A 111740-nucleotide genomic window follows, 5' to 3' on the forward strand; every position below is an offset into this window, starting at 1 on the left:
GCAGACGTCCAAGACGATCGTCGCGATCAACAAGGACGCCGAGGCCCCGATCTTCGAGCTGGTCGACTTCGGCGTGGTGGGCGACCTGTTCCAGATCGTCCCGCAGCTCACCGAGGAGATCAACAAGCGCAAGTGACGCGCTGACCGTCCGACGGAACGTCCCGCCCCGGCCTGCGGCTGGCCGGAGCGGGACGTTCCGTTTTTTGCGCGAACACCTACAATTCGCCGAAAACTCTCTTTTCTCCTCAGGCCCGAAGGACCCCCGCCTTGTCCCAGCCGCCCCCGCCCTCGTGGACGCCGCAGCCGGCCACCTCCCCCCGGATGGCCAGGCTCTTCGACTCGGTGCCGCCGGGCGGCCGCCCCGTCGTGCAGCGCCCGCCCGTCCCGCTGCACGAGCGCGACGCGCTGCTGACCTACCTCAAGCAGGCGCCGGTCGTGCTGTCGGCGCGCGGCACCGACGAGGACCTGATGGACCCGTCGCGGCCCGCCGAGGTGCCGATGGCGTTCCACACCGACGGGACCTGGGTCTGGCCCGGCTCGGCGGTCTACTACCTGCGCGTGCACAACGTCCCGCCGGACCCGGAGCTGCTCGCCCACATCCGCGCCCGCGGCTTCCGCGTCCCGCCGGTGCCGGAGGAGGCCAGGGAGGCGGCCGTCAGGGTCGCCACCGGGCGGGCCGGGGAGCCCGCCCCGGCACCGCCGCCGCTCCCGGCCCCCGAGCCGCCCGACCCCGGCGCGGATCGGCCGCCGGCCCCGCCCGCGCGGTCCCGGAAGCAGGGCCGCCGCACCATCGCGGGCTGCCTGGCCCTCGTCCTCGTCGTCGGGCTCTTCCTGGGCTTCCGCGGCCTGCGGACCGTCCTGGAGAAGGGGCTGGACGACGACGGCCGCCCGGCGGGCAACAGCGCCCCCTACACCCCGCCGTCCCCGGCCGCCACCCCCGGGACGTCCCCGCGGGCCGACGCGCGGCGCGCGGTGGTCACCTCGCTGCCGCCGCTGTGCGGGGTGGTGAGGCGCGCCCTGCCCGCCAAGGCGCGGGGAACGCGGATGGAGCCGAACCCCACCGACGGCGCGGACCGCCGGTTCTGCCGCTGGCGCGACCTCAACGCGCGCTTCGCCCGCAACCTGGAGGTCAGCGTCGAGGCCCACGGCCGCGGCCCCGCCAAGGCCGGCGGGCCGGCGCGCGGCGCCGGGGAGCACCGCCGCAACTGGACCCGCGCCGCCACCCCCGGGACCTACGCCGGGCGCGCGGCCGTTCCGGGGCTCGGCGACGAGGCGTACGCGGCCGCCCGCGCCGTCACGATCCGCCGGGGCCCGGACCCGGGGACGGCGATCGCGTTCCGGACGCGGGGCGCCGAGGTCGGGGTGCGCAGGGGCAACGTCACCGTCCGGGTGGTCTGGTCCCTCGCCGACGGCTACCAGCGCAGGGGCCGGGTGCTGGTCGGCGCCTACCCCCGCTACTCCGCCGCGCGGGCCGAGGCGCTCGCCGTCGCCCGCGCGGTCCTGGCCCGCCTCGGCTAGGAGACCGCCTTCACCACCTCCGGGTCCACCAGGCCGGTGAGCCCGGTGTAGGGGAGGACCACGTCGGCCTTGCCGCAGGCGGTCGTCTCTCCGAGGGCGGTCATGTTCACCAGGAACTCCAGGCCGCCGCGCTGGAGCACCACGTGCACCGCGGGCTGGGGCGGCTCGAACGCGCGGCGGGTGAGACGCGGCAGGGTCGTCCGCAGGCAGCTGTTGACGTCGGCGCCGTTCTTGAGCCGGGTGGCCAGCGTGCCCAGACCCTCGGCCTCGAACGCGGCGGGCGTGAGGATCCGCGTGACCGGCACCGCCTGGCCCGTTTTCAGGTCCACGGTGACCGCGAGCGGGCTGCTCCAGGTCGGGTGCGACAGCGTCGGCGAGTCCAGCGTGACGTCGTAGCGGACCGACAGGTAGCGGGGGCCGCCGGTGCGGACCGCCGCCTTCACCCGGGAGACCGACGGCCTGGCGCCCGGCTGCGCCGCCAGGCTCCGCTCGTAGTACCTGCGGCGCTCCTCCAGCGGCGCGCGCAGCGACTCGTTGATCCGCCGGGCGAGCGCCGGGTCGCCGCCGCGGACCTGGACGAGCTGCCCGGCCGTGCTGAGCGGCGCCGACCCCTGCGCGCCCTGCTGGTAGGAGGCGAGCTGGACCGACAGGGGCGCGACGGGCGGGCGCCTCGGCCCGCCGTCGGCGGCGACGTAGACGGCCGCGCCCCCGGCGGCGGTCGCGGCGATCACCCCGCCCGCCACGGCGGCCCCGGCCTTGGTGCCCACCACGCCCAGCACGCCCTTGCCCGCCCCGGCGGCGACCGCCCCGGACGTCCCGGCCCCGGACGTCCCGGCCCCGGCGCCCGCCCCGGCCGCGCCGAGCCCGAGCGCCGTCAGCGGGAACAGCGCCGCCAGCGCGGCGGCGGCCCCGGCCAGCGTCCGCACCCCGCGCGCCTCCCAGTCCGAGCCGTAGGCGGCCGCCGCGACCGACTCCAGCTCGGCCACGAACGCCCTGGCGCCGTGCGGCCGGTCCCACGGGTCCTTGGCGAGGCCGCGCCCCACCAGCGGGCGCAGCGGCCCGGGCAGCGCCTCCACCGGGACCGGCGCGGTGAGGTGGTGGTTCATCAGCACGGCCGGGCTGTCGGCGGCGAACGGCCGGCGCCCCGTCACGCACTCGAAGAACACGCAGGTCGCGGCGTACACGTCGGTGGCGGGGGAGGCGGGCTCGGAGCGCCACTGCTCGGGGGCCATGTAGACCGGCGTCCCGGAGCGGCCCGCCTCGCCCGCGTCCACGGCGATGCCGAAGTCGATGAGCTTGCTCAGCCCGTCACCCCGGACGATCACGTTGGCGGGCTTGTAGTCGCGGTGCACGATGCCCAGGTCATGGGCGGCGGCCAGGCCCAGCAGCGACCCCTTCAGCACCGTCAGCGCGGCCTCGGGCGCCAGCGCGCCGTGCTCCTCCAGCACCCGCCGCAGCGCGACGCCGTCGACCGCCTCCATCACGATCGCGGCGCCCTCGGGCGTCTCCACCAGGCCGTACAGCCCGGCGACGTAGGGGTCGCGGAGCCGTTGCAGCAGCCGCGCCTCCTCCCGGAAGCGGTCCCGGAACGCCGCGTCGCCGTTCAGCCGCTCGGTCAGGTACTTGATCGCGGCGGTGCGCCCGGTCGCGTCGTGCCGGGCCAGCACCACCCGTCCCTGCGCGCCCTCGCCCAGCGTCCGCAGCTCGGTGTAGCCGGGAACCCGCCACATGCCGCCCCCTCGTCCGAAGATTTCAAAGGGCGTTTATATCGGACGGGCCGGTCACGCGGAACGGCGTGTCACCCCCTCGTGATGCAGGTGACACGCCGCGTTCGCGCGGGGTGGGACGGGTCAGGCCGCGACCGGCTCGGCCTCGGGGTTGAGGCGCACCGCGTCGCCCTCGTCGCCGATGACCCGCGCGGCCACGTCGTGGCCCGCGTCCAGCGGCAGGAACCGGGTGGACAGCGCGATCAGCAGGGACAGGACGATCACGATGCCGACGCCGACGCGCAGCGAGGTCGCGTCCGCCAGGAACCCGACCACGACCGGGCCGAGCAGCAGGCCGCCGTAGCCCATCGCGCCGACCTGGGCGACCGCCGCGGCGGGCCGTCCGGGCGCGGCGGTCCCGGCCAGCGACATGGTGGTGGGGACGATCGTGCAGACCATCACGCCGGTGACGAAGAACCCGCCCAGCGCGACCCACGCCGACGGGGCGGTCACCACGATCGCCATGCCGACCGCGGTGCCGACGCCGGAGGAGACCAGCAGCGCGCGGGTGCCGAGGCGCACCCGGACGTGGTCCCCGGCCAGCCGCCCGAGCAGCATCGCCAGCTCGAACACCGGGTAGCCGAGCGCCGCCACGGCCTCGCCGGAGCCCAGCTCGTCGGCCAGCAGCATGCCGCTCCAGTCGGCGATGGTGCCCTCGGCCATGAACGCGATGAACCCCAGCACGCCGATCAGGTACACGACGGCGGGCAGCTTGGCGCGGCCCCCGCCGGCGGAGGCGGCGGGCGCGACCGGGTCCGGCAGGTAGGTGCGGCCCAGCAGCAGGCCGACCGGCAGCACGGCGGCGGCCGACACCAGCACGGTCGCGGTGTGGCCGAGCCCGGCGGCGGCGGTGGCGACGCCGACCAGCCCGCCGCTCATCGCGCCCACGCACCAGCCCGCGTGCATCCCGTTCAGCACCGGGCGGCGGTAGGCGTGCTCGACCACCGAGCCCTGCGCGTTCATCGCGATGTCGACGACGCCGAACGCCATCCCGAACGCCGCCACCGCCACCAGCAGCGTCCCGAACGACGGGGCCAGCGCCACCGAGCCGAACGCCGCCGCCGCCAGCGGCAGCGACCAGCGCAGCACCGTGCGGCTGCCGAGCCGCGCCATCACGCCGCGCAGCCCCTGCATGGCCACGATCGCGGCCAGGCCCCAGACGAGGAGCACGACGCCGACCTCGCTCTTGCTCACGCCGAACTTGTCCGCCAGCGCGGGCATGCGGGAGACCCACACACCACAGAGCAGACCGGCCAACGCGAAGGTCAGGAACGTGCCCAGTCGAGCGCGGAACAGCATCGTTCACCTCTTTCTCTCTCGGCGGGGCCGTGGCCCCGGCTCACGGGTCGGGTCCGGGGCGCGGGGGCGTCCCGGAACGGCGCCGCGCGCGGGGGCGCGTGCGGCGCGGGCATCGGATGGGCGCCGTGTGGCCCGGCGCGGGGCATGATGGAACGCTCCAGGCCCGTTCCGGGCGCGGAGGCGCGTCATCGGTCGTCAGAAGGGCGTGCGGAGCCGGGTGAGGGTCCGCCTCAGCCGGGCGGGCTGTCCAGCAGCGCCAGCAGCCGCCGCCTGAGCGCGGCGAACTGCTCCGCGTCGTACAGCTCCGGCGCGTGGCTCACCACTTCCCACAGGCCCTCGGCCGCCAGCCGGACGACCATCTGCCCGACGGGGTCCTCGCCGCACGGCTGCTTGTGCCAGCGGGCCATCGCGCCGTTCAGCGGCTCGGCCAGCTCGGGGTCGGTGGCCGCGGCCGTGATGGCCGACCAGCGCCGGTACGCGCGGGCCTCCCCGGCCAGGATCTCGAACGTGGCCTCGACGTAGGCGCGGGTGGCGGAACCCGGCGTGCCGTCGTCGAACGAGGCGATCAACGCGTCGAACTCGTCGATCACCCGCGAGACCATCGCCTTGACCAGCGCTTCCTTGGTGGGGAAGTGGTAGAGCAGGCCGCCCTTGCTGACCCCCGCGCGGTCGGCGACCGCGTTCAGGGTGAGCGCCTGGGTGCCCTGCTCGGAGAGCAGGGACTCGGCGGCGTCGAGCAGGGCGTCCTTCTTCATGACTTCTTAACTGTACCGACCGGACGGTACAGCTCGCAACCGGAGTGATCTACATCTCCCCAGGTCAGGGGGTGCTTATCGATGGTGGCGACTCCCCCCGACGGCGCGCGGGCGGGCGCGGATAATGTGGGTCGCGTGGTGACCTACCTCGACCATGCGGCGACGACCCCGATGCTGCCGGAGGCCATCGCGGCGATGACGGAGGAGATGGGGCGTCTCGGCAACCCCTCCTCCCTGCACTCCGCCGGCCGCCACGCCCGCCGGGTGGTGGAGGAGTCCCGCGAGGTGATCGCCGAGACGTTCGGCGCGCGGCCCAGCGAGGTGGTGTTCACCTCCGGCGGCACCGAGGCCGACAACCTGGCCGTCAAGGGCCTGTACTGGGCCCGCCGCGCCGGCGACCCGGCCCGGGTGCGCGTGCTGGCCTCGGCCGTGGAGCACCACGCCGTGCTGGACGCGGTGCACTGGCTCGCCGACCACGAGGACGCCCGCGTGGAGTGGCTGCCGGTCGACGGGCTCGGCCGCGTCCGCCCCGACGCCCTCCGGGAGGCGCTCGGCGACGGCTCCGACGTGGCGCTGGCCACGGTCATGTGGGCCAACAACGAGGTCGGCACCGTCCAGCCCGTCGCCGAGCTGGCCGCCGTCGCCCGCGAACGCGGCGTGCCGTTCCACACCGACGCCGTCCAGGCCGCCGGGCACCTGCCGGTCGACTTCGCCGCCACCGCCGCCAAGTCCCTCGCGCTCAGCGGCCACAAGATCGGCGGTCCGGTCGGCGTGGGCGCGCTGCTGCTGGCCAAGCCCGACCGGGAGGTCGGCGGCGATCCGGTCCCGATCCTGCACGGCGGCGGGCAGGAGCGCGACGTGCGCTCGGGCACCCTGGACACCCCCGCCATCGCGGGCCTGGCGACGGCGGTGCGGCTGGCGGCCGAGCGCCGGGTGGAGGAGGCCCGCCGCCTCGCCCGGCTCCGCGACCGGCTCATCGAGCAGGTCCGCAAGGCCGTCCCCGACGCGATCCTCAACGGCGACCCCGACGACCGCCTGCCCGGCAACGCCCACTTCTCCTTCCCCGGCTGCGAGGGCGACGCGCTGCTGATGCTGCTGGACGCCAGGGACATCGCCTGCTCGACGGGCTCGGCCTGCTCGGCGGGGGTGTCGCAGCCCAGCCACGTGCTGCTGGCGATGGGCGCCGACCCGGCGCGGGCGCGCGGCTCGCTGCGGTTCACGCTGGGCCACACCTCCACCGAACGGGACGTCGCGGCGCTGGCCGAGGCGATCGGCCCGGCCGTCGAACGCGCCCGCCGCGCCGGACTTTCCTGACCTTTCCCGACGTTTGCCGCCTTTCTCCTCGGGCACATGCCGTCCGTCTTCGAGGAGGTCGTGATGGTGTCGAACGTCGTCGGGGGCGGCGCGCGCCGGGCCGGGCGCGAGGTCACCGCAAGCCGCTGGTTCCACCGGATGTCGCGCGCCGGGCTGGTCGCCCACGGGGTGATGTACCTGCTGGTCGGGTGGATCGCGGTGCAGATCGGGCTGGGCGACGGCGGCCGGGAGGCCGACAAGAGCGGCGCCCTGCAGACCGTCGCCGAGCAGCCCGCCGGGAAGTTCCTGCTGTGGCTGCTGGCGGTCGGGTTCGCGGGGCTGGCGCTGTACTGCCTGGCCGAGGCGGCCTTCGGGCAGCCCGTCCCGGAGGGGCACAAGCCGCGCAAGCGGCTGTCCTCGCTCGGCCGCGCGGTGCTCTACGTCGTCGCGTGCGCGGGGATCGTGTCATTTGTGATGGGGCGGGGCAGCAGCTCCAGCGACGACCAGTCCCGGTCGTTCACCGGCCGGGCGATGGCCGAGCCCGGCGGGCGGTGGCTGGTGATGGCGATCGGGCTGGCGTTCGTCGCCTGGGGCGTGTACGCCATCTCCTCGGCGGTGCGCCGGAAGTTCATGAAGATCCTGCGCACCGGGCAGATGAGCGCCCACACCCGCCGCGCCGTGCAGGCCCTGGGCGTCGTCGGGGGAGTGGCGCGCGGCCTGGTCGCCTGCGGCATCGGGGCGTTCCTGGCCTACGCGGCGCTGACGGCCGACTCCGACAAGGCCAAGGGCCTCGACGGGACGCTGCGCGAGTTCGCCTCCACCCCGGCCGGGCCGTGGCTGCTGGTCGCCGTGGCCGTGGGGCTGCTGACCTACGGCGTGTACGCGTTCGCCGAGGCCCGCTACCGGAAGGTGGAGGCGGTCCGCTAGGGGCGTTCACGTCGGCGTGACGTCGGCGGTGACGGGGACCTGCGGTACGGCGGTGTTGGTGACCACGGCCAGGTCGTGCCCGTCGCGCGTGGGGCGCCACTGGCCACCGACCAGCGGGACCAGCGCGATGTTGGGGGCGGGTCCGCGCGTCCAGTCCAGGGTCCCGGCGATGGTGTCGACGCGGGCCCGGGCGATCGTCCGGGCGACGGACGCGGGCTGGGCCGGGTCGTCGGCGTGGGCCAGGGCGTGGTGGGCGACCTCGACCAGGGCGTGCGCCAGCCCCAGGGGTTGCAGCCAGGGGGCGCCGGTGGCGTCCCGGTAGGCGGTGGCCAGCTCGGCGGCGGTGGTCCCGTCCAGCGAGGAGCGGTGGGGATGGCCGGGCGTCCAGTACACCAGCGTGGCCACACGGGCGTCGGCCAGGTCGCCCCGCGCCTTCCCGGCATGGGGGTAGGCCAGCCAGCGCGAACAGGTGATCAGCCGTGGCGCGGCCTTCGCCCGGCGCGCCTGGCGATGGAACAGCCCCAGGTCGGTGGCGGTGGCGGCGCTGGTGACGACGTCGACGCCGGTACGGCGCAGGTGCTCGATGGCGGGACCGAAGTCGGTGGCCGGCTCCCGGTAGCCGCCGGGATCGACCAGCCGGTGCCCGCGGCGGGCCGCGGCCGGGACGAACCCGTGGCGCTCGTGGCGCAGCAGCCGCCCCTGGAGGTCGTCGTTCCACAGGCAGCCGACCGTGGGGGCGCCGTCGAGGCGTTCCCAGATGTCGGCGAACACGGTGGCGATGTCGTCCAGCCCCCAGGCGAAGTGGTAGGTCCAGGCGAACCGGTGACCGATGTCGTCGGCGCGCGAGTACACGTACGCCTGCCAGGGGAAGGTCGTCGACACGCACGGCACCCCCCGCCGCTCGCAGGCGTCGGCGACCGCGGGCAGCACCCGGGTGCCCGCCATGGTGATCACGACGTCGGCGCGGTCGCGCTCCACCAGTTCCCGGACGGCCCGGCGCGCCCCGTCCGGGTCCGATCGGCTGTCGCGCACCGCGAACCGCAGCGCGCGACGGCGCCCCGCGCCGCCGACCGACCTCAGGTGCGGCGCCAGCCGGTCGACGACGAACGCCAGCGGATCACCCAGCGTGGACAGGCGGCCGGTCCGCGGCACCACCGCCCCGATGCACAGCGAGCCGTCCGGACCCATCCCGCACCTCCGTGACCTGCGTCGACACGACATCACCAAAGGTAGCGAAGCGAATACCCACGGTGAATGCCGGGTCGTCCAGGTCATCCTGGCCAGGGGGTGACGGGGTTCATGGCAGGTAGGGGGCCAGGACCCGCCAGCTGGGGTCGGCCACCGAGACGACCTTGCCCTTGCCCTCCGACCAGGACGCCGCCAGCTGGTCCAGCCGGGCCACCACGCCCGAGTCCGGGTCGGCGTACAGGTGGTAGACGCGCAGTCCGTCGCCGGTCTCCTTGGCCGCCAGCACGGCCCCCTCCAGCGCCGCGATCTTCTTCTCGAACCTGCGCAGCGCGCCCGCGGACGGCTCGACCGGCAGCCGGTCGGGATTGGAGTTGGCGTACGGCAGGCTCACCGACACGTGCAGGTCGTGCAGCGGGAAGTCCTGGCGGTGCAGCGGGAACCGCACCTCCAGGCGGGAGGGGTGCCCGCGCGGCGTGCGGCCCTCGCCGGTCAGCCAGGCGGCCTCCTCGAACGGCTCGGCGATCTGCTCCACCACCACCGGCAGCATCGACGGCGGCAGCGCGTCCACCGGCGCCTCCATCGCGAGGGTCACCTCGCCGACCCAGCGCGCCACGTCGTCCTCGCCGAGCGCCCAGTACAGGACGTGCAGCGCGACCTGGAGCTGCTGCTCCTCGGGCACGAACAGGAAGTCGGGGTGGTAGGCGGTGACGTGCACGCGGGCCTGGGCGGCGTCGGCGCGCAGCCCCAGCTTCACGTACTCCAGGTCGAACTCGTGGTCGCCGAGCACCAGGTTCTGGGCGAGCATCTCGTGGTCGGCCTGCCGCGCCGCGAAGAACCGCCACCCGGCGGTGTCGCGCGGGGCGGCGCGCAGCCAGCGTTCGGCCAGGCCGCGCAGCCCGGGGTCGCCGCCGCCGGTGAGCGTCAGCGTCGGCGCGCGGTCGTCGGCGCCGCCGATCTCCCACTGCACCTCCGGATCGATCTTCTGGACCCGGGAGGTGAGCTCGTCGACCAGGTCGGCGGGCAGTTCCTCGGCGGGGTGGTCGTCGGGACCGGGCGCGGCGCTCAACGCGGCCTCGATCCGCGGGCGGGCCTGGACCCACCACTCCCAGAACTCGGTGATGGCAGGAAGCGCGGCGGAGGAGGACGCCTCGCGCGGGCGGCGGAAGATTCCCATAGCGGGGAACATCGTACGCGGAAGATACGCTGGGAGGACTATGACTCTGCGCGTACTGGCCGCCATGTCGGGCGGCGTCGACTCGGCGGTGGCGGCCGCCCGCGCCGCCGAGATGGGGTACGACGTCACCGGCGTCCACATGGCCCTGTCCAGCAACCCCCAGTCCTACCGGACCGGCGCGCGCGGCTGCTGCACCCTGGAGGACTCCCGGGACGCGCGCCGCGCCGCCGACGTGATCGGCATCCCGTTCTACGTGTGGGACCTGGCCGAGCGCTTCCACCAGGACGTGGTGGAGGACTTCGTCAGCGAGTACGCCGCCGGGCGCACCCCCAACCCGTGCCTGCGCTGCAACGAGAAGATCAAGTTCGAGGCGCTGCTGGACCGGGCGCGGGCGCTGGGGTTCGACGCGGTCTGCACCGGCCACTACGCCCGCTGGGACGGCGCGACGCTGCGGCGCGGCGTGGACCACGGCAAGGACCAGTCCTACGTGCTGGCGGTCTGCACGCCCGAGCAGCTCGCGCACGCGATCTTCCCGCTGGGCGACACCACCAAGGCCGACATCCGCGCCGAGGCCGAGCGGCGCGGCATCCAGGTCGCGGCCAAGCCCGACAGCCACGACATCTGCTTCATCGCCGACGGCGACACCCAGGCGTTCCTGGCCGAGCGCCTCGGCCGGGCCCCCGGTCCGATCGTCGACCTGGACGGCAACCGGGTCGGCGAGCACGAGGGCGCCTACGGCTTCACGATCGGGCAGCGCAAGGGCCTGCGGCTGGGACGGCCCGCGCCGGACGGCAAGCCGCGCTACGTGCTGGACATCTCCCCGGTGGACAACACCGTCACCGTCGGGCCGCGCGAGGCGCTGGACGTCGACGAGATCGTCGCGCGGCGGCCGGTGTGGCTGGGCGAGCCCCCGGCCGGGCCGATCGGCTGCCAGGTGCAGCTGCGCGCGCACGGCGAGGTGTACGACTGCGTCGCCGAGCCCGCCGCCGCGGGCCTGCGGATCCGGCTGGCGTCCCCGGCCAAGGGCGTGGCCGCCGGTCAGGCCGCCGTGCTGTACGAGGGCGACCGGGTGCTCGGCTCGGCGACGATCTCCGAGGCCGTCCGCGTGACGGCCGGGGCGGAGTGAGCGCCGGCCACCGCCTGCCGGTATCTTCCCAGTCCCCCTGAGACCTGGAGGAGCACCCGTGGATTTCGGCGTCTCGACGTTCGTGACCGACGAGGGCATCGGCCCGGCGGCGCTCGGCCGCGCGCTGGAGGAGCGCGGCTTCGAGTCGCTGTTCCTGGCCGAGCACACCCACATCCCCGCCAGCCGGGAGACCCCGTGGCCGGGCGGCGCGGAGCTGCCGCGCCACTACTACCGGACGCTCGACCCGTTCGTGGCGCTCGCCGCGGCGGCGGCCGCGACCGGGCGGCTGAAGGTCGGCACCGGCATCGCGCTGGTCATCCAGCGCGACCCGATCATCCTGGCCAAGGAGGTCGCCTCGCTGGACCTGGTCTCCGGCGGGCGCGCGATCCTCGGCGTCGGCGCGGGCTGGAACCGCGAGGAGATGCGCAACCACGGCACCGACCCCCGGACCCGGATGCGGCTGCTGCGCGAGCGCGTCCTCGCGGTCAAGGAGCTGTGGACGAAGGAGGAGGCCGAGTTCCACGGCGAGTTCGTGGACTTCGACCCGGTGTTCTCCTACCCCAAGCCGGTGCAGGACCCGCACCCGCCGGTGCTGGTCGGCGGGTCGGGGCCGACGACGTTCGACCGGGTCGTCGAGTTCGGCGACGGCTGGATGCCGATCCTGGGCCGCGGCACCGAGGACCTGCCCGCCCAGATCAAGGAGCTGCGCGACCGCGCCGGACGGTACGTGCCGGTGTCGGTGTTCGGCGTGGTGCCCAAGGCCGAGATCGTCGCCGGGCTGGAGGAGGCCGGGGTGGACCGGGTGCTGTTCAACCTGCCGACCGAGCCGGAGGCGGAGACCCTGGCCCGCCTGGACCGGATGGCGGAGCTGTTCTGAGCTGGCCACCGATAGGGTTCCGGGCGTGACGACGACGAGTTTTCCGTGGGGACCCGGGGCCGCGACCGGGGTCGGCTCCCACCCGGGGACCGATCCCGCCGAAGCGCTCCGGATCGTGCTCGGCGAGCTGCCCGAGCTGCCGCACCTGCCCGAACTCCCCGACCGGGGACCCGGCGCCGACATGATCGGCCGCGGCGCCGGGCTCCTGGTCGAGCTGCCGGTCCACCTGGAGCCGTCGGGGTGGCGCCTCTCCGACCGCCCCGGCCGCGACACCCGGCGGGCGCTGGACCACCTGGCCCGCGACCTGGACGCGCTGGAGGAGCTGGCGGGCGGGCACGACGGCCCGTTCAAGATCCAGGTGGCGGGGCCGTGGACGCTGGCCGCGGGCATCGAGCTGCGCGGCGGCGACCGCGTGCTGCGCGACCCCGGCGCGGTGCGCGACCTGGCCGCGTCGCTGGCCGAGGGCGTCGCGGCGCACGTCGCCGAGGTGCGGCGGCGGATCCCGCGGGCGTCGCTGCTGCTCCAGATCGACGAGCCCGCGCTGCCCGCCGTCCTGGCCGGGCGGATCCCGTCGGCCAGCGGGTTCTCGCGGCTGCGCGCCGTGGAGGCCCCGATCGCCGAGGAGGCCCTGCGGCAGGTGATCGAGAAGGCCGGGGACGCGTTCCCGGTCGTGCACTGCTGCGCCCCCGACGTCCCCTACCGGCTGCTGCGCGGCGCGGGGGCCAAGGCGATCTCGGTGGACCTGCGGATGGTGCCCGAACGCGCCGACGACGCGGTGGGGGAGACCGTCGACGCCGGGGTCGGGCTGTTCCTGGGGGTCGTCCCGGGCACCGACACGGCGCTGCCGGCGCTCCGGCGGACCGGCGAGCCGGTGCGGGAGCTGTGGCGCAGGCTCGGGTTCCCGCCCGCGCGGCTCGCCCGGCAGGTCGTCCTCACCCCGGCGTGCGGGCTGGCGGGGGCCTCGCCCCGGTACGTCAGGGCCGCCCTGAAACGCTGCCACGAGACGGCCCGGATGCTCTACGAAGCGGCCGGGTAGGGGGCGCGGCGCGGGTCGTGATGTCGGTGGTACCGGCGAGAATGGGCCCATGACCACGAGCGAAGGTGTCCCCCAGAAGTCGGCGCAGACGGACGCGGCGAAGCGGCACGCCGAGCTGGCCGAGCGGATCGACGAGGCGAACTACCGCTACTACGTGCTCGACCAGCCGACGCTGAGCGACGCCGACTACGACCGGCTGATGCGCGAGATCCAGGCGCTGGAGGCCGAGTACCCCGAGCTGGTCACCCCCGACTCGCCCACCCAGCGGGTCGGGGCGCCGATGGTCACCGAGTTCGCGACCGTCGAGCACGTCGAGCGGATGCAGAGCCTCGACAACGCGATGGACGCCGACGAGCTGCTGTCCTGGGACCAGCGGGTGGTCCGGGAGGTCGGCGAGGTCGCGGGCTACCTGTGCGAGCTGAAGATCGACGGCCTGGCGGTGTCGCTGGTCTACGAGAACGGCAGGCTCGCGCGCGGCGTCACCCGCGGCGACGGCCGCACCGGCGAGGACATCACGCTCAACGTCCGCACCATCGAGGCGATCCCGACCCAGCTGTCCGGCTCCGGCTGGCCCGAGCTGCTGGAGGTCCGCGGCGAGGTGTTCCTGCCCGTCGCGCGGTTCGAGGAGGTCAACGCCGAGCAGGCGGAGATGGGCGAGAAGGTCTTCGCCAACCCGCGCAACGCCGCCGCCGGATCCCTGCGGCAGAAGGACCCGAGCGTCACCGCCCGCCGCAGGCTCAGCATGCTCGTCCACAGCTTCGGCGCCTGGCGCGGCGGCAAGCAGCCCGACGGCCAGTCCGAGGCGTACGAGACCATGCGGGAGTGGGGCCTGCCGATCAGCGACCGCTACAAGGTCGTCGGCGGGCTGGAGGCCGTGCGCGAGTACATCGCCCACTACGGCGAGAACCGCCACGAGCCCGAGTACGAGATCGACGGAGTGGTCGTCAAGGTCGACCAGTTCGCGTTGCAGCGCCGCCTGGGCTCCACCTCGCGCGCGCCGCGCTGGGCGATCGCCTGGAAGTACCCGGCCGAGGAGGTCAACACCCGGCTCCTCGACATCAAGGTGGGCATCGGCCGCACCGGGCGCGTCACCCCCTACGGCGTGATGGAGCCGGTCAAGGTGGCCGGGTCCACGGTGGCCTACGCCACGCTGCACAACGCGGGCGAGGTCAGGCGCAAGGGCGTGCTGATCGGCGACACGGTCGTGCTGCGCAAGGCGGGCGACGTCATCCCCGAGATCGTCGCGCCCGTGACGGACCTGCGCGACGGCTCCGAGCGCGAGTTCGCCATGCCCACGCACTGCCCCGAGTGCGGCACCGAACTCGCCTACGAGAAGGAGGGCGACGCCGACATCCGCTGCCCCAACGCCCAGTTCTGCCCGGCGCAGCTGCGCGAGCGGCTGTTCTTCCTGGCCAGCCGCAAGGCCCTGGACATCGAGGCCCTGGGGTACGTGGGCGCGACGGCGCTGACGCAGCCGCTGGAGCCCGGCGAGCCGCCGGTCCGCAACGAGGGCGACCTGTTCCACCTGACCGTGGAGCAGCTGCTGCCGATCCGCACCGTGGTGCGCGAGCAGCGCACCGGCGTCCCCAGGATCGATCCGAGGACCGGCGAGGAGAAGGTCGTCACCTTCTTCGCCAACGCCGACGGCGAGCCGAAGAAGATCGTCGAGGTGCTGTTCGAGGAGCTGGAGAAGGCCAAGGCCCAGCCGTTGTGGCGGGTGCTGGTGGCGCTGTCGATCCGGCACGTCGGCCCGGCCGCCGCGCAGGCCCTGGCCCGCGAGATGGGCTCGATCGACGCGATCCGCGGTGCCACCGAGGAGGAGCTGGCCGCCGTCGAGGGCGTCGGCCCGACGATCGCCGCCTCCATCAAGCGCTGGTTCGAGGTGGACTGGCACCGGGAGATCGTCGAGAAGTGGGCCGCCGCCGGGGTGCGGATGGCCGACGAGGGGTTCGACGCGCCGCGGCCGCTGGAGGGCGTCACCGTCGTGATCACCGGTTCGCTGGAGGGCTTCAGCCGCGACTCGGCCACCGAGGCCGTGCAGAACCTCGGCGGCAAGGTCTCCGGCTCGGTGTCCAAGAAGACCGGTTTCGTGGTCGTCGGCGACAGTCCCGGCTCCAAGTACGACAAGGCCGTCAAGCTCGGGGTGCCGGTCCTCGACGAGGAGGGGTTCCGGGTGCTGCTCGAACAGGGGCCGGATGCGGCCAAAAACGTAACCCTGCGCGGGGACGAATGACGGCCCGTGTTCGTTGCCCAGATGACCAGCGAGTAGTTACCTAACGGTACGGTATGGCTACCCTTTGGTAGGATTGCGACACGGATTGGGCATAACGGATTGTAGGCAATCGGTTTCGCGAAGTTGAGCAAAGGTCGTACTCTCCCTGTCATCACAGGTCCCCCGAACCTCTTGAGATGGTGATGAAGGACCCGAACAACACGCGGAACACGATGCCGCGCCGGGGCTCCCCGCTGTGGACGTACTTCGTGGTGGTCACCGTGCTCGGCGCGGCGGCCCTCGCCGCGGCGGTGACCGGGCTGTCCGGCGGCGCCGCGGACGCCCTGGTCGCCAGCCCGGTGCTGTGGATCCTGGCGGTGCTGATCGTCGCGGGCGAGCTGCGGCCGATCATCACGCCGGGCTCGACGGAGAACAGCGGGGCCAGCACGGCCACGACGTTCTCGTTCGCCGCGCTGCTCTACGTGGGACTGCCGGCCGCCGCGCTGCTGCGCGCGGCCGGGCTGGTCGTCTGCGGGATCCTGTGGGGAAGGGCCCCGCACCGCATCGCCTTCAACGTCGCCCAGTACTCGCTCAGCCTGGGCGGGGCCGCGCTGGTGCTGCACCAGTTCGGGGTGCGGCCGGACCTCCTGGACCCGTGGGTGCCCGACGGCCGGGACCTCCCGGTGATCGCGCTCGCCGGGGCCGTCTACTTCATCTGCAACGACACCCTCGTCGCCGCCGCCGTCGCGCTGCACGAGCGGATCTCCCTGGCCCGGGCGCTGCGCTGGGACCTGGGCTACCAGGTGCTCGTCCACCTGGCGCTGCTCGGGCTGGCCCCGATGATCGTGGTGGCGATGGACCGCTCGGGGGCGTTCCTGCTGCTGGTGGTGCTGCCGTTCATCGCGGTCTACCTCAACGCGTCGGTGTCGGTCCGCCGCGAGCACCAGGCGCTGCACGACGGGCTGACCGGCCTGCCCAACCGCAAGCTGCTGACCGTCCGCACCGAGGAGGCCCTGGCCGAGGTCCGCGCCGACGGCCCGCGCGGGTTCAAGCGGCGCGCCGCCGAGGACCGCCGCACCGGGCTGTTCCTGCTGGACCTGGACCGGTTCAAGGAGGTCAACGACACCCTCGGGCACGCCACCGGCGACCGCCTCCTCCAGATGGTCGCGCACCGCCTCACCCACAGCGTGCGGCCCGGCGACCTGGTGGCGCGGCTCGGCGGGGACGAGTTCGCGGTGCTGCTGCCCACCGTCCGCGACGAGGCCGCCGCCCGCGAGGTCGCCGCCCGGCTGCGCGCCGCGCTCTCCGAGCCGGTCCGGCTGGACGGGATGACGTTCGACCTGGAGGCCAGCGTCGGGATCGCCCTGTGTCCCGACCACGCGCACGACTTCGACCTGCTGCTGCAACGCGCCGACGTCGCGATGTACCACGCCAAGGAGAGCCGCAGCGGCGTCGAGGTCTACTCGCCCGCCACGGACCGCAACTCGCCGGCCCGGCTGTCCATGCTCGGCGACCTGCGCCGCGCCGTGGACCGCGGCGAGCTGGAGCTGTTCTACCAGCCCAAGATCGCCCTGCACGACGGCCAGCTCGTCGGCATGGAGGCCCTGCTGCGCTGGCGGCACCCCGAGCGGGGCCTGCTGGAGCCCGCCGAGTTCCTGTCGATCGCCGGGCAGAGCTACCTGATGCGCTCCATCACCCATCTGGTGGTGGACGCGGCCCTCGCCCAGACCGCCGCCTGGTGGCGCGAGGACCTCGCCGTCCAGGTCGCCGTCAACGCCTCCGGCCGCGACCTGCTGGACGCCGGGCTCGTGGAGACCATCGAGAACGGCCTGAACGTCCACGGCCTGCCCGCCGCCGCCCTGCAACTGGAGATCACCGAGCGGATCCTGATGAACGAGCCCGCCTACGCCTCCGACACCGTCGGCGCGCTGGCCGAGCTCGGCATCCCGCTCAGCCTCGACGACTTCGGCACCGGTTACACCTCGCTGGTGCGGCTGCGCCGGCTCCCGGTCGAGGAGATCAAGATCGACGCCTCGTTCGTGCGCCGGCTGGCCGTCTCACCCGACGACGCGGTCCTGGTCCGGTCCATCGTGGACCTGGTCCGCACCCTCGGGATGCGTTCGGTCGCCGAGTGCGTGGAGGACCCGGCCACCGCCCGCGCGCTCCGCGAGATCGGCTGCGACGCGGCCCAGGGCTGGCACTTCGGCCGCCCCATGGACGCCGCGACCGCGACCGACTGGCTCCGCCGCCGCATGGAACGGGCCCCCGAACCCGCCGCCTAGGACCCGTGGTGAAGCGGCCTCGGCCACGCACGCGAGCGCGCTACCTGACCTGCGGGCCCGAGGCCGAAGGCGAGGGCCCGCGGGTCAGGTCGCGAAGCGATGTCGCGCTCGCCAGGACCTGGTGAGGTGCGAGCCCCCGGGCGAGCGCCGTAGGCCAGGGCTTTTGCAACACCACCTAGTAGCGCGGGCGGCGGGCCGGCGGCTCCTCGTAGTACTCCTCGCGGACCGCCGCCGGGGGAACGGCCGTCCGGCGCCGCGCCGACGCGATCCGCGCGACCCCGATCACCAGCCCGACCAGCCCGCCGACCATCAGGATGAACCCGACCACCCGGATGTCGAGCCCGCTGATGTCGAACTCGACCGCGTAGGCCAGGATCGCCCCGATGATGATCAGCGCGATGCTGCCGCCGATGGTCACGGCATTCTCCTCTCGTCCAAGGACGTACGAGAGGACACTTCCCCCTGAGGGTCACTGAAACGGACTATTTGCCGACCGTCCCCTGACCCGGCCGTTACGATCGCCCGTCATGGGTTTCATCAACCAGCTCCGGGTCGCGGTCATCGTGCTCGGCATCCCGGCGGTCCTGCTCTTCTTCGCGATGACGATGGAGGGCATCGAGACCGACGGCGGCGCCTACCGGCTGGAGAACCTGGCCCAGGTCATCGCGGGCGGCTTCCTCGTGCTGTCGAGCGCGGTGCTCGTCGCCGGGGCGCTGGCCGGGCACAAGGCGACGCCGAATCAGCCGCCGTACCCGCCGGGGCCGTTCCCCGGCGCGGGGGCGGTGCCGCCGCAGGGGCAGCCGCAGCCGTTCGCCGCGCCGCGGCCGGGACAGGCGCACCAGCCGTTCCCGCAGCAGCAGCCGCCGCAGGCTCCGCGGCAGGGCTGAGGGCGGGCCACCGGGGATCTTGCCTGCGCAAATCCGGTCGGCCCCGGGCCCGGCGGCCAATAGGATGGCGGAGAACCCAATCTCTCTGCAGGAACGGTTTCCACATGTCCGCGATCACCCGTGACGAGGTCGCGCACCTCGCCCGGCTGTCCCGGCTGGCGCTCGGCGACGATGAGCTCGATCATCTCGCCGCCCAGCTCGATCAGATCATCTCCGCGGTCGCGCGGGTGCAGGAGGTCGCGGCGGAGGACATCCCGCCGACGTCCCACGCGCTGCCGCTGACCAACGTCTACCGGTCCGACGAGAACCGGCCCTCGCTCACGCCCGAGCAGGCCCTGTCCGGTGCTCCGGCCGCCGAGGACCAGCGGTTCCGCGTCCCCCGGATCCTGGGCGAGGAGGCCTGAGCATGAGTGATCTGATCCACCGGAGCGCCGCCGAGCTGGGCGCGCTGATCGCCTCCGGCGAGACCTCCGCCGTCGAGGTCGCGCGGGCCCACCTGGAGCGGATCGCCGCCGTGGACGGCGAGATCCACGCGTTCCTGCACGTGGACGACGAGACCGTCCTCGCCCAGGCCCGCGCGGTCGACGAGCGCCGCGCCGCCGGCGAGGAGCTCGGGCCGCTGGCGGGCGTGCCGATCGCGCACAAGGACGTGTTCACCACGGCCGACATGCCGACCACCGCCGGTTCGAGGATCCTGGAGGGCTGGCGGCCGCCGTACGACGCGACCGTCACCGCCCGCCTGCGCCGGGCCGGGCTGGTGATCCTCGGCAAGACCAACATGGACGAGTTCGCCATGGGGTCCTCGACCGAGAACAGCGCCTACGGTCCCACCCGCAACCCGTGGGACCGGACCCGCATCCCCGGCGGCTCCTCCGGCGGCTCCTCGGCCGCCGTCGCCGCCTACCAGGCCCCGCTGTCCACCGGCACCGACACCGGCGGCTCCATCCGGCAGCCCGCCGCCGTCACCGGCATCGTCGGCATGAAGCCGACCTACGGCGGCGCCTCCCGCTACGGCATGATCGCGTTCGCGTCGTCGCTGGACACGCCGGGCCCGTTCGCCCGCAACGTGCTGGACGCGGCGCTGCTCCAGGAGGCGTTCTCCGGGTACGACCCGATGGACTCCACCTCCATCGACAAGCCGGTCCCGCCGGTCGTCGAGGCCGCCCGCCGCGCCGACGTGGCCGGGATGACCGTCGGCGTCGTCAAGGAGTTCGGCGGCGAGGGCTACCAGCCGGGCGTCCTGGCGCGCTTCAACGAGGCCGTCGAGCTGCTGGAGTCGCTGGGCGCGAAGGTCGTCGAGGTCTCCTGCCCGAACTTCTCCTACGCCCTGCCGGCCTACTACCTGATCGCGCCGTCGGAGTGCTCGTCGAACCTGGCGCGCTTCGACGCCATGCGGTACGGCCTGCGCGTCGGCGACGACGGCACCCGCAGCGCCGAGGAGGTCATGGCCCTGACCCGCGCCGAGGGCTTCGGCGACGAGGTCAAGCGCCGCATCATGCTGGGCACCTACGCCCTGTCGTCGGGCTACTACGACGCCTACTACGGCAAGGCCCAGCAGGTCCGCACGCTGATCGCGCGCGACTTCGAGGCCGCGTTCGAACGCGTCGACGTGCTGGTCTCGCCGACCACGCCGACCACCGCGTTCCCGATCGGCGAGCGCGCCGACGACCCGATGGCGATGTACCTGGCGGACCTGTGCACGATCCCGTCGAACCTGACGGGCAACGCGGCCATCTCCGTCCCGTGCGGCCTGGCCGAGGCAGGTTCGGGCGGTGGAGACGGTACTACCGGCCTGCCGGTCGGACTGCAGATCATGACCCCGGTCCTCGGCGACGACCGCGCGTACCGCGTCGGCGCCGCCGTCGAGAAGGCCCTGGAAGAGCGCTGGGGCGGCCCGCTGCTGGCCAAGGCCCCGAAGCTGGAGGCGGACAGGTGAGCACGACCGTCATGAAGTACGAAGAGGCGCTCGCCAGGTTCGAGCCGGTGCTCGGCATCGAGACGCACATCGAGCTGGGCACCAGGTCGAAGATGTTCTGCGGGTGCCCCACCGCGTTCGGCGCCGAGCCCAACACCCAGGTCTGCCCGGTCTGCCTCGGCCTGCCCGGCTCGCTGCCGGTCACCAACAAGGCCGCGATCGAGGGCATCATCAAGATCGGCCTGGCGCTGAACTGCGACATCGTCGAGTGGTGCCGGTTCGCCCGGAAGAACTACTTCTATCCGGACATGCCGAAGAACTACCAGATCTCGCAGTACGACGAGCCGCTGTGCGTCGACGGCCACCTGGACGTCGAGGTGGAGGGCACGACGTTCCGGATCGAGATCGAGCGCGTCCACATGGAGGAGGACACCGGCAAGTCCCTGCACGTGGGCGGCGCGACCGGCCGCATCCACGGCGCGGACCACTCGCTGGTGGACTACAACCGCGCGGGCATCCCGCTCGTGGAGATCGTCACCAAGCCGATCACCGCGACCGGCGAGAAGGCCCCGCTCGTCGCCAAGGCGTACGCGACCGAGCTGCGCGAGCTGGTGCGCTCCCTGGGGGTGTCCGAGGTGCGCATGGAGCACGGCTCGATGCGCTGCGACGTCAACGTCTCCCTCATGCCGCGCGGCGCCTCCGAGTGGGGCACCCGCACCGAGACCAAGAACGTCAACTCCCTGCGCTCGGTCGAGCGCGCCGTCCGCTCCGAGATCGAGCGGCAGGCGGCCGTCCTCGACGCCGGCGGCAAGATCGTCCAGGAGACCCGCCACTTCCACGAGGACACCGGCACCACGACGTCCGGCCGGTCCAAGGAGGAGGCGCAGGACTACCGCTACTTCCCCGAGCCGGACCTGGTGCCGATGGCCCCGTCCCGCGACTGGGTCGAGGAGCTGCGCGCCTCCCTGCCCGAGCTCCCGGCGGCCCGCCGCGGGCGCGTCCAGGGGGAGTGGGGCCTGTCCGACCTGGAACTGCGCGACGTGGTCAACGCCGGGGCCCTCGACCTGATCGAGGAGACCGTCCGCGAGGGCACCGACCCGGCCGCCGCCCGCAAGTGGTGGATGAACGAGCTGTCCCGCCGCGCCACCGAGCAGAACGTCGAGCTGGCCGACCTGCCCATCACCCCGCGGCAGGTGGCCCGCATCCAGGCGATGGTGGACGCGAAGGAGCTGAACGACAAGCTCGCCCGCAAGGTGTTCGAGGGCGTCCTCGTCGGCGAGGGCACCCCGGACGAGGTCGTGGCCGCCCGCGGCCTGAAGGTCGTCTCCGACGACGGCGCCCTGGCCGCGATCATCGACCAGGTGATCGCCGACAACGCCGACGTGGCCGACAAGGTCCGCGGCGGCAAGGTGGCCGCCGCCGGCGCCCTGGTCGGCGCGGTGATGAAGGCCAGCCGGGGCCAGGCCGACGCGGGCCGCGCCCGCGAACTGATCCTGGAGAAGCTGGGCGTCTCCTGACGCACGGCCCGCGACGAGACGGGCCGGGACCGCCGGAACGAGGCGGCTCCCGGCCCGTTCGTCCGGGCGGGGACCGCGCCGCGTCAGCCGGGGCCCGGTAGTGGGCGGATTGTGAGGATCTGCTGTGCGTACCCGACGGGCCCGGCGGCGTCGTGCAGGACGGTGCTGGTGACGCCCTGGCCCGTGCCACCGAACACGACGGTGGTGTCCAGGCCGGTCCAGCGGCCTTCGGGCTGGCGGTACAGGTGGACGGTCAGGTCGACGTTGGGGAACATCCAGACCGTGGGCGGCTGGCGCACGGCGATGCCGTTGGCGGTGTCGACGAGCGCGACGTAGGACGCCAGCGGGCCGCTCGCCTCCCCGGCGACGAGGGAGAGCCCGGTGGAGACCCAGGCGGTCGTGCGGCCGGGCCGCGGCGGGCCGACCGGGCGGACGTCCAGGGAGGCGATGTACCCGCCGGGCCACACCGAGGTCAGCGGCCACGGGGCGAGCCCCTCGGGCGGCGGGAGCCGGTCGGGGGCGCCGCCCGCGACCGCGCCGGTGTCCACGGCCGCCAGGGCCCAGGCGCGCGCCCGGACCGCCGGGCGCCCGCCGATGAGCACGGTCGCCTCGACCAGCTCGATGGTGCGACCGGGCCGGACCGTCCGCACGTCGATCTCGCACTCGTCGAGGGCGAGCCGCCCGAGGATGTCGAAGCCGATGCGGCCGAGGAGCAGGCCGGTGTCCGGGCGGGCGGCCAGGTGCCGTTCGATGGCGTGCACGACGAGACCGCCCAGCGGGCTGAAGTGCTGCTCGCCCGGATCCCAGGCGCCTCCGGCGTGGGCGGTGGGCTTGTAGCGGTGCTCGTCGACGCGCTCGTAGTAGCCGTCGGGAGCCGGTGCGCTTGCGTTCAACGGATGTCTCTCCTGGAGCGGCGGGGTTCAGAGGACGTTGGCCAGGGCGGCGTGGGCAGGGGGGTTCCCTCCCACTCCACCATGAAGATCGTCGAGTCCGCCCTCCAGGGGCCGCGCCTCCGGCTACGGTGCGGGCATGGCGTTCGAGTCGCTGCCTCCCGGGTTGCCGCCGGGGCGGCCGGTCACCCCCGCCCCGGAGTTCACCGACGAGCGATGGGCGGGCCGGCCCGTGCTGTGGGTGAGCGATGAGCCGGTGGCCGGGTGCGGCGAGTTGTGGATGCGGCTGTACGAGCAGCGGGAGGAGACCGGGCTGTATCCCCTGATGCTCGAAACCCTGCTCGGGGCCCCGGAGCGGCCCTGGCACGCGGGGGAGTTCGGTCACGTTCCCGTGCGCGCGGTCGACGCCCTGGACGCGGGCGAGGTCCTGCGCCACTGGTGGGAGCCGTGGCCCGAGCCGTGGCCGGGGCTCGCGGACGCGGGAGCCGAACGGAGCGATCCCGACGCGGCCGCCCGGGCGCTGGCCCGGCGGTTCTCCTCCGGGGGCGACCGGCTCATCGGCCTGGTCCCCGCCGCGCGGGGCGCCGACACCCTGGCCGAGTGCGGCTGGCGGGGGCGGCTGGGCCGCTCCCACGACGCCGGGCGGGTCGCCGCGGTCGTGCGGTCCTGGGAGGAACGCTTCGGAGCCCGCGTGGTCATGGCCGGGCCCGACACGCTCGACCTGTCCGTGGCCGCGCCGCCCCGGACGCCGGAGCACGCGCGGCGCGTCGCCGCCGAGCACCTGGCGTTCCGCCCGGACTACTTCGACCTCGACGACCTGGACGCCTACGCCGAGGAGCTGGTGGACGACGCGTACTGGGCGTTCCTGTGGCACTGGTGGGACTGAATGTCGTACCTCCCGGTTACGGTGCGGGTATGTCCTTCGAGTCGCTGCCGTCCGATCTGCCGTCCGGGCGCCTGGTCGCCCCCGACCCGGATTCCGTCCACGAGCGGTGGGCCGACCGGCCCGTGCTGTGGGTGAGCGACGAACCGCTGGTGGACGCCGGGGACCTCTGGGCGGACCTGTACGGCCGCCGGGAGAAGACCGGGCTGTACCCGCTGCTGCTCGACGGCCTGTACGGGGAGCCCACGCGGCCCTGGCACGACGGTGAGCTGGGCCATGTCCCGGCCGGGGCGATCGACGTGCTCGCCGCGGACGGGGTGCTGCGCAGGTTCTGGGACGCGGTGACCGAGAACGAGCACGCCGCGCCGCTGAACGACCCCTGGCCGGGCCTGGCGGATCCGGGGATCGGGGTGTCCGACCCCGACGACGTGGCCGTGGAGCTGGCGGAGGGGCTGGCCATCGGGGTCGGCCGGTTCCTCGGGCTGGTGCCCGCGGGGCGCGGCGCCGACACCCTGAGCCTGGTCGGATGGCACGGGCCGCTGAACCACACCGACCACACGCAGGAGATCTCGGCGATCGTGCGGTCCTGGGAGGAACGCTTCGGGGCCCGGGTGGTGAAGGTCGGGTTCGACATGCTCGACCTGTCCGTGGCCGCGCCGCCCCGGACGCCGGAGCACGCGCGGCGCGTCGCCGCCGAGCACCTGGCGTTCTGCCCCGACAACGTCTGGCAGGGCAGCGGGGACTTCGAGACCTACGCCGTGTCGCTCGTCGACGCCGAGCGCTGGCACTTCTGGTGGGACTAGCGCAGGGGGAACACCAGGATCCGGTCGTCGCCCCGGCGCGGGGAGCCGCGGCCGTCGCGGTTGCTGGTCGTGACCCACAGGGAGCCGTCGGGCGCGCGGACCGCGGTGCGCAGGCGGCCGTACTCCCCGGTGTGGTGCGCGATCGGGCGGCCCGCCCTGCCGTCCTTCACCGGGACCTGCCAGAGGCGTTCGCCGCGTAGGCCCGCCGCCCACAGGGAGCCGCCCGCGTAGGCCAGGCCCGAGGGGGACGCCTCCTCGGTGGTCCAGGTCAGCAGGGGATTGACGAAGTCCCTGTCGTCGCCGACGCCCTCGACCTCGGGCCAGCCGTAGTTCCTCCCCTTCTCGATGAGGTTGATCTCGTCGAGGCGGTCCTGGCCGAACTCGGTGGCGTACAGGCGCCTCGCCTCGTCCCAGGCCAGGCCCTGGACGTTGCGGTGCCCCCACGTCCACACCCGGTTGCCGAACGGGTTGCCCGGCGCGGCCTCGCCGTCGGGCGTCACGCGCAGGATCTTGCCGCCCAGGGAGTTTTTGTCCTGGGCCAGCTCGGTCCGGTACACCTCGCCCGTCGCGACGTAGAGCATCCCGTCGGGGCCGAACGCGATCCGCCCCCCGTTGTGGTTGGCCCCCTTGGGGATCCCCGTCACCACCTCCTGCAACGGACCGATCCTGTCGTCGTAACGGAACCGCATCACCCGGTTGTCGGCCGCGGCCGTGAAGTACACGTAGACCAGGCGGTCCCGGTCGAACCCCGGCGAGACCGCCACCCCCATCAGCCCGCCCTCGCCGCCGGGCCGCACGCCGGGGACGCCGCCGACGTCGGTGACCTTCCCCTGGGGCGTGATCCGCAGCAGGCGGGAGCTGTTCCGCTCGGTGACCAGGGCGTCCCCGCCGGGCAGGAACGCCACGCCCCACGGGACGTCCAGTCCCCGCGCCAGCTCGCGCGGCCGACCGGGGGAGGCCGCGCCGGTCCGGGCGGCGGGCGTCGTCGCGCCGGTCGCCGGGCCGGTCGCCGCGCCGGTCGCCGGCAGCGGGCCCGGGGTGCGCGCCCCGCCCGGGGGACCCGACGAGCAGGCCGTCAGCAGGGCCGCCGCCAGCGCCAACGCGGTGATCTTCCCCATGGCACGTCCTCCCGTTCCCCGGGTACTACGGATCCGGTGCCCGATTCGTTCCCCCGATCACGACAGCGGAACGACGATCACCCCGTCGTCGGACCGCGTGTCGGTCGTCAGCCACAGCGAGCGGCCGTCCGGCGACCGCGTCGCCGACCGGATCCGACCGAACCGTTCCGCGAAGTGCGGGAGCGCCTGCCCCACCCTCCCGTCCCTGACCGGCACCTGCCAGAGGCGCTGCCCGCGCAGCGCCGCCGCCCACAGCGACCCGCCCGCGTAGGCCAGCCCGGACGGTGACGCCTCGGCGGGCGCCCAGGTGAGCAGCGGGTTGGTGAAGTCCTCGTCGTCGCCCATCCCCTCGGCCTCGGGCCAGCCGTAGTTCCTCCCTCTCTCGATGAGGTTGATCTCGTCGAAGCGGTCCTGGCCGAACTCGGTGGCGTACAGGCGCCTCGCCTCGTCCCAGGCCAGACCCTGGACGTTGCGGTGCCCCCAGCTCCACACCAGCGTCCCGAACGGGTTGCCCGGCGCGGCCTCGCCGTCGGGCGTCATCCGCAGGATCTTGCCGCCCAGCGACCCGCGGTCCTGCGCGTGCGAGGTGACCCCCGCGTCCCCCGTCGAGGCGTACAGCATCCCGTCCGGCCCGAACGCCAGCCGCCCCCCGTTGTGCCGCCCCGCCTTCGGGATCCCCTCGACCAGCACCTCCGGCCGCCCCAGGCCGCGACCGTCGTAGCGGGCCCGCACGACGCGGTTGTCCGACCGGGCGCTGAGATACAGGTACACGCGGTGGTCCTCGGCGAACGACGGCGACACCGCCACCCCCAGCAGCCCGGCCTCCCCCTGCGGGACCACGCCGGGCACCACCCCGACCTCCGACACCGTCCCCCGCGGCGTCACCCGCAGCAGCCGCGCGCTGTCGCGTTCGGTGACCAGGGCGTCCCCGTCCGGCAGGAACGCCAGCCCCCACGTGACCCTGAGCCCCCGCACCAGGTACCGGGGCGTCCCCGGGCCGGCGGTCGCCCGCTCCGCCGGGGGAGCGGCCACCGCGCCCCCGCCGCCGGCCTCGGCGGAGCAGCCGCCGCCCACCATCACCACGGCCGCCGCGAGGGCCGTCACACGTCGCATGGGCTCATCAAGGCACAGCGCGACGTCCACGCACAGCCGGAAAACGTCACAACGGCCATGTCCGGCCGCGCGCCGCGGGCCCACCCGCACGGCCCGTCACGTAACGTGACAGCGGTCGCGCGTTCGTCACGGCCCGGAGCCGGGGCGACACGTGTGGTCGCGATCACTCCGGTTCGCGCTTTGTCGCCGGGAGGACGCCCAGCCTCAATCGCTCCGTGACCTACGGAACGTACATTGAGCATCACGGTGATCCCGCACTGCAGCAACGTCGCTGACATCCCGCCGGCGCAGCCGAAGTGCTCGCGGCGTCCCCGGCGCGTACCGGCGCGGGGGCACGATCCGGCAGGCACCGGGCGTTACCCAGGCGCCAGGTGGGGCTGAACGACCCATATCCGGGACGCGACGCGGCGTCCGCACGGGGGCCTTGTGCGCCCGGCAGGGCAGGGAGGGACGACGGCGCGATGAGCGGCGAGAACGGCAGGCGGCTGCCGCGACGGGCGGTACCCGTCGCCCTGGTCGCGGTCGTCGGGGTGCTCTATGCCGTCGGGTCGCTGCTGAGCTGGGGCGGGACCGCCTATATCGCCTGGGCCGAGGTCATCGCCGCCGGAACCGCGGCCGCCTCGCTCCTGCTGGCCGCCCGCCGCCCGAGCACGCCGCCACCCGACGCGGGCCCCGCGCCCGAACCGGAACCGGACGGCGAACCCGCCGTCGAACCCGAGACCGCGCCCCCCGAGAGCGCGCCCGGAACGCTGTGGCGCGCCGCCTGGCGCTGGTTCGGCGTCGCCGCGTGCTGCTGGTTCGCCGGGGCCGTCGTGTCGGCGGTCACCGCGACCGTGCAGAGCCGCAGCGCGCTGAGCCTGTCGGTGGCCGACCTGTTCTACCTGGCCGCCATGGGCGCGCTGGTCACCGGGCTGGTCGCGCCGGTCCGGCCGCCCCGCGACGCCGGGACCTGGCTGCGGTACGCCGCCGACACCTACGTCTGCGCCGCCGCGCTGTTCGTGCTGGGCTGGGTGGCGCTGTTCACCGACCTGTACCACCGGTCGGGGGAGCGGGCCTCGGAGTTCCTGCTGGAGCTGCTGTACCCCGTCATCGACGTGGTGCTGGTGTGCGCGGCGCTGTCGTTCGTGCTCGGCGCGGCGCGCGGCCACCGCCGCACCGCCTGGATGGGGTACGGGGCGCTGGCGGCGTTCGCGGCGGCCGACGTCGTGACGACCGTGGTCCGCCTCGACGGCGGCGCGCCCGTCGACGACCCCTCCGACATCCTGCGCCTGGCCGGCCTGCTGCTGCTCCTGCTGGTGCCGTGGACCGAGCCGGACACCGGGTTCGAGGCCCGGTCCGGCGCCGAGCCCGCCGGGGAGGCCCCCGACGAGGGCGCCGAGGCGGACCGGGGCGGCCTGGTCGGCCCCGGCCTCGCGCCCGCCGCCGTCGCGGCCGCCGCCGCGCTGTTCGTCGCGGGCCACTCGCTGACCGGCTCGCACGGCCTGGAACCGGTGGTGTCGCTGGTCGCGGGCTCGGCGACGATCGTGCTGCTGGCGCGCCTGGCGGCCCTGCTGCGCGAGAACGAGGTGCTGCGCCGCGCCGTCACCACCAGCGAGGACCACTTCCGCGCCCTGTCGGAGAGCATCAACGACGCGGTGCTGATCTGCGACCTGGACGCCGTCGTGCAGTACGCCAGCCAGGGCGCCCTGCGCACCTACCGCTACGCCGCCGACGAGCTGCTCGGCCGCCCGCTCGGCGAGATCATCCACCCGGAGGACCTGCCGCGCGTGCGGGAGGCGTTCGCCGGGTTCCTGGAGGACCGCGACGGCCCCGACGAGATCCCCGACGGGACGCTGCGCGTGTCGTGCCGGGTGCGCGCCGCCGACGGCACCTGGCTGCCGACCGAGTCGACCGTGTCGCGCTACAGCGGCGCGGGCGACGCCCCCGGCCGCCTGCTGGTCACCACCCGGGACCTGTCGGAGCAGGCCGCCCTGCAACGCCAGGTCGCCCACCTGACCTTCCACGACGGCCTCACCGGCCTGCCCAACCGCGCCTACTTCGAGGAGCGCACCCGCGAGGTGCTGTCCCGCAAGCACAACGGGTTCCAGGTCGCGGTCGTGTTCGTGGACCTCGACGGGTTCACCGCCGTCAACGACTCGGCCGGGCACGCCGCCGGAGACCAGGTCCTCGCGCAGGCCGCGCGGCGGCTGCGCGCGACCGTGCAGGCCGACGACACCGTGGCGCGCTGGGGCGGCGACGAGTTCGCCGTGCTGGTGCAGCTTCCCGCCGACCCCGGCCACCCCACCCGGACGGCCGTCGAGCTCGCCGAACGCCTGCTGCGGGTACTGTCGGCCGACCCCTACCGGGTCGGCACCAAGCACATCGCCCTCACCGCCAGCGTCGGCATCGCGTTCCTCGGCGACGAGTCCCCCGACGGGACCCAGCGCGGCCCGTCCGGGGAGCGCCGCCTGCGCCGCAGCGCCGCCGAGCTGATCCGCAACGGCGACCTCGCCATGGCACGCGCCAAGGAGCTCGGCGGCGGCCGGGTCGAGGTGTTCGCCCCGCACATGCACGCCGACGTCGTCCGCCGCCTCGAACTCGGCAGCGACCTGCAACGGGCGCTCGTCGAGGAGCGGTTCGCGGTGGAGTTCCAGCCGGTGGTGGAGCTGGCGACCTCGCGCGTCACCGGCGTGGAGGCGCTGGTGCGGTGGTGCCGCGACGACGAGGCCGTCCCGCCCGAGCAGTTCATCGGCCCGGCCGAGGAGTCCGGCCTGATGATCCCGCTGGGCGACTGGGTGCTGCGCCAGGCGTGCCGGGAGGTGGCCCGCTGGCGGCGCGAGTCCTGGGAGGTCGGCCTGTCGGTGAACTTCACCGCCCGGCAGATCGCCGCGCCGCGCTTCGTGGAGTCGGTCGCCGCCGCGCTGGAGGAGACCGGGCTGCCGCCGGAGGCCCTCACGCTGGAGGTGCGCGAGGAGGTCCTGGTCGAGGACGGCGGCCACAACGTGGAACGCCTGTCGGCCCTGCGCGACCTGGGCGTCCGCCTGGCGATCGACGACTTCGGCACCGGCTACGCCTCGCTGGCCTACCTCGGGCAGCTCCCGGTGGACATCATCAAGATCGACCCGTCGTTCGTGGCGGGCCTCGGCCGCGACGAGACCCTCACCCTGCTCACCCGCACCATCGTGCGGCTCGGCCGCGACCTCGGCCTGACCGTCGTCGCCGAGGGCATCGAACGCCCCGAGCAGCTGGAGCTGCTGCGCGAGATGGAGTGCCCGCGCGGCCAGGGTTACCTGGTGGCCCGGCCGATGGCGGCGGGCCGGATCGAGTCGCTGGTGCGCACCGGGCCGGGCTCGGGAAGTGCGGAGACACCCCTGGAGGGGACCGCGCTGCCCGCCCTGTAGTCTCAGAACGTGGTCTCACATGGCGAGACAAAGTGTCCAGGGATTTGACCAGTCGGCCTCGCGTGGGCGAGAGTGGGCATCGTGCAGAGCAGTTCCATCATCCTCGTAGTACTTGGTCGGCGCGCAGGCTGACCAGGTTCTTCGTCCTGCGCGCTACCCTCGACCGCCATCGGAGGCGGCGGGGGTTTTTTGTTGGCCGTGTGATCTCGCTGAGCTGGCGTTCGGTGGCGAGCACGAACTTCTCCCAAGGAACTGGAACATGACGACCGAACAGATGACGGGAGCCCAGGCGCTGGTCCGCGCCCTGGAGAACGTCGGCGTCGACACGGTGTTCGGCATTCCCGGCGGCGCCATCCTCCCGGCGTACGACCCCCTCTTCGACTCCCGGAAGATCCGCCACATCCTGGTGCGGCACGAGCAGGGCGCCGGGCACGCAGCGCAGGGCTACGCGATGGTCACCGGCAGGGTCGGCGTGTGCATGGCCACCAGCGGTCCCGGCGCGACCAACCTGGTCACCCCGATCGCCGACGCCTACATGGACTCGGTCCCGATGGTCGCGATCACCGGTCAGGTCCCGTCGGCGGCGATCGGCACCGACGCGTTCCAGGAGGCCGACATCGCCGGCATCACGATGCCGATCACCAAGCACAACTTCCTGATCACCGATCCGCGGGACATCGGCCGCACGATCGTCGAGGCGTTCCACATCGCCTCCACCGGCCGTCCCGGACCGGTCCTGGTCGACATCTCCAAGGACGCGCTGCAGGCCACGTTCGAGTTCGAGTGGCCGGTCCAGATGCAGCTGCCGGGCTACCGCCCCGTCACCCGGCCGCACTCCAAGCAGGTCCGCGAGGCCGCCCGGCTGCTCACCGCCGCCCAGCGTCCGGTGCTGTACGTCGGCGGCGGCGTCGTCAAGGCCGGGGCCTCCGCCGAGCTGAGGGTCCTGGCCGAGCTGACCGGCGCCCCCGTCGTCACCACGCTGATGGCCAAGGGCGCCTTCCCCGACAGCCACCCCCAGCACATGGGCATGCCCGGCATGCACGGCAACGTCGGCGCGGTCGGCGCGCTGCAGAAGGCCGACCTGCTGGTCACGCTCGGCGCGCGGTTCGACGACCGGGTCACCGGCAAGCTGGACGGGTTCGCCCCGCACGCCAAGGTCGTGCACGCCGACATCGACCCGGCCGAGATCTCCAAGAACCGGCACGCCGACGTCCCGATCGTCGGCGACGCCCGCGAGGTGATCGCCGACCTGATCGTCGCGGTCCAGGCCGAGCACGACGCCGGCCGCCGCGGCGACTACGCCGAGTGGTGGCGGCAGCTGGAGGCCTGGCGCGAGACCTACCCGCTGGGCTACGACCAGCCCGAGGACGGCTCGCTGTCCCCCCAGCACGTCATCGAGCGGATCGGGAGGATGGTCGGCCCCGACGCCTACTACGTCGCGGGCGTCGGCCAGCACCAGATGTGGGCCGCGCAGTTCATCAAGTACGAGCGGCCCGGCGCGTTCCTGAACTCCGGCGGCGCGGGCACGATGGGCTACGCCGTCCCCGCCGCGATGGGCGCCAAGGTCGGCCGGCCGGACACCCAGGTCTGGGCGATCGACGGCGACGGCTGCTTCCAGATGACCAACCAGGAGCTGGCCACCTGCGCCATCGAGGGCATCCCCGTCAAGATCGCCGTCATCAACAACGGCAACCTCGGCATGGTCCGCCAGTGGCAGACGCTCTTCTACAACGAGCGCTACTCCAACACCAACCTGCACTCCAGGCGGATTCCCGACTTCGTGAAGCTGGCGGAGGCGTACGGTTGCGTGGGGCTGCGGTGCGACCGGCCCGAGGACGTCGACGCGACGATCGCCAAGGCCATGGAGATCAACGACGCGCCCGTCGTCATCGACTTCGTCGTCCACCAGGACGCGATGGTGTGGCCGATGGTCGCCGCCGGCACCGCCAACGACGACATCAAGATCGCGCGTGACCTCGCCCCCGACTGGGAGAACGGAGACTGACCATGAGCCTGCACACCCTCTCGGTCCTGGTCGAGAACAAGCCCGGCATCCTCGCCCGCGTGGCGGCCCTGTTCTCCCGGCGCGGCTTCAACATCGAGTCCCTGGCGGTCGGCACCACCGAGCACCCGGAGATCTCCCGGATGACGATCGTGGTGAACGTCGAGGAGCTCCCGCTGGAGCAGGTCACCAAGCAGCTCAACAAGCTGGTGAACGTCCTGAAGATCGTCGAGCTGGACCCGTCCCAGTCGGTCCAGCGCGAACTGGTGCTGGTCAAGGTCCGCGCCGACGCCGAGACGCGGTCCCAGGTCCTGGAGACCGTCCAGCTGTTCCGCGCCAAGGTGGTGGACGTCGCCCCCGACGCGGTGACCATCGAGGTCACCGGCAACCGGGACAAGCTGGAGGCGTTCATCCGGGTCCTGGAGCCGTTCGGCATCAAGGAACTGGTGCAGTCGGGCATGGTGGCCATCGGCCGCGGCGCCCGGTCCATCACCGACCGGTCGCTGCGCGCCATCGAGCGCAGCGCCTGATCCACCCCACGAGACACAACGAAAGGCAGCACCCACAGTGGCTGAGATGTTCTACGACAACGACGCGGACCTGAGCATCATCCAGGGCCGGCACGTCGCCGTCATCGGCTACGGCTCCCAGGGTCACGCGCACGCCCTGTCCCTGCGCGACTCGGGGGTGGACGTCCGCATCGGCCTGCCGGAGGGCTCCAAGAGCCGGGAGAAGGCCGAGGCCGAGGGCCTGCGGGTGCTCACCCCGGCCGAGGCGGCCGAGGAGGCCGACCTGATCATGATCCTGGCGCCGGACCACCTGCAGCGCGCGATCTACGAGAACGACATCAAGCCCGCCCTGGTGGAGGGCGACGCGCTGTTCTTCGGCCACGGCTTCAACATCCGCTTCGGCCTGATCGAGCCCCCGGCGGGCGTCGACGTCGCCATGGTCGCCCCCAAGGGCCCGGGCCACCTGGTGCGCCGCCAGTACACCGCCGGCCGCGGCGTCCCGGTGATCGTCGCCGTCGAGAAGGACGCCTCCGGCGGCGCCTGGCCGCTGGCCCTGTCCTACGCCAAGGCCATCGGCGGCCTGCGCGCGGGCGGCATCAGGACGACCTTCACCGAGGAGACCGAGACCGACCTGTTCGGCGAGCAGGCCGTGCTGTGCGGCGGCGCGGCCGAGCTGGTCAAGACCGGGTTCGAGGTGCTGGTCGAGGCGGGCTACCAGCCCGAGGTCGCCTACTTCGAGTGCCTGCACGAGCTGAAGCTGATCGTCGACCTCATGTACGAGGGCGGCATCTCCAAGATGTACTGGTCGGTGTCCCACACCGCCGAGTACGGCGGCCTCACCCGGGGCCCGCGCGTCATCACCGCCGACACCAAGGCGGAGATGAAGCGGATCCTCGGCGAGATCCAGTCCGGCGAGTTCGCCAAGGAGCTGGTGTCCGAGTTCGAGTCGGGCCAGGCGACGTTCGGCAAGCTCCGCAAGGAGCTGTCGACGCACCCGATCGAGGAGACCGGCGGCAAGCTGCGCCCGATGATGAGCTGGCTGAACGACTGATCCGGCCCACGCAGCGGCGCGCCCGTCGCGGCCGGACCACCGGCCCCGGCGGGCGCGTCGCGCGTTCGGAGGGTCACCGGGCCAGGCGGCGGCGGATCCGGGCCCGCAGCGGGACGGGCCGGGCGCCGCCCTTCACCAGGACCGCCAGGTAGCCGCCCTTGGTGAAGTAGATCGCGGCCTCGGTGCCGGGACCCAGCCGGCGCTTGCGGGGGTCCTCGGGCATCGCCGGGTCCCGGACCTTCCCGAACCGGCTCTCCCGGCTCACGCCGAGGGCCGTGGCCGCCACGTGCAGGTCCCAGCGGCCCGGTCCGGGCGCGGTCATGTCGACCAGCGCCTCGAAGCCGTCGGGGTCGGCGCGGGCGGCGACGCGGTGCTCGGCCCTGGTGGTGCGCTCCCGCAGGATCACGTCCACCGCGGTGCGGTGGGTCTCGATGCGCTGCAGGCGGGCCAGGCCCCGGACGCGCACGCTGGTCCCCTCGTGCCAGCCGACCGCGTCCAGCCGGTGCTCCACGCCGATCTCGGCGGTGATGTCGGCGTCCTGGCGGGGGACCCCGCGCAGGTAGGGGTACAGGGCGTAGACCCGGCCGCCGACCACCACGGCGCCCGCCGGACTGCCGGTCACCTCGTCGTGGATCAGCCGTTCCAGCTCCTCGCGCAGCCCGTTCTGGATGCAGAACGCGCGCAGCCGGTAGGAGGCGGGCAGCGCGGCGCGCGCGGCGTCGCTGAGCCCCTCGTCGCCGAGCACCCGCCGGGTGCCCTCCACCAGGCGGTCGCGCTGGGGGCGGTCGAGGTCGAGGAAGCGGTGGTCGTACACGCGGAGGACGTCGCGCAGGACACTGATCGTGCAGTCCGAGGTCACGGGAGTCTCCAGGTCGGGCGGGATGGGCATCACGTTACGACCACCATCGGTCGCGCACAGTGAAAACGCGGCAGCGCGTCGTTCGAATGCATACTCGGTATTGCCCCCGGGATACTCGGTATGCATACTTGGTAGGCATGTCCATCCGTCATGGCCTGCTGGCCCTGCTGTCCCGGGGGCCCCGCTACGGCTACCAGCTCCGCGCCGAGTTCGAGGCGTCCACCGGCTCCACCTGGCCGCTCAACATCGGGCAGGTCTACTCCACCCTGTCCCGGCTGGAACGCGACGGCCTCGTCAGCCAGGTGGGCGCGGACGACGAGGGCCGGGTCGTCTACCGCATCACGACGGAGGGCGAGGCGGAGGTGCGCGAGTGGTTCGCCACCCCGATCGCGCGCGCCGACCGGCCGCGCGACGAGCTGGCGATCAAGCTGGCGATGGCGGTGACCGCGCCGGGCGTGGACGTGCGGGAGGTCGTGCAGACGCAGCGGACCGCCACCCTGCGGTCGCTCCAGGACCTCACCCGGCTCAAGGCCGAGGCGCCCGCCCTGCCCGAGGAGCCCGGCGAGCGCGCCTGGCGCCTGGTCCTGGAATCGATGATCTTCCAGGCGGAGGCCGAGGTGCGCTGGCTGGACCACTGCGAGTCGTTCATGATCCGCGTCGCGCACACCGCGCCCGCCCCCGCGCCCGCCCCCGATGACCCCGCGCCGACGCGTCCCCTCCCCGAGAAGGAGACCCGCCGGTGAGCGCCCTGGTGATGAACGCGGTGTCGCGCGACCACGGCTCCGGAGCCTCGCTGGTCCACGCGCTGCACGAGGTCAGCCTGACCGTGGAGCCGGGCGAGTTCGTCGCGGTGATGGGCCCGTCGGGCTCCGGCAAGTCCACGCTGCTGACGCTGGCCGGGGGACTGGACGCCCCCACCGACGGTCAGATCCTGGTCGAGGGGGTGGACCTGGCGCGGCTGCCGCGCAGGAAGGTCGCCGAACTGCGCCGCCGCCGCGTCGGCTACGTCTTCCAGGACCTCAACCTGATCCCGAGCCTCACCGCCGCCGAGAACGTCATGCTGCCGCGCGAGCTGGACGGCGTCCGCGCCCGCCAGGCCCGCCGCGAGGCGGTGCTCGCGCTGCGCGAGGTCGGCCTCGCCGAGCTGGCCGACCGGTTCCCCGAGGAGATGTCGGGCGGCCAGCAGCAGCGCGTCGCCATCGCCCGCGCCCTGGTGGGCGACCGCCGCCTGATGCTGGCCGACGAGCCGACCGGCGCGCTCGACAGCGCCACCGGCGAGGAGATCATGCGCGTGCTGCGGGCCCGCTGCGACGCGGGCGCGGCCTGCCTGATGGTGACGCACGAGTCCCGGCACGCCGCCTGGGCCGACCGCGTGGTGTTCCTGCGGGACGGCCGGATGGTCGACGCCACCGGCCCCCGCCCCGGTCCGGAGTCGCTGTTCCAGGAGGCCCGGTGAACACGGCCACGCTCCGGATCGCCTGGCGGGACGCGCGGCGGGCGAAGGGCCGCACCGCGCTGGTCGCCCTGATGATCGGCCTGCCGGTCATGATGATCACGGCGGTGGCGGTGCTGCTGCCCACCGCCGAGTGGTCGCTCCGGGAGGAGCTGCCCCACGAGCTGGGCCGCGCCGACGCCCGGATCAGCGGCGTCGCGCGGCAACCGGTCCAGCAGACCGGGCTCACCGAAGACGGGTACTCCGGGGGCGGGCAGGACGACCCCGCGAAGCCGTGGAGCGCCGAGGAGGTCCGGCGGCACGTCGCGGCCCGGTACGGCGACGGCGTCCGCGTGACGCCGGTGACCGACGCCGGCTGGCACCGGGTGCGGACGCCGCGCGGCGCGCTGGGCGTCAAGGCCACCGAGGTGGACCTGCGCGACCCGCTGACACGGGGGCTGTTCGACGTCGTCGCGGGACGGGTCCCGGCCGCGCCCGGGGAGATCGCGCTGGGCGTGGGGTTCGCCGAACGCGGCTTCCGGACCGGCGACACGGTGAGCGTCGACGGCGGCACCGCCAAGCGCCTGGTCGGGTTCGTGAAGTCCCCGCGCTTTCCGGGCGCGCCGGCCGCCGTCGCCGCGCCCGGCACGTTCGGCGGGCCCGACACGTTGACCCGCTGGCTGGTCGCCACGGGCAAGCCGGTGACCTGGAAGGACGTGCAGGCGCTGAACGCCGCCGGGCTCACCGTGCTGTCCCGCGCGGTCGTCGCCGACCCGCCCGACCGGCTGCGGCCGGAAACCGCCGACGGGAGACCGGGCACGGAGATCGCGATCAGCGCGATGGCCGTCGCGATGATCGTGCTGGAGGTCGTGCTGCTGGCCGGGCCCGCGTTCGCGGTCGGCCTGCGGCGGCGCCGCCGCGAGCTGGCGCTGGTCGCGGCCGTCGGCGGGCACGGCGGTCACCTGCGCGCGGTGGTGCTGGCGGGCGGTCTGGTGATCGGGGGTGTGGCCGCGCTGACCGGCGCGGCCACCGGCATCGGACTGGCCGCCGCCGTCGCCTGGCAGTCGGGGAACCTGAAGTCGGAGCCGTTCGGCCCGCTGGAGGTGCCCTGGCTCCAGGTGGCGGTGACGGTGGCGCTGGGCGCGGGCAGCGGCCTGGCGGCCGCGCTCGCCCCGGCGCTGCAGGCCGCCCGGATGAACGTGGTCGCCGCCCTGGCCGGACGCCGCGACCAGGTCCGCGCCCGCCGGGGCTGGCCGATCCTCGGCGGGCTGCTGGTCGGCGGCGGGATCGCGCTCAGCCTGCTCGGAGCGCGGATCTGGCTGGAGTTCGGCGCCGCGTTCGGCGCCATCGCGATCATCATCGGCTGCGTGATGATCGGGCCGTGGGTGGTCGGCGTGACCGGGCGCGTGGCCGGGGCGCTGCCGCTGCCGCTGCGCCTGGCGGTCCGCGACGGCGCCCGCAACCGGGGCCGCGCCGCCCCCGCCGTCGCCGCGATCATGGCGGCGGTCGCCGGGATCACCGTGCTGGCCATCGGCGCGGCCAGCGACTTCGAGCAGCAGCGCGTCGAGTACCGGCCCCGGCTGCCGATGGGCTCGACCGAGATCCGCGTCGACCCGACGCGGGAGCGGGACGTCCGGCGGGCGCTGGAGCGGGAGCTGCCCGGCGCCCCGTACGTGGCGCTGCGCTCCCTGCCCACCAGGGACAGCGGCTGCGGTGACGGCCCGCGGTCGGCGGCGCCGGACAACTGCCCGATGGTGGAGTTCACCCTGCCCGGCGACGGCGACGGGGTCATGGCCCCCGTCTACGGGGTCATGGTCGGCGGTCCGCGGGAGGCGCGCACGCTGCTCGGCCGCGACGTTCCCGAGGTGGCCGCCGCGCTCACGGCGGGCAAGGCCGTGCTGTTCCGCAGCCGGGTCCCGGCGGACGGGAAGGTCGCGGCCCGGGTGTTCCGCTTCGAGGCCGAGCAGGACAGGACACTGCGCGTCGTCCGGAACATCCCGGCCGTTCCCGGACCCGGCGGCCCGCATGTCCGCGCCCTCGTCCCGCCGCAGGTCGCGGCCCGCTTCGGGCTGACGCCCTTCACCGACCGGATCGGCGTCCACCACGCCGACCACATGGTCACCCGCGACGAGCAGGACCGGCTGACCGAACGCCTCGCCGGGATGACGCAGGAGACGGGCGAGCCGGGCATGGGGGTCTACGTCGAACGCGGCTTCGACGCCTCCAACCTGGTGCCCATGGCGATCCTGGCGGCGGCGGCCGGGGTGCTGGTGCTGGGCGCGTCACTGATCACCACCGGGCTGTCGGCCGCCGACGCCCGGCCGGACCTGGCGACCCTCGCCGCGATCGGGGCCCGGCCCCGCACCCGGCGGCTGCTGATGATGGGCCAGGCAGGGTTCGTCGCGGTGCTGGGCTGCTGGCTGGGCGTCGCCGCCGGGATCGTGCCGGGGATCGCGGTCGCCTGGCCGCTCACCAACCCGGCCAACAGCGGCCCCGCCGACGGGGCGACCGCGCACGGCACCATCGTGGAGATCCCGTGGGAGCTGCTGGGGACGGTCGGGGTGCTGGTCCCGCTGACGGCGATGCTGGCGGCCGGGCTGTTCACCCGGTCCCGGCTCCCGGTGGTGCGCCGGATGGCGGGTTGACCATCGCGCGGACCGCTTTCCGATACAAAAGGTTGGACAACCTGTCCCGTAACGACTTCGCAAAGAATTCACCCTACCGTTTTCGTGTCCGGTGTCCGATACTTGGCTAAAAGTCGCGAGGGGTGCGGCGTTCCCTGGGTTCCAGGGCGGATACTCATGGTGACCCGCGCCTGCGTGGCGGTGGGGCGGAGCGCATGAGCATCGAACGACTTCCCGGAGCCCGGGCCCCCGGGGGCCCGCGAACGTCGCAATTCCTTTCCGTGTCGGCATTTCCCTCGGCAGGTAATTCCCCGCACCTCATTGCGCGCCACGCGGGGGAATATGGCGGAGGGCCGTGAGGTGGCGGCCGCCGAACGCGCCGTTCGCCGCTGGAACAGCTGCGGGACGGCGTGGCTGGCGTTGCTGCGGCACGTCTGGGCCGCCGGCGAGGCGGGCATGGACGAGCACGGGCCCATCATCGAGGGGCCGCCGGTCCTCTTCGAGGTCAACGCGCTGAGCTGGGACGATCCCGTCCTGTGCCACCACGGCGACCGGATCCGGATGGCCCGGGCCGCCCGCGAGTCCGGCCAGCCGCGCGACCTGGTCCGCCGGGTCGAGCCGGGCGACGCCCCGGCCGGCTACTCGGTCCGGCTGCGGGACCTGCAGGGCGTCGACCAGATCCGCTGGGTCACCGACCTGCTGCGCGCCCGGCCCTGGACGACCAGCGCGTGGATCTCGCTCACCGTTCCCGGCGAACCCGTCGACGCGGTGCCCTGCCTGGCGGCGCTGTCGTTCCGCATCCGGGGCTACCAGCTGATCATGACGGCGATGTTCCGGTCGCAGAACGCCTACCGCGCCTACCTGTCCTACATCCCGCTGCGCGGCGTGCAGGTGGCGGTGGCCGAAGGGCTGGGACTGCCGGTGGGGCCGATGCGGGTCTTCGTGGACGTGCCCTACGTGGCGGTGGCCGACGCCGAGCGCGTGGCGGCGATCCTGACCGCCTCCCCGGCCCCCGAACCGAACGCCGCCTGACAACGGTCCCGGTGGTCGCGGTGCGGTGGTGTCCGGGGATTGCGCGGGTGGGCCCCGAACGTTCGGCCCGCCGCGTCACGGGCGACACCGCTACCATCGGTGGTCACAGGCGTGTCGCGGGACGAGTCGGCATCGCCGCCAACCGGTTCTCCGAGCCGGGATAGACTCGCTTCCAGGCGGGACACGACGAGGTGGACTCGCGATTCTGCACGCACACCCCACACATCTACTCCTCGAAGGACTGTTCCTTGAGTAAGCCTGTCGTCCTCGTCGCAGAAGAACTCTCTCCGGCCGGCATCGCCGTCCTCGAAGCCGACTTCGAGGTCCGGCACGTCGACGGCGCCGACCGCGCCGCGCTCCTGCCGGCCGTCGAAGACGTCGACGCGCTGATCGTGCGGAGCGCCACCAAGGTCACCGCCGAGGTGTTCCAGCACGCCCGGAAGCTGCGTGTGGTCGCCCGTGCCGGCGTCGGCCTCGACAACGTCGACGTCGAGGCCGCCACCAAGGCGGGCGTCATGGTCGTCAACGCGCCCACCTCCAACATCGTCACCGCCGCCGAGCACGCCATCGCGCTGCTGCTGGCCATCGCCCGGAACGTTCCGCAGGGCCACTCCGCGCTCAAGCAGGGCGAGTGGAAGCGCTCCAAGTACACCGGCGTCGAGCTGCAGGGCAAGACCGTCGGCGTCCTCGGCCTCGGCCGCATCGGCGTGCTGGTCGCGCAGCGGCTGGCCGCGTTCGACATGAACGTGATCGCCTACGACCCGTACGTGCAGGCCGCCCGCGCCGCCCAGCTCGGCGTGAAGCTGGTGCCGCTGGACGAGCTGCTGCGCGAGAGCGACTTCATCACCGTCCACCTGCCCAAGACCCCCGAGACCCTCGGCCTCATCGGCGACCGCGAGCTCCACCAGGTCAAGCCGAGCGTCCGCGTCGTCAACGCCGCGCGCGGCGGCATCGTCGACGAGACCGCCCTGGACCTCGCCCTCAAGGAGGGCCGCGTCGCCGGCGCGGGCATCGACGTGTTCTCCACCGAGCCGTGCACCGACAGCCCGCTGTTCCACCACGACAACGTCGTGGTCACCCCGCACCTCGGGGCCAGCACCCACGAGGCGCAGGAGAAGGCGGGCACCCAGGTCGCCCGTTCGGTGCGGCTGGCGCTGTCGGGCGAGTTCGTGCCCGACGCCGTCAACGTCCAGGGCGGCGCGGTCGCCGAGGACGTCAAGCCCGGCCTGCCGCTCGCCGAGAAGCTCGGCCGCATCTTCACCGCCCTGGCCGGGGGCGTCCCGGTCCGCTTCGACGTGGTGGTGCGCGGCGAGATCGCCGAGCACGACGTCAAGGTGCTGGAGCTGGCCGCGCTCAAGGGCCTGTTCCTGGACGTGACCGAGGAGGCGGTGACGTTCGTCAACGCCCCGCTGCAGGCCCGCGACCGCGGCGTCGAGGTCACCCTCACCACCAGCGAGGACAGCCCCGACTGGCGCAACGTCGTGCAGGTCCGCGGCACCATGGCCGACGGCTCGGTGGTGTCGGTGTCGGGCACCCTGTCCGGTCCCAAGCACATCGAGCGGATCATCGAGATCAACGGCTACGACATGGAGCTGGGCCCGACCCCGCACATGGCGTTCTTCACCTACGTCGACCGGCCCGGCATCGTCGGCACCGTCGGCCGCCTGCTCGGCGACGCGGGTGTCAACATCGCCAGCATGCAGGTCGGCCGGGACGCCAAGGGCGGCCGGGCGCTGATGGCGCTCACCGTCGACTCGGCGCTCCCGCCGCAGCTGGTCGAGGCCATCTGCGCCGAGGTCGGCGCGGACATGGGCCGCCGGGTGAACCTGGACGGCTGACCGTTCCCCGTCGAACGCCGCGATCTCGCACCGGGATCGCGGCGTTCGCGTTTCCGCAGGTCAACGCTGTGACTGTCTCATCATGTGAGAAGTTCGGCCACCGGTCGGGACAGCCGGGAACGCGCCGGGTACCGTGAGGTGTAGTCATGCGGCGCTTCGTAGTGATCCTTCGCTGCCGCAGCGGGGCCTGATCGGCAGGCCGGCGACCCGCTGCGGAGCGAGTGCTGCCGGCCATGCGACCGCCCGGCGCGCGGGCCGTGCGAACCACGGCGACCCGGCCGAGGCCCCGAACCAGCCGACACGACCATCACACGGAGCATCCCCATGCACGCTTCCACGCACCACGTCGCGCCGTCCTCCGACGACTCCCAGGATGAGGCGGCCCGCGCCCTGCAGACCGCGCTGGACCGCCGCGACAACGGCGGCGCGTCCGGCCGCTGAGCCCCGCTTGCCCCCTGATCTTCCGCGGTGTAGGCAGGGGGCATGAACGGTGAGGCGGCCACGGCCGACGACGTCCGGGAGGTCCTGGCCCGCAACGCGGAGCTCGGGCCCTACTTCACGGTCGTCACCGACCCGGCCGAGTCCGCCGACCCGACCTGGCGGCCCCTGCCCGAGCACGACCCCGGACACCTGGGCGGGCTGGTGGACGCCTACGCCGGACGCCTCGGCACCGCCGACCGCCGCGTGGCCGCCTCGATCCTGTTCCAGGGACTGGCGTCGCGGCTGTGGTCCCCGGCGGTCGCGGCGGCGGCGCGGGGGATCGTCCCCGACCTGTCGTCGCTGCACTGGCGGTGGGCCCCCGGCGCGCCGGTCGCGCTGTGGCTGGCCGATCCGCGCGGGTGGCGCGCGGACGCGCCCGCCGCGCTCGTGCACCGCGCGGTGGTGGACGGGCAGCTGCGCCCGCTCCGCAAGACGCTGCTGGCGGTGGTCAAGCTGGCCGACGGCCTGCTGTGGGGGAACGCCGCCTCCGCGCTGGTCGGCACGGCGCACGCGGGCGGGCGGCGCCCCGAGCTGGCCGCCCCGATCCGCGCCCTGACCGAGGACCTGCTGACACGCGAGCCGTTGCGGGGAACGGGAGCGTTCACCCGCGACGGCTTCGCGCGCCGGAGCTGCTGCCTGTACTACAAGGTCCCGCCGGGCGGCGAGATGTGCGGCGACTGCGCCCTGCTGCCGCGCTGAGCGGTCAGGCCGCGACGGCCTCCGGCGACGGCCGCCGGGCGAGCGAGCGCTCCGTCAGGTGGCCGAACAGCAGGCCCAGCGTCGCCCACAGGGCGATCTGGACGCCCAGCGAGGCCACGCGGAAGTCCCACAGCACCGTCGCCGGGAAGCCGTCGGCCACCGCGTCGGGCCGGGGCGTCAGCCGGAACACGACCGCCAGCACGACGGCGAAGCCGACCGCGCTGACGACGGAGGCGTTCCACGCGCCCAGCCTCGGCGCGAGCCGCCGCCCGGCGATGACGGCCGCCGTCGTCGCCAGGACGCCGAGCGCCACCATCGAGAAGTACAGCGCCGTACGGCCGCCGATGGTGTCGGGGTCACCGACCGCCGGGGGAGTGGCCGGGTACTTCAGGAACGGCACCAGCACCACCGCCACGAACCCGGCCAGCGCGACCAGGGCCGAGGTGGCGCGGGCGCCCAGCGCGCCGAGCCGCCCGTAGGCGAACGCGAACGCGATGGCGAACAGCCCGCCGACCGCCACCCCGTAGAAGCCCATCGCCGTGATCAGCCCGATGGTCTGCTGCGCGGTGCGGCTGACCGGGGCCTCCTCGGCGGGTTCGGCGGCCGCGCCGTGGTGGGCGTGCCCGGCGGCCCTGGACTCCTCGAACGCGATGGCGTGCCCGACCTGCGGCTCCCCGTAGATCCAGGCGATGGCCAGCGCCACCGCGGCGGCGGCCGGCCCGACGAGCATGCCGCGGACCAGCAGTGATCTCATCATGATGCGCGCGACCCGGGCCGGTCAGTGGCAGGGGAAGCCGAGCAGGTGGCGCCCGTCGTGGGTGAACTCGTGCACCCAGTCGCCGCCGAACAGGGAGGTGGCGCCCTGCTCCGCGCCGACGAAGTAGATCAGCACCAGGCCGAGGACGGCGGCGAGCACCGCCCACGGGACGACCTCGCGCACGGGGACGCGGACCGGCGCCGGCCGGGACTGCTGCGCGGACGGAACGGCGGACTGGGCCATGTCGACGATCTCCTCACGGGGTTCACTCGCCCCGGTACGCGGAGGACGACGGAGCAGTTCCTGACTTCCCGGGCCGCTCCGCGCGGGAGGCGGCCGGGTCACAGTGGCGGGACCGTCCCGGAATCGCACCGGGTTCCTGCGGAGCCGTCGCCTCGATGTTGACTTGTTCGCCCAGAGCGTCCCCTGTGCGAGGTTCGGCGTCAAGTCGCGGTACGGCCCGCCCGTCCGCGCCGGTTCCGCCGTGGAACGCTCATCTTGAATGGTGAGACCATTTCTCATGAGTTGAGACGTTGCGGTAGAGTGCGCGCATGGCTTCCCGCAGCATCCGGCTGGCCGTCATCCCTGGTGACGGTATCGGCCCCGAGGTGGTCGCGGAAGGGCTGAAGGTTCTCGACGCCGTGGCCCCCGCGTTCGACCTGACGTTCGAGCAGACCGCCTACGACCTGGGCGCCGCCCGCTGGCACCGCACCGGCGAGGCGCTCCCGGACTCGGTGCTGGAGGAACTGCGGGGCCAGGACGTCATCCTGCTCGGCGCGGTCGGCGACCCGAGCGTCCCGAGCGGCGTGCTGGAGCGGGGCCTGCTGCTGCGCACCCGGTTCGAGCTGGACCACTACGTCAACCTGCGGCCGGTCAAGCTGTTCCCCGGCGTCCAGACCCCGCTGGCCGGGATCAAGCCCGAGGACATCGACATGGTCGTCGTCCGCGAGGGCACCGAGGGCCCCTACACCGGCGTCGGCGGCGTGCTGCGCAAGGGCACCCCGCACGAGGTCGCCACCCAGGAGAGCGTCAACACCGCGTTCGGCGTCGAGCGGGTCGTCCGGTACGCGTTCGAGGTCGCCGCCAAGCGCCCGCGCAAGCGGCTGACCCTCGTCCACAAGGACAACGTCCTCACCTTCGCCGGCGACCTCTACCAGCGGGTCCTGAAGCGGGTCGGCGCGGAGTACCCGCAGGTCACCACCGACTACTGCCACGTCGACGCGGCCACGATGTTCTTCGTCAACCAGCCGCAGCGCTTCGACGTCGTCGTCACCGACAACCTGTTCGGCGACATCATCACCGACATCGGCGCGGCCATCGCGGGCGGGATCGGCCTGGCCGCATCCGGCAACGTCAACCCCGACCGCACCGCCCCGTCGATGTTCGAGCCGGTCCACGGCAGCGCGCCCGACATCGCCGGGCAGGGCAAGGCCGACCCGACCGCCACGGTCCTGTCGGTCGCCATGCTGCTGGACCACGTCGGCGAGGCCGAGGCCGCCCGCCGCGTCGAGCGGGCCGTCGCCGAGGACCTGGCCGAGCGCCGCGGGCAGGGCGCCCGTTCCACGGCGCAGATCGGCGACGCCATCGCCAAGCGAGTATCCGGCTAGCGGCGCGCCACCCGCCGGACGGGACACTCCGGGCGCGCCCCACGGCGCGCCCGGTTTTTTCGTGCGCGCACCGTGATCGAGGGGTGGGTCTCGACGAAGTACGACAATAAGGACTAAGGAATGCCGAGCGGCAACGGGGCCGCCCAGGCGATCCGCGAGAGGACCTCATCATGAGCAGCACCCTGGACTTCGACATCCGGCCCAATCCGCGGCCGACGCCCGCCGCCGAGCGTGAGCGCATCCTGGAGAACCCGGGATGGGGGCAGCACTTCACCGACCACATGGTCACCATCCGTTACTCGGCGGACAAGGGCTGGCACGACGCGCGGCTGGAGCCCTACGGTCCGCTCGCGCTCGACCCGGCCTCCCAGGTCCTGCACTACTCGCAGGAGCTGTTCGAGGGCCTGAAGGCCTACCGGCAGGCCGACGGCTCGGTCGTCACGTTCCGGCCGTTCTCCAACGCCGCCCGCATGAACCGCTCGGCCCGGCGGATGGCGATGCCGGACATCCCCGAGGAGCTGTTCGTCCGGGCGCTGGAGGTCCTGGTCTCCACCGACCGGGACTGGGTCCCCGACCAGCCGGGCCACAGCCTGTACCTGCGGCCGTTCATGTTCGCCACCACCCGCGCGCTCGGCGTCAACCAGCCCGCGCAGGAGTACCTGTTCGTGGTGATCGCCTCTCCGTCCGGCAACTACTACGCGCGCGGCATCAGGCCGGTCACCGTCTGGCTGTCGCAGACCTACACCCGCGCCGCCCCCGGCGGCACCGGCGAGGCCAAGACCGGCGGGAACTACGCCGCCTCGTTCGCCGGGCAGGCCGAGGCCGTCGCGCACGGCTGCGACCAGGTCGTCTGGCTGGACGCCGTCGAGCACCGCTGGGTCGAGGAGGTGGGCTCGATGAACCTGATGTTCGTCCTCGGCTCCGGCTCGGGCGCCCGCCTGCTCACCCCGGCCCTCACCGGCACGCTGCTGCCGGGCATCACCCGCGACTCGATGCTCAAGCTCGCGCCCGACCTCGGCATCCCGGTCGAGGAAGGCAAGATCAACATCGACGAGTGGCAGGCCGGCTGCGAGTCCGGCGAGATCACCGAGGTGTTCGGCTGCGGCACCGCCGCGATCATCAGCCCGGTCGGCGCGGTCCGGGGGGCCGACCGCGAGTGGACGATCGGGAACGGCGAGCCCGGCGAGCTCTCCATGAGGCTGCGCGAGGAGCTGCTGGGCATCCAGTCCGGCACCCGCCCCGACCCCTACGGCTGGATCCACCGGATCATCTGACGGTCCCCGAACGCGGAAACGCCGCCCCCGGAAGGCTCCGGTGGGCGGCGTTCGCCGTTCCGGGAGGCGGATGAGACCCCTTCGTCCCACATTGTGAGACGCGATGTGACGAAAGTGAGACGGGTATGGCAGACTGGCCGACATCATGCGCCACAGCCTCGTGATTATCGGCTGGCGCGCCGGCATCTGAACGGGACACCGCCGGCGCGCAGACCTCTCACGTCCGTGAGGGGTCTTTTTGTTTCCCCGGACACGGGATCGCCACGGGCCGGCCACAACACCCCGAGGGGGACTACTCATGCAGGGCGACGCCTTCCACGTCTACGACACCACACTGCGCGACGGGTCGCAGCAGGAGGGGCTCAACCTCACCGTGGCCGACAAGCTGGCCATCGCCCGGCACCTCGACGACCTCGGCGTCGGGTTCATCGAGGGAGGCTGGCCCGGCGCCAACCCCAAGGACACCGAGTTCTTCAGGCGCGCTCGAACAGAGCTGCGCCTGAACAACGCGCAGCTCACCGCGTTCGGCGCGACCCGCCGGGCCGGTCTGAAGGCCGCCGACGACCCCCAGGTGGCCGCCCTGCGCGACTCCGGCGCGCCGGTCGTGACGCTCGTCGCCAAGAGCCACGACCGGCACGTCGAACTGGCCCTCCGCACGACGCTGGAGGAGAACCTCGCGATGATCCGCGACACGGTCTCCCACCTGCGTGCGGAGGGCCGGCGGGTCTTCCTGGACGCCGAGCACTTCTTCGACGGCTACGCCGCCAACCGCGCCTACGCGCTGGAGGTCGTGCGCACCGCCGCCGAGGCCGGGGCCGACGTCATCGCGCTGTGCGACACCAACGGCGGCATGCTCCCCGACGAGCTCGCCGACGTCGTCCACGACGTGGTCTCCGTCGGCGCCCGCGTCGGCATCCACTGCCACGACGACTCCGGCTGCGCCGTGGCCAACACCCTCGCGGCGGTGCGGGCCGGGGCCACCCACGTCCAGGGCTGCGCCAACGGCTACGGCGAGCGCAGCGGCAACGCCAACCTGTTCACCGTCGTCGGCAACCTCCAGCTCAAGCGCGGCATGCGCCTGGTCTCCGCCGACCAGCTCGCCCGCATGACCCGCATCGCGCACTCGGTCTCCGAGGTCACCAACATCGCGCCCAGCTCCCAGCAGCCGTACGTGGGGCTGTCGGCGTTCGCCCACAAGGCGGGCCTGCACGCCTCGGCGATCAAGGTGGACCCGGACCTGTACCAGCACATCGACCCCGCCGTCGTCGGCAACGACATGCGCATGCTGGTCTCCAGCATGGCCGGGCGCGCCTCGGTCGAGCTGAAGGGCCGCGAGCTGGGCTACGACCTGTCCGGCGACCGCGCCCGGCAGGTCGTCGACAAGGTCAAGGAGCTGGAGAACGTCGGCTACACCTTCGAGGCCGCCGACGCGTCGTTCGAGCTGCTGGTCCGCGAGGAGCTGACCGGCGTGCGGCAGCGGCACTTCGAGGTCGAGTCCTGGCGCACCATCGTCGAGCGCCGCTCCGACGGCGCCATGGTGTCGGAGGCCACCGTCAAGCTGCACGCCAAGGGCGAGCGGATCATCGCCACCGGCGAGGGCAACGGCCCCGTCAACGCCCTGGACAACGCCCTGCGCACCGCCCTGGAGCGGCTGTTCCCCGAGCTGGCCCGGATGGAGCTGGTCGACTACAAGGTCCGCATCCTGGAGGGGACCCACGGCACCCACGCCCGCACCCGCGTGCTGATCGAGTCCTCCGACGGCGAGCACGAGTGGGGCACCGTCGGCGTCGCGGACAACGTCATCGGCGCGTCCTGGCAGGCGCTGGAGGAGGCGGTGTCGTTCTGCCTGCTGCGCGCGGGCTACGAGGCGGGGTGACCGACGGGAATTTCCCGCCGCGGCCGGGCCTTGTCCGGGCATGGGCATTGAGATCACCAACAACGCCGACGCGGGCCGGTACGAGATCCGCACCGACGGCGAGCTCGCCGGTTTCGCCGAGTACCGGCTGCGCGGCGACGGCACCACCGTCTTCACGCACACCGAGATCGACCCGGGGTTCGAGGGGCGGGGCCTCGGCGGCAAGCTGGCCCGGGGCGCGCTGGACGACGTGCGGGGACGCGGCGTGAAGACGGTGCCGCTGTGCCCGTTCATCAAGGGGTGGATCGAGAAGCACCCCGACTACCAGGACCTCGTCGCCTGACCGACGGCCGCCGGACACCTCCGGCGGCCGTCGCCGTCTCAGGCCTTGGGCTCGGCGCTCTGGATCACCTCGAAGCCCCACACCTCGGCCGCGGTGGCGGCCGGGCCGCCGCGACCGTGGCCGTGCCCCTGACCGTGCCCCTGGGCCTCGGCGTCCTTGGCGGCCTGCGCGTGCCCGTGCCGGAACGCCTGGCTCTCGGTCCAGCGCGTGAAGTCCTCCTCGCTGCGCCACTGGGTGACGACCAGGTACCGGTCGAACCCCTCGGTGGGCCGCAGCAGCCGGAACCCCTCGAAGCCCTCGGCGGACTCCACCAGCCCGGCCCGCCCCGCGAACCGCCGCTCCAGCTCCTCGCGCCGCTCGGCGGGCACGGTCAGCACGTTGATCTTGACCACGGACACGGGCAACCCCCTTCGTAGACGACCGTCTCGACCCTATCCAGCCGCCGCCCGGCCGCTCATCCGGCCCGCAGCCGTGTCGCCGGCGGCTCCGACAGGCGGACCCAGCCGGCCAGCGCCGCCTCCTTCACGTGGACGCGGGTGCGCGCGTAGCCGGCCGGCCCGGTCCGGTCGCCGCCGTGGCGGACGACGTGCTCGTAGACGAACTCCGAGACGATGAACCCCAGGTCCGCGCCCGTCTCCCGCAACCGGGCCTTGAGCGCGGGCGCCTCCAGCAGCCGCGCGGTCTGGATGATCGCGCTGCCGGAGACGCCGCGCGGGTCCCGTTCGACCGGGCCGACGTGCAGCGCCGCGCGCAGCTGCAGCCACCGGGCGTCGCCGGGGCCGGCGCCGGCCTCCCGGTTGTACCGCCGCAGCCCGTCCGCCAGCCGGTCCCGCACCGGGTCGACCAGCAGCCGGGTCGGCGTCCACGGCGGCGCGACCACCAGCGCCCCGTCGCCCCGGTCCTCGACGTGCAGCGCGTCCAGCCCCGGCAGGGGAGCGGCGAACGCCTCCTCCAGCAGCCCGTACATGCGCGCCCGGACGATCCCGCGGTCCCGGTCGTCACGCGCGCGCGACCCGAACCCCGCGATGTCGGTGAACAGGATCGAGCAGTGCCCCTCCGGCCACGCCCGCCGCCAGGCCGCCTCCGGCCATCCGGGCGGTCCGGCGCGTTCCTCGGTGAGCCTGCGGTACAGCGTCCGCTCCAGCTCGCCGGGCATCCGGGGGTGGGCGTCGAGGAAGTCCAGGAACCGCGCGGCCGGCGCCACCAGCACGTGGCAGTCGTGAACGGCCGTGACCGTGGCCGAGCGGCGCCGCACCCGCAGCGAGGCGCGTTCCCCGATGATCTCGCCGGGGCCGCGCAGCGCGACGGACCGCTGCCACCGCCCGGCACGCACCGACACCCGCACCAGCCCGGACAGCAGCACGAACACGTGGTCGGCGGGGTCGCCCTCGCGGCACAGCACGGTCCCGGCGGGAAGGACCGCCTCGTGGGCCAGGTCCAGCAGGGTGCGCAGCTCACCGGTGGACAGGCCGCGCGCGAACGCCGTTCCCTCCGGGCCCCCGGGCGTCCCGACCGGTGAGGGGACCGCCGGGAGGGGCGCGGGGAGCGGCGCGGGGGCGTCCGCCACGACCGCGTCCCGGAGGAGCCGCACGCTCCTCGCCCAGGTGAAGCCGAACACCGGCACGCCCGCCACGAGCAGCGTCCCGCCCGCCGCCGCGCCCCACGGCCCGGCGACCAGCCCGCCCGCCGCGACGGCCGCGACCAGCGCCGCGGCCGCGAGCAACCCCCCGACCAGCAGACTCCCCATCCCGCCTCCTCACGGCGGTCGTCCGGCCCCGTACATACAATCGCCATACGAAAACCTGATGCAACTTGCATGCTAACTTGTCCATGTATGAGGGAACGCTGCTTTTTCGGCAGGTTTCTGTATCGTCGAGTGCGGGAAGCATCCGAGTACGCGCCGCCCGCCACCCCCGGGTCACGCGTCCGTCCGGCACGGGAGGGCCGCCCATGACGAAGCCCGGAGCCACCTCCGAGACCCCCGGCCGGGACGGTGAGCGGGATCGGCCCGGCGTCCCGGGCGCGCCCAGCGGCAAGCGGGTGACGGTCAACCTCACCGGCAAGGCGGCGCGGGCCCTGGAGGACGTCCAGGAGATCACCGGTTACAACGCCACCGACAGCATCAACCGGGCGTTGCAGGTCTACGCCTACCTGGAGGAGCTCACCCGGGACGGCGGCGAGCTCCTCTACCGCGACGGCGGCGGCCGGTTGGAGCGCATCCGCTTCCTGTGACGGCTACCCCTCGACGATCCGCGGCAGCGGGGCGTCCAGGGCCTTCCCGATCGGCTTCTGGAACAGCGCGCCCGAGGGCGAGTCGTCCAGCGGCCGCCGCCGGTCGACGAACGCGAACCCCTGCCGCCGGTAGTAGGCGTGCAGTTCGAGGTTGTCGCTCCAGACGTCGATGCGGATCGACCGGACGCCGGGGCGCTCCCGGTGCCCCCGGTGCCCCGCCCAGTTGATCAGCTCGGCGCCCAGCCCGATCCCGGCGTAGGCCCGGTCGATCACCAGCCGGTGCAGGTAGACGGCCTCCTGCTCCAGCTCCCGCGCGGTCCACAGCAGGTCGCTGCCGAACGGGCACAGCGTCACCGTGGCCACCGGCCGCCCCCCGTGGCGCAGCAGCCAGGTATGGCCGCTGAGCAGCCCCTCGTGGATGCGTTTGCGCCGGCCGTCCGGTGACGGCCACGGCCGGCGCCACTGCGTGGTGTCCTTCTCCTTCCGCAACCACGCGGCGGCCCGGTCGATGAGCCGCAGGACGGTGTCCAGATCCCCGGTCCCGGCCGGCCGGATCAGGAACGGCCCGGCGTCGTCGAGGTCGTCGCCCCCCGGGGGGACCCGTTCGGAGCGGATCCCTGCGTCGATGCTCACGTCTCGTCGTTCTCCAGAAGGTTCCGGCCCCGTACCCGCCGGGTGGCGGGGGTGGGGGCCTGTCGTGGAACGCCCGGCGCCGGCGGAGGTTCGGCCGGCTCTCCGCGCCGGTCCGGCGGCGGGCGCGCGCCGTCCGCGTCAGCGGACGGGGTCCTCGTCCCCAGCGGTCCCCCCGTCCCCGTCGCGGGTGGCCGCCGGGGTCTGCCTGATGCGCTCGGGCACCTTCCCCAGGTCGTAGTGGAGCCGGTTGCGGTCGGCGGGCCAGGTCGTCTCGGTGAGCCGGAACGCCTGGCCGTCGCGGGAGTAGGCCGTCCGGATCGTCTTGAAGACCACGTCGGAGGCCGCCTCCCCGAGACCGAACAGCCGCTTCTCCTCGTCGGTGGGGACGCGCGCCTGGATCTCGTCGTGGTAGCCGACCTCCCGGTAGCCCAGGGTCTTCCCGAGATAGCGCACCGCCCCCTCGGGGATGTCGGTGGGCTCCAGCAGCCGGGGGGCCCCTTCCTGCGCGAAGCTCAGCGGGTAGTACGAGATCTGCAGCGACCACGGTTCGTTGTCGATCAGGTGGTGCTGCTTGCGGGAGATGATCGCCGTCCCCTCGGGGATCTGGAGGTACCAGGCGATCACCGTGGAGGCGGTGGTGATGCCCACCTCGACCGCGGAGCTCTCCCACTCGCGTCCCTGCACCACGGCGTCCTGCCGGTAGTGCTCGCCCTCGCCGCCGCCGGGGCCCTCGCCCGGCTGGGACGCCGACAGGGTCACGTGGAACGGCTCGGACCGGAAGACGACGAACGTCCCCTTGCCCTGCTCCGAGACCACGTGGTTGCGGCCCGCCAGCCACTTCAGCGCGTCGCGCACCGCGTTGCGGGAGGCGGTGTAGGTCTCCTGGAGCTCCAGCTCGCTGGGGAGCCTGCGACGGCCGCTGTCGTCGGGCGGGAAGTCGCCCTCCTGGATGCGCCTGAGCAGGTCGTCGGCGATGTCACGCCATCGTGCCGGTCTCGCCTGGGCCATCGGTCCGTGTCCCTCCCGGCCGCGCCCGGAACGCGCGGCACGCCGTCGAGGTGCTGCGGCCGGACCTCCGCCTCCCCACCGGTCGGGAGAAGTGAAGATCCATAAATGATGTATGTCCTTTTGATGTGTTGATAACCAAGTAAAAGGGTATCGGTCGAGATAGCAACTTGTCGGAACAAGTTGAACAGAGGAACAGGGCGAGCAACTGTATCAGCCGAACGGCTGAACCGCCGGTAGAACTTGCATTACCGGTATGACCGAACCACGTGATCTCGCTGAGGCGGCCCAGATGATCACAATCCCCCCGTCCGTCGCTCTCATCGTTCTCTGCGGCTGCGTCGCGTACGCGGCCTTCGCCGTGTGCGTGTTCCGTATGGGCCGGTGCTCCCGGCGCGTGGAGTTCCACGCCGAGCGCTCCGGACCCACCCGTGGAGCCCTCCTCGCGTGGGCCACCCCGCGCGGGACCGGGCGTCCCGCGCGATCCGCAGCCCCGAGCGCCCCGCCCGTGCCCCGTGGTCACGGATGACGGGACGCCGTTCGAAGGAGATGTCGCGGTGGAAGACAGAGCGCTGGACGGCGGTCGGGCGTGGAGCGTCCGGGACGTCCCGGCGATCCGCCCGGCCGGCGGCCCGTCACCGGTGGACTTCCTCGACGACCGGCCCGGTGCGGCGGCCGAGGTCCGGGTGGACCGGGTGGTCCTGGAACCGGCTCCCGGCGTCCGGCCCGGCCGAGCCGGCCGAGCCGGCCGAGCCGGCCGACCCGCCCGACCCGGTCGAGTCGGACGGGAACTGCCGGCCCTCGTGGTCGCCCTGGTCGCCCTCGTGGTCGTCGTGCGCGCCGGACGCCGGGTCGGCGCGCCCGCATGGCTGACGCTGGTCTGCTCGGTCGCGGTGTTCGGAATGGCGGTGCTACCGGAAGCCGTTCGGCGGCGCGAGTGAATGGGCGTGCCCGCTCCGGGGGTGGCGGGCGCGGCCGAATTCAGGAAACGGAGGAAAGGGGGACGGCGGGCGGCGGCCCGGTCGGCCGACCGGGCTGTTCGGCCTGCCCAGAAAGTCGACACCAAAGGTGAGTCGCCTCATAATGCATGAAAGCGGCAGAAAGGGACGCGTTGTGAGTGGGACCGCCTTGCCCCCGCACCATCTCGATCCGCGACTCGAAGTCTTCCATCCCTACCTCTCGGCCACGGTCGAGGCGCTCCAGGCCGTGGGCGTCCGGGTCGCCGGGTCGTGGCTCGATCCCATGGCCCCACGCGACGCCACCATTCGCCTCGCGGACGGTCGGGCGCTGGTCTGGGACGAGGAGACCGGATGGCGGGTCGGCGGGTATGTGCGCGGGGAGGCGGGCGTGCGCACCGAACTGGCCGACGTCCGCCATCTCGGCGGCGGGGTGCTGCCCACCCCCTGGGAGGTGGTCGAGAGGCTCCTCGTCGGGATGGGTGAGCCGCTCGTGCGGTATCGCTCCTACGACGACGAGCCCGAGCGGGTCGATCGGCAGGCGCGTCGCTACCGGGTGAACCCCGGCTTGTCAGAAGGTTTTACCGGCGTGTCGTGGGCGGGAAAACCCACTCTGATCTTGAGTTATCACGCTGGGTAATCAACCCATCACGGACAAGGGTCGCACATCCCGGCTAAAGTGGTGGCGGAAATCACGTTTGACGGCCACCATGAGTGGCCCCGGCCGCGTGTTGATCCCGCGGCCGGCCGACCGAGACCGACCCGGAGTGAACCTATGCCTGTTCGACCCTGCAGTCCCGAGACCGTGGTGACCACCACGGACGGGCCCTGGGCCGACGTGTCCTTCGGGCTGGGCGAGTTGTACGAGCTTGAAGGCGATCTGGCCCAGGCCGCCGAGTGGTACCGCGAGGCGGCCGAGTCCGGACGGGCCGACGCCGCGCTGCGGCTGGGCGACGTGCTGGGACGGCTGGCCGACGAGCGGCTGCCCGCCGCGCCCGACACCGCCGAGGAACTGCTGGCCGAGGCCACCCGCTGGCTCAGCGGCGCGCCGGCCGCCTCCTCGCCCGACGCCATCGAGCTGATCACCGAGATGCTCGACCGGCACCACCGCTGGGCCGCGCGGCGCGGGCTGGAGCCCGGCCCCGCGAGCTGACCAGGTCAAGATCCGGCACGGGGTGAACCGAACGGCCCTGCGCATCGTCGGATTCCAGTGAGACCGAATGTCCCTGGAAGGTGACCAGTTGAGCGGCGAGGAACCCGGGCGCGTCCCCCCGGACCACAAGACGACCACCGAGTTCGAGATCCCTGCCGCGCGGCCCGATGAGCCCGCGGCGACGGCGGAGCCCGCCGGGGACCAGGGCGAGGCGACCGTCGTCGACCGGCCGATCGACCCCGGCGACACCGCCCGGGACGACGTCCGGAACGACTGGGACGACCTGCGGGACGACCCGGACGCCACGGCCTTCGACGTTCCCCGGAGCCCTTCCCCGGCGGGCGAGGCCCCGACCGAGACGGACGCGACCGTCACCGACTTCCGCTCCGAGGGCGGGCCGGGCGCCGGGGCCGACGAGCCCCCCGCCACCGTCGTCGACCTCCGCAAGGAGCGGGCGGAGGGCCCGCCGCTCCTCGCGGACGTTCCGGAGGCGCCCTGGACCGCGCAGTTCGGGGCGGAGGCGGCCGAGACCACCGGGGAACGTCCCGGGCCTCCCGTCGGACCCGCCGCGGCCGGGTCGGCCGCCGCCGAGGCCCCGACCGCCCCCACGCCCGTCGGCCCCACGCCGTCGCACCTGCAGGCCGAGGCCCCCACCGCCCCGCACGGGGCGCGTCCCGCCGAGTCGCCCGCCGGGCCCCCGCCGCCGGGCCCGCCGCCCGCGCCGGGGCGGGAGGGACGGGGACGCTCCCGCAAGCCCGCCGTGCTGGTCGCCGCCGTGGCGGCCGTGCTCATCGTCGGCGCGGGCGCGGCGGCGGCGCTGGTGCTCAGCCGGGGCGAGGACGACCCCTCGCCGACCCGCGCGCAGCCCACCTCGCCCGCCGCGACCACGCCCCCGGCCACCCCGACGACTCCGGGCGCGACGCCCACCACGGGTCCGGCCGCGCAGCCGACCGCGGCGCCGACGTCCCCGGGCACGCAGCCCGCGCCCGGGCAGCAGCCCACCGCGCCGTCCACCACCACGCCGCCCACCGCGCCGCCCACCACCGCCCCGGTCGGTCCGCTCCGCACCGGCGACGGGATCACCTACCAGCTCGTCCAGCAGGACCCCGGCTACTTCGAGAGCCGCATGGTGATCACCAACCGGTCGACCCGGCCGCTGCGGTCCTGGAAGATCACCTTCGAGGCGCCGGGCGCGAACGTCCGCAACATCTGGGGCGGACGGCTGGTGCGCCGCGGCTCCAAGGTGGAGATCCACAACCTGCCCGACGGCGTCCCGCTGCCGCCCGGGGCCACCTGGCAGATCCAGTACGGCGCGTCCGGCACCCCCGTGGACCCGAAGGGCTGCCGGCTCGGCGACAAGCCCTGCGGCTTCTGAGCCGCCCCCGGCCCTGGTGACCCCGGCGGCCCCGCCACCGGGGTCACCAGGGCCGTTAGGCTGACGGCCATGCGTATCGCGAGGTTCTCCACCGACGGGGGCATGGCCTTCGGGGTGGTCGAAGAGAACACCATCGCCGTCATCGCGGCCCACCCCTTCGGGGAGCTGGAGTTCACCGGGCAGCGGCTCCCGCTGCCCGACGTGCGGCTGCTCGCGCCGATCCTGCCCAGCAAGGTCATCGCGATCGGCAAGAACTACGCCGAGCACGCCCGCGAGATGGGCGGCGAGCCCCCGGCCGAACCGGTGATGTTCGCCAAGCCGTCCACGTCCGTGATCGGCCCCCGGGAGGCCATCGCCTACCCGGAGAAGCTGACCCGGCGCGTCGACTACGAGGGCGAGCTCGCCATCGTGATCGGCCGCATGGTCCGCGAGGTGCCCGAGTCCCGCGCCCACGAGGCGATCCTCGGCTACACCTGCGCCAACGACGTCACCGCCCGCGACCTGCAGAAGAAGGACGGGCAGTGGACGCGGGCCAAGGGCTTCGACACGTTCTGCCCGCTCGGCCCGTGGATCGAGACCGAGGTGGATCCCTCCGACCTGGCCATCAGGACGCTGGTCAACGGAGAGGTCCGGCAGGACGCCCGCACCTCCCGGCTCGAACACGACATCCCGGCCCTGGTCGCCTACGTCAGCCAGGTCATGACCCTGCTGCCCGGCGACGTCATCCTCACCGGGACCCCGGCCGGCGTCGGCCCGCTGGAGATCGGCGACGAGGTCACCGTCAGCATCGAGGGCGTGGGCGACCTCACCAACCGCGTCATCGCCCGCGACTGACGGCGTTTTTGTCGTACGGCGTCCCTAGGGTGTCCCCGGGACGCCGTACGACTTTTCCAAGGGGGTGCCGTGGGGTTCACCGGCTTCGGCGACGAGTCCTTCGCGTTCTACGAGGGGCTGCTCGCCGACAACAGCAGGTCCTACTGGGCGGAGCACAGGGAGACCTACGAACGGCACGTCCGCGCGCCGATGGCGGAGCTGTGCGCCGAGCTGGAGGACGAGTTCGGCGCCGCCAAGATCTTCCGGCCCTACCGCGACGTCCGGTTCAGCAAGGACAAGACCCCCTACAAGACGCACCAGGGGGCCATCACCGAGCAGGGGTTCTACGTCGAGATCGACGCCGACGGGATCCTGGTGGCGGGCGGGATGTACATGCCGGGCACCGAGCAGCTGCACCGGTACCGGGCGGCCGTGGACGAGGACCTGTCCGGCAAGCCGCTGGCGGCGATCGTCGAGGGGCTGCGCGACGCCGGGCTGGAGGTCAACGGGGACGTCCTCAAGACCCGCCCGCGCGGCACCCCGCCCGACCATCCCCGGCTGGAGCTGCTGCGGCACCGGTCGCTGTACGCCAGCGCGGGCTGGCCCGCCGACCCGTGGACGCGCACCCCCGAGGTCGTGGAACGCGTCCGGAGCGCCTGGCGGACGCTGCGGCCGCTGATGGGCTGGTTCGACCAGCATGTCGGGCCGTCCGACCTCGTCCGTTGAGCGAGTGACGGGAGGGGCGGGACGGCCGGGCGGACCGGGTATTCGTTTTGGCGTTCCCCCGAAGGTGCGCTAATCTCTTCGAGGCGCGAGCGAAACGGACCGGACCCGGAGACGGGCCGGAAAGTCCAGCTCACGGCACTGGGGTATGGTGTAATCGGCAGCACGACTGATTCTGGTTCAGTTAGTCTAGGTTCGAGTCCTGGTACCCCAGCTGGTTCGCTCACCGGCTGGTGAACGAGTCCGCAAGCCCCCGTCGTCTAGTGGCCTAGGACGCCGCCCTCTCAAGGCGGTAACGGCGGTTCGAATCCGCTCGGGGGTACGCACGGAGCCACGAAGCCCTGGTCGCTCAGGCGGTCGGGGTCTTCTTGTGGAGACGTCGCGACGACGCGCCCCTGTCGTCTAGTGGCCTAGGACGCCGCCCTCTCAAGGCGGTAACGGCGGTTCGAATCCGCTCAGGGGTACCTCGGTGAAGGCCCCGACCGGTGACGGTCGGGGCCTTCGGCGTTCTCACGCCCAGCCGCCCTGCTCCTGCGCGACGTGGGCGCGCAGCCGGGCCAGGGCCTCGGCGGGGGTCGGCGCCGCCACCCGCGCCCCGGCCTCCGGCACCGTCCCGGCGGCGTCGACCGCGCAGGTGCGGCCGTGCGGCCAGGGTCCGAACAGCAGCCCGACCAGGCCGTGTTCCGGGCCGCGCCGCACCAGCGGCAGCACCACGTCGTCGTCCTGGCCCGGCGTGCAGAGCCAGAACGTCGTCGGCAGGCCCCGGCCGCCGGTCGGGCTGAGGTCGGGGTGGGCGCGCTCGGCCTCGGCCATGAGCAGCTCCAGCTCCAGGTGCTCGATGCTCTCCTCCAGCAGGTCGCACACGCGCAGCCGGGGCGCGAGGGCCTGCGCCAGCGCCTCGTCGACGCCGCCGTCGAACAGCCGGTCCAGCTCGGCGCGCGTCGTCACCACGTTCGCGCGCCCCAGGCCGTCGGCCGGCTCGTCGCCGGTCAGCAGGTCCACCAGCACCGCCCGCGCGAACCCGTCCGCGCCCGGCCCGACGAGGCCCATCCCCGCCGGGCGGGCCAGCCTGACGGCGGTCGCGACCGCGCGGGCCGCCGGGGCGGGAGCCTCGGGCCGGAGCCGCCGGGGCGGCCGCCGCACCGTCCCGGACACCGGGACGACCAGCGGGCCGGCGGCCCGCCGCCGCGCCACGAACGCCGTCAGCAGCAGCGCGCCGGACACCGCGGTCACCAGGACGCTCTGCGGCAGGCCGCCGCCGGCGGGGGCGTGGGTGGCGACGGGCGCGGCGCCGGCGGCCGGGGACATGGTCGGGGACGGGACGCGTTCGGGGGCCGCCGGGGCGGGCCGCCGGACGCCGGGGCCGCCGACCGGGCCGGGCGGCGCCTCCAGCCGCACCGGCTCCCGGCGCAACGGCTGCGACCTGGCCGGACGCTCCTGGACACGGGCCTTCTTCCGGGCCGGCGCCCCGGCGGGGCGGGCCTCCCGCCGGGCCCCGGTGGCCGTCCGCCGCGGGGCCTCCCGCGCCGACCGGCGCAGCGCGCGGTCCATGTCCGGCTGCCCGGTGGTCAGCCCGGAGCGCAGGCTCCGGCACAGCTCGCTCCGGTCGAACACCCGCGCCGGCGCGCCCCGCAGTTCGATGCACCGGGCGTCCGCCGTGCCGGAGAGCGGCCCCGCCAGCGCGGCGAGCAGTGCGGCGACGGCCAGGCCGGCGCGGACGGCCGGAACGACATGGGCTGGCACGGACGGCCCCTCCCCGGGGATGAACAGCGGATGACCTGCGGTGACGGTCCGATGAAAGCAGCCGCCACACCACCGGTCACGGTCCGGCGCGGCACGTCGACGGGAAGGTACCAATCCGTGATCGGCTCGATACCGTCCGGAACCATCCGTGTCCTTTGCTGACGTGGGGGCGACCGGTCAATTAAAATCGTTGGACACGTGAGGCGGAGGGGTGCCGTGGTGCGGACGAGGTCGGGGGACGTTCAGGGAGTCGCGCCGTCGGCGACCCTGGCGGAGAAGGTCGAGTGGCTGATCCGGAACATGTGGCCGGCGGAGGCTCCGCCACCGCGCAACAACGTGGAGACCGCCGCCGCGATCGCCCGCGCCACCGGTGAGGACATCTCCTCCACCACGGTGTGGAAGCTGCGCACCGGCCGCCAGGACAACCCGCAGCTCAAGACCCTCACGGCGCTGGCCACGTTCTTCGGGGTGCCGATCGGCTACTTCGGCTTCCCGGGCGAGGCCGGGCCGATCGACGACGACCTGACGTTCAAGGCCCTGCGCCGCGAGGTGGAGGCCGGGGTGGTGCGGTCGGAGGTGCTGCGCGCCCTGGTGGACCTGTCCCCCGAGGCCCGCTGGGTGGTCGACGAGATGATCCTGGCCGCCGCCCGCGCCGACCGCCTCCGCCGGCACCCGGAGCGCCCTCCCAGCGGCGACAGCTGATCCCTCCGGCGCGCCCGCCGTGTCCGAGGCGGGGTGTTCCGCCCTGCGAGGGTATGGGGACTGGGCGTGTTCGTCTCTGGGGCCTGGCCGCCGACTTCCCTGTGGTCGGCCAGGCCGCTCAGCGTGCCCGGCGCTTCGGCCGCCGGGGGAGGGGTGCCGCCGCTCGGGTGCGTGCCGGGAGGGGGATCACAGCAGCGACTGGACGAGCGTGAGCAGGCGTTGCGCCAGCCGGAGGCCGTCGAACGCGGAGACCGTCAGGCCCGGCAGGAACGCGGCCGCGCAGAGCCGGCCCGTCGCCCGGTCGATGTGGATGCCGTTGTGCATGGGCCCTCGCTTCACCGATCAAGGAACATGGACCCGAGGTCCCGTTCACTGAAAGTGCCAGTACGATGATTCTGCGTGACGGAGCGGCTCCTGTCAATCAGGGTTGTTGATTTTCCATTTGCTCACTCAGAGTAGATCCGCCTGGCCGGGCGAACCGCGCGGCCACCGTGTGGAACGCCGCCTTCGGCTCCCACCGCCCCGTCCGCGCGTAGTCGTCGGGCGAACCGGGCGGCGCGACCTTCACCAGCGAGAACGACGCGGTGTCCAGGTCGTACCGGGGGTCGGCCGCCGTGGGGGAGCCGGGCGCGACGAAGTCGTAGACGAACGCCCCGTGCACGTTCTCCGCCTCGAACACGTCCAGCAGCTCGTCCAGGTAGCGGGCCTGCTCCCGCTCGTCCCGCACGATCCCGTCCCGCAGGCGCGGCGGGCGCGCCCTCCAGTCGATCGCCAGGAACCCCAGCGCGCCCCGGTCGGCCGCCCCCCGGAACGTGCAGCACCCGAACTCGGTGATCAGCACGGGCCTGCCGTGGCGGTGCAGGTCGCGCACGAGCCGCCGGTAGTCCGCCGCGTTGCGGGCGTCGCGGTACAGGTCCACGCCCACCATGTCGAAGCCGTGCCAGTCCACCCGCTCCCAGCCCCCGGAGCTGTAGGTGACCGGCCCGCCGAAGACGGGGCGGACGGCGTCCAGCGCGCGGCCCAGGAACGCGTTCAGCCCGGCGTGATAGTCGCCGGATCCGGGCCGACCCAGGTTCCGCGCGCGTGCCTGCCAGTTCCTGCCCGGCACCAGCCCCTTCATGAACAGGGTGAACTCGCAGCCCACCGAGATCCCGACGCCCGGGTGGTCCCGCCGCAGCTCCTCGGCCGCGCGCGCCGTCCTCGCCAGGAACCGCAGCGTCCGCCGCGCCCCCTTCTCGAACTTCCGGGGCTCGAACCACACGAACAGGCCACGCTCGGCCGCCGCCTCCGCCGCCGGGACGAGCCGCCGCAGGCTGGAGCCGAGCAGGATGACCGAGTCGCAGTGCAGCTCGTCGCGGATGGCGGCCATGTCGCGCCGCACGTACGCGACGTCCCACACATCGCGCTCGGTGTCGTAGTTGACGCCCCTCTGAACGATCATCGCTGTCCCCTTCGCCGTGCCGCCCGTGCCTCCCAGCGTCCGCGTCGCCGGACGCGCCCGCAGCGGCCGAAGGGCGAGCCCGTTCCCGACCAAAGTCGAGCCCCGCCGCGGCCGGCGGGCCAGGGCGGGGAGGGCTCAGGCCTCGTGGAAGCGCGGGTTGCCCATGTGGACGAGGCTGTCGATCTTGTGCACGCGCTCGTCGTGGCCGATCTGCCGCAGCAGGTCGGCCAGCGAACGGTAGCGGCCGTACTCGGCGGCGTAGGTGGGCGGGGCCGCCACCTCCTCGAACTCGGGGTGCTCGGCGACGAACTCCATGTACTCGTGCTCGGCGTGGTCCTCGAAGTCGGCGTTCAGTCGGTAGCTCCACTCGGGCCTCAGCACGAACAGCAGCCAGGACACGTGGTAGTACACGAACGCCACCAGCCACGGCGCGAGCCGGTGGAGCAGGAACGACTGGCGGTGCCCCTCCCGCTGGACGATGTCCTGGAGGATCAGCAGGTGCCACTGCTCGTTGTCCTGCTCCTCGCGGGTCTCGACGATCCGGTCGTGGACCCGCCTGGCGAGGTCGGAGCTGCGGCGCCGCCGCGACAGGGCGTGGTAGCCGACGCGCTCCCACGCCTGGTAGGGGACGCGGGCGATGAACTCCAGCATCGTGAACTTCACGAACGTGCGCTCGCGTCCGTAGACCAGGTCCATCTGGTTGAACAGCAGCCGCGCCATGAGGCCGTAGCGCAGGCGCGGGGCGGCGAGGGTGTCGGCCTGGGCGGCGCGCAGCTCGTGCGGGAAGAGCTTGGGCGGCCCGGCGTGGCGGGCGGGGGCGGTGGGGAGAGCAGTGATCGTCATGTCCACGATCCTGCTGGGACGGCACCCGGCCGGGCGTCGGCCTGCGAGCGACACCTGCCGTACCGCCGTCCGCGCAGTGCGGGCCCGCCCGCTACATCTCCCGGCCTAGGGGGTCCCCTAGGGGACGAGGCCGTGGGAGGCCGCCAGGTCCAGGGCGGCCCGCGACGCCGGGGCCAGCAGGTCCCGGTCGTCGCGGCCCACGAAGACCAGCTCGCCGATCTCGTTGGCCGGGGTGAACTCGCCGACGTGGCCGGAGGTGAAGCAGGCCATCCGCACGTGCGAGAACGCGGGCTGGTCGTGGGCCTCCGCGCGGACCACGCCCAGGGCGCGGAACGAGGCCGCGTCCAGCTCCACCGCCAGCTCCTCGCGGACCTCCCGCGACACCGCCGACCAGTCGTCCTCGCCCGGCTCGCGCTTACCGCCGGGGAGGTACAGCAGGTCGCGGCCCCGCGACCGGACCGCCAGCATCCGGCCGCCGGACACGTGGACCCAGGCGACGACGTCGAGTTCGCGGTTCACAGGCGGCCGGACTCCAGGACCCGTTGCAGGAACGCGCGGGTGCGCGGCTCCCTCGGCTCGGTGAAGATCTGCTCGGCGGGGCCGCGTTCCAGCAGCACGCCGTTCTCCAGGAAACACACGGTGTCGGCGATGTCGCGGGCGAAGCCCATCTCGTGGGTGGCCATCACCATCGTCATCCCCGCCTGCTTCAGCTCGCGGATGACGCCCATCACCTCGGTGACCAGCTCCGGGTCGAGGGCGGAGGTGACCTCGTCCAGCAGCAGCACGCTCGGCTCGCACGCCATCGCCCGGACGATCGCCACGCGCTGCTGCTGGCCGCCCGACAACCGGTCGGGGTAGGCGTCGGCCTTGTCGGCCAGGCCGAAGCGCTCCAGCAGGGCGCGGGCCCGCGCGACGGCCTCCCGCCGCGACCGCCGGTGGACCCGGACGGGCGCGAGGGTGATGTTGTCCAGCACCGTCATGTGCGGGAACAGGTTGTAGGACTGGAAGACCATCCCGATGCGCCTGCGCACCTCGTCGGGGTCGGCGGCCGGGTCGGTGATCTCCCACCCGTCCAGCCAGACCGCGCCGTCGTCCACGGTCTCCAGCAGGTTCAGGCAGCGCAGCAGCGTGGACTTGCCGGACCCGGACGCGCCGATCAGGCACACCACCTCGTGCGGCGCGACCTCCAGGTCGACGCCGCGCAGCACGTGGTGGCCGTGGTAGTTCTTCCAGACGCCCTCGACGCGCAGCAGCGGTTCGGCCGTCGGCTCGGTCGCCGGTTCGGTCACGGGGCACCTCCGGGCGCGCGGCGGCGCTCGGCGCGGGCCGCCAGGTGGTCGGTGAACCGGGCCATCGGCACGGTCAGCGCGATGAACAGCACGGCCGCGGCCAGGTAGGGGGTGTAGTTGAACGTCTCGGCCTGGTGGATCTGCGCCTGCCGCAGCGCCTCCAGCGGGCCGAGCACCGCCACCAGCGCGGTGTCCTTCTGCAGCGAGGCGAAGTCGTTCAGCAGCGGCGGCACGACCCGCCGCACCGCCTGCGGCAGGATCACGAACCGCAGCGCCTGCGCCTGGCTGAGCCCGAGGGACCGCGCCGCGGCGCGCTGGCCGGGGTGGATCGACTCGATGCCGGACCGGAACACCTCGGCCACGTACGCGCCGTAGGACAGCACCAGCGCCAGGCCGCCCAGCACCGCCGGGCTGCTCGGCACGCCCTGCAGCTCCAGCGCGGGCAGCCCGAACCCGACCAGGTACACCAGCAGGATCGTCGGGATGCCGCGGAACACGTCGGTGTAGGCGGTGGCCAGCATCCGCAGCGGGAAGAACAGGGGGCTGCGCAGGCCGCGCGCGAGCGCGACCAGCAGCCCCAGCACCAGGATGACGACCTCGGCGACCAGGAAGATCTGGATGTTCAGCCAGAAGCCGCCGAGCACGTCGGGGAACGCGGCGCTGAACCGTTCCCAGTCGAAGAACGTCTCCCGCACGCGCGGCCAGCCCGGCGAGGAGGTCACCGCCAGCGCGACGAGCACCACGAACAGGATCGTGGACGCCGCCGCGACCGATCCGGACCGGACGCCCTGGCGGCGCCGGCGGCGTTCGCGGTCGAGCTGGCGTTCGCTCTTGACCCACTCGCCGGAAGGCCGCTTGTGGAGCGAGGTCACCGGCGCGCCGTCACTTCAGGACCGGGGCGCCCGCGGCGGCCCCCAGCCACTTGTCCTGGATGCGGGTCAGCTCGCCGGCGGACTTCAGCTCGCCGATGGCCCTGTTCAGGCAGCCGACCAGCGGGTTGTCCTTCTGGAGCAGCAGCCCGAAGTGCTCGGCGGCGGACCCGGAGGCGAACTGGCCGATGATCTTGGAGTCGTCGACCTGGGCGGCGGTGACGTAGAACGCGCTCGGCAGGTCCAGCACCAGCACGTCCACCTGCTTGTTCTTCAGCGCGTTGACGGTGTCGATCTGGCTGTTGAACACCTTGGGCTGCCGGGTCGGCTTGATCTGGTCGCGGACGGCCTGCAACGCGGTCGTGCCGACCTGCACGGCGATCCGGGCGTCCTTCAGCTCCGCGAGGCTCCTGGCCCCGGCGTATCTGGAGCCGTTCACCGTGACCGCGCCCTGCTGCACCTCGTAGTAGCCGTCGGAGAACGTCACGGCCTTCTGCCGCGCCGGGGTCACCGAGATCTGGTTGATGTCGAAGTCGAAGTTCTTCGGGCCGGGCGCGTAGGAGGCGTCGAACGGCTGGGTCACCCACCCGACCTCGTTCCTGGCGAAGCCGAGCCTGCCCGCCACCGCGTAGGCGACGGCGCTCTCGAAGCCCTCGCCGTTGCTCGGGTCGTTGTTCTTGAACCACGGCTCGAACGCGGGCTTGTCGGTGGCCACCGTGAGCCGCCCCTTGTTCACCAGCCTCAGCTGGTCCTTGGCGCAGGAGGCGGGCGCGGCCGTGCCGGACCCGGTCTCCTTCTTCTGGGGTGCGCAGGCCGTGGCGGCGAGGGCGACGGCGGCCAGCCCGGCGAGGGTGGTCAGTAGGGAACGGCGGGCCAAGGCGAGCCTCCGGGGAGAAGAGAGATCAGAGGGAACGGATGGTGAGGGCGGCGGACTCGCCGAGGCCGAAGCGGGCGGCGGCCGAGCCCTGGTTGACGGCCAGGCCGAGGCGGCCCGAGGAGTCGATCCACAGCAGCGGCTCGTCCCTGGCGACCCTGCCGAACGTCTCCTCGAACGGCGCCCGGGCGGTCCGCGGGATGCCGTCCGGCCCGGTCCAGGCCAGTTCCAGGTCGGTCCCGAACGGCAGGTCGCCGAGCGCGGCGGTCAGGTCGTCGCGCCCGGCCGCCAGGATCAGGCTGCCGAACTGGTCGGCGTACAGCACGATCGTCTCCAGCTCGCCGTCGCGCACGGCGGCCGGGGGCGGGTCCAGCCGGACCAGGTCGGTCGCCGGGCCGAACTCCGCCAGGTCCACGCCGCCCGCCAGGTGCGCGGCGGCGGGGGAGAAGACGTCGCGGCCGTGGAAGGAGGTGGACACCTCCGGCAGCCGGTAGGCGGGGTTCTCCAGGCGGTGCGCCCGGACCACGCCCCCCAGGGCCTCGGCGGCCGGGACCAGCAGCCCGTTGTCGGGGCCGACCAGCAGGTCGCCGCGCCCGGTCGCGATCCCCACCGGGTACCGCCGGGTGCCGACGCCGGGATCCACGATCCCCACGTGCACGCCGACCGGCAGGTAGGGCAGCGCCTGCTCCAGCAGCATCGCGCCCTCCACGATCGCGTACGGGGTGATCTCGTCGCTCAGCACCAGCACGTTCGCGTCCGGGGTGATGGAGTAGACGACCCCGGCGCAGATGGCGCTGTAGGCGGCACCGAAGTCGGTGGCCAGGCTGACGAACGGACGGGACGCGGACACGGGACACCTTCGCGGACCAGCGGGGATGACGGAGCGCCGATCCTACCAACGCGGTAGGAAGACCAGGTCATACCCCTGCCGTCACCGGGCGCGCGGCCGCGCCGCCGATTGCCGCGCACCATATCCCTGTCTTCGGCGGGACTGTTTCGAGGGTTCCCGGACGCCGCCGCCGGGCGGGCGTAGCGTGAGGGCGGGCACGGGCCGAGACCGCGGTTCCCGGGTCCCCAACGGCCGTTCCATCAGGGGTGATCTTCGATGCGCGCGTTCCCCGGCCGGCAGCCGGTGCGGCAGGCGACGCTGGCGGCGGCCGATCCGCAGGCCACCGCCGAGCTGATCCGCCAGGTGTACGTCGACCTGGACGTCCGGGTGCGGCGGCTCGGGCCGGACCTGCGGCACCGGATCTCCACCGTGGAGGTCGAGCAGATCGCCGCCGACCGGGTCGACAGCTTCCAGTTCGACATGCGGGCGGCCACCGAGCCCTTCGCGAACCTGACGGCCTTCACCCTGCTCAGGGGCCGGACCCGGCTGCGGACCGGGCGCGGTTCCGCCTCCCAGGAGGCGATACCGGAGGCGGGCCAGGGCTGCCTGTACCCCCACGACCGCCCGGTCATCATCGACTATCCCTACGGTGAACCGCCCGCCACCGGCCCGGCGGAGATCTCCGTCAGTTCGCTGCGCCTGCCGTGGGAGACGGTCGCCCGGCTGGCCGAGGAGTCCACCGGACTGCCGGCGGCCGACCTGCGCTTCACCGCCCTGCAACCGCTGCCGCGGGCCGCCGCGCACTGGTACCGGACCTTCGACTTCGTCCACCGGCAGCTGCTGGCGCCCCAGACCGTGATGGCCAACCGGCTGGTCGCCGAGAACACGGCCGCGACCCTGGCCGCCGCGGCGCTGACCGCCTTCCCCAACACCACCATGGCCGCCGCGCGGCTGCCGCGGCCCGGCCGGGTCGCTCCGGCGGTGGTGCGGCGGGCGGTGGAGTTCATCGAGGCCAACGCCGATGTGCCGCTGACCCTGACCCACATCGCCGCGGCCGTGCGCACCAGCCCCCGCGCGCTGCGGCGGGCGTTCCTCCACCACCTCGACACCACCCCCACCGCCCACCTGCACCGGGTGCGGCTGGAGCGCGCCCACGCCGACCTGCTGGCCGCCGGGCAGACCGCCGGGCAGACCGCCGGGCAGACCGTGGAGCGGATCGCGTTGCGCTGGGGGTTCGCCGACTCCACCCGGTTCGCCGTCGCCTACCAGCAGGCCTACGGCGTCACACCCGGCCACACCCTGCGCGACTGAACCGCGTGCCCGCACCCACCCCCGAACCGGCTCACCACCAGAGAGCGGAGGCGTCATGACGGCTCGTCAACCGCTGACGCGGACGCACCTGGTCATCGACGACCCCGACCAGGCGCGCGCGTACTTCGAACGGCTCTACGGCAGCCGGCTGCTGGTGGGGCGATCAAGCGACACCCCCCTGAGCCTCGACCTGACGGTGCGCGACGCCGGCCGGTTCCGGTCCGCCGACATCGCCCTGCCGGGCGAGCTGACCCACCAGGCGATCCGGCCGGACTACCTGATCGTCACCACGCCGCTGGCGGGCGTCGCCCAGTACGACCAGGGCAAGGACACCGACCGCTTCTCCGCCGGCCAGGTGCATCTGGGCAGCCGTCCCGACCTCGGCTGCCGGGCCCACAGCCGTGGCCTGCGCGCCCAGACGGTCACGTTGCCGATGTCGCTGCTGGTCCGGCTCGCGGGCGACGACCGCCCCCCGGGGCCGCCGCGGTTCACCGACCGGCGCCCGGTCACCGCCGCCGCCCAGGCCCACTGGAGGGCCACCGTCGACTACCTCGACGGCGTCCTGGACGGGCTCCTGGACGACCCCGACGCCCCCGCCCCGCTCCTGATCCTCGGCAGCGCCGCCCGGCTGCTGGCCGCCACCGCCCTGGCGGTCTTCCCCAACACCTGGACCCACCGCGACGATCCGGCGGCCGACCGCGCCGCCCGCGCCGACGCCACGCCGACCACCCTGGCCCGCGCCGTCGCCCACATCGACGCCCACTACGGCGACCCGGACCTGTCGATCGCCGACATCGCCGCCGCGGCCTGCGCCACCCCCCGCGCCGTCCAGTACGCCTTCCGCCGCCACCGCGGCACCACCCCCATGGCCTACCTGCGCCAGGTGCGGCTGGCCGCCGCCCACGCCGACCTGTCCGCCGCCGACCCGACCACCGGGGTCACCGTGACCGCCGTCGCCACCCGCTGGGGTTTCGCCCACCCCGGCCGGTTCGCCGCCGCCTACCGCGCCGCCTACGGCGTCCCGCCCAGCCACACCCTGCACACCTGACCCGCCCCGCGCGGACATCGCCGGGGACCGGCCGGGGGGAAACAGGCGCGGGCAAGCGGGAGACAACGGGATAGGGGCGACATCATCGGCACCGCCACGCGGCCGTATCCCCGGTTCACGTGGTATCGGCGCGCCGGCGGGAACAGGACGGCCGCGCGGGCCGATGCGCCGGGTCATCCCCCCGTCCGGCGCCGACCGCCCGTGCGGAGAAGGGACAGGGGTCCCGGCCGGGCGGCGCATCGAGAGGAGATCCCGCACGATCACCGGCCGGGCGTGCCCGTCTTCCGGTACGCCGGCCCCTGCGGGACCGGCGAGGGCACATCCCCCCTTCAGGCGGGCCGCCCGTACTGCCCCATGGGCGGCCCGCCGCCCGCCCCGACGGAAGCGCCCGCCCGCAGGGGAGGCGGGCTTTCCGACGTGCCAGGCCGGATCCGAGCATCCCCGACCGCGCCCGGCGCCGTCAGCACCCCGAACGAACAGCGGAGGCCGCGGGCGTCCACCAAACGAACCCACAGCGGGCCCCGGCCACGCACGCGAGGGTCCGCGGGTCAGATCGCGCGGCGATGTCGCGCTCGCCAAGCCCTGGTGAGGTGCGAGCCCCCGGGCGAGCGCCGTGGGTTTGAAAACGACCTAAGCTGCGGGGCGTGCGCCCCGACTCCCTGGACCCGGTCCTGCTGCGGACCTTCGTCGCCGTGGCCGAGCTCGGGTCGTTCACCGCCGCCGCCGAGGCGGGCGGCTACACCCAGTCGGCGGTCTCCCGGCAGATCGCCGCGCTGGAGGACGCCTGCGGGGTGGAGCTGTTCGTGCGGGGCGCGCGCGGGGTGCGGTCCACCCCGGCCGGCGACCACCTGCTGCCGCACGCGCGGGCGCTGCTGGAACGCCACGCCGAGACGGCGCGGGCCGTGGCGGAGCTGCGGCGGCTGGACGCGGGGGCGGTGCGGGCGGGGACGTTCGCCACGGCGGGCGCGGTGCTGCTGCCCCGGGCGCTGGCCGCGTTCCGGGAACGGCACCCGGCCGTGCGGGTCGAGGTGCGCGAGGGGCCGACCGAGGAACTGCTGCCGCTGCTGGAGGCCGGGGACCTGGACCTGGCGGTGGTGAGCACCCACAAGGCGGCCGAGCCGGCCGGGGTGGAGCTGGTCCGGCTGTGCGAGGACCCGCTGCTGGTGGCGCTGCCGAAGGGGCACCGGCTGGCGCGGCGGCGGCGCGTCCCGCTGGCGGAGCTGGCCGAGGAGTCCTGGATCGTGGCCGACTCGCCGCCGGCGGTCGCCGCCCTGCACGCCCGCTGCGCCGCCGCCGGGTTCGTGCCGCGCACCCCGCTGCGGGCCGCCGAGTGGATCACCAAGCTGGGCCTGGTGGAGGCGGGCTGCGGCGTCACGCTGGTGCCCGCCATGGCCGCCGGGGCGCTCGGCGGGCGGGTGGCGCTGCGGCCCCTGGCCCCCGACCCGCCCCGGCGCACCGTCTACGCGGCCGTCGCCCGGCACGCGCGCCGCGCGCCCGCCGTGACGGCGTTCCTGGACGGGCTGCGGGCGGTCGCCGCGGAGGTGACCGCCGCCGGAGCGGGCTAGGGAAGGCTCAGGTCAGGGCGAAGGCGACGCCCGTCAGGCCCAGGGCGACCGTGACGGCGGTCGCGAGCAGGATCGAGACCGGGTCGGCGACCGGCTCCCCGGCGGCGAGGCGGTGGCGGCGGCGGTGGTGCTGGCGCGCGGCGCGGCGGAACTGGAGGGCCGCCGCGCCGCAGACCGCCGCCGCGGCCAGCCCGGCGGCGGCGGGGGTGGGCGCGAACCGCACGCACACCAGCCCCGCCACCAGCAGCGCCAGGATCGTGCGGGTCCACGACAGGGCGGTGCGCTCGGGCTGCGCGCCCCGGTCCCACAGCGGCGCGGGCGGGCTCACCGGGCCGCGAACACCGCGCCGAGCAGCACCACCGCCGCGACCGCCAGGCCGTAGGACAGCACCGGGGCCAGGGCGGGCGGCGGCAGGGTCTCGGCGCGGCGCAGCGCGCGTTCGGTGCGCAGCCAGCGGCGGAACGCCAGCCCCGCGACCAGCGCCCCGACCGCCGCCAGCCCGGCGGCCAGCCCGGTGCGCAGCGGGGCCGCCAGTAGCTGCCCGCTGAGCGCGGTCCCGACCCCGCCGGCGATCAGCGCCAGGGCGGTGCGGATCCAGGCCAGGAAGGTGCGCTCGTTGGCCAGCGTGAACCGGGGGTCGGGGTCGGAGCCCTCGGCCAGCAGGCGGCCCGGCCACCGGCCGGGCCGCGGGGGGTCCGTCACGGTCATCGTCGTTTCGCTCCGCAATACTCGGCACGGATTTTCGGGGGATGCCGGTTCATGCTAGGCGAAACAATTTCATGGTGAATTCCTACATGTTATGCAGGAATTGTTTTTCCGGTGGCCTCGCCCGTCAGGCGGTCGTTGGACAGCGTCAGGTAGACGAGGACGCCGCCGATGTAGGTGCACAGCCGGACCGCGTCGGGAATGCCGTTCCAGGTCTCGTTCATCCACATGCCGAACCATTCGCCGGCCACGGCCTGGAAGCCGAAGAACCACAGGAACAGGCCGACGGTGCAGCCGGCCACGCCCCACTTCTTGGCCTCCCGGTAAGCGGCGTCGGGGGCGCGCAGCGCGCGGGCCTGCCGCCAGGCCGAGACCAGGCAGGCGACCATGATGGTCGCCTCGGTGAGGATGACGCCGACGTAGGCCACGTGGTGGAACCAGGTCCACTCGATGGCCCGGTAGTTGATGTTGCTGACGGCGTGCAGCGCGGGCTTCTGCGCGTCCATCGCGAACACGTGCGAGACGAACTCGAAGTTGGTCCAGTAGTCGGTGACGTTGCCGAACACCACGAAGAGGGCGAAACCGCCGACGGTGAACGTGAGCAGCGCCTTGCTCGCCCGGATGAACCAGGTCGTGTCGAAGGCGCGCGCGGGGGCGGAGGAGGACATGAGGCTCGTCGTTCCTTGCGTGTCTGGGGACGGGGAGGGGGCTCCCGTCGCTCAGCCGCAAGAACATCCGTCCGGGAACCCGTTGCGCCCGACCTTGCGTACGGATCCCCGGCGGGAGTCCGTGACGGGCGCGGTCCACTGGCTCCGCCGCTGGAGGCGGCGTCGCGGGCCCCGTGAAGCCTGAGGTGTGACCTGCGGTCCTCACCTTACGGGATCGGTCCCGTGAAACGCGACACACGGGTGTTCACGGTGCGAAACGGCGTGCGGCGGCGTCCTCCTGGGCCAGCCGGTGCAGCGCCGTGAGCACCTGCTCGTACAGCACCGTGGACACCAGCAGCGTGTGGACGGTGCGGTCGCGCGGCTCGCCGTCGGCCACCCGGCCGATCTCGTGCTCGGCGACGTCGGCGGCGGCCCGGACGTAGGGGCGCAGGTCCCGCAGGGTGATCGGGAAGCCGAGGCGGCGCAGCGCCACGAACGCCTGGGCGAGCAGGTCGCGGGCCGGGGCCCGCTCCGAGGCCCGCCAGCCCAGCTCGCGGACGAGCGCGTCCACGTCCTCGCGGGCGGCGCGCCAGTGCGGATCGTCGGGCGGCTCGACGTGCGGGCCGAGGGCGTGCTGGGTCGCGCCGAACAGCTCGGGCAGGCCGGCGCCCTCGTCGTCCACCGCCGCGATGATCTTCTGGATGGCGGCGACCGGCAGGTCGCCCAGCTCGCGCAGGGCGCGGATGAGGCGCAGCCGCTCCAGGTGCCGCCGGTCGTACCGGGCGCGGGTCGCCCCGGCCGCCTCGCCCCGGGGCAGCAGGCCCTCCCGGATGTAGAACTTGATCGTCTGAACCGTCAGGCCGCTGCGGTCGCTCAGCTCGGAGATCAACATTCCGCACCCTCCCATGTGCGGATCGTAACCCCGCCGAAAGTTCGGGCACCGGTACTTTCCGGAGAACGACCGGAAGGCGCCACGGGGCCCGGTTCGCCGGACCGGGCTCCGTGGCGGCGCGGGGTCAGGACCGGGCGGCCTCCAGGCGCAGGTCGGCGACCGAGCGCCCGGCCCGCACGCGGGTCGCGCCCTCCGGCAGCGCCCCGTCCAGCTCGACGCGGACGGTCGCGTGCCCTCCGGCGGGCACGTCCACCGTGGCGAAGCCCGCCAGCCGGACCGGCACGTCCGGGCCGTGCGCGTAGACCTGCACGACCTCGCGGCCGTCGCGCCCGCCGGCGTTGCGGATCGTCACCTCGGCGACGCCGCCGGAGACGGTCAGCGCCTCGTACTCCCAGGTGGTGTAGCCGAGGCCGTGGCCGAACGGGAACGCGACGTCGTCGGCCGCGTAGTGCCGGTAGCCGATCGCGGCGCCCTCCGAGTACTCCAGCACGCCGTCCTTCGGCCAGGGCAGCAGGATGCCCTCCTCGGTCGCGGGGAAGGTGGTGGGCAGGCGCCCGCCCGGCTCCCGGCGTCCCGCCAGCACGTCGGCGATCGCGCCGCCGCCCTCCTGGCCGGGCAGCCACGCCCACAGCAGCGCGGGGACCTCGTCCCGCCACGGCATCAGCACCGGGGACCCGGCGTTGACGACGACCACCGTGGCGGGCTGCGCGGCGGCGACCGCCGCCACCAGCTCGTCCTGGCGGCCCGGCAGCGCGAGGGTCGTGCGGTCGAAGCCCTCGGACTCCACCTCGTCGTTGGTGCCGACCAGCACGATCGCCACGTCCGCGTCGCGGGCGGCGGCGACCGCGGCGGCCAGCTCCTCGTCCTCGGGCAGGTGCGGATCGAAGTAGCCGAGGGTGAAGGTGGACAGCCCGAGCGGGCCCTCGGCGATCGAGCAGACCAGCTCCAGCGGCACGGTCGCGCCCGCCTCGATCGCGGTCTCGACCCGGTGCTCGGGCGGGGCCAGGAACGCCATGAACGGGTCGTCGCCGTCCAGCGCCAGCGAGATCTCGTGCCGCTCCCCGCCGATCGTGAGGGTGTAGGCGCCGGTGCCCGCCACCCCGAAGGTGTGGACGCCGGACGCGGGCGCGGTCACCTCCGCCGTCACCCTGATCCGGGCGGTGCCCTCGGGCAGCCCCTCCAGGAACATCAGCTTCGTGGCCCGCCGCAGCTCCGACAGCAGGACCTCGCCGTCGGCGCCCAGGTGGTCCACGCGGACGCCGCGTTCGCCGGTCCGAGGGTCGGCGCAGATCGCCACCGGCAGCTCGGCCAGCCTCTCGTGCGGGTGGACGCCCGCGTGCACCGACAGCTCGGCGCCGTCGCCCAGCACCTCGCGCAGGCCCTGCTCGGGCAGCACCAGGTCGGCGGGGTTGACATGGGCGCTGCCGCCGCCCTGGGAGCCGAACCGCCGGACGTTCGGGCCGATCAGGGCGACCCGGCGCGGCGACGCCAGCGGCAGCAGGCCGCCCTCGTTGCGCAGCACGACCATGGACCGGGCGGCCAGCTCGCGGAGCTGGTCGCGGGCGTCGGCCGGGGTGGTGATGCCGGCGGGGGCGGAGTAGCCCTCCAGCGCGCCGGTGCGGGCGGCCAGCCGCAGCACGCGCAGCACCTTGTCGTCGACGAGCTCCTCGGCGACCTTTCCCTCCCGGACGGCCGCGACGAGCCTGTCCCGCCAGCGCGCGCCGGGCGTGCCGGGCATCTCGACGTCCATGCCGCCGTTGGCGCTCTCCACCGTGGAGGAGATCGCGAACCAGTCGGACACGACGATGCCGTCGAAGCCCCACCGGTTCTTCAGGACGTCGGTGAGCAGCCCCTCGTGCTCGGTCATCGTGGGGCCGTTGACCTTGTTGTAGGCGGCCATGACCGCCCAGGCCCCGGCGGAGACGGTCTCCCGGAACGGGCGCAGGTAGATCTCCTCCAGCGTGGTCTCGTCGATGACCGCGTCGTAGGCGTTGCGCTCGGTCTCGGAGTCGTTGCCCACGTAGTGCTTCACCGTGGAGGCCACGCCGGTGGACTGCACGCCCCGCACGAACCCCGCGCCGATCCGCGCGACCAGCAGCGGGTCCTCGGCGTAGTTCTCGAAGTGGCGGCCGCCCAGCGGGGTGCGGTGGATGTTGATCGTGGGGGCGAGGTGGACGTGCACGCCCTTGTCGCGGGCCTGGGCGCCGTTCAGCCGCCCGGTCCGCTCGGCGGCCGCGACGTCCCAGGTCGCGCCCAGCGAGGTCGGGCTCGGGAACAGCAGGCTCGTCTCCCGCTCGTCCCAGCGGGTGCCGCGGACGCCGCTCGGCCCGTCCGACATCACGATCTTCTTCAGCCCGATCCTCTCGATCGGCGGCAGCGTCCAGAAGTCGGCCCCGGTCAGCAGGGTGACCTTCTCTTCCAGGGTGAGCTCGGCGAGTCGTTTGCGCAGGTCGGCCTCGTCGATGGACATCGGAGCCTCCTTCGGGGGCGGTCAGCGGAACCTAGCCGTTCCGCCGCGACTCTACGTCCGACTACCGAGTACTAGGTAGGTTTGTTACCTGGACGTTACATTCGGTTCCCTGCGTAAGGTGAGGGCGTGGCGACCAGGACGGACTCCGGTGGACGGCGCGGGTACGCCGTCGGCGACGCGCGGCGCGAACGCATCCTGCACATCGCGATGCAGGAGTTCGCCGAGAAGGGCTACCGGGGCGCCTCGCTGGCGAGGGTCGCCGAGCGCGCCGGACTCTCCCAGCCCGGCCTGCTGCACCACTTCCGCAGCAAGGAGCGGCTACTGGTCGCGGTCCTGGAGCTGCGCGACCGGCGCGACGTCGAACGCTTCTTCGGCGACGCCGACGACCCGCCGTCCGGCCTGGACCTGCTCGCGGGCCTGGTCCGCCTGGTCGAGCACAACGCCCGAACCCCCGAGCTGGTGCGGCTGTTCACCGTGCTGACCAGCGAGGCCGTCACCGCCGACCACCCGGCCCGCGCCTGGGCGCGGGCCCGCTACGCCTTCACCCGCACCCGGATCGCCCGCGCGCTCCGCGAGGCGGCCGAGGCGGGCGACCTGCGCGCCGGCATCGACGCCGAGGCCCACGCCGCCCGCCTCATCTCCGTCATGGACGGCCTCCAGGTCCAGTGGCTCCTGGACCCGGAGGGCGTGGACATGCCCGCCCTGTTCAAGGCCCACGTGGACGACCTGCTGGCCACCCTGCGCCCCTGAACGCGGAACGGCGCGCCCCTTCGCGGGGCGCGCCGTGGATCTCGGGGAGGGGGTCAGCTGCCGGTGCGGCGCATGGACTCGGTGATCTTCTCGGCGGCGGCCATCACCGGGCCCGCGTGCAGGCGGCCGGGGGAGCGGGTCAACCGTTCGAGCGGGCCCGACACCGACACCGCCGCGATCACCCGGCCGCCCGCGCCGCGCACGGGGGCCGACACCGAGCCGACGCCCTGCTCGCGCTCGCCGACCGACTGGGCCCAGCCGCGCCGCCGCACCGAGGCCAGGGTGGTCGCCTCGAACTTCGCGCCGCGCAGGCCCCGGTGCATCCGGTCGGGCTCCTCCCAGGCCAGCAGGATCTGGGCCGCCGAGCCCGCGGTCATGGGCAGCGCGGCGCCCACCGGGATCGTGTCGCGCAGGCCGCTGCTGCGCTCGGCCGCCGCCACGCACACCCGCACGTCGCCCTGCCGCCGGAACAGCGAGGCGCTCTCGCCGGTCAGGTCGCGCAACTGCGCCAGGACGGGCTGGGCGATGGCCAGCAGGCGGTCCTCGCCGGCGGCGACGGCCAGTTCCGCGAGGCGCGGGCCGAGGATGAAACGGCCCTGGGTGTCGCGGTGGACCAGGCGGTGGTGCTCCAGCGCGACGGCGAGGCGGTGCGCGGTCGGGCGGGCCAGCCCGGTCGTCTGCACGAGCTGCGCCAGTGAGGCCGGGCCGGCCTCCAGCGCGTTCAGCACGAGAACCGCTTTGTCAAGTACGCCGACTCCGCTAGAGTTGTCCATGTCTTGATATTGCCGTCTCGTCATCTGAGACGCAAGCCGGGGCGACGGAGATCACGGCGCAGTGGGGCGCCGCGGACGAAACCAGGTGAGGTGGAGCGATGGGCCGCACATTGGCCGACAAGGTGTACGACGCGCACGTCGTGCGACGTGCCGAGGGCGAACCGGACCTGCTCTACATCGACCTGCACCTGGTGCACGAGGTGACGAGCCCGCAGGCGTTCGACGGCCTGCGGATGGCCGGCCGCACCGTGCGCCGCCCGGACCTGACGATCGCGACCGAGGACCACAACGTCCCCACCACCGACCTGCTGCGGCCGATCGCCGACCCGGTGTCGCGCACCCAGGTCGAGACGCTGCGCAAGAACTGCGCCGAGTTCGGCGTCCGGCTGCACCCGATGGGCGACGACGGCCAGGGCATCGTCCACGTCATCGGCCCGCAGCTGGGCCTGACCCAGCCCGGCATGACCGTGGTCTGCGGCGACTCGCACACCTCCACGCACGGCGCGTTCGCCGCGCTGGCCCACGGCATCGGCACCAGCGAGGTCGAGCACGTGCTCGCCACCCAGACGCTGCCGCAGGTCAAGCCCAAGATGATGGCCGTCACCGTGAACGGCTCGCTGCCCGCCGGCGTCACCGCCAAGGACCTGATCCTGGCCATCATCGCGCGGATCGGCACCGGCGGCGGCCAGGGCCACATCATCGAGTACCGCGGGCAGGCGATCCGCGAGCTGTCGATGGAGGGCCGCATGACGGTCTGCAACATGTCCATCGAGGCCGGGGCCCGCGCCGGCATGATCGCGCCGGACGAGGTCACGTTCGAGTACCTGAAGGGCCGCCCGCACGCGCCGCGGGGCGCCGAGTGGGACCGGGCCGTCGAGTACTGGCGGTCCCTGCGCACCGACGACGACGCGGTGTTCGACAGGGAGGTCGTGATCGACGCCTCCGGGTTGACCCCGTTCGTCACCTGGGGCACCAACCCCGGCCAGGGCCTCCCGCTGGCCGAGCGCGTCCCGGACCCGGCCTCGTTCGAGGACCCGGCCGAGCGCCAGGCCGCCGAGCGCGCCCTGGAGTACATGGGCCTGACCGCCGGGACGCCGCTGCGCGACATCGTCGTGGACACCGTGTTCGTCGGCTCCTGCACCAACGGCCGCATCGAGGACCTGCGCGCCGTCGCCGAGGTGCTGAGGGGCCGCAAGGTCGCCGACGGCGTCCGGATGCTGGTCGTGCCCGGCTCCATGAAGGTCAAACAGCAGGCCGAGGGCGAGGGCCTGAACGAGGTCATCTCCGCCGCCGGGGCCGAGTGGCGCGAGGCGGGCTGCTCGATGTGCCTGGCGATGAACCCCGACAAGCTCACCCCGGGCGAGCGCAGCGCCTCCACCTCCAACCGCAACTTCGAGGGCCGGCAGGGGCCGGGCGGGCGCACCCACCTGGTGTCGCCCGCCGTCGCCGCCGCCACCGCCGTCACCGGTCGCCTGACCGCTCCCGCTGATCTTGAGAGCGAAGCGAACAAGATCAGCGCGGCGGTTGCCGGGGGGTCTGGGGGGTCGTCCCCCCAGCAGGAACAGGACCTGTAAGGGAGACCTTGGAAAATGGAAGCCTTCACCACCTACACCGGGCGCGCGGTGCCGCTGCGCCGCAGCAACGTCGACACCGACCAGATCATCCCGGCCGTCTGGCTCAAGCAGGTCAGCCGCACCGGCTTCGACCAGGGCCTGTTCTCCGCCTGGCGCGAGGACCCCGGGTTCGTCCTGAACAAGCCCGAGTACCAGGGCGCGGGCATCCTGGTCGCCGGCCCCGACTTCGGGACCGGCTCCTCCCGCGAGCACGCGGTGTGGGCGCTCCAGCAGTACGGGTTCCGCGTCGTGATCGCCCCGCGCTTCGGCGACATCTTCCGCAACAACTCCACCAAGATGGGGCTGCTGCCGGTCGTGCTGCCCGCCGCGACCGTCGAGGCGCTCCAGACCCGCGCCGAGCAGGATCCGGCCGCCGAGATCACCGTGGACCTGGAGCGGCGGGAGGTGCGCGCCGGGGACCTGGTGGCGCCGTTCGAGATCGACGACTACACCCGCTGGCGGCTCATGGAGGGCCTGGACGACATCGGCCTGACCCTGCGCCACGCCGACGACATCACCGACTACGAGGGGCACCGCGCGGCCTGGCTGCCGACCACCGTCTGACCCGACCGTACCGCCCGAGGGGCCGCCGGACCACGTCCGGCGGTCCCGTCGGCATGTTCCTGACCAGGGATCTGACGCGAAGACCCACCCCGGATGACCGCGCCCCCCGGGCCACGGGGAATGATTTCCCCAAGGCATGTCCGCACATCTCTGGGGGACGCATCCGTGAGCACGGCCCTGCCGGACGAACCGCGGTGGGACGGTCCGCGCTGGGAGGACCCGACCCTGACCCGGCTCGCGCGGCGGCTGCGCGACGCGCACCGGCTGGTCGCGCCGCTGCCCTCCGATACCCGCCGCCGCCTCATCCGCCACCTGCTGGCCATCACCGACCTGGCCAAACGCGACGCCGAACTGGCCGATCGCAGGCTGGACGCGTTCCTCACCGAACACGGGGCCGATTTCCGAAGTTCACCCGGGGCCCGCTAGGTTCGGCCGTGGCCGGTTGATCCGGCGCCCGGCGAGACGGGGGCGAGGGCGACAAAAACGCCTGCGACACGGTAACTCTTCCGTGCAGGTGATTGTGTCGTTGCCGAGGCTCCCTTAGTTTCGTTCGGGCAAGGGGGGAACTAGAGGAGTAACCCATGAACAAGCGTGAGCTGGTCGACGCCATCTCCGAGCGGCTGGGCAGCAAGAAGGCCGCCGCCGAGGCCGTCGACGCCATCCTGGAGACGATCCAGACCGCCGTCGCCCAGGGCGACAAGGTCGCGATCACCGGGTTCGGTTCGTTCGAGAAGGCCGACCGGCCTGCCCGCACGGCTCGGAACCCGGCAACGGGCAAGACCATTCAGGTTCCCGCGACGTCCGTGCCGAAGTTCAAGGCCGGCGCCGACTTCAAGAACCTGGTCGCCGGCAACAAGAAGTAAGGCGACCGCCAGCGCCCGGAGCCGTCACCACGATGGCCCCGGGCGCTGACGCGTGAACGGGGCCGTTCCGGGCCTACTCGGCGGGCTGCTCGGGCAGCGGGAACGTCGACAGCGTGATCGCGGCGATCCGGCCGCCGCGCAGCGCCAGGTTCACCCGCTGCCCCCAGCGCAGCAGCCGCAGCCCGCCCGCGTCGAACGCCCCCGCGTCGAAGGGCAGCTCGATCCCGTTGTCCAGCAGCACGCTGCCGGTCCGCGTCTCGGCGTCGAAGGTCCGCACGGTCGCCTGCATGCCCCCACCCTAACGATCGGTCCCGGCCGGAGCCGGGCTCAGCAGCGCCGCCACCGCGGCCGTCCGGGGCCCCAGCCCCAGCTCCGTCGCCGCCCGCAGGTCGTCCGGGGTGTCCACGTCGCGGCGCACGCTGTCGACGCCGTCGAGCAGCAGCTCGCGGGCGCCCCGCGCGCGGTGCGCGGCCCGCGACCCCCCGCCGAACGCGGGCGCGAACGGAACGCCGGGCCGCGCGGTGTACAGGGTGGTGCCGATCCCGGCCGCGTCCGGCACGAACGCCTCCGGGCTCGCCGCCGCCGCGTCCAGCACCCGCGCCAGCTCCGCGGGCCGCAGCGCGGGCAGGTCCGCCGACAGGGCCCCCACCCCGGTGCCCGGGAACATCTCCCGGCCGCGCCGCGCCCCGTACACCAGCGCCGGGTTCAGTCCGGCGTCCGGCTCGTCGGGGACGACGCGGGCGCCGAGCGCGGCAAGGTCGGCGGCGGGCCGCGGGTCGTCGGTGACGACAATCACACCGGCCACGCGCGCGCAGCGCAGCGCGGCGGCCACGGTGTCGGTCGCCACCGCCAGGGCCAACGCCTCCCGGTGCGGCCCGGCGGCGCGTGACATGCGGGTCTTCGCCCTGGCCAGCACCTTGACCGGCACCACGAGCGACCACTGGAGATGAGGCGCGCTGCGCTCTGCTGTAGACATGACGAACTCGACACTATGCGCAAGCAACCGCGACACTTGAGGACACCCCGCGTTCGGGGCGTCCGGGACAGGGAGGATGGGGCCGTGGGCAAGACGGAGAGGCGGGGCTATTCGCCGGCCTGGCGGCGGTTCGCCATCGTCGTGCTGCGCCCGCTGCTGTTCGGGCTGCTGAAGCGGGACTGGCGGGGCCGGGGCAACGTCCCCCGCGAGGGCGGCCTGATCATCGCGGCCAACCACATCTCCGAGGCCGACCCCCTGGCGCTGGCGCACTTCGTGTACGAGTCGGGCCGGTTCCCGGTGTACCTGGCCAAGTCCACCCTGTTCGAGGTGCCGCTGCTCCGGCAGGTGCTGCGCGGCACCGGGCAGATCCCGGTCTACCGGGACCGCGCGGACGCGGCGCTGGCGCTGCGGGACGCCGAGGCGGCGCTGCGGCGCGGCGAGTGCCTGATGTTCTACCCCGAGGGCTCGTGCACCCGCGACCCCGACCTGTGGCCGATGACCGGGCAGACCGGCGCGGCGCGGATGGCGCTGAAGACCGGCGCGAAGGTCGTGCCGGTCGCGAGCTGGGGCGCGCACGAGCTGCTGCCCTACAAGAAGGGCGAGGCGACCGGGCTGCGCGGCACCCTGAGGAGGGGCTTCCACCCGCTCCCGCGCAAGACCATGAAGGTGACCGCGGGCCCGCCGGTGGACCTGTCACGGTACGAGGGGCGGCCGCTCACCAAGGCGACGCTGCGGGCCGCGACCGACGACATCATGCGCGCCATCGCCGACCTGGTCGGCGAGCTGCGCGGCGAGGCCCCGCCCGCCGAGCTCTACGACCACCACAAGGTGCTGGCCGAGCGCCGCCGCGCGCAGGGCCTGGCGGACCAGGGCGGCATTGAGGAAGGCATCGGGGAAGGCGCCGAGGGCGGCGTCCCGGGCGGTACCGTCGAGAGCGACACCAGGGAGGGCGCGTGACGTTCCGGGCGGCCGTGATGGGGACGGGGTCGTGGGGGACCACCGTCGCCAAGCTGATGTGCGACGCCGGGTGCGAGGTCACCCTGTGGGCCCGCCGCCCCGAGGTCGTGGAGTCCGTCAACGAACGGCACGAGAACCCCGACTACCTGCCCGGCGTCGTCCTGCCGGAGAACCTGCGCGCCACGCTGGACCCCGCCGAGGCGCTCCGGGACGCCGACTTCGTGGCGCTGGCCGTCCCGGCGCAGACCCTGCGGGAGAACCTGGCCGCCTGGGTGGCGCTGCTGCCGCCGGAGGCGGTGCTGGTCAGCCTGATGAAGGGCGTCGAGCTCGGCACCACCCGCCGCATGTCCGAGGTGATCGCCGAGGTCGCGAACGTGCCCGCCGAGCGCGTCGCGGTGTTCAGCGGCCCCAACCTGGCCCGCGAGATCGCCGGGGGCGAGCCCAGCGCCGCCGTGGCCGCCTGCGCCGACGAGGCCGTGGCGCTGCGGTTGCAGGCCGCCACCATGACCAGCTACTTCCGCGTCTACACCAGCACCGACGTCGTCGGCGTCGAGCTGGGCGGCGCGGTCAAGAACGTCGTGGCGCTGTGCGTGGGCATCGCGGTCGGCCTCGGGTTCGGCGACAACACCCGCGCGCTGCTGATGACGCGCGGCCTGGCCGAGATCGCCCGGCTGGGCGCGGCGCTCGGCGCCGACGAGCACACGTTCGCGGGCCTGGCCGGGATGGGCGACCTGATCGCCTCCTGCTCCTCGCCGATGTCCCGCAACCGCACCTTCGGCGAGAACCTGGGCCGCGGCATGACGCTGGAGGAGGTCATCGCCGTCACCAAGCAGACCGCCGAGGGCGTCAAGTCGGCCGAACCGGTGCTGGAGCTGGCCCGCAAGCACAACGTGGAGATGCCGATCACCGAGGCCGTGGTGAACGTCCTGCACCGCGACGTGCCGCTCAAGGAGGCGGCGATCTCGCTGATCTCGCGTTCTCCCAAGCCGGAGCGCTACGGGGTGTGACATGCTGTGAGCGATGCGTAGAGACCCTCTCCACGACAGCGCTCACCGCTCCGCGCCCCACCGGCCGGGCGAGAACACGCGCGCGGTCCACCTGCCGTCCCCGCCCGCGCCGCAGCAGACGTCGACCGGGCTGCCGGTGTGGCGCACCGCCGCGTTCGGGTTCGCCGGGGCCGCCGAGCACGCCGAGCTGCTGACCGGCCGCGCCGCGGGCTACTCCTACAGCCGGCTGGCCAACCCCACCTCCGACGCGTTCGCCGAGGCCGTCGCCGCGCTGGAGGGCGCCCGGCTGGAGGAGCCGGCGCGGGGGCGGGCGTTCGCGTCCGGGATGGCCGCCGCGACGGCGGTGTTCCTGGCGTTCGCCGAGGCCGGCACGCACGTCGTCGCGCCCGCCGCCGTCTACGGCGGCACCTACGGGCTGCTGACCGGGCTGCTGGCGCGGTTCGGCGTCGAGGTCACCCTCGCCGACCTGTCCGACGCCGACGCCGTGCGCGCCGCGATCCGCCCCACCACCCGCCTGGTCTGGGCCGAGACCCTCGCCAACCCCACGATGGCGGTGGCGGACCTGCCGATGCTCGCCGAGGCCGCGCACGCCGCCGGGGCGCTGCTGGCGGTCGACTCGACGTTCGCCACGCCGGTGGTGTGCCGCCCGCTGGAGCACGGCGCGGACCTGGTCGTCCACTCGGCCACCAAGTACATCGGCGGGCACGGCGACGCGACCGGCGGGGTCGTGGTCGGCCGGGCCCCGCTGCTGGCGGAGATCGTCCGGGTGGCGCACCTGACCGGCGGGTGCCTGGCCCCCGACGAGGCGTTCCTGCTGCGCCGCGGGCTGGAGACGCTGCCGCTGCGGGTGCGCCGCCAGTGCGACACCGCCAGCATGTTCGCCGCCGCCCTCGCCCGGCACCCGGCGGTGCGGCGCGTCGACTACCCCGGCCTGCCCGACCACCCGGGGCACGCGCCGGCGCGGCGGCTGTTCGACGCGGGCCCGGAGGGGACGCGGTTCGGGGCCGTGGTCACCGTCACCCCGCACGGCGGCCGCGACGCCGGGCTGGCGCTGGTGGACGCGGTGAAGCTGGCGAAGGTCGCGACCTCGCTCGGCGGGACCTGCACGAAGGTGTCGCACGTGGCCACCACCACCCACCACCAGCTCGACGACGCCGCGCTGGCCGCCGCCGGGATCGACCCGGGGGCCGTCCGGTTCGCGATCGGGCTGGAGGACGCCGACGACCTGGTGCGCGACGCCACCGAGGCGCTGGACACCGTGCGGCGGGTGGTGGAGCGCGCCGGGGGGCCTCCCGCGCCGCGGACACCCGAGCCGTCACCCGTGGCCGACCTGGGCTGATCACCGGTAGGCTCGGGCATCATGTCCCAGGCTTCAAAGATCCGCGTGGCCGTGGTATTCGGCGGACGCAGCTCCGAGCACGCGATTTCCTGCATCACCGCCGGCGCGGTCATGGCCGCGATCGACCGGGACCGGTACGAGGTCGTCCCGGTCGGGATCGCCCGCGACGGGCGCTGGGTGCTGCCCCCCGCCGACCTGCGGCTGGCGGTCGAGGACGGGGTGCTGCCCGAGGTCACCGGCGAGGGCGTGCCGCTGGCGCTGTCGTTCGACTCCGGGGCCTCGCGGCTGCTGGCGCTGGGCGGGGACGGCCCCGCCCCGGTCGAGGTCGACGTGCTGCTGCCGCTGCTGCACGGCCCCTACGGCGAGGACGGCACCATCCAGGGCCTGTTCGAGCTGGCGGGCGTCCGCTACGTCGGCGCGGGCGTGCTGGCCAGCGCGGTCGGCATGGACAAGGGCTTCATGAAGCTGGTCTGGGAGGCGCGCGGCCTGCCGGTCGGCCCGTACGTGCTGGTCGGCGACCGCGAGTGGCGGCGTGAGCGCAAGCGCAAGATCGACGAGATCAAGGAGCTGGGCTTCCCGGTCTTCGTCAAGCCCGCCCGCGCCGGGTCCAGCATGGGCATCAGCCGCGTCACGTCCGAGGAGCACCTGGAGGCGGCGGTCGAGGCGGCCCGCGAGCACGACCCCAAGGTGATCGTCGAGGCGGCGGTCGTCGGCCGGGAGATCGAGTGCGGCGTGCTCCAGGGCCTGGACGACGCCCCGCCGGAGGTCAGCCTGCCCGCCGAGGTCGTCATCCAGGGCGAGCACGACTTCTACGACTTCGAGACCAAGTACCTGGACTCGGCGACCTCCATGGAGATCCCGCCGGAGCTCCCGTCGGGCGCGGTCGAGGAGATGAAGGCCATCGCGGTGCGGGCGTTCGAGACGCTGGACTGCGAGGGGCTGGCCCGCGTCGACTTCTTCTACACCGCCGACGGCCGCTGGCTCCTCAACGAGATCAACACCATGCCGGGCTGCACCCCGTCGTCGGCGTTCCCGCAGATGTGGGCGGCGAGCGGCCTGGACTACCCGGCCCTGGTGGACCGGCTCATCCAGACCGCCCTGAGCCGCCCGGTCGGCCTGCGCTAGAACCGCACCCAGTCGCCCGTCCGGAAGGTGGCGGCGTCGGTGGCGCGCGCCCCGTTGGGGGAGAACGTCCACAGCGTGTCGCCGACCATCAGGGAGCGGCCGATGGCGTTGTCGTACTCCTTGCCGGGGTGCTCGACCGTCCCGGCGCGGCGCAGGCCGTCGCCGTCCACCTTCAGGGCGAGGGCCTGGGACGTCCCGTCCCGGTGGCGGTTCACCGGGATCACGGTCAGGCCGGTCTTCGGCCAGTACAGGAACGCGTGCGGGTCGAACTCGGTCTGCGACCCGGTGCCGGGCAGGTGGAACACCCCGACCCGGCGGGGGGCGGCGGCGACGTCGAACAGCGACACCTGCGTGCCCTTGGTGCGGCCCTGGTCGTCGGCGTCCTGGCCGACGCCGAGGATCCGGCCGTCGGCCATGGGGTGCAGGTACGCCGAGTAGCCGTTGATCTTCAGCTCGCCGGTGACGCGCGGCCGGGCCGGGTCCCTCAGGTCGACCACGTACAGCGGGTCGGTCTGCCGGAAGGTGACGACGTAGGCGTTGGTGCCGAGGAACCGGACCGAGTGGATCCGCTCGCCCTTGCCGAGGCCGTCGACGGTCCCGGCGACCTTGAGGGACGGGCCGGTCTGCCGCAGGACCCGCACGGCGCTCTGGGAGCGGGGCGCCCTCTCGCCGGGCCGGGTGAACGGCGTGCCCTCGGTGGTCGCGACGCGCAGCAGGCCGCCGTGCTCCGACATCGAGTACTGGTTGAGCAGGTGGCCCGGCACCGATCCGGACGCCTCGTACTTCAGCCGCCCGCCCGCGCCGACGCTGAACCGGTGCAGGTCGGTGCGCTCCTTGACGTCCTGCGGCCGGACGGGGCGGCCCCACGTCCCCGGTTGCGGGGGAGTGCCGGTGATGTAGAGGGAGGAGCCGTTGCCGTAGACGGTCTGGCCCTCCCCGGCGACGGCGGTGGCGCCGGGGTCGCCGAACGGCCGGGTCAGGTCGAGGGTGAGGACGCTGACCACGCTGGTGCCGGTGGCGTCGGCGGGGCGGGACACCCGTTCGCAGGGCACCGTGTGCCGCGTCCCCCCGCCGGTCTGGAACGTCGGCAGCCACGCGCTGAGCGGGGCCTTGCGGCCGGCCTCGCGGTTGCGTTCGGTGGCCTGCTTCTCTCCACCGGGCCGCCGGACCGCCGGGAAGTCGATGCGCGGCGTGGAACGGACGACCACGTGCGCGGTCTGCCCGGACTGGCGGGCGTCGACGTAGGCGGCGTCGGCGGTCAGGGTGTCGACGACCTTCGGCGCCCCGGCCAGGTCGACCAGGGTGAGGGTGGTCTTGGAGGTGGTGGGCGACGGCGTGTCGGCCGGGGCCATCTCGCGCAGCAGCGGGGTGGCGGCGGCCAGCACCAGGGCGCGGTCGCCGTGCAGCAGCAGTTGCGGGTCGTTGCCGGGACGGTCCAGGTCGGGCAGTTCCAGCCGGTGGACGATCCGGCGGGTGGCGGGGTCGATGACGTGCAGGCGGCCCTTGGCGAGCGCGACGATGCGGCGGCCGTCGGTCTTGACGGTGTCGGGTTCGTCGGCCCCGGCCTCGTGCGCGTTGGTGCGGGAGTGCTCCTGGGGCGCGGCGCCCTTGGCGATCCCGTCGGTGGCCTCGGGCGCGGGCAGCGCCCCGGAGGGCGCTCCGCCGAACCGCTCCTGGAGGGCGACGACGCCGCCGAGGCCGTAGGGGCCGACGCGTTCGGCGGTGGCGGTGCGCAGACCGTTCAGCAGGTCGTCGCAGTCGTCGTAGGCGACCAGCCGCATCGGCGGGGCGTCGGCCGGCGGGGGGTCGTCGCGCGCGCCGCCTCCGCATCCGGCGAGCAGGAGCGCGGCGGGGACCAGGGGGATGAACGCACGGGCTCGCATGGAGCTTGGACGCGCGGTCCGGGGCTCTGGTTCCCTCCTTTTCGGTGATGATCGGCTAACCGAAGCTTCAGGACGCGGAAACAGGTCCGAAACAGCCGCCGGTGCAGGATCGTGGGGTCGTCGCCCCCGCCCGGAAGGAGCCCGTGGCCTTGGTACTCCCGCTCGCCCCGCTGGAACCGGCCGCCCGCGGCGTCCCCGGGCACGACCGCTGGCACCCCGACATCCCGGCCGCCGCCGAAGTGATCACCGGGGGGTCGGTGCGGATGGACTGCCCGGCCCGCGCGCCCGGCGCCGAGCCGGTGCCGTGCGGCCCGCTGGTCGTGGTGGGCGCCGAGCCCGGCGACGTGATCGTGGTGGACGTGCTGGGGGTGGGCCGGGCCGACGGCCGGTCCGCGCGCGGCGGGCATCCGGGGCTGGTCGGCTGCGCCCCGGACGCCGACACGTCGTGCCGCGCCGGGGTGGTGCCGGGCGGCCCGGCCGAGGGGGCGCTGCCCGGCCGGGTCGCCCCCGGTCATCCGCCGTACGGGCGGGCCGCGGCGGAGGCGCTGCGCGGCGGGTCGCGCGGACGGCGGATCGCCTCGTGCGGCATCGCGCGCCTGACCGCCGGGTCCCGCATCCTGCTGCCGGTCCACGTGCGGGGCGCGAAGCTGTCGGTCGGGGACCTGCACTTCCCCGAGCCCGGCGCGCCGGACTGCCGCCGCGCGTCCGCGCCGGGCTGGATCGACCTGCGCGTGAACCTGACCCGCCAGGGCGTGACCCGCTTCCGCGTGACGGGCCCGACGCTGATGCCGTCGCCGGACTGAACCGAGCCCTCAGGTGCCGGGCACGTGGACCAGCCGGAACTGCTGTTTCACGCTCCCGTCGCAGGGCTTGTTGAAGGCCGCGGCCCCGTACACGGTGATGCATCCGAGGCCGCCGTAGTAGGACCGCCAGGTGATCGGCTTGCCCGCCCACATGTCGTCGTAGCCGGAGGGGATCCACGTCTGCCGCGTCGCGGAGTTCGGCTCCTGGTCCCAGTAGTCGCGGCAGTGGAACTGGCGCAGCAGCCCGCCGGCCGGGAGGGAGGCCATGACGCAGTGCTTGGAGTGCCGGTTCCTCAGCACTCGGAGGTTGCCCGCGCCCTCGATCTTCCAGTGCTGGGCCCCGTAATCGCCCTGGAGGCTCTGCACGATGGGGGCCTGGGCGGCCTTGGAGTGCTCGTAGGGCATCAGCGCCTTGCCCGAGCTCACACTGATGATCCAGTAGAACGGTCCGGGCTTGGCCGCGCGGGCCTCCGCGGCCGTGGCGCCGGGCCCGGCCGCCAGGCTCAGGCAGGCGGTCGCCGCCGTGAGCAGGGCGGCGCGGCGGCCCGTCTTCGATGGTCTTCGCATCCTGTCGCTCCTCGTGGTGTCGGGTGACAGGAGCATGGCCCGGCGCGGTGGGGCCGCGGATCGGTGGAGGCCACCGAGTTAACGTCCGCGGCCCGGCCGCGCGTTCAGCCGAGCAGGTCGGCGTTCACGCAGGTGGGGGCCTTGTCGGGGCCCTGGGTGCCCTCGGGGACGGCCGGGAGCTCGGCGTGCTGGACCCGGTATCCCTTACCCGACACGTAGCTGGTGAACGGGGCGGGGCCCATGTCCATCTGGGCGCAGCGCGGGTCGACCACGCCCCAGGAGAAGCCCATCCGGTCGTACCGGTCGCCGCGCGGGTCGTCGTGGACGGTGAACGTCATCCGCGCGCCCTTGGGCCACAGCCCTCCGGGGCTGGTCCCGGACACGACCGCGACGGGGCCGCCGGTCATGACGTAGTCGACGTTGACGGTGCCCCAGTTGTGCTCGCCGTTGGGGCCGGGGTGGTCGAAGCGGACGGTGCCGCGCGCCGCCCCGAAGACGATCTTCCCGTCGGCCACCTTGAACGGCTGGCCGTGGGCGTCGAACACGAAGCGGCGCAGCGGGTTCTGCGGATCGACGCTGTAGCGGACCCAGGCGTCGCCGGTGACATGGGCCTCCTTGGACTGAGTGGGTGACGGGGCGGGTGACGGGGCCTGCGGCTGGGCGGCGTGGGCGGAGCCGCCGGCGAGGGCCAGGGCCCCGGCGGTCAGGACGGCGGCGGCGATCGTGGTGCGCATGGTGTCTCCTCGGGTCCGTTGACGTGCCGCCAGCTTCGCAACGGACCCGGGGCGGGGGCTTCCCCCGCGCGGTCGAACGGCTCACCCGCGTGGGGGAGGGCGGTCAGCCCCCGCGGTCCTTCCTCTCGTGCCGGGCGATCAGGGTGTCGACCTGGACGCTGAGCTTCGCGCCGAGGGGCCAGCCGACGTAGTGGGTGAGGAAGATGGCGATCTCGCGGAGCTCGTCGGGGGTGAGCTCGCCGTTGTCGAGGGCGGCGGGGATCTGGATGTCGAGGACGTCGTTGAGGCCCTGGCCCGCGAGCATGCCGATCAGCAGCAGGCGGCGGTCGCGGAGGGTGAGGCCGTCGCGGGTCCACACCTCGCCGAACAGGTGCTCCACGGTGATGCCGAAGAAGTCGCCGGGGGCGTCGTCCATCTCCCAGCCGTAGACCCGGCGCATCATCTCCAGGCCGCGCCGTCTCCGTTCATCCACGGGGGTCCTCCTCGGGGAGGCCGAGCCCGGCGGCGAAGCGCCGCAGGGCGAGGCGGGCCAGCGGGGTGTCGACGTCCAGCTCGTCGGCCAGTTCCAGGGCGAACGCCAGGTCCTTCTCGCCGAGCGCGCGGACGTGGCGCAGGATGTCGTGGAGGCCGTCGGCGGGGTCCAGGGGCGCGGTGGTGTCGCGGAGCATGATGGAGCCGGGGCCACCGGTGATCGCGTCGGTGTGGCGGACGACGCGGGCCAGGTCGCGCAGCGGGACGCCGGACGCCTCGGCCAGCCGCTGGGCCTCGGCGGCGGCGGTGAACGCGACGAAGTGCAGCAGGTTGCGGGCGAGCTTGGCGCGGGTGCCCGCGCCGACCGGCCCCATGCGCAGGATCAGGCCGGCCCAGGCGCCGAACGGCTCGCGGCAGCGGTCGAACGCCTCCGGCGAGCCGCCGACCATGACCGCCAGGGTCCCGGCGGCCGCGCCCATGAAGCCGCCGCTGACCGGGGCGTCCACGACCTCGACGCCGTGCGGGCGGGCGCGTTCGGCCAGGCGTTCGGCGGTGGCGGCGCGGATGGTGGAGTGGACCGCGAGCACCGTGCCGGGGCGGGCGGCGGGCAGCAGCGCGGCGGCGACCTCGTTGACCTGGTCGTCGTCGCGGACCATGAGGGAGACCAGGTCGGCGCGCGCGGCGACCTCGGCGGGGTCGCGGGCGGCCCGCGCGCCCCTGGCGACCAGCGGCTCCATGGCCTCGGGGCGGGTGTCGTAGACGGTGAGGGAGGGGCCCGCCAGGTGCGTCGCCATCGGCGCGCCCATCTGGCCGAGGCCGACGAATCCGACGTCCATCAGCGGAACACCTCGCCGCCGTCCACGTTGAAGATCTGCCCGGTGATCCAGGAGGCCTCGTCCGACAGCAGGAACAGGCACATCCCGACCAGGTCCTGCGGGGTGCCCATGCGCTTGAGGGCGAGCCTGTCCCGGACGATCTTCTGGGACATGCCGCCGGGCACGACCCTCCGGTTGGCCTCGGTGTCGATGGGGCCGGGGGCGATGGCGTTGACGCGGACGTTCAGCGAGCCGAGCTCGTGGGCGAGCTGCTGGGTGACGCCGTTGACGCCGACCTTGGCCAGGCCGTAGAAGCCGGAGTACTGCCAGGCCGCGGTGGAGGACTGGTTGACGATGGAACCGCCGCCGCGCGCCCGCATGTGGGGGAGGACGGCGCGGGCGCACAGCAGCGCGCCGTCCATGTTCACCGCCATGAACCGCTTGTAGTAGTCCCAGTCCACGGTGAACAGGAAGTCCAGCTTCATCGTGCCGAAGATGGCGGCGTTGTTGACCAGGTGGTCGACGCCGCCGAAGCGTTCGGCGGCGGCCGTGGCCATCGCCTCCACCGACGCGGGGTCGGAGACGTCGGTGCGGACGAACAGGCCCTTGACGTCGTCGGCGACGGCCCGGCCGCGTTCGTCCACGTCGGCGACGACGACGTGCGCGCCCTCGGCGGCCAGCGCCCGCGCGTACGCCTCGCCGATGCCCTGCGCGGCGCCGGTGACGACCGCGACCTTCCCTTCGAACCGCACGCCCGAGCTCATGTGGTGCCCTCCGCGATGGCCTTGGTCTCCAGGTACTCCTCGAATCCCGCCACGCCCATCTCGCGGCCGATCCCGGACTGCTTGTAGCCGCCGAACGGGACGTCCGCGCCGTACCAGACGCCGCCGTTGACGCTGACGGTCCCGGTGCGCAGGCGCCGGGCGACGGCCCGCGCCCGGTCCGGGTCGCCGCCGTGGACCGCGCCGGACAGGCCGTAGGGGGAGTCGTTGGCGATCGCGACCGCGTCGTCGTCGCCGTCGTGCGGCAGGACGACCAGCACCGGGCCGAAGATCTCCTCGCGGGCGGCGCGGGCGTCGGCGGCGAGCCCGGTGACCAGGGTCGGCTCGATCCAGAAGCCCCGGTCCCGGTCCGCGGGCCGCCCGCCGCCGCACGCGAACCGCCCGCCCTCCTTCAGGGCGAGTTCGAGGTAGACCTCGACGCGGTCGCGCTGCCGGGCGGAGATGACGGGCCCGCAGACGGTGGAGTCGTCGTGCGGGTCGCCGGGGCCGAGCCTGCCCAGCGTCCGCGCGGTGATCTCGACGGCCTCGTCGTAGCGGTCCCTCGGCACCAGCAGCCGGGTGGTGATCGCGCATCCCTGCCCGGCGTGCGTGACCCCCGCGAACGCGGCGTAGGAGCAGGCGGCCTTCAGGTCGGCGTCGTCCAGCACGAGGAACGCCGACTTGCCGCCGAGCTCCAGGAAGACCTTCTTCAGGTGCTCGGCGGCCGCCCTCATCACCGCGCGGCCGGTGGCGGTGGAGCCGGTGAACGACACCAGGTCCACCCTGGGGTCGGCGACCAGCCGCGCGCCCAGCGCGTGGTCGGACGAGGTGACCACGTTGAGGACGCCGGGCGGGAGGTCGGTCTCCTCGGCGGCGAGCGTCCCCAGCGCCGCCGCGCACCAGGGGGTGTCGGGCGCGGGCTTGAGCACCACGGTGTTCCCGGCGGCCAGCGCGGGGCCGACCTTGGCGAGGTTGATCTGGTGGGGGAAGTTCCACGGCGTGACGGCCGCGACCACGCCGGCCGGCTCCCGCACGACCCGGCGCAGGCTGGGCATGCCCATCGGCTCGGCGCGCCCGAGGTCGGTCTCCCAGGCGTAGGACTCGGCGAGGTCGGCGAACCACCCCAGGTCCTCGACGGGGGCGTCGAGCTGGGCCCCGAAGGTGAGGAACCGCGGCGCGCCGGCCTCCCTGATCGTCAGCTCCCGCAGCTCGTCGGCGTGCCGCCGCAGCGCCTCGCGCAACTGCCGCAGGCAGCGCGCCCGCAGCGCGACGTCGGTGGACCACCCGGTCCCGTCGAACGCCCGGCGGGCGGCGGCGACGGCCCGGTCCAGGTCGCCGGCCGAGGCGTCGGCGGCGTGCCCGAGCACCTCCTCGGTGGCGGGGTCGATGGTCGGGAACGTGCGGCCGTCCGCGGCGGGGACCAGACGGCCGTCCAGCAACAGGGGGGACGGATCGGCAAGCAAGCGATCGTTTGTTCTGGACACGTGTCCAGACTACAGTTCGGGGCATGCCGGGACGCAAGGACCCTTCCGGAGAATTCGCTCCCGGCTTCCGCTGCGAGGACCTTTCCCGCGCGGCCCTGCCGGAGCCCGATACCAACCGATCGCTTGTTCTGGACAGGTGTCCAGACTACAGTTCGGGCCATGACGGAACGCGAGGACTACTCCGGCGAGTTCGACCCCGACTTCCGCTTCGAGGACCTGTCGAAGGAAGCCCTGGTCCGCCTGGTCCGCGAGTACGCGCTGATCCCCCAGATCCTCGACCGCTCCGGCCTCGCGGCCGTGGGCCTGCGGTACGGCCAGCAGGCGGTCGAGGAGATCGCCATCGAGGAGTGGAAGGGCGCCAGCCCCGTCTACACCGAGCGCATCCGCGAGATCATGAGGATCGAGGGGGACGGCGTCTCGGCCATCTTCAAGGCGCTCCAGCTCGATCCGGGGTTCACCTTCTCGTACATGGACGTCGAGTACGAGCTGGTCTCGGAGACCCACGGCTTCTTCCAGCTGCGCTCCTGCGGCGCGCTGCTGGACGTCGAGCCGTTCGGCGAGCGCTCCGTCAGGGGCATGTGCCACACGATCGAGGACGGCACGTTCGACATCACGGCCCAGGCGATCAACCCCAGGGCCCGCGTCCGGCCGGTGCACCGCCCGCCCCGCGTCCCGGCCGGACGGGTCCCGCACTGCCGCTGGGAGGTCGTCATCGACGACGAGACCCCGGTGCTGCCCGAGGCCGAGATCACCCGCATGACGCGCGGCACCACCGCCGCCCGCCACCGGTTTCCTCCGCTGCGTGACGGAACCCCGCACATTCCGGGAGATCTGAACAGTCCGGGTTAGCGACCATGTGAAAAGTTGATCTTTATCTTCATGATCGTTTCCTTCTACCGTGGCGCTGCCGGTGATCATTCCGGCGCGCGGGCCCGGCGGGCCCGTGGTGGGGTCGAAGGGAGCCCGAGATGAAGAAGCTTCTCCTCGTTCCGGCGGCGCTGGCCGCCTTCACCGCGGCCGGGGCCGGGCTGTCCGGCGTCGCGGCCGCCGACAGCCCGGCCGTCGCCGCCTGTACCACCGTCAAGGCGAAGGAGAACGTCCACATCCGGGCCTCGATGGGCGGCACGTCCCTCGGCCTGTTCTACAAGGGCACGACGGCCTGCTCCATGAGCCGCCACACGTCCGCGACCTCGTACACGGCCTGCGGGGTGACCAGCAAGACCTGGTACTACATCGACTACCGGGGCACGCGCGGCTACGTCGCGGCGACCTGCGTCAGCTACGTCTGAGAGCGTCCCGTGACGTGAGGCCCCCGGCGCCCGCCGGGGGCCTTCGCCGTCGGAGGGTGGTGACGCGCCTCACCAGAAGTGCCCGTTGTCCAGGGGTGACGTGCGGCGGTACCGTACTGGACGATTCGTCAATAAGTGGTCGCTTCTTCGTCGGGAGGCAGCGTGACCATCCCGTCCACCGAGCCGGGCAACCTCGTCCTCCAGGCTCGCGACGTGCGCTTCGACTGGTCCGAGGTGCCGTTGCACTGGATCCCGGGGGACCCGGTCGCCACCCACCTGATCAACGTGCTGCACCTGCTGCTCCCCGCGGGCGAGGAGTGGTTCGTCCGCGTGTTCAAGGAGGCCGTCCCCCACATCCGGGACGACCGGCTGCGCGAGGACGTGCTCGGCTTCATCGGGCAGGAGGCCGTGCACGCCTCCTCCCACGACCAGGTGCTCGACCACTTCCTCGGGCAGGGGCTGGACGTGCGGCCGTTCGTGCGGCAGGTCGAGTTCCTGTTCGAAGGGCTGCTCGGCGACCGGAACCTCACCGGGACCCGAGGACAGGCGTGGCTGTACGAACGCATCAGCCTCATCGCCGCGATCGAGCACTTCACCGGCGTGCTCGGCGACTGGATCCTCAACGCCACCGCGCTCGACGAGGCCGGGGCCCACCCCATGATGCTGGACCTGCTGCGCTGGCACGGAGCCGAGGAGGTCGAACACCGGCACGTCGCCCACGACCTGTTCATGCACCTGGACGGCTCCTACCCCGCCCGGCTGCGCGCCATGGCCGAGACGATCACCGCGCTGACCGCCCTGTGGCGGCGCGGCCACCGCTTCCTCATGGCCGCCGACCCGATCGTCCAGGGCCGGATCAGGGGCGGCCTGCACCACGTGCGGCGCACCGGGGCCGCCGGGCTCACCCCCGGCGGCCGCATGGTCGCCGCCTCCGTCGGACGCTACCTGCGCCGCTCCTACAGCCCCCTCAACGAGGGCTCCACCAGCCAGGCCCTGGCCTACCTCGCCTCCTCCCCGGCCGCCCGGGCGGCCCAGCGATGACCCCCGCCCAGATCCCGCCCGACCTGCGCGGACGCCGCGCCCGCGACCCGTTCTGGGTGGCCGCCAGCGCCCTGTTCAACGGCATCCAGCGCGTCCGCGCCCTCCGTACACCGGTCCTCCCGCCCGTCACCCCCGTCGACCGCACCCTCACCACCGTCGTCCGGGAGGCGCGCCAGGAGGCCGAGGACGTCGTCAGCCTCCGCCTGGCCGCCCCCGACGGGCGCGCGCTGCCCGCCTGGCAACCCGGCTGCCACCTGGACGTCCGGCTCCCCTCGGGACGCCGCCGCCAGTACTCCCTGTGCGGGGACCCCGCCGACCGCCGCACCTACCGGATCGCCGTGCGGCGGCTCCCGCACGGCGCGGGCGGATCGCTGGAGGCCCACACCCTCGCCGAGGGCGACCTCCTCACCGTCTCCGAACCGCGCAACGCCTTCCCGTTCCTGCCCCGGGACCGCTACCTGTTCCTCGCCGGAGGCATCGGCATCACCCCCCTCCTGCCCATGGTCCAGGCCGCCCGGCGGCTCGGCGCGGACTGGCGGCTGGTCTACACCGGGCGGACCCGCGCGTCACTGCCGTTCCTCGACGAGCTCCCCGCCGACCGCGTCGAGATCCGCACCGACGACGACCACGGCGTCCCCGACTGCGCCGAACTGCTCACCCGCGCCCCCGCCGCCGACGCCGCGATCTACTGCTGCGGCCCCGCCCCCATGATCGACGGCGTGCGCGCCGCGCTCGCCCCCCACGGCCCCGCCACCCTCCACTTCGAACGCTTCGCGCCCGCGCCGGTCGTGGACGGCCGCCCGTTCGAGATCGAACTGCGCCGCCGCGGCGTCACCCTGCGGGTCCCCGCCGACCGGACCGCGCTCGACGTCCTCACCGAGTACGACCCGGCCATCGCCCACTCCTGCCGCCAGGGCTTCTGCGGCACCTGCCGCGTCGGCCTCCTCGCCGGCGACGCCGACCGCCGCCACCCGGGCGACACCGACCCCGGCTCCCTGCTGGTCTGCGTCTCCCGGACCTCCGGCGGACGGCTCGTGCTCGACATGTGATCGGCGGATCCCCGGCACGCGCCCACATATGCCACGCTTGAGATGTTCGACCCACATCGAGGAGCGCGCACCGTGGAACGCCATGCCCCCCTGCCGGAACGCATCGGTCCCTACCGGGTCGTCGAACGGCTCGGCGAGGGCGGCATGGGCATCGTCTACGCCGGACTCGACCACGAGGGACGCAAGGTCGCCATCAAGGTGATCCGCCGCGAGTTCGCCGCCGACCCGCAGTACCGCGCCCGCTTCGCCGCCGAGGTCGGCGCCGCCCGCCGCGTCCGGCCGTTCTGCACCGCGCCCGTCCTGGACGCCGACCCCGGAGCCGACCCGCCCTACCTGGTCACCGAGTTCGTGGGCGGCCTCAGCCTCGACGCCGCCGTCGCCAAGGACGGCCCGCTGCGCGGCGCCGACCTGGAGGCCGTCGCCGTCGGCATGGCCACCGCCCTCACCGCCATCCACGACGCCGACGTCGTCCACCGCGACCTCAAACCCGCCAACGTGCTGCTGTCCACCTTCGGGCCCCGCGTCATCGACTTCGGCATCGCCCGCTCGGCCGGCGGCACCAGGCTCACCGCCACCGGCGGGATCATCGGCACGCCCGCGTTCATGTCCCCCGAACAGATCAACGGCCGCTCCGCCACCCCCGCCTCCGACGTGTTCGCCTGGGGCGCGACGGTCGCCTTCGCCGCCCGCGGCGAACAGCCCTTCCCCGGCCCCTCCCTCCCCGTGATCATCCACCGGATCGTCACCGGCGAACCCGACCTGACCGGCCTGAGCGGCACCCTGCTCACCGTCGTCCGCGCCGCCCTCGCCAAGGACCCCGACCGCCGCCCCACCGCCCAGGAGATCCTCGACCGCCTCATCTCCAGCGGCGCCCGCGACCCCCAGCCCGCCCCCACCCCCTCGACGCCGTCCCCACCCTCCACGCCCGCCCCGGCCGCCCCGCTCGCCGAGGGCGAGGCCGCCGCCCTCGTCGAACACCAGTACCGCCAGGCCGCCGGCGCGGGCGACCCCGCCGCCATGCGCAACCTCGGCGTCCTGCTCAGCCAGAGCGGCCGCGCCGACGAGGCCAACTACTGGTACCAGCGCGCCGCCAGCACCGAATCCCACCAGCCCCACCACCCCTACGGACAGCCGACCCGGGCACCCGACTACCGCCGGGAGACCCGGCCCGCCTACGGCAAGGCCCCCTACAACAGCGCGGCGGTCTTCTCCCTGACGTTCGGCGTCCTCAGCCTCTTCACCTGCGGACTCACCGCCATCCCCGCGATCGTCTGCGGCCACATGGGCTGGGTCCGCCACCGCCGCAACAGCGAACGCGGCGGCTGGATGTGCATCACCGGGATCGTCCTCGGCTGGCTGATGATCGGCCTCCTCGCCCTGGCCGCCTGGGGCTCCACCCTCCCCGACGAGCCGACCGCGTAAATCCCGTTGCGCGGACCCGCACCGCGCTGGCACCGTAGATCACGTCACCGCGACACGATGACTTCCCGAAAGGAGGACCGGCCGTGCGGCTCCACCTGTATCGACTGCCCAAGGCGTCGCTGACGAGCCCCGGCCGGTATCCCCTTCCCTGACCTTCCGGCCGCGTGCGAGAGCGACGCCGATCGCAGCAAACCCCACGCGGCTCTACCCCAACGGTACGAGGGGCCAGTCTCAGACACTGGACGATCTGGGTTCGAATCCCAGGAGCCGCACCATGCCCTCGTAGTCCAACGGCAGAGACACTCGGCCGAGATCCGAGAGGTTGCAGGTTCGAATCCTGCCGAGGGCACCAAGGGGCGGCGCCGGAGCAGGAGAGTCGGACTTGCCTGTAAAGCAAGCGCTTAACGCTGAGTGGGTTCGAATCCCACCCGCCCCACCGAATCCGCGAAGGCTGAGAACCGGGCCCGGCTTTGACTTGCTCCCCTATCGGCAGGGGAGTCCGGCCCTCGCGGGCTGGGTTTCCTGTTTCGTCGCCGACTGCGGAAGGGCGTGCCCTTGCCGTCTGATGTCAGCTCCACAGGCTGTCACCGCTCGACCAGCGGCCAGGATGTTCTTGGCCGCGTTGAGGTCCCGGTCGTGCCGGGTGCGGCAGGAGGGGCACGTCCAGTGCCGGGTGGACAGGGTCAGTGTCTTCAGCAGATGTCCGCAGGTCGAGCAGGTCTTGCTGGAGGGGAACCAGCGGTCGATCACTGTCAGGGTGCGTCCGGTGCGGGCGCACTTGTAGTCGAGCTGGCGGCGGAACTCGCCCCAGCCGCAGTCGGCGATGGCCTTGGCCAGCCGCCGGTTGCGCATCATGTTGGTGACCGTCAGGTCCTCGATCACGATGGTGTCGGCCGAGCGCACCAGACCAGTGGTGGTGCGGTGCGGGAAGTCCTGTCTGGCGTTGCGGACTTTGCGGTGGGCGCGGGCGACCTTGGCCTTGGCCTTTTTCCGGTTGGCGCTGCCGGGCTGCTTGCGGGCCATCCGCCGTTGGTAGCGGGCCAGGTTACGGGCTTTGCGCTCCAGGTGGCGGGGGTTGGGGAGGCGGTCGCCGTCGGAGGTGGTGGCGAAGTGTTTGATCCCCAGGTCGACACCGATGGCATGTCCGACCTGGGGGAGCGGGTCGGGGGCATGGGTGTCGACGGCGAAGGTGATGTACCAGCGGCCGTCGGGTTCCCGCGAGACGATCACCATCGTCGGATGCAACGTGGCCGGGTCCACGTCCTCGAACGACCACACGAACCGCAGCGCGGCGGTGGTCTTGGCCAACGTCAGTTTTCCGTCGCGCATGCGGAACGCGGCGCGAGTGAAGTGGGCGCTCTGCCGTCCGTTGCGGGATTTGTAGCGAGGGTAACGGGCATGCCCGGCGAAGAAGCTGGTGAATGCGGCGTGCTGGTGGCGCAACGTCTGTTGCAGCGGCACCGACGACACTTCGTTCAGGAACGTCAGTTCCTCGGTCTTCTTCCAGGTGGTGAGCTGGGCGTCGGTCTGCTTGTAGGTGGTGGGTTTTCCCTCGTCGTGCCAGCGGCGGTGGCGTGCGGCCAGGGTCTTGTTCCCTATCAGGCGTACGCATCCGAACGTGCGGCCGAGTAGGGCCGCCTGTTCGGGGTCGGGATATGCCCGACATTTGTACGCTGTTCTCACGTGCTCATTCTTGTATGGCTGTTCATGATCGTGTGAGGAGACCACTGGATTGCGGGCGCGGTTGGACGGCGGTCACGGCGAGGGCGTGGCCGCCGTTGTCGCGCACGGAGCCATGTGCGCCTGGTGAGATCAGATTCGCTGGAGGGCGGCGGGGTGACGGGTCTCGATCAGGGGGAGGAGGGTGGTCAGGGCCAGGAGGGCTCCGGCGATCGCGCCGGACGTGTCCACCAGGTGGTTGGTCTGGGTGCTCATGAAGCCCGTGGTGAACGCCGCCCCGGTGCCCACCCACGCGGCGACCAGGGCGGGCAGCAGGCGGGTGCCCCGGCGGTGGACCACGCCCAGGGCCCCGGCCGCGCCGAGGATCGCCAGTGTCCCGCCCACCGCGACGAACGTCTTCTGCGCCGCCGTCTCGAAGATCGTGTCGCCGGTGAGGACCCATCCGACGCGGACGAGCGCGTAGCCGATCGTCGCGGCGGCGGCGGTGTTGGCCAGCAGGACCTGGAGGGGGCGGGTCGTGCCGTCGGCGAGGTCGGCGGCGCGCATCGTGAACACGTCCGCCCAGCGCACGCGGGCGTACAGGACGAACGCCGTCAGCAGCCCGATCGCCTGGACGGTGAAGCCCCCGTAGACGACGGCGAACACCCACGGCTCGCCGTCGGCGCCGGGGGACTCGGGGATGGGGGAGCCGCCGACCAGTGCCTGGACGGTCAGGCCGACGGGCATGCCCAGCGCGATCGGGGCGAGCAGGCCGGTGCCCACCCAGATCGGGACCAGCACCAGCCAGGCGGGGACACGCTGTCCCCAGGGGTAGGTGAACGCCAGGGCGACGAGGATCGCGACCAGGTCCATGCCCGCGGTGACGGCGTTGCCCGCGACGTACTCGGGCGTGGTCATGTCGGTGGAGCCGAAGCCGATGCTGCTTCCCGACAGCCACATGACCTTGAGGAACAGGTAGGGGACGCAGGCCGCGATCGTCGTGTGGCAGGCGATGAGGCGCGCCCGCCACAGGCGTTTGTCGTTCGTCATGGGGCCAGCGTCGTGCGCGGCGGGGGGTCGGCGCCTCCCGCTGGCTGGGGAGCCGCCTCCCCTGTGCGGGGGAGCGGTGATTTCCGCCGGGAGGCGTGGTCTGTTCCGGTGTAAGGCACCCCACACTGAGGAGTGGATGATGGGCAAGGTCTACACCGCGGCCACCGTCTCCCTGGACGGCTTCATCGCCGGGCCGGACGAGAGCGGCTTCGACCGCCTGTTCCGGTGGTACGGGAACGGCGACGTGGAGGTCCCCTCGGCCAACCCGGACGTGCAGTTCCGGCTGACCAAGGAGAACGCCGGGGTCTTCGTGCCGATGATCGAGAACACGGGGGCGCTGGTCGTGGGCCGCCGGCTGTTCGACCTCACCGGCGGCTGGGGCGGGCGGCACCCCATGGACCGGCACGTCGTCGTGCTCACCCACTCGGTGCCCGAGGGATGGCCCGAGAAGGGGGAGAACTTCACGTTCGTCGGCGACGGGATCGAGAGCGCCGTCGCCACGGCCCGGGAGATCGCGGGCGGCCGCGACGTCGGCGTCAACGGCGGCACCATCGCCAGCCAGTGCCTGGAGGCGCGGCTGCTGGACGAGATCTGGGTCGCCCTCGCCCCGGTGCTGCTCGGCGCGGGCCGTCCCTACTTCGACGAGCTGCGGAGCGCGCCGCTCGACCTGGAGGGGCCGCTGACGGTGCTGGACGCCAAGGACGTCACCCACCTGCGGTACCGCGTGCGCTACCCGTGACGGCGCCCGGCCGTTCGCGGTAGGGCGTCTCCTTCCGGCTCCCGCCGTCCGGGAAGGTCGGCGGCGGTGACGGGTTGTCCCGCGGGAGTCGCTGAACTAATGTCTGGACACGTGTCCGGAAATCAGCATCTGACGACCGAGTCCACCCGCCGCCGCCTCACCGAACGGCAGGCCGGCACCGTCCGGCGGCTCACCGACGCCGCCGTGGCGGAGCTGCGCGAGACCGGGTACGACGGGCTCACCGTGCGCAACGTCGCGCGCCGCGCGGGGGTCGCCCCGGCCACCGCCTACACCTACTTCGCCTCCAAGAACCACCTGATCACCGAGGTGTTCTGGCGGCGGCTCAGCGCCCTGCCCCCGGTCACCGAGCCCGGCGACGTCGGCGGCGTGCTGCGGGGGATCGCGCTGCTGGTGTCGGACGAGCCGGAGCTGGCCGCCGCCTGCACGGCCGCGATGCTCGGCGGCGACCCCGACGTGCGGGAGCTGCGGGTGCGGATCGGGCTGGAGATCCGGGCGCGCCTCCAGGCCGCGCTGGGGGAGGGCGCCGACCCGAGGGTGGTCGGCGCGCTGGAGATCGCCTATGCGGGCGCGCTGGTGCACGCCGGCATGGGCTACACGTCCTACGCCCGCATGGCCGACCGGCTGGGCGAGATGGCGGAGCTCATCCTGAACGACTCTTAGCGAGGTGACGGCTGTGCCCTCCCCTGACCGGGACCCCTCCTATAGCCCGTACGACTACGCCGTCCACGAGGACCCCTACCCGATCTACGCGCGGCTGCGCGAGGAGGCCCCGCTCTACCGCAACGACGACCTCGACTTCTGGGCGCTGTCGCGGCACGGGGACGTGGCGCGGGCGTTCCGCGACCACGCGACGTTCTCCAGCTCCAACGGCGTGTCCCTGGAGCCGAACGCGTGGGGCCCGCACGCCCACCGCACCATGTCGTTCCTGGCGCTGGACCCGCCGCGCCACACCCGGATGCGCGCCCTGGTGTCCAGGGGTTTCACCCCGCGCCGGGTGAAGGAGCTGGGCGACGGCATCCTCGACCTCACCCGCCGCTACCTGATCCCGCTGCTGGACAAGGGCGAGGGCGACTTCGTCGCCGAGTTCGCGGGCCTTCTGCCGATGGACGTGATCTCGCAGATGATGGGCGTCCCCGAGGGCGACCGCGCCGAGGTGCGGCGGCTCGCCGACACGGTCGTGCACCGCGAGGAGGGCGTGCACGACGTGCCGCTCACCGGGATGGCGGCCGCCCTGACCCTGGTCGGCTACTACCAGGACATGGTCGCCGAGCGGCGTCGCCGCCGCCGCGACGACCTGACCTCGGCGCTGCTGGACGCCGAGATCGACGGGGACCGCCTCACCGACGAGGAGGTCATCGCCTTCCTGTTCCTGATGGTCGTGGCCGGGAACGAGACCACCACCAAGCTCCTGGCCAACGCCCTGTACTGGGGCTGGCGCAACCCCGGCCAGGCCGCCAGGCCCTTCGCCGACCCGGCCCGCGTCGACGACTGGATCGAGGAGACCCTCCGCTACGACACCTCCAGCCAGATGCTCGCCCGCACCGTCACGCGGGACCTGACCCTGCACGGCCGGCGCGTCGCCGCGGGCGACCGGATGCTGCTGCTGGTCGGCTCCGCCAACCGCGACCCCCGCGCCTTCGACCGCCCCGACGACTACGACCTGGACCGCGACACCTCCCAGATCGTCAGCTTCGGCGGCGGCCGCCACTTCTGCCTGGGCGCGAACCTCGCCCGCCTGGAGGCCCGCGTCGCCCTCGGCGAACTCGTGGCGCGCGTCCGCGCCTACGAGGTAGACGGCGACCGGGCCGAACGCGTCCACTCGGCCAACGTCCGCGGCTTCGCGACCCTGCCCGTCCGCCTGGAGGTGCGGTAGATGCCCCGCTTCGACCCCCACCCCGACCGCCGTCCCGCCCTGGTCGCCGGCGCCTCCTCCGGGATCGGCGCCGCGACCGCCACCGCCCTGGCCGCCGCGGGCCATCCCGTCGCCCTCGGGGCCCGCCGCGCCGACCGGTGCGAGGAGCTCGCCGCCGCGATCCGCGCCGGGGGAGGGGAGGCGTTCGCGCACCCCCTGGACGTGGGCGACTCCGACTCGGTGAAGGCGTTCGCCGCCGCCGCCGAGGACGCCCTCGGCCCGGCCGAGGTCCTGGTGTCCGGCGCGGGCGACCTGTCGGCCGACCGCCTCCACGACCTCGACCCCGACGCCTTCCTCGCCCAGGTCCAGGTCCACCTGGTCGGCGCGCACCGCCTGGTCGCGCAGGTCTGCCCGGGCATGGTCCGCCGCCGCCGCGGCGACGTCGTCCTGGTCTCCTCCGACGTCGTCCGCGCGCCCCGCACCCGCATGGGCGCCTACGTCGCGGCCAAGAACGGCGTCGAGGGGATGGCCCGCGCCCTCCAGATGGAGCTGGAGGGAACGGGCGTGCGCGCCTCCATCGTCCGCCCCGGCCCGACCGCGACCGGCATGGGCATGGACTGGGACCCGCGGGTCACCGGCGAGGTCCTGGACGAGTGGGTCAGGTGGGGGCTGGCCCGCCACCCCTACTTCCTGCGCCCCTCCGACGTGGCGGCGGCCGTCGCCACCGTCGTGTCCGCCCCGCGCGGCGCCCACCTGACCCTGGTCGAGGTGCAGCCCGAGGCCCCGCTGGAGGAGGGATGAGCATCCCCGTGGTCTCCGGTGGCCCCGACCACCTGGAGGAGCTGCGCACCGACCCCGTCGCGCTGATGCGGCGCGTCCGCGCCGAGTGCGGCGACGTGGGGGCGTTCCGGCTCGCCGGCCGGACCGTGGTCCTGCTGTCGGGGGCCGAGGCCAACGAGTTCTTCTTCCGCGCCCCCGACGAGGACCTCGACCAGGCCGAGGCGTACCCGTTCATGACGCCGATCTTCGGTGAGGGCGTGGTGTTCGACGCCACCCCCGAGCAGCGCCGCGAGGCCCTGCACAACCAGGCGCTCAAGGGCTCGTTCCTCAAGGGCCACGCCGCCACGATCGCCGCCGAGGTGGAGCGCATGACGGCCGGCTGGGGCGAGGAGGGCGAGATCGACCTGCTGGACTGGTTCGCCGAACTGACGATCTACACCTCGTCGGCCTGCCTGATCGGCCGCAAGTTCCGGGACCAGCTCGACCGCCGGTTCGCCGAGCTGTACCACGACCTGGAGCGCGGCACCGACGCGCTCGCCTACGTCGACCCGTACGCGCCGATCGAGAGCTTCCGCAAGCGCGACGCGGCCCGCGCCGAGCTGGTCAGGCTGGTCCAGGGCATCATGGACGGCCGCGACCCCGACCCGCCCCGCGAGGAGCGCGACCTCCTCGACATCCTCATCTCGGTCCGCGAGCGGGACGGCGCCCCCCGCTTCAGCGCCGACCAGGTGACCGGCATGTTCATCTCGATGATGTTCGCCGGGCACCACACCTCCTCGGGCACGGCGGCCTGGACCCTGATCGAGCTGCTCCGCCACCCGGAGGTCATGTCCGGCGTCGCCCGGGAGCTCGACGGCCTGTACGCCGACGGCCGGGAGATCAGCTTCCAGGCCCTGCGCGCGATCCCGCGCCTGGAGGCGGCGATCAAGGAGACCCTGCGCCTCCACCCGCCCCTGATCCTGCTGCTGCGGGTGGCCAAGACCGAGCAGGAGGTCCTCGGCCACCGCGTCCCCGCCGGAACGCTGGTCGGGTGCAGCCTGGCCGTCTCCAACCGGATCCCCGGGGACTTCCCCGACCCCGACGCGTTCGACCCGTCCCGCTACGCCGCGCCCCGCGAGGAGGACCTGCTGAACCGCTGGACGTGGGTGCCGTTCGGCGCGGGCCGCCACCGCTGCGTCGGCGCGAACTTCGCGATGATCCAGCTCAAGGCGATCTTCTCGGTGCTGCTGCGCGACTGGGAGTTCGCGCCGGCCCAGCCGCCCGACACCTACCGCGACGACCACTCCAAGATGGTCGTGCAGCTCGCCCGCCCCTGCGCCGTCCGCTACCGGAGGCGGCGATGAGGGTCCATGTCGACCTCGACCTGTGCCAGGGCCACGCCATGTGCGAGCTGGAGTCCCCCGACGTCTTCGAGGTCCCGCCCAAGGGCAGGGTCCGCGTCCTGGCCGATCCCACCGAGGACCAGCGGGACGAGGTCCTCGCCGCCGTCCGTTCCTGCCCCACCCGGGCCCTTCGACTGGAGGCGTGATGCCCGCGTTCCCGCGCGAGGAGATGGAAGCCATGGTCGCCCGCTGGCTGGAGGCCAACCGCCGCTGCGAGGAGCGGGGCGACTGGCGTCCGCTGGCCGACCTGTACACCGAGGACGCGACCTACGGCTGGAACATCGGCCCCGACCAGGACTTCATGGCGGTGGGCCGCGCCGAGATCCGGGACCTGGCCCTGGGCGCGGAGATGGGCGGCCTGGACGGCTGGACCTACCCCTACCAGCGCATCCTGATCGACGAGGGCAACGGCGAGGTCGTCGGCTTCTGGAAGCAGGTCGCCGACGCCGTCCGCCCCGACGGGACCCCCTACGAGGTCCCCGGCATAGGCGGGAGCTGGTTCCGCTACGCCGGGGACGGCCGGTGGTCGTGGCAGCGCGACTGGTTCGACCTGGGCAACGTGACGGCGGTCTTCGTCGAGATGATGAAGGCGGGCGTGCTGTCGGACGGGATGAGGCGCCGCCTGGACCGGGCGGCCGCGGGCAGGCCGATCCCCGGCTACTACCGGCGGGGCGAATCCCCCGTCCCCCTCTGGTGACCGCCCCGCCCGCCCGGCGTCAGGAGGGCCGGACGACGTCGTAGGCCAGGTGGGTGACGCCGTCGCCCTCGATGACGACCGGGTCGCCCAGGCGGACGGGCGCCTTGGCGAGGTCGTCGAACCAGCGCACGCCCTCGCCGAGCAGGACCGGCACCAGGTCCACGTGGATGCCGTCGAGCAGCCCGGCGTCCAGGCACTGCCGGGCGATCTTCGCGCTGGCGATCACGACGTTCCGGTCGCCGGCCGCCGCGCGGGCCGTCCGCACCGCCTCCTCGACGTCGCCGACGAAGGTGAAGGTGTCGGTGTGCGGCCAGTCGGCGGGCGGCTCCCGGTGGGTCACCACGACGATCGGCACGCCCAGCGGGTGGGTGCCGCCCCAGCCCTGGGTGATGTCGAACAGGTGGCGGCCCGCGATCAGGGCGCCCACGCCGGCCATGGCGTCGCGCATGTAGCGGGCGCTGGCCGGCGACATGCGGAACGTCGCCCACTCCACGGCGGTGGGGACCTCGACGTCCCCGCTGCCCATCCAGCCGAACAGCTGGTCGATCCCGTCGGCGGGGTCGGCGATGAAACCGTCCAGCGACATCGACATGTTCGCGATGACCTTGCCCATGGCGTGCTCCTCGGTGTCGTCCCCGGTCTCCCCCGGGGGGCTGTTGCGGTGTTGCGGTGTGGCACTGACAACGATGCCGCCGCGCGCCGATCGGAACATCGGCCAGGTGGCCGATGCCGGGAGGGTGCCTGGACGAGACCGGAGGCTGGCACAATGACCGCGATGTCCGATGAGAGTGTTCCCCACCGGTTGCCACCGCGCCTGACCAGCTTCGTCGGCCGGCAGGCCGAGCTGGACGGGCTGGCCGAGGCGCTGCGCGGCGGCGGGCTGGTCACCGTCGTGGGCCCGGGCGGCTGCGGCAAGACCCGGCTGGCGGCCGAGACCGCCGCCCGGCAGGCCCGGACACGGCCGGACGGGGTCTGGTGGGTCGACCTGTCGGACGTCGCGGACCCGGCGGCCGTCCCCGGGGCGCTCGGCGCGGCGCTGGGCGTCCTGGTCGCCCCCGGCCGGGCCGCCGCCCCGGCCCTGGCCCGGCAGCTCGGCGACCGGCGCGCGCTGGTCTGCCTGGACAACTGCGAGCACGTGCTGGGCGCGGCCGCCGAGCTGGTGATGGAGCTGCTGCGCGGCTGCCCGGACGTGGTGGTGCTGGCCACCGGCCGCGAGCCGCTGGGCGTGCCGGGCGAGGTCGTGTGGCGGGTGCCGCCGCTCAGCGGGGGCGACGCGGTCGCGCTGTTCGAGGAGCGTGCGGGCGGAGCCCCGGCGTCGGCGCGGGCGCGGGCCGCCGTGCGCACGGCCTGCGCGCGGCTGGACGGCATCCCGCTGGCGATCGAGCTGGCCGCCGCCTGGTCGGGCACCCTGTCGGCGGAGGAGATCCTGCGCGGGCTCGACGACCGGTTCGCGCTGCTGGTGCGGGGCCCGCGCGGCGTGCCCGCCCGGCACCAGACCCTCGCCGCGTCGATGGCCTGGAGCCACGACCTGCTGGCGGAGGACGACCGGGTCCTGTTCCGGCGCCTCGGGGCGCTGTGCGGCGGGTTCACGCTGGCGACCGCGCGGGGCGCGTGCGCGTTCGAGCCCCTGGACGACACCGCGGTGCGCGACGGCCTGCGACGGCTGGTCGACAAGTCGCTGCTGGTCGCCGACACCCGCGGTGACCCGGCCCGGTTCCGGATGCTGGAGACGGTCCACCAGTACGCCGCCGCGCTGCTGGAGGCGTCCGGCGAGACCGCGCGCGTCCGGGACCGCCACCTGGACACCTACCTGGCCTTCGCCGAGGAGGCCGCGCCCCTGCTCGCCACCGACAAGGACGCCTGGCGCGCCGTGGTCGTCCCCGAACGGGACAACCTGCGCGCCGCCGTCGAGCACGGCCTGTCGCGGCCGGACGCCGGGCGCGGGCGGCGGCTGGCGGCGGAGCTGGCCTGGCTGTGGCACCTGGACGGGCACGGCCACGAGGGGATGGAGCTGCTCGGCCGCGCCGTCGAGCGCGGCGCGGGCGAGCGGACCGCGCTCCAGGCCCGGCTGCTGACGGGCCTGGCGCTGGTCGCCGACACCACCCGCCCCCTCGGCCTGGACCACGACGCGGCCGAGACCGCGCTGGAGATCTCCACCGGGCTCGGCGACGAGGCCGGCGCGTCCCTGGCCCGGCTGCTGCTCGCGGTCGGCCGGTTCGCGTTCGACCTGGACGCCGGCCAGGCCCTGGCGGAGGCCGCCCGCGACCAGGCGCGGCGGGCGGGCGAGGCGTTCGTGGCCGACGCGGCGACGGCCCTGACGGGGATCATCGCGCACCTGCGCGACGACCATGCGGCGGCGGTGCCGCTGCTGGAGGCGTCCGTCGCCGGGCTGGCCGCGCGCGGCGAACGCGGCATCGCCTCGACGGCGCTGGCGTTCCTGGCCGCCGGCGTCCTGTACGGCGGCGACCCGGCGCGGGCCCGCGGACTCGCCGCCGAGGCGCTGCGCATGGCCCGGCCCCTGGGCGGCCTGCACCGGGTGGGACTCGCGGGCGCCGTGCTGGCGACCGCGGAGGGCACGGCGGGACGCCTGGCGGAGGCCCACGCGGTCCTGGAGCCGATGGTCCGGCTGCTGGAGAGCTCCGACCCGCCGCCGTTCGTGCCCGGCCTGGCGCGCGCCATGGGACAGCTGCGGCTGTGGGCGGGACGGCCCGACGAGGCGGCCGGATGGTTCCGGAGCGAGGCGGACTGGCGGGACGGCGCGACCCTGGCCGACCTCACCCCGCAGGCCCTGACGGGGCTGGCGGAGGCGCTGCGCGCCACCGGCGACGCCGGCGCGGCCGCCGAGGCCTGCGAGCGCGCCCTCGCCGCCGCCCGGCACGCCGGGATGCCCCGGGTGCTCGCCGACGCGCTGGAGCAGTCCGCCCTGCTGGCCGACGACGCCGCGCGCGCCGAGGACCTGCACCACCAGGCCCTGGCCCTGCGCGCCGACCACGGGCTGTGGCTGTGCTGCGTGCCCGGCCTGGAGGCGCTGGCCGGGCTGGCCGCCCGCGCGGGGTCGTTCGTCGAGGCGGCCCGGCTGCTGGGCGCCTGCGACCGCGCCCGCGAGGAGATGGGGTACCCCCGGCCGCACCCCTGGCGCGGCCCCGCCGACGACCTGCCCGCGCTCCTGCGCGAGGCGCTGGGCGACGACGCCCACGACGCGGCGCGGGCCGAGGGCCGGGCGCTGGACCTGCGCGACGCGGTCGCCTACGCGCGCCGCGCCCGGGGCCGCCGCGGCCGCCCCTCCAGCGGCTGGGACAGCCTCACCCCGACCGAACGCGGCGTGGTGCGGCTGGCCGTCGAGGGCCTCAGCAACCCCGAGATCGGGGCCCGCCTGTTCATGAGCCGCAGCACCGTCAAGACCCACCTGTCGCACGTGTACGCCAAGCTGGGCGTGGCCAACCGGACCGAGCTGGCCGCCCTCGCCGGGCCGCTGCTCGCCGACGCCTGACGGCGGCGGGCCCGGCCCGCCGGGGCCGCCCCGCTAGATCTGCCCCTCGGGCTTGGCCGGGATGGTCTCCTTGACCACGTCTCCGAGCTCCACCAGCACGTCGCCCGGGGGCGCGTACTTCGCCGGGATCGTGACCTCCACGTACGCCTGCCGCGCCACCGCCGTCCAGGTGACCGGCCGGTCGGCGGGGTAGCCGAACCACTCCACCCCGTTCACCGTCTGGAGCTGCGAGTCGGCCCGCAGCGTCGCCGGGCGCTCCACGCCGCACCGCAACGCGATCGCGGGAGAGCCCCAGGCGGCCGTCAGCGGCGAGGAGGGCGCCGTGTCGCGGCGCGCCTCCCCGTGCACCTTCTCGGGCAGGCGCAGCCCCTCGCACAACCGCTTGGTCGCGGCGTCGGGCCTGGGCGCGTTCACCTGGACGGCGTCGCCCCCGCAGGCCGTGAGCAGCGACGCGGGCACCGCGCACGCCACCAGGACCGGCCGGGCGAACCGGGAGAAGCGGAACACGGAAGTCGCGAGCCCCTTTAGATGTGCACGATCGGGCAGGTGAGCGTCCGGGTGATCCCCTCGACGGCCTGGATCTGCGCGACCACCAGCTTGCCCAGCTCGTCGACGTTGCGGGCCTCGGCCCGCACGATGACGTCGTAGGGACCGGTCACGTCCTCGGCCAGGGTGACGCCGCTGATCCCGCTGATCTCACCGGCCACGTCGGCTGCCTTGCCGACTTCGGTCTGGATGAGGATGTAGGCCTGCACCATCACGTCCTCCCCGGGCGGAGAAAATGCCGTCGGACGGTCACCGTATCGTGTTACGCACCGGGACGGGGGACCGGGCCCGGACAAGACCATCGTGCCAGGCTCCGGGACCGGCCACCACGGCGGGGCCCCGGGGACGCCCGGGACGCCGCCGCGGGAGATCTCCGGGATCGGCACACGGGACGGGCGGAACAGGACGTATGGGAACGATCGGGGAACTCGGTGAGTTCGGTCTCATCGGGCGGCTGACGCGCGGGCTCCCGCGGGGGCCGCAGGTGGAACTGGGCCCCGGCGACGACGCCGCCGTGGTCGCCGCGCCGGACGGCCGGGTCGTCGCCACCGCCGACCTGCTGGCCGAGGGGCGGCACTTCCGCCGCGACTGGTCCGGCCCCTACGACATCGGCCGCAAGGCCGCCGCGCAGAACCTCGCCGACGTCGTGGCCATGGGCGCCCGCCCCACCGCGCTGCTGGTCGGGCTCGCCGTGCCCACCGGCCTGGAGACCGCCTGGGCGGAGGAGCTCTACCGGGGCCTGTCCGACGAGTGCGCGCTGACCGGCGCGTCCATCGTGGGCGGCGACGTCGTCGCGGCCGAGCGGATCACCATCGCCGTCACCGCGCTCGGCGACCTGGCCGGCCGTCCGCCGCTGCTGCGCTCGGGCGCCCGGCCCGGCGACCTGGTGGCCGTGCGGGGCGACCTCGGCCTGTCCTCGGCGGGCCTGGCCCTGCTGCTCGACGGCGCGAGCGCCCCCGCCGAGCTGATCGAGGCCCACCGCCGTCCCCGGCCCCCCTACGCGGCGGGGGAGGAGGCCCGCCGGGCGGGGGCCACGGCCCTGCTGGACGTCAGCGACGGCCTCCTCCAGGACCTGGGCCACATCGCGGCGGCCTCCGGCGTCCGCGTCGACGTCCGGTCCCGCCAGGTCCCCGTCCCGCGGATCCTGGGCTCCGCCCCCGACGCGCTCCGGCACGCCCTCACCGGCGGCGAGGACCACTCCTTCGCCGGGACCTTCCCCCGGGACGCCGACCTCCCCCCGTCCTGGACGGTCATCGGAACGGTGACGGAGGAGGCGCCGCGGGCCCCCGGGGTGACCGTGGACGGAAGGCCGCACGGCCCCGGCGGTTGGGATCATTTCCGCAGATGAGAACGGAAGCAGGGGGCCCGGTCCGCCCCTGCGCGTTTACTCGTCTGGTAGGCATGTTTGGTGTTGGTTTGGTATACATCCCTGTGATCGAAGAGGGATGGGATGGGACGACACAACAAGCGCGAGCCGGATGCTGACGGAGGCGCGGCGGACCACGCCGGGTACTTCGACGGCCCCTCCCCGGACGACCCCCGCGACCGGGACCAGGCCCCCGGGGGCGGGCCGGACCAGCCGAGGAGACGCGGGCTCAACCTGCCGATGCCGATGCTGCCGATCGTGGCGGCGGTCGCGGCGGCGGGCGTCGTCACCTACGCCTACAGCACCAAGCAGATCTCGCTGAACTTCGGCGGCGGAGGCGGCTCCCACGCCCCCCAGGCCGGCACCCCCCTCGACAGCCAGGTCTCCCAGCGCAACCCCGGGCGGCGCACCAGCCGCGGCGCCCCGCGCGCCGGCGCCGAACGGCTGACGGTCAGGTTCCAGCTCGTCTCCAAGACCACCCGCGGCTTCACCGGCACCGCCACCATCACCAACCGCGGCACCGCCCCCGTGGCGCGCTGGGCCCTGGCGTTCCAGATCCCGAAGGCCAAGGTCCGCTCCCTCTCCGGCGGCACCGTCGTCAGGACCGGCCGGACCGGCTGGGTGCGCAGCCCGGCCGGGGCCCCCGCGCTGGCCCCCGGCCAGTCCGTGAAGATCACTTTCACCGCGGGCGGCCGCGCCGGCGGCCCCTCCGACTGCCGGATCAACAAGAGGCCCTGCGCGCGCGGCTGACCGGCGGCCGCACCATCCCCCATCACCCCGAACGCCCCTAGAGTGGGCGTCATGACGCAGAACCCGCCCACCGGCCAGACCCCGCCCCTCGTGCTCACCGTCGCCGGATCCGACTCCGGCGGGGGCGCCGGCATCCAGGCCGACCTGAAGACGATGCTGGCCTGCGGCGTCCACGGCATGAGCGTCATCGCCGCCGTCACCGCCCAGAACTCCCTCGGCGTCCAGGGCTACTGGGAGCTGTCCCCCGAGGCCGTCCGCGCCCAGCTCGACTCGGTCCTGTCCGACATCGGCGTCCACGCCGTCAAGACCGGCATGCTGGCCTCCACGGCCCTGGTCGAGACCGTCGCCGAGGCCCTGTCGGCCGTGGACGCGCCCGTCATCGTCGACCCGGTGGGCGTCTCCAAGCACGGCGACCCGTTGCTCGCCGAGGAGGCCGTGGGCGCCGTCCGCACCGCCCTGCTGCCCGTCGCGACCGTCGCGACCCCCAACCTGTGGGAGGTCGAGCAGCTCACCGGCGTCAAGGTCGTGGACGAGTCGGGCATGCGCGAGGCCGCCGAGGCGGTCAAGGCGCTCGGCCCCCGGTGGGTGCTGATCAAGGGCGGGCACCTCCCCGGCGAGCCCGCCGACCTGCTGTTCGACGGCGAGACCGAACGCCGCTACACCGCGCCCCGGCACGACAACCG

General features: G+C 73.8%; 111 protein-coding genes, 6 tRNA genes and 1 riboswitch (2 of these 118 running past the window's edge). Of the genes, 72 read left to right on the plus strand and 45 right to left on the minus strand.

Annotation, left to right across the window (positions count from 1 at the left end):
• Both HNR61_RS04010 and HNR61_RS04015 read left to right on the plus strand, forming a co-directional pair.
• Positions 1 to 136: the 3' portion of an electron transfer flavoprotein subunit alpha/FixB family protein gene (locus HNR61_RS04010; RefSeq protein WP_182841695.1), read on the plus strand. 815 nt of this gene lie to the left of the window's left edge; 136 of the gene's 951 nt are visible here — the last part of the coding sequence; its start codon lies beyond the left edge, outside the window; its stop codon occupies positions 134 to 136.
• A gap of 131 nt (positions 137 to 267) precedes the next feature.
• Positions 268 to 1518 carry a hypothetical protein gene (locus HNR61_RS04015; RefSeq protein ID WP_182841696.1) on the plus strand — a complete coding sequence of 417 codons (1251 nt, stop codon included), beginning with the start codon at positions 268 to 270 and terminating at the stop codon, positions 1516 to 1518.
• Here the strand turns inward: HNR61_RS04015 and HNR61_RS46645 are convergent.
• The 3 genes from HNR61_RS46645 to HNR61_RS04030 all read right to left on the minus strand — a co-directional run bounded on the left by HNR61_RS46645 (position 1515) and on the right by HNR61_RS04030 (position 5338).
• Positions 1515 to 3248: a serine/threonine-protein kinase gene (locus tag HNR61_RS46645; RefSeq protein ID WP_220508885.1), complete on the minus strand. Its 1734-nt coding sequence runs from the start codon at positions 3246 to 3248 to the stop codon at positions 1515 to 1517. The two genes, HNR61_RS04015 and HNR61_RS46645, sit on opposite strands and share 4 nt — an antisense overlap.
• A gap of 120 nt (positions 3249 to 3368) precedes the next feature.
• Positions 3369 to 4583 carry an MFS transporter gene (locus tag HNR61_RS04025; protein ID WP_182841697.1) on the minus strand — a complete coding sequence of 405 codons (1215 nt, stop codon included), beginning with the start codon at positions 4581 to 4583 and terminating at the stop codon, positions 3369 to 3371.
• A 230-nt stretch (positions 4584 to 4813) separates the two neighbouring features.
• On the minus strand, positions 4814 to 5338 hold the full coding sequence (locus HNR61_RS04030; RefSeq protein WP_182841698.1) for a TetR/AcrR family transcriptional regulator: 525 nt from the start codon (positions 5336 to 5338) through the stop codon (positions 4814 to 4816).
• Between the two features lie 138 nt (positions 5339 to 5476).
• Here HNR61_RS04030 and HNR61_RS04035 point away from each other — a divergent pair, with 138 nt between their 5' ends.
• A complete protein-coding gene (locus HNR61_RS04035) occupies positions 5477 to 6652 on the plus strand; it encodes a cysteine desulfurase family protein (protein ID WP_182842281.1) in 1176 nt (391 codons plus the stop codon).
• Positions 6653 to 6688: 36 nt separating this feature from the next.
• Positions 6689 to 7558, plus strand: coding sequence for a DUF1206 domain-containing protein (locus HNR61_RS04040; protein ID WP_246441937.1), 870 nt, complete (start codon positions 6689 to 6691; stop codon positions 7556 to 7558).
• A gap of 6 nt (positions 7559 to 7564) precedes the next feature.
• Here the strand turns inward: HNR61_RS04040 and HNR61_RS04045 are convergent, their stop codons facing one another.
• Positions 7565 to 8746 carry an ABC transporter substrate-binding protein gene (locus tag HNR61_RS04045; RefSeq protein ID WP_182841699.1) on the minus strand — a complete coding sequence of 394 codons (1182 nt, stop codon included), beginning with the start codon at positions 8744 to 8746 and terminating at the stop codon, positions 7565 to 7567.
• 109 nt (positions 8747 to 8855) lie between these two features.
• Entirely contained in the window at positions 8856 to 9920 is a 1065-nt protein-coding gene (locus HNR61_RS04050; RefSeq protein WP_246441939.1) for a DUF695 domain-containing protein, read from the minus strand.
• A gap of 40 nt (positions 9921 to 9960) precedes the next feature.
• Here HNR61_RS04050 and mnmA point away from each other — a divergent pair, with 40 nt between their 5' ends.
• From mnmA to HNR61_RS04075, 5 genes are all read left to right on the plus strand, one after another.
• Positions 9961 to 11046: a tRNA 2-thiouridine(34) synthase MnmA gene (mnmA, locus tag HNR61_RS04055; RefSeq protein ID WP_182841701.1), complete on the plus strand. Its 1086-nt coding sequence runs from the start codon at positions 9961 to 9963 to the stop codon at positions 11044 to 11046.
• A gap of 58 nt (positions 11047 to 11104) precedes the next feature.
• A complete protein-coding gene (locus HNR61_RS04060; RefSeq protein WP_182841702.1) occupies positions 11105 to 11923 on the plus strand; it encodes an LLM class F420-dependent oxidoreductase in 819 nt (272 codons plus the stop codon).
• A gap of 25 nt (positions 11924 to 11948) precedes the next feature.
• Complete coding sequence (locus HNR61_RS04065) at positions 11949 to 12959, plus strand: methionine synthase (RefSeq protein ID WP_182841703.1); 1011 nt, start codon at positions 11949 to 11951, stop codon at positions 12957 to 12959.
• Positions 12960 to 13008: 49 nt separating this feature from the next.
• The gene (ligA, locus tag HNR61_RS04070) at positions 13009 to 15192 is read left to right on the plus strand and encodes an NAD-dependent DNA ligase LigA (RefSeq protein WP_182841704.1); all 2184 of its coding nucleotides are present in this window, start codon (positions 13009 to 13011) and stop codon (positions 15190 to 15192) included.
• A gap of 176 nt (positions 15193 to 15368) precedes the next feature.
• Positions 15369 to 17453: a putative bifunctional diguanylate cyclase/phosphodiesterase gene (locus HNR61_RS04075; RefSeq protein ID WP_182841705.1), complete on the plus strand. Its 2085-nt coding sequence runs from the start codon at positions 15369 to 15371 to the stop codon at positions 17451 to 17453.
• 175 nt (positions 17454 to 17628) lie between these two features.
• Here the strand turns inward: HNR61_RS04075 and HNR61_RS04080 are convergent, their stop codons facing one another.
• Positions 17629 to 17871, minus strand: coding sequence for a DUF6458 family protein (locus tag HNR61_RS04080; protein ID WP_182841706.1), 243 nt, complete (start codon positions 17869 to 17871; stop codon positions 17629 to 17631).
• A 109-nt stretch (positions 17872 to 17980) separates the two neighbouring features.
• Between HNR61_RS04080 and HNR61_RS04085 the strand changes: the two genes are divergently transcribed.
• From HNR61_RS04085 to gatB, 4 genes are all read left to right on the plus strand, one after another.
• Positions 17981 to 18340: a hypothetical protein gene (locus HNR61_RS04085; protein WP_182841707.1), complete on the plus strand. Its 360-nt coding sequence runs from the start codon at positions 17981 to 17983 to the stop codon at positions 18338 to 18340.
• A 104-nt stretch (positions 18341 to 18444) separates the two neighbouring features.
• A complete protein-coding gene (gatC, locus tag HNR61_RS04090; protein ID WP_067818710.1) occupies positions 18445 to 18744 on the plus strand; it encodes an Asp-tRNA(Asn)/Glu-tRNA(Gln) amidotransferase subunit GatC in 300 nt (99 codons plus the stop codon).
• 2 nt (positions 18745 to 18746) lie between these two features.
• The gene (gatA, locus tag HNR61_RS04095) at positions 18747 to 20276 is read left to right on the plus strand and encodes an Asp-tRNA(Asn)/Glu-tRNA(Gln) amidotransferase subunit GatA (protein WP_182841708.1); all 1530 of its coding nucleotides are present in this window, start codon (positions 18747 to 18749) and stop codon (positions 20274 to 20276) included.
• Positions 20277 to 20287: 11 nt separating this feature from the next.
• Positions 20288 to 21772, plus strand: coding sequence for an Asp-tRNA(Asn)/Glu-tRNA(Gln) amidotransferase subunit GatB (gene gatB / locus HNR61_RS04100; RefSeq protein ID WP_182842283.1), 1485 nt, complete (start codon positions 20288 to 20290; stop codon positions 21770 to 21772).
• Positions 21773 to 21855: 83 nt separating this feature from the next.
• Here the strand turns inward: gatB and HNR61_RS04105 are convergent, their stop codons facing one another.
• Positions 21856 to 22665, minus strand: a complete 810-nt coding sequence (locus tag HNR61_RS04105) for a thioesterase family protein (RefSeq protein ID WP_182841709.1) — start codon at positions 22663 to 22665, stop codon at positions 21856 to 21858.
• A 136-nt stretch (positions 22666 to 22801) separates the two neighbouring features.
• Between HNR61_RS04105 and HNR61_RS04110 the strand changes: the two genes are divergently transcribed.
• Together HNR61_RS04110 and HNR61_RS04115 are read left to right on the plus strand one after the other, a co-directional pair.
• A complete protein-coding gene (locus HNR61_RS04110; RefSeq protein WP_182841710.1) occupies positions 22802 to 23548 on the plus strand; it encodes a DUF4253 domain-containing protein in 747 nt (248 codons plus the stop codon).
• A gap of 29 nt (positions 23549 to 23577) precedes the next feature.
• Positions 23578 to 24348, plus strand: coding sequence for a DUF4253 domain-containing protein (locus HNR61_RS04115; RefSeq protein ID WP_182841711.1), 771 nt, complete (start codon positions 23578 to 23580; stop codon positions 24346 to 24348).
• On the opposite strand, the gene HNR61_RS04120 is transcribed toward HNR61_RS04115, so the two are convergent.
• Together HNR61_RS04120 and HNR61_RS04125 are read right to left on the minus strand one after the other, a co-directional pair.
• Positions 24345 to 25466, minus strand: coding sequence for a PQQ-dependent sugar dehydrogenase (locus HNR61_RS04120; RefSeq protein WP_182841712.1), 1122 nt, complete (start codon positions 25464 to 25466; stop codon positions 24345 to 24347). The genes HNR61_RS04115 and HNR61_RS04120 overlap by 4 nt on opposite strands.
• A gap of 57 nt (positions 25467 to 25523) precedes the next feature.
• Positions 25524 to 26579, minus strand: a complete 1056-nt coding sequence (locus tag HNR61_RS04125) for a PQQ-dependent sugar dehydrogenase (protein WP_182841713.1) — start codon at positions 26577 to 26579, stop codon at positions 25524 to 25526.
• A 461-nt stretch (positions 26580 to 27040) separates the two neighbouring features.
• On the opposite strand from HNR61_RS04125, the gene HNR61_RS04130 reads away from it, so the two are divergent.
• From HNR61_RS04130 to ilvC, 4 genes are all read left to right on the plus strand, one after another.
• The gene (locus tag HNR61_RS04130; RefSeq protein WP_182841714.1) at positions 27041 to 29959 is read left to right on the plus strand and encodes an EAL domain-containing protein; all 2919 of its coding nucleotides are present in this window, start codon (positions 27041 to 27043) and stop codon (positions 29957 to 29959) included.
• Between the two features lie 259 nt (positions 29960 to 30218).
• Positions 30219 to 31964 (plus strand): acetolactate synthase large subunit, encoded by a 1746-nt coding sequence (locus HNR61_RS04135; RefSeq protein ID WP_182841715.1) that lies wholly within the window; start codon positions 30219 to 30221, stop codon positions 31962 to 31964.
• A 2-nt stretch (positions 31965 to 31966) separates the two neighbouring features.
• Entirely contained in the window at positions 31967 to 32491 is a 525-nt protein-coding gene (gene ilvN, locus HNR61_RS04140) for an acetolactate synthase small subunit (RefSeq protein WP_067818683.1), read from the plus strand.
• A gap of 46 nt (positions 32492 to 32537) precedes the next feature.
• Positions 32538 to 33521, plus strand: coding sequence for a ketol-acid reductoisomerase (gene ilvC / locus HNR61_RS04145; RefSeq protein WP_182841716.1), 984 nt, complete (start codon positions 32538 to 32540; stop codon positions 33519 to 33521).
• A gap of 73 nt (positions 33522 to 33594) precedes the next feature.
• Here the strand turns inward: ilvC and HNR61_RS04150 are convergent, their stop codons facing one another.
• Positions 33595 to 34410 carry a hypothetical protein gene (locus HNR61_RS04150; protein ID WP_220508887.1) on the minus strand — a complete coding sequence of 272 codons (816 nt, stop codon included), beginning with the start codon at positions 34408 to 34410 and terminating at the stop codon, positions 33595 to 33597.
• A gap of 107 nt (positions 34411 to 34517) precedes the next feature.
• On the opposite strand from HNR61_RS04150, the gene HNR61_RS04155 reads away from it, so the two are divergent.
• The 6 genes from HNR61_RS04155 to HNR61_RS04180 all read left to right on the plus strand — a co-directional run bounded on the left by HNR61_RS04155 (position 34518) and on the right by HNR61_RS04180 (position 42485).
• Positions 34518 to 35123, plus strand: coding sequence for a PadR family transcriptional regulator (locus HNR61_RS04155; RefSeq protein WP_182841717.1), 606 nt, complete (start codon positions 34518 to 34520; stop codon positions 35121 to 35123).
• Positions 35120 to 35836, plus strand: a complete 717-nt coding sequence (locus HNR61_RS04160) for an ABC transporter ATP-binding protein (protein ID WP_312897759.1) — start codon at positions 35120 to 35122, stop codon at positions 35834 to 35836. Before HNR61_RS04155 ends, HNR61_RS04160 begins: the two co-directional genes overlap by 4 nt.
• Positions 35833 to 38457: an FtsX-like permease family protein gene (locus HNR61_RS04165; protein ID WP_182841718.1), complete on the plus strand. Its 2625-nt coding sequence runs from the start codon at positions 35833 to 35835 to the stop codon at positions 38455 to 38457. Before HNR61_RS04160 ends, HNR61_RS04165 begins: the two co-directional genes overlap by 4 nt.
• A 321-nt stretch (positions 38458 to 38778) precedes the next feature.
• On the plus strand, positions 38779 to 39468 hold the full coding sequence (locus tag HNR61_RS04170; protein ID WP_182841719.1) for a thymidylate synthase family protein: 690 nt from the start codon (positions 38779 to 38781) through the stop codon (positions 39466 to 39468).
• A gap of 248 nt (positions 39469 to 39716) precedes the next feature.
• Positions 39717 to 41306 (plus strand): phosphoglycerate dehydrogenase, encoded by a 1590-nt coding sequence (serA, locus tag HNR61_RS04175; protein ID WP_182841720.1) that lies wholly within the window; start codon positions 39717 to 39719, stop codon positions 41304 to 41306.
• A gap of 483 nt (positions 41307 to 41789) precedes the next feature.
• Positions 41790 to 42485: a (2Fe-2S)-binding protein gene (locus tag HNR61_RS04180; protein WP_182841721.1), complete on the plus strand. Its 696-nt coding sequence runs from the start codon at positions 41790 to 41792 to the stop codon at positions 42483 to 42485.
• Positions 42486 to 42489: 4 nt separating this feature from the next.
• Here HNR61_RS04180 and HNR61_RS04185 read toward each other — a convergent pair whose 3' ends face one another.
• Entirely contained in the window at positions 42490 to 43242 is a 753-nt protein-coding gene (locus HNR61_RS04185; protein ID WP_182841722.1) for a CbtA family protein, read from the minus strand.
• Positions 43243 to 43263: 21 nt separating this feature from the next.
• On the minus strand, positions 43264 to 43485 hold the full coding sequence (locus tag HNR61_RS04190; protein ID WP_182841723.1) for a CbtB domain-containing protein: 222 nt from the start codon (positions 43483 to 43485) through the stop codon (positions 43264 to 43266).
• 54 nt (positions 43486 to 43539) lie between these two features.
• A riboswitch (cobalamin riboswitch) is annotated at positions 43540 to 43624 on the minus strand.
• A 169-nt stretch (positions 43625 to 43793) separates the two neighbouring features.
• On the opposite strand from HNR61_RS04190, the gene HNR61_RS04195 reads away from it, so the two are divergent.
• From HNR61_RS04195 to HNR61_RS04210, 4 genes are all read left to right on the plus strand, one after another.
• Positions 43794 to 44849: a 3-isopropylmalate dehydrogenase gene (locus HNR61_RS04195; RefSeq protein ID WP_182841724.1), complete on the plus strand. Its 1056-nt coding sequence runs from the start codon at positions 43794 to 43796 to the stop codon at positions 44847 to 44849.
• Between the two features lie 170 nt (positions 44850 to 45019).
• Positions 45020 to 46123: a branched-chain amino acid aminotransferase gene (locus tag HNR61_RS04200; protein WP_182841725.1), complete on the plus strand. Its 1104-nt coding sequence runs from the start codon at positions 45020 to 45022 to the stop codon at positions 46121 to 46123.
• A 298-nt stretch (positions 46124 to 46421) separates the two neighbouring features.
• Positions 46422 to 47999 (plus strand): citramalate synthase, encoded by a 1578-nt coding sequence (cimA, locus tag HNR61_RS04205; protein WP_182841726.1) that lies wholly within the window; start codon positions 46422 to 46424, stop codon positions 47997 to 47999.
• Positions 48000 to 48039: 40 nt separating this feature from the next.
• Complete coding sequence (locus HNR61_RS04210; RefSeq protein WP_182841727.1) at positions 48040 to 48321, plus strand: GNAT family N-acetyltransferase; 282 nt, start codon at positions 48040 to 48042, stop codon at positions 48319 to 48321.
• A gap of 38 nt (positions 48322 to 48359) precedes the next feature.
• On the opposite strand, the gene HNR61_RS04215 is transcribed toward HNR61_RS04210, so the two are convergent.
• Both HNR61_RS04215 and HNR61_RS04220 read right to left on the minus strand, forming a co-directional pair.
• Positions 48360 to 48719, minus strand: a complete 360-nt coding sequence (locus tag HNR61_RS04215) for an antibiotic biosynthesis monooxygenase family protein (protein ID WP_182841728.1) — start codon at positions 48717 to 48719, stop codon at positions 48360 to 48362.
• 56 nt (positions 48720 to 48775) lie between these two features.
• Entirely contained in the window at positions 48776 to 50068 is a 1293-nt protein-coding gene (locus HNR61_RS04220) for a cyclic nucleotide-binding domain-containing protein (protein ID WP_182841729.1), read from the minus strand.
• A 203-nt stretch (positions 50069 to 50271) separates the two neighbouring features.
• On the opposite strand from HNR61_RS04220, the gene HNR61_RS04225 reads away from it, so the two are divergent.
• Positions 50272 to 50553 (plus strand): hypothetical protein, encoded by a 282-nt coding sequence (locus HNR61_RS04225; protein ID WP_220508889.1) that lies wholly within the window; start codon positions 50272 to 50274, stop codon positions 50551 to 50553.
• Between the two features lie 3 nt (positions 50554 to 50556).
• On the opposite strand, the gene HNR61_RS04230 is transcribed toward HNR61_RS04225, so the two are convergent.
• Positions 50557 to 51186 carry a GNAT family N-acetyltransferase gene (locus tag HNR61_RS04230; RefSeq protein ID WP_182841730.1) on the minus strand — a complete coding sequence of 210 codons (630 nt, stop codon included), beginning with the start codon at positions 51184 to 51186 and terminating at the stop codon, positions 50557 to 50559.
• A gap of 138 nt (positions 51187 to 51324) precedes the next feature.
• A complete protein-coding gene (locus HNR61_RS04235) occupies positions 51325 to 52194 on the minus strand; it encodes a GntR family transcriptional regulator (protein WP_182841731.1) in 870 nt (289 codons plus the stop codon).
• 554 nt (positions 52195 to 52748) lie between these two features.
• Between HNR61_RS04235 and HNR61_RS04240 the strand changes: the two genes are divergently transcribed.
• The 9 genes from HNR61_RS04240 (at position 52749) to HNR61_RS04280 (ending at position 57675) form a co-directional block, all read left to right on the plus strand.
• A complete protein-coding gene (locus tag HNR61_RS04240; RefSeq protein ID WP_182841732.1) occupies positions 52749 to 53132 on the plus strand; it encodes a hypothetical protein in 384 nt (127 codons plus the stop codon).
• 172 nt (positions 53133 to 53304) lie between these two features.
• Positions 53305 to 53787 (plus strand): DUF6292 family protein, encoded by a 483-nt coding sequence (locus tag HNR61_RS04245; protein WP_182842337.1) that lies wholly within the window; start codon positions 53305 to 53307, stop codon positions 53785 to 53787.
• A gap of 135 nt (positions 53788 to 53922) precedes the next feature.
• Positions 53923 to 54300: a tetratricopeptide repeat protein gene (locus tag HNR61_RS04250; RefSeq protein WP_067818631.1), complete on the plus strand. Its 378-nt coding sequence runs from the start codon at positions 53923 to 53925 to the stop codon at positions 54298 to 54300.
• Positions 54301 to 54388: 88 nt separating this feature from the next.
• Positions 54389 to 55675 carry a cellulose binding domain-containing protein gene (locus HNR61_RS04255; protein ID WP_182841733.1) on the plus strand — a complete coding sequence of 429 codons (1287 nt, stop codon included), beginning with the start codon at positions 54389 to 54391 and terminating at the stop codon, positions 55673 to 55675.
• 69 nt (positions 55676 to 55744) lie between these two features.
• Positions 55745 to 56509, plus strand: coding sequence for a fumarylacetoacetate hydrolase family protein (locus HNR61_RS04260; RefSeq protein ID WP_182841734.1), 765 nt, complete (start codon positions 55745 to 55747; stop codon positions 56507 to 56509).
• Positions 56510 to 56578: 69 nt separating this feature from the next.
• Positions 56579 to 57214, plus strand: coding sequence for a DUF2461 domain-containing protein (locus tag HNR61_RS04265; RefSeq protein ID WP_182841735.1), 636 nt, complete (start codon positions 56579 to 56581; stop codon positions 57212 to 57214).
• 139 nt (positions 57215 to 57353) lie between these two features.
• Positions 57354 to 57425: transfer RNA gene (locus tag HNR61_RS04270), tRNA-Gln, on the plus strand.
• 35 nt (positions 57426 to 57460) lie between these two features.
• Positions 57461 to 57533, plus strand: a tRNA-Glu gene (locus tag HNR61_RS04275).
• A gap of 69 nt (positions 57534 to 57602) precedes the next feature.
• A tRNA-Glu gene (locus HNR61_RS04280) sits at positions 57603 to 57675 on the plus strand.
• 46 nt (positions 57676 to 57721) lie between these two features.
• Here HNR61_RS04280 and HNR61_RS04285 read toward each other — a convergent pair.
• Positions 57722 to 58954, minus strand: coding sequence for a hypothetical protein (locus HNR61_RS04285; protein WP_182841736.1), 1233 nt, complete (start codon positions 58952 to 58954; stop codon positions 57722 to 57724).
• 198 nt (positions 58955 to 59152) lie between these two features.
• Here HNR61_RS04285 and HNR61_RS04290 point away from each other — a divergent pair, with 198 nt between their 5' ends.
• Entirely contained in the window at positions 59153 to 59656 is a 504-nt protein-coding gene (locus tag HNR61_RS04290) for a helix-turn-helix domain-containing protein (RefSeq protein ID WP_182841737.1), read from the plus strand.
• A 186-nt stretch (positions 59657 to 59842) separates the two neighbouring features.
• Here HNR61_RS04290 and HNR61_RS04295 read toward each other — a convergent pair whose 3' ends face one another.
• From HNR61_RS04295 to HNR61_RS04330, 8 genes are all read right to left on the minus strand, one after another.
• A complete protein-coding gene (locus tag HNR61_RS04295; protein WP_157419949.1) occupies positions 59843 to 59980 on the minus strand; it encodes a hypothetical protein in 138 nt (45 codons plus the stop codon).
• Between the two features lie 97 nt (positions 59981 to 60077).
• Positions 60078 to 61097 carry a glycoside hydrolase family 113 protein gene (locus HNR61_RS04300; RefSeq protein ID WP_182841738.1) on the minus strand — a complete coding sequence of 340 codons (1020 nt, stop codon included), beginning with the start codon at positions 61095 to 61097 and terminating at the stop codon, positions 60078 to 60080.
• 135 nt (positions 61098 to 61232) lie between these two features.
• Positions 61233 to 61940: an alternative oxidase gene (locus HNR61_RS04305; protein ID WP_182841739.1), complete on the minus strand. Its 708-nt coding sequence runs from the start codon at positions 61938 to 61940 to the stop codon at positions 61233 to 61235.
• Between the two features lie 117 nt (positions 61941 to 62057).
• Positions 62058 to 62459 (minus strand): NUDIX hydrolase, encoded by a 402-nt coding sequence (locus tag HNR61_RS04310; protein ID WP_312897760.1) that lies wholly within the window; start codon positions 62457 to 62459, stop codon positions 62058 to 62060.
• Positions 62456 to 63229: an amino acid ABC transporter ATP-binding protein gene (locus HNR61_RS04315; RefSeq protein WP_312897761.1), complete on the minus strand. Its 774-nt coding sequence runs from the start codon at positions 63227 to 63229 to the stop codon at positions 62456 to 62458. The genes HNR61_RS04310 and HNR61_RS04315 overlap by 4 nt, the downstream gene beginning before the upstream one ends.
• Positions 63226 to 64101 carry an amino acid ABC transporter permease gene (locus HNR61_RS04320; protein ID WP_182841740.1) on the minus strand — a complete coding sequence of 292 codons (876 nt, stop codon included), beginning with the start codon at positions 64099 to 64101 and terminating at the stop codon, positions 63226 to 63228. The genes HNR61_RS04315 and HNR61_RS04320 overlap by 4 nt, the downstream gene beginning before the upstream one ends.
• Before the next feature lie 10 nt (positions 64102 to 64111).
• Positions 64112 to 64975, minus strand: coding sequence for an ABC transporter substrate-binding protein (locus HNR61_RS04325; protein ID WP_182841741.1), 864 nt, complete (start codon positions 64973 to 64975; stop codon positions 64112 to 64114).
• A 25-nt stretch (positions 64976 to 65000) separates the two neighbouring features.
• Positions 65001 to 65822, minus strand: coding sequence for an SAM hydrolase/SAM-dependent halogenase family protein (locus HNR61_RS04330; RefSeq protein WP_182841742.1), 822 nt, complete (start codon positions 65820 to 65822; stop codon positions 65001 to 65003).
• A gap of 255 nt (positions 65823 to 66077) precedes the next feature.
• Here HNR61_RS04330 and HNR61_RS04335 point away from each other — a divergent pair, with 255 nt between their 5' ends.
• The 3 genes from HNR61_RS04335 (at position 66078) to HNR61_RS47290 (ending at position 69725) form a co-directional block, all read left to right on the plus strand.
• Positions 66078 to 67112: a helix-turn-helix transcriptional regulator gene (locus HNR61_RS04335; RefSeq protein WP_182841743.1), complete on the plus strand. Its 1035-nt coding sequence runs from the start codon at positions 66078 to 66080 to the stop codon at positions 67110 to 67112.
• Positions 67113 to 67167: 55 nt separating this feature from the next.
• Complete coding sequence (locus HNR61_RS49030; RefSeq protein ID WP_220508891.1) at positions 67168 to 68160, plus strand: helix-turn-helix domain-containing protein; 993 nt, start codon at positions 67168 to 67170, stop codon at positions 68158 to 68160.
• A 644-nt stretch (positions 68161 to 68804) separates the two neighbouring features.
• Complete coding sequence (locus tag HNR61_RS47290; protein WP_312897762.1) at positions 68805 to 69725, plus strand: LysR family transcriptional regulator; 921 nt, start codon at positions 68805 to 68807, stop codon at positions 69723 to 69725.
• A 7-nt stretch (positions 69726 to 69732) separates the two neighbouring features.
• Here the strand turns inward: HNR61_RS47290 and HNR61_RS04350 are convergent, their stop codons facing one another.
• From HNR61_RS04350 to HNR61_RS04370, 5 genes are all read right to left on the minus strand, one after another.
• Positions 69733 to 70053 carry a DUF202 domain-containing protein gene (locus HNR61_RS04350; protein WP_312897763.1) on the minus strand — a complete coding sequence of 107 codons (321 nt, stop codon included), beginning with the start codon at positions 70051 to 70053 and terminating at the stop codon, positions 69733 to 69735.
• Entirely contained in the window at positions 70050 to 70433 is a 384-nt protein-coding gene (locus tag HNR61_RS04355; RefSeq protein WP_182841744.1) for a YidH family protein, read from the minus strand. Before HNR61_RS04355 ends, HNR61_RS04350 begins: the two co-directional genes overlap by 4 nt.
• A gap of 89 nt (positions 70434 to 70522) precedes the next feature.
• A complete protein-coding gene (locus HNR61_RS04360; RefSeq protein WP_182841745.1) occupies positions 70523 to 71098 on the minus strand; it encodes a DUF2165 family protein in 576 nt (191 codons plus the stop codon).
• Between the two features lie 244 nt (positions 71099 to 71342).
• Complete coding sequence (locus HNR61_RS04365; RefSeq protein WP_182841746.1) at positions 71343 to 71969, minus strand: MerR family transcriptional regulator; 627 nt, start codon at positions 71967 to 71969, stop codon at positions 71343 to 71345.
• A 124-nt stretch (positions 71970 to 72093) separates the two neighbouring features.
• On the minus strand, positions 72094 to 74439 hold the full coding sequence (locus tag HNR61_RS04370) for a glycoside hydrolase family 3 protein (protein ID WP_182841747.1): 2346 nt from the start codon (positions 74437 to 74439) through the stop codon (positions 72094 to 72096).
• A gap of 126 nt (positions 74440 to 74565) precedes the next feature.
• On the opposite strand from HNR61_RS04370, the gene HNR61_RS04375 reads away from it, so the two are divergent.
• Complete coding sequence (locus tag HNR61_RS04375) at positions 74566 to 75189, plus strand: TetR/AcrR family transcriptional regulator (RefSeq protein ID WP_312897764.1); 624 nt, start codon at positions 74566 to 74568, stop codon at positions 75187 to 75189.
• A 53-nt stretch (positions 75190 to 75242) separates the two neighbouring features.
• Here HNR61_RS04375 and HNR61_RS04380 read toward each other — a convergent pair whose 3' ends face one another.
• Complete coding sequence (locus HNR61_RS04380; RefSeq protein ID WP_067819645.1) at positions 75243 to 75962, minus strand: IclR family transcriptional regulator; 720 nt, start codon at positions 75960 to 75962, stop codon at positions 75243 to 75245.
• A gap of 98 nt (positions 75963 to 76060) precedes the next feature.
• Between HNR61_RS04380 and leuC the strand changes: the two genes are divergently transcribed.
• From leuC to HNR61_RS04400, 4 genes are all read left to right on the plus strand, one after another.
• Entirely contained in the window at positions 76061 to 77536 is a 1476-nt protein-coding gene (gene leuC, locus HNR61_RS04385; protein ID WP_246441941.1) for a 3-isopropylmalate dehydratase large subunit, read from the plus strand.
• A 15-nt stretch (positions 77537 to 77551) separates the two neighbouring features.
• A complete protein-coding gene (gene leuD / locus HNR61_RS04390) occupies positions 77552 to 78139 on the plus strand; it encodes a 3-isopropylmalate dehydratase small subunit (protein ID WP_067819639.1) in 588 nt (195 codons plus the stop codon).
• A gap of 165 nt (positions 78140 to 78304) precedes the next feature.
• Positions 78305 to 78565, plus strand: coding sequence for an SCO5555 family protein (locus tag HNR61_RS04395; RefSeq protein WP_182841748.1), 261 nt, complete (start codon positions 78305 to 78307; stop codon positions 78563 to 78565).
• 155 nt (positions 78566 to 78720) lie between these two features.
• The gene (locus HNR61_RS04400) at positions 78721 to 79002 is read left to right on the plus strand and encodes an HU family DNA-binding protein (protein WP_067819632.1); all 282 of its coding nucleotides are present in this window, start codon (positions 78721 to 78723) and stop codon (positions 79000 to 79002) included.
• Positions 79003 to 79075: 73 nt separating this feature from the next.
• Here the strand turns inward: HNR61_RS04400 and HNR61_RS04405 are convergent, their stop codons facing one another.
• Entirely contained in the window at positions 79076 to 79291 is a 216-nt protein-coding gene (locus tag HNR61_RS04405) for a hypothetical protein (protein WP_067819629.1), read from the minus strand.
• A 9-nt stretch (positions 79292 to 79300) separates the two neighbouring features.
• Positions 79301 to 79978: a 2-phospho-L-lactate guanylyltransferase gene (gene cofC, locus HNR61_RS04410; RefSeq protein WP_182841749.1), complete on the minus strand. Its 678-nt coding sequence runs from the start codon at positions 79976 to 79978 to the stop codon at positions 79301 to 79303.
• An 84-nt stretch (positions 79979 to 80062) separates the two neighbouring features.
• Here cofC and HNR61_RS04415 point away from each other — a divergent pair, with 84 nt between their 5' ends.
• From HNR61_RS04415 to HNR61_RS04430, 4 genes are read left to right on the plus strand one after another with little or no spacing between them, the layout of a single operon-like run.
• Entirely contained in the window at positions 80063 to 80935 is an 873-nt protein-coding gene (locus HNR61_RS04415) for a lysophospholipid acyltransferase family protein (RefSeq protein ID WP_312897765.1), read from the plus strand.
• Positions 80936 to 80952: 17 nt separating this feature from the next.
• The gene (locus tag HNR61_RS04420; RefSeq protein WP_182842293.1) at positions 80953 to 81942 is read left to right on the plus strand and encodes an NAD(P)H-dependent glycerol-3-phosphate dehydrogenase; all 990 of its coding nucleotides are present in this window, start codon (positions 80953 to 80955) and stop codon (positions 81940 to 81942) included.
• A 13-nt stretch (positions 81943 to 81955) separates the two neighbouring features.
• Positions 81956 to 83281, plus strand: coding sequence for a trans-sulfuration enzyme family protein (locus tag HNR61_RS04425; RefSeq protein ID WP_182841751.1), 1326 nt, complete (start codon positions 81956 to 81958; stop codon positions 83279 to 83281).
• 21 nt (positions 83282 to 83302) lie between these two features.
• Positions 83303 to 84406 carry a D-alanine--D-alanine ligase family protein gene (locus tag HNR61_RS04430; protein WP_182841752.1) on the plus strand — a complete coding sequence of 368 codons (1104 nt, stop codon included), beginning with the start codon at positions 83303 to 83305 and terminating at the stop codon, positions 84404 to 84406.
• Here the strand turns inward: HNR61_RS04430 and HNR61_RS04435 are convergent.
• The gene (locus tag HNR61_RS04435; RefSeq protein ID WP_182841753.1) at positions 84403 to 86289 is read right to left on the minus strand and encodes a beta-propeller domain-containing protein; all 1887 of its coding nucleotides are present in this window, start codon (positions 86287 to 86289) and stop codon (positions 84403 to 84405) included. The genes HNR61_RS04430 and HNR61_RS04435 overlap by 4 nt on opposite strands.
• A gap of 143 nt (positions 86290 to 86432) precedes the next feature.
• Here HNR61_RS04435 and HNR61_RS04440 point away from each other — a divergent pair, with 143 nt between their 5' ends.
• Positions 86433 to 87092 carry an acetamidase/formamidase family protein gene (locus tag HNR61_RS04440; protein ID WP_312897766.1) on the plus strand — a complete coding sequence of 220 codons (660 nt, stop codon included), beginning with the start codon at positions 86433 to 86435 and terminating at the stop codon, positions 87090 to 87092.
• Between the two features lie 9 nt (positions 87093 to 87101).
• On the opposite strand, the gene HNR61_RS04445 is transcribed toward HNR61_RS04440, so the two are convergent.
• From HNR61_RS04445 to HNR61_RS04470, 6 genes are all read right to left on the minus strand, one after another.
• A complete protein-coding gene (locus tag HNR61_RS04445; RefSeq protein ID WP_182841754.1) occupies positions 87102 to 87659 on the minus strand; it encodes an RICIN domain-containing protein in 558 nt (185 codons plus the stop codon).
• A gap of 104 nt (positions 87660 to 87763) precedes the next feature.
• Complete coding sequence (locus HNR61_RS04450) at positions 87764 to 88393, minus strand: hypothetical protein (RefSeq protein ID WP_182841755.1); 630 nt, start codon at positions 88391 to 88393, stop codon at positions 87764 to 87766.
• Between the two features lie 103 nt (positions 88394 to 88496).
• Positions 88497 to 88865: a carboxymuconolactone decarboxylase family protein gene (locus HNR61_RS04455; RefSeq protein WP_182841756.1), complete on the minus strand. Its 369-nt coding sequence runs from the start codon at positions 88863 to 88865 to the stop codon at positions 88497 to 88499.
• The gene (locus HNR61_RS04460; protein WP_182841757.1) at positions 88858 to 89700 is read right to left on the minus strand and encodes an NAD(P)-dependent oxidoreductase; all 843 of its coding nucleotides are present in this window, start codon (positions 89698 to 89700) and stop codon (positions 88858 to 88860) included. Before HNR61_RS04460 ends, HNR61_RS04455 begins: the two co-directional genes overlap by 8 nt.
• Complete coding sequence (locus tag HNR61_RS04465) at positions 89700 to 90443, minus strand: SDR family oxidoreductase (RefSeq protein WP_182841758.1); 744 nt, start codon at positions 90441 to 90443, stop codon at positions 89700 to 89702. The genes HNR61_RS04460 and HNR61_RS04465 overlap by 1 nt, the downstream gene beginning before the upstream one ends.
• Positions 90440 to 91903 (minus strand): aldehyde dehydrogenase, encoded by a 1464-nt coding sequence (locus HNR61_RS04470; RefSeq protein ID WP_182841759.1) that lies wholly within the window; start codon positions 91901 to 91903, stop codon positions 90440 to 90442. The genes HNR61_RS04465 and HNR61_RS04470 overlap by 4 nt, the downstream gene beginning before the upstream one ends.
• Positions 91904 to 92083: 180 nt before the next feature.
• On the opposite strand from HNR61_RS04470, the gene HNR61_RS04475 reads away from it, so the two are divergent.
• From HNR61_RS04475 to HNR61_RS04510, 8 genes are all read left to right on the plus strand, one after another.
• Complete coding sequence (locus HNR61_RS04475; protein ID WP_182841760.1) at positions 92084 to 92773, plus strand: hypothetical protein; 690 nt, start codon at positions 92084 to 92086, stop codon at positions 92771 to 92773.
• Between the two features lie 119 nt (positions 92774 to 92892).
• On the plus strand, positions 92893 to 93213 hold the full coding sequence (locus HNR61_RS04480) for a hypothetical protein (protein ID WP_182841761.1): 321 nt from the start codon (positions 92893 to 92895) through the stop codon (positions 93211 to 93213).
• A gap of 162 nt (positions 93214 to 93375) precedes the next feature.
• Complete coding sequence (locus HNR61_RS04485; protein WP_182841762.1) at positions 93376 to 94254, plus strand: metal-dependent hydrolase; 879 nt, start codon at positions 93376 to 93378, stop codon at positions 94252 to 94254.
• Positions 94251 to 95303 (plus strand): PDR/VanB family oxidoreductase, encoded by a 1053-nt coding sequence (locus tag HNR61_RS04490; RefSeq protein WP_182841763.1) that lies wholly within the window; start codon positions 94251 to 94253, stop codon positions 95301 to 95303. The genes HNR61_RS04485 and HNR61_RS04490 overlap by 4 nt, the downstream gene beginning before the upstream one ends.
• Positions 95304 to 95375: 72 nt before the next feature.
• Positions 95376 to 96725: a protein kinase domain-containing protein gene (locus HNR61_RS04495; protein ID WP_182841764.1), complete on the plus strand. Its 1350-nt coding sequence runs from the start codon at positions 95376 to 95378 to the stop codon at positions 96723 to 96725.
• A 198-nt stretch (positions 96726 to 96923) separates the two neighbouring features.
• Positions 96924 to 97000: transfer RNA gene (locus tag HNR61_RS04500), tRNA-Leu, on the plus strand.
• A 1-nt stretch (position 97001) separates the two neighbouring features.
• Positions 97002 to 97077: transfer RNA gene (locus tag HNR61_RS04505), tRNA-Leu, on the plus strand.
• Position 97078: 1 nt separating this feature from the next.
• Positions 97079 to 97161: transfer RNA gene (locus tag HNR61_RS04510), tRNA-Tyr, on the plus strand.
• Between the two features lie 47 nt (positions 97162 to 97208).
• On the opposite strand, the gene HNR61_RS04515 is transcribed toward HNR61_RS04510, so the two are convergent.
• Both HNR61_RS04515 and HNR61_RS04520 read right to left on the minus strand, forming a co-directional pair.
• Complete coding sequence (locus tag HNR61_RS04515; RefSeq protein ID WP_182841765.1) at positions 97209 to 98408, minus strand: RNA-guided endonuclease InsQ/TnpB family protein; 1200 nt, start codon at positions 98406 to 98408, stop codon at positions 97209 to 97211.
• A gap of 129 nt (positions 98409 to 98537) precedes the next feature.
• Positions 98538 to 99434: a hypothetical protein gene (locus HNR61_RS04520; RefSeq protein ID WP_182841766.1), complete on the minus strand. Its 897-nt coding sequence runs from the start codon at positions 99432 to 99434 to the stop codon at positions 98538 to 98540.
• Between the two features lie 139 nt (positions 99435 to 99573).
• Here HNR61_RS04520 and HNR61_RS04525 point away from each other — a divergent pair, with 139 nt between their 5' ends.
• The 7 genes from HNR61_RS04525 (at position 99574) to HNR61_RS04555 (ending at position 104905) form a co-directional block, all read left to right on the plus strand.
• On the plus strand, positions 99574 to 100173 hold the full coding sequence (locus HNR61_RS04525; protein ID WP_182841767.1) for a dihydrofolate reductase family protein: 600 nt from the start codon (positions 99574 to 99576) through the stop codon (positions 100171 to 100173).
• Between the two features lie 111 nt (positions 100174 to 100284).
• Complete coding sequence (locus HNR61_RS04530; protein ID WP_312897767.1) at positions 100285 to 100854, plus strand: TetR/AcrR family transcriptional regulator; 570 nt, start codon at positions 100285 to 100287, stop codon at positions 100852 to 100854.
• 13 nt (positions 100855 to 100867) lie between these two features.
• On the plus strand, positions 100868 to 102067 hold the full coding sequence (locus HNR61_RS04535) for a cytochrome P450 (RefSeq protein ID WP_182841768.1): 1200 nt from the start codon (positions 100868 to 100870) through the stop codon (positions 102065 to 102067).
• Positions 102068 to 102847 carry an SDR family oxidoreductase gene (locus tag HNR61_RS04540; RefSeq protein WP_182841769.1) on the plus strand — a complete coding sequence of 260 codons (780 nt, stop codon included), beginning with the start codon at positions 102068 to 102070 and terminating at the stop codon, positions 102845 to 102847. It begins immediately after the preceding gene.
• Positions 102844 to 104169 carry a lanosterol 14-alpha demethylase gene (gene cyp51 / locus HNR61_RS04545; RefSeq protein WP_182841770.1) on the plus strand — a complete coding sequence of 442 codons (1326 nt, stop codon included), beginning with the start codon at positions 102844 to 102846 and terminating at the stop codon, positions 104167 to 104169. Before HNR61_RS04540 ends, cyp51 begins: the two co-directional genes overlap by 4 nt.
• A complete protein-coding gene (locus tag HNR61_RS04550) occupies positions 104166 to 104354 on the plus strand; it encodes a ferredoxin (protein ID WP_182841771.1) in 189 nt (62 codons plus the stop codon). The genes cyp51 and HNR61_RS04550 overlap by 4 nt, the downstream gene beginning before the upstream one ends.
• Positions 104354 to 104905, plus strand: a complete 552-nt coding sequence (locus HNR61_RS04555) for a YybH family protein (RefSeq protein WP_182841772.1) — start codon at positions 104354 to 104356, stop codon at positions 104903 to 104905. The genes HNR61_RS04550 and HNR61_RS04555 overlap by 1 nt, the downstream gene beginning before the upstream one ends.
• 19 nt (positions 104906 to 104924) lie before the next feature.
• Here HNR61_RS04555 and HNR61_RS04560 read toward each other — a convergent pair whose 3' ends face one another.
• Positions 104925 to 105518: a dihydrofolate reductase family protein gene (locus tag HNR61_RS04560; RefSeq protein ID WP_182841773.1), complete on the minus strand. Its 594-nt coding sequence runs from the start codon at positions 105516 to 105518 to the stop codon at positions 104925 to 104927.
• A 162-nt stretch (positions 105519 to 105680) separates the two neighbouring features.
• Here HNR61_RS04560 and HNR61_RS49035 point away from each other — a divergent pair, with 162 nt between their 5' ends.
• Positions 105681 to 108395 carry a helix-turn-helix transcriptional regulator gene (locus tag HNR61_RS49035; RefSeq protein WP_281400300.1) on the plus strand — a complete coding sequence of 905 codons (2715 nt, stop codon included), beginning with the start codon at positions 105681 to 105683 and terminating at the stop codon, positions 108393 to 108395.
• A 33-nt stretch (positions 108396 to 108428) separates the two neighbouring features.
• Here HNR61_RS49035 and HNR61_RS04570 read toward each other — a convergent pair whose 3' ends face one another.
• Positions 108429 to 108902, minus strand: coding sequence for a DUF3515 domain-containing protein (locus tag HNR61_RS04570; RefSeq protein WP_312897768.1), 474 nt, complete (start codon positions 108900 to 108902; stop codon positions 108429 to 108431).
• Between the two features lie 17 nt (positions 108903 to 108919).
• Entirely contained in the window at positions 108920 to 109153 is a 234-nt protein-coding gene (locus HNR61_RS04575; RefSeq protein ID WP_067819556.1) for an Lrp/AsnC family transcriptional regulator, read from the minus strand.
• Between the two features lie 197 nt (positions 109154 to 109350).
• Here HNR61_RS04575 and HNR61_RS04580 point away from each other — a divergent pair, with 197 nt between their 5' ends.
• From HNR61_RS04580 to thiD, 3 genes are all read left to right on the plus strand, one after another.
• Positions 109351 to 110289: a thiamine-phosphate kinase gene (locus tag HNR61_RS04580; protein ID WP_182841774.1), complete on the plus strand. Its 939-nt coding sequence runs from the start codon at positions 109351 to 109353 to the stop codon at positions 110287 to 110289.
• Between the two features lie 102 nt (positions 110290 to 110391).
• Complete coding sequence (locus tag HNR61_RS04585; RefSeq protein ID WP_182841775.1) at positions 110392 to 111057, plus strand: cellulose binding domain-containing protein; 666 nt, start codon at positions 110392 to 110394, stop codon at positions 111055 to 111057.
• Positions 111058 to 111108: 51 nt separating this feature from the next.
• Positions 111109 to 111740, plus strand: partial view of a bifunctional hydroxymethylpyrimidine kinase/phosphomethylpyrimidine kinase gene (thiD, locus tag HNR61_RS04590; protein ID WP_182841776.1) — the 5' portion only. Its footprint extends 178 nt past the window's final position; the window shows 632 of its 810 coding nt (coding positions 1-632); its start codon is at positions 111109 to 111111; its stop codon lies off the right edge, out of view.

This window comes from Actinomadura kijaniata (assembly GCF_014138665.1).
In the GTDB taxonomy this organism is placed as follows: Bacteria; Actinomycetota; Actinomycetes; order Streptosporangiales; family Streptosporangiaceae; genus Spirillospora; species Spirillospora kijaniata.

Coding starts and splice junctions, on each gene's coding strand:
- HNR61_RS46645 (WP_220508885.1), bottom strand. CDS start 3,248: ATGTGGCGGGTTCCCGGCTACACCGAGCTGCGGACGCTGGGCGAGGGC.
- HNR61_RS04025 (WP_182841697.1), bottom strand. CDS start 4,583: ATGCTGTTCCGCGCTCGACTGGGCACGTTCCTGACCTTCGCGTTGGCC.
- HNR61_RS04030 (WP_182841698.1), bottom strand. CDS start 5,338: ATGAAGAAGGACGCCCTGCTCGACGCCGCCGAGTCCCTGCTCTCCGAG.
- HNR61_RS04040 (WP_246441937.1), top strand. CDS start 6,689: ATGCCGTCCGTCTTCGAGGAGGTCGTGATGGTGTCGAACGTCGTCGGG.
- HNR61_RS04045 (WP_182841699.1), bottom strand. CDS start 8,746: ATGGGTCCGGACGGCTCGCTGTGCATCGGGGCGGTGGTGCCGCGGACC.
- HNR61_RS04050 (WP_246441939.1), bottom strand. CDS start 9,920: ATGGGAATCTTCCGCCGCCCGCGCGAGGCGTCCTCCTCCGCCGCGCTT.
- mnmA (WP_182841701.1), top strand. CDS start 9,961: ATGACTCTGCGCGTACTGGCCGCCATGTCGGGCGGCGTCGACTCGGCG.
- ligA (WP_182841704.1), top strand. CDS start 13,009: ATGACCACGAGCGAAGGTGTCCCCCAGAAGTCGGCGCAGACGGACGCG.
- HNR61_RS04075 (WP_182841705.1), top strand. CDS start 15,369: ATGGTGATGAAGGACCCGAACAACACGCGGAACACGATGCCGCGCCGG.
- HNR61_RS04085 (WP_182841707.1), top strand. CDS start 17,981: ATGGGTTTCATCAACCAGCTCCGGGTCGCGGTCATCGTGCTCGGCATC.
- gatC (WP_067818710.1), top strand. CDS start 18,445: ATGTCCGCGATCACCCGTGACGAGGTCGCGCACCTCGCCCGGCTGTCC.
- gatA (WP_182841708.1), top strand. CDS start 18,747: ATGAGTGATCTGATCCACCGGAGCGCCGCCGAGCTGGGCGCGCTGATC.
- gatB (WP_182842283.1), top strand. CDS start 20,288: ATGAAGTACGAAGAGGCGCTCGCCAGGTTCGAGCCGGTGCTCGGCATC.
- HNR61_RS04110 (WP_182841710.1), top strand. CDS start 22,802: ATGGCGTTCGAGTCGCTGCCTCCCGGGTTGCCGCCGGGGCGGCCGGTC.
- HNR61_RS04115 (WP_182841711.1), top strand. CDS start 23,578: ATGTCCTTCGAGTCGCTGCCGTCCGATCTGCCGTCCGGGCGCCTGGTC.
- HNR61_RS04120 (WP_182841712.1), bottom strand. CDS start 25,466: ATGGGGAAGATCACCGCGTTGGCGCTGGCGGCGGCCCTGCTGACGGCC.
- HNR61_RS04125 (WP_182841713.1), bottom strand. CDS start 26,579: ATGCGACGTGTGACGGCCCTCGCGGCGGCCGTGGTGATGGTGGGCGGC.
- HNR61_RS04130 (WP_182841714.1), top strand. CDS start 27,041: ATGAGCGGCGAGAACGGCAGGCGGCTGCCGCGACGGGCGGTACCCGTC.
- HNR61_RS04135 (WP_182841715.1), top strand. CDS start 30,219: ATGACGACCGAACAGATGACGGGAGCCCAGGCGCTGGTCCGCGCCCTG.
- ilvN (WP_067818683.1), top strand. CDS start 31,967: ATGAGCCTGCACACCCTCTCGGTCCTGGTCGAGAACAAGCCCGGCATC.
- ilvC (WP_182841716.1), top strand. CDS start 32,538: ATGTTCTACGACAACGACGCGGACCTGAGCATCATCCAGGGCCGGCAC.
- HNR61_RS04150 (WP_220508887.1), bottom strand. CDS start 34,410: ATGCCCATCCCGCCCGACCTGGAGACTCCCGTGACCTCGGACTGCACG.
- HNR61_RS04155 (WP_182841717.1), top strand. CDS start 34,518: ATGTCCATCCGTCATGGCCTGCTGGCCCTGCTGTCCCGGGGGCCCCGC.
- HNR61_RS04170 (WP_182841719.1), top strand. CDS start 38,779: ATGGCGGAGGGCCGTGAGGTGGCGGCCGCCGAACGCGCCGTTCGCCGC.
- HNR61_RS04180 (WP_182841721.1), top strand. CDS start 41,790: ATGAACGGTGAGGCGGCCACGGCCGACGACGTCCGGGAGGTCCTGGCC.
- HNR61_RS04185 (WP_182841722.1), bottom strand. CDS start 43,242: ATGATGAGATCACTGCTGGTCCGCGGCATGCTCGTCGGGCCGGCCGCC.
- HNR61_RS04190 (WP_182841723.1), bottom strand. CDS start 43,485: ATGGCCCAGTCCGCCGTTCCGTCCGCGCAGCAGTCCCGGCCGGCGCCG.
- HNR61_RS04195 (WP_182841724.1), top strand. CDS start 43,794: ATGGCTTCCCGCAGCATCCGGCTGGCCGTCATCCCTGGTGACGGTATC.
- HNR61_RS04200 (WP_182841725.1), top strand. CDS start 45,020: ATGAGCAGCACCCTGGACTTCGACATCCGGCCCAATCCGCGGCCGACG.
- cimA (WP_182841726.1), top strand. CDS start 46,422: ATGCAGGGCGACGCCTTCCACGTCTACGACACCACACTGCGCGACGGG.
- HNR61_RS04210 (WP_182841727.1), top strand. CDS start 48,040: ATGGGCATTGAGATCACCAACAACGCCGACGCGGGCCGGTACGAGATC.
- HNR61_RS04220 (WP_182841729.1), bottom strand. CDS start 50,068: ATGGGGAGTCTGCTGGTCGGGGGGTTGCTCGCGGCCGCGGCGCTGGTC.
- HNR61_RS04225 (WP_220508889.1), top strand. CDS start 50,272: ATGACGAAGCCCGGAGCCACCTCCGAGACCCCCGGCCGGGACGGTGAG.
- HNR61_RS04235 (WP_182841731.1), bottom strand. CDS start 52,194: ATGGCCCAGGCGAGACCGGCACGATGGCGTGACATCGCCGACGACCTG.
- HNR61_RS04250 (WP_067818631.1), top strand. CDS start 53,923: ATGCCTGTTCGACCCTGCAGTCCCGAGACCGTGGTGACCACCACGGAC.
- HNR61_RS04260 (WP_182841734.1), top strand. CDS start 55,745: ATGCGTATCGCGAGGTTCTCCACCGACGGGGGCATGGCCTTCGGGGTG.
- HNR61_RS04295 (WP_157419949.1), bottom strand. CDS start 59,980: ATGCACAACGGCATCCACATCGACCGGGCGACGGGCCGGCTCTGCGCG.
- HNR61_RS04300 (WP_182841738.1), bottom strand. CDS start 61,097: ATGATCGTTCAGAGGGGCGTCAACTACGACACCGAGCGCGATGTGTGG.
- HNR61_RS04305 (WP_182841739.1), bottom strand. CDS start 61,940: ATGACGATCACTGCTCTCCCCACCGCCCCCGCCCGCCACGCCGGGCCG.
- HNR61_RS04335 (WP_182841743.1), top strand. CDS start 66,078: ATGCGCGCGTTCCCCGGCCGGCAGCCGGTGCGGCAGGCGACGCTGGCG.
- HNR61_RS49030 (WP_220508891.1), top strand. CDS start 67,168: ATGACGGCTCGTCAACCGCTGACGCGGACGCACCTGGTCATCGACGAC.
- HNR61_RS04355 (WP_182841744.1), bottom strand. CDS start 70,433: ATGACCGTGACGGACCCCCCGCGGCCCGGCCGGTGGCCGGGCCGCCTG.
- HNR61_RS04360 (WP_182841745.1), bottom strand. CDS start 71,098: ATGTCCTCCTCCGCCCCCGCGCGCGCCTTCGACACGACCTGGTTCATC.
- HNR61_RS04365 (WP_182841746.1), bottom strand. CDS start 71,969: ATGTTGATCTCCGAGCTGAGCGACCGCAGCGGCCTGACGGTTCAGACG.
- HNR61_RS04370 (WP_182841747.1), bottom strand. CDS start 74,439: ATGTCCATCGACGAGGCCGACCTGCGCAAACGACTCGCCGAGCTCACC.
- HNR61_RS04380 (WP_067819645.1), bottom strand. CDS start 75,962: ATGGACAACTCTAGCGGAGTCGGCGTACTTGACAAAGCGGTTCTCGTG.
- leuC (WP_246441941.1), top strand. CDS start 76,061: ATGGGCCGCACATTGGCCGACAAGGTGTACGACGCGCACGTCGTGCGA.
- leuD (WP_067819639.1), top strand. CDS start 77,552: ATGGAAGCCTTCACCACCTACACCGGGCGCGCGGTGCCGCTGCGCCGC.
- HNR61_RS04400 (WP_067819632.1), top strand. CDS start 78,721: ATGAACAAGCGTGAGCTGGTCGACGCCATCTCCGAGCGGCTGGGCAGC.
- HNR61_RS04405 (WP_067819629.1), bottom strand. CDS start 79,291: ATGCAGGCGACCGTGCGGACCTTCGACGCCGAGACGCGGACCGGCAGC.
- cofC (WP_182841749.1), bottom strand. CDS start 79,978: ATGTCTACAGCAGAGCGCAGCGCGCCTCATCTCCAGTGGTCGCTCGTG.
- HNR61_RS04420 (WP_182842293.1), top strand. CDS start 80,953: ATGGGGACGGGGTCGTGGGGGACCACCGTCGCCAAGCTGATGTGCGAC.
- HNR61_RS04425 (WP_182841751.1), top strand. CDS start 81,956: ATGCGTAGAGACCCTCTCCACGACAGCGCTCACCGCTCCGCGCCCCAC.
- HNR61_RS04430 (WP_182841752.1), top strand. CDS start 83,303: ATGTCCCAGGCTTCAAAGATCCGCGTGGCCGTGGTATTCGGCGGACGC.
- HNR61_RS04435 (WP_182841753.1), bottom strand. CDS start 86,289: ATGCGAGCCCGTGCGTTCATCCCCCTGGTCCCCGCCGCGCTCCTGCTC.
- HNR61_RS04445 (WP_182841754.1), bottom strand. CDS start 87,659: ATGCGAAGACCATCGAAGACGGGCCGCCGCGCCGCCCTGCTCACGGCG.
- HNR61_RS04450 (WP_182841755.1), bottom strand. CDS start 88,393: ATGCGCACCACGATCGCCGCCGCCGTCCTGACCGCCGGGGCCCTGGCC.
- HNR61_RS04460 (WP_182841757.1), bottom strand. CDS start 89,700: ATGGACGTCGGATTCGTCGGCCTCGGCCAGATGGGCGCGCCGATGGCG.
- HNR61_RS04465 (WP_182841758.1), bottom strand. CDS start 90,443: ATGAGCTCGGGCGTGCGGTTCGAAGGGAAGGTCGCGGTCGTCACCGGC.
- HNR61_RS04475 (WP_182841760.1), top strand. CDS start 92,084: ATGACGGAACGCGAGGACTACTCCGGCGAGTTCGACCCCGACTTCCGC.
- HNR61_RS04480 (WP_182841761.1), top strand. CDS start 92,893: ATGAAGAAGCTTCTCCTCGTTCCGGCGGCGCTGGCCGCCTTCACCGCG.
- HNR61_RS04490 (WP_182841763.1), top strand. CDS start 94,251: ATGACCCCCGCCCAGATCCCGCCCGACCTGCGCGGACGCCGCGCCCGC.
- HNR61_RS04520 (WP_182841766.1), bottom strand. CDS start 99,434: ATGACGAACGACAAACGCCTGTGGCGGGCGCGCCTCATCGCCTGCCAC.
- HNR61_RS04525 (WP_182841767.1), top strand. CDS start 99,574: ATGGGCAAGGTCTACACCGCGGCCACCGTCTCCCTGGACGGCTTCATC.
- HNR61_RS04540 (WP_182841769.1), top strand. CDS start 102,068: ATGCCCCGCTTCGACCCCCACCCCGACCGCCGTCCCGCCCTGGTCGCC.
- cyp51 (WP_182841770.1), top strand. CDS start 102,844: ATGAGCATCCCCGTGGTCTCCGGTGGCCCCGACCACCTGGAGGAGCTG.
- HNR61_RS04550 (WP_182841771.1), top strand. CDS start 104,166: ATGAGGGTCCATGTCGACCTCGACCTGTGCCAGGGCCACGCCATGTGC.
- HNR61_RS04555 (WP_182841772.1), top strand. CDS start 104,354: ATGCCCGCGTTCCCGCGCGAGGAGATGGAAGCCATGGTCGCCCGCTGG.
- HNR61_RS04560 (WP_182841773.1), bottom strand. CDS start 105,518: ATGGGCAAGGTCATCGCGAACATGTCGATGTCGCTGGACGGTTTCATC.
- HNR61_RS49035 (WP_281400300.1), top strand. CDS start 105,681: ATGTCCGATGAGAGTGTTCCCCACCGGTTGCCACCGCGCCTGACCAGC.
- HNR61_RS04575 (WP_067819556.1), bottom strand. CDS start 109,153: ATGGTGCAGGCCTACATCCTCATCCAGACCGAAGTCGGCAAGGCAGCC.
- HNR61_RS04580 (WP_182841774.1), top strand. CDS start 109,351: ATGGGAACGATCGGGGAACTCGGTGAGTTCGGTCTCATCGGGCGGCTG.
- HNR61_RS04585 (WP_182841775.1), top strand. CDS start 110,392: ATGGGACGACACAACAAGCGCGAGCCGGATGCTGACGGAGGCGCGGCG.